Here is an 89,956-nt window from a genome sequence, read left to right as displayed (position 1 = left end):
ATCTTGAAAGTTTTGCAACCCTAAAGTAAATAGTTTGAGTACATTTTCTCTCCTAAACACCTTTTAAAACACTTTCTAAGGACTTGAGGCTATTGACTCCTGTCTCCCAACTCCTGACTAAAACTAGCTATAAATCTCGCTTCCTTTTTCTTTAAACTCGTTCGACTTTTCAGCCATCCCTTTATTTAAAGCTTCTTCGGTTTCGAGGTTGTTTTTCTTGGCAAATTCGCGTACCTCTTGAGTAATTTTCATTGAACAGAAGTGGGGACCACACATAGAACAGAAATGGGCTACTTTGGCTCCTTCTGCGGGCAGGGTTTCGTCGTGAAACTCACGCGCGGTGTCAGGGTCAAGCGATAGGTTAAACTGGTCGTTCCAACGGAACTCAAAACGGGCTTTGCTCAAGGCATTGTCGCGAATTTGTGCCCCTGGGTGTCCTTTACCCAAATCGGCAGCGTGGGCAGCCAGTTTATACGTAATCACTCCAGTTTTTACATCTTGTTTGTTAGGCAAGCCCAAATGCTCTTTAGGAGTTACATAACACAACATAGCCGTACCATACCAGCCAATATTTGCCGCACCAATGGCTGACGTGATGTGGTCATAGCCAGGAGCAATATCAGTAGTCAAAGGTCCTAAAGTGTAGAAAGGTGCCTCAAAACAATCTTTCAGCTGCTTGTCCATATTCTCTTTGATCAGGTGCAATGGTACATGTCCAGGTCCTTCAATCATTACCTGCACATCGTGCTCCCAGGCAATTTTGGTAAGTTCACCCAAAGTTTGCAGCTCAGCAAATTGTGCTTCATCGTTAGCATCGGCAATGCTCCCCGGACGCAAACCGTCTCCCAAAGAAAATGACACGTCATAAGCTTTCATGATCTCACAGATTTCTTCGAAGTGTGTATACAAAAAGCTCTCTTTGTGGTGTGCCAGGCACCATTTAGCCATAATAGACCCGCCACGCGATACAATGCCTGTTACCCGGTTGGCAGTCATTGGTATATAACGCAACAATACCCCGGCGTGAATAGTAAAGTAATCGACTCCTTGCTCGGCTTGTTCGATCAAGGTATCACGGAAAATCTCCCAGGTAAGGTCTTCAGCTTTGCCGTTTACTTTTTCTAATGCCTGATAAATAGGTACTGTTCCAATAGGCACTGGTGAGTTTCTAATGATCCACTCGCGGGTTTCGTGAATATTTTTACCCGTTGACAAGTCCATTACATTATCGGCACCCCAACGGCACGCCCATACCGCTTTTTCTACTTCTTCTTCTATGCTTGAAGTTACAGCTGAGTTTCCGATGTTGGCGTTGATTTTTACCAAAAAGTTTCGCCCAATAATCATTGGCTCACTTTCGGGGTGGTTGATATTGGCAGGAATAATGGCACGCCCAGCGGCTACTTCCTGACGAACAAACTCAGGGGTGATGTGATTTTTTGGAGTAAATGCACCAAAGCTATTGCCCGCGTGTTGGTGTCCCTTATCGTTGAGCTCGTCTATTCGTCGGTTTTCGCGAATGGCGATGTACTCCATTTCGGGGGTAATAATGCCTTTGCGGGCATAATGCATTTGGGTGACATTCTTACCTTTTTTGGCACGGTAAGGCTTGGCAAGGTGCTCAAAACGAAGCGAATCTAAAGAGGAATCGTTGAGGCGTTCCTGTCCATAGCTCGACGTGATGTTTTCCAATTGTTCTACATCACCCCTATCTACAATCCATTTTTCGCGCAAGCGCTTCAAGCCTTTTTTTACATCAATTTCAACATTGGGATCAGTATAAGGACCACTTGTATCATACACAGTTACGGGAGCGTTAGGCTCTTTTTCGCCTGTCATCTGGTGTATGGTATCCTCCAGTTCAATCTCACGCATCGCCACTTCTATGTCGTGAATTTTACCTTTTACATATATTTTTTTAGAAGCAGGAAAAGGGTCTCTGCTTATCACATTTTGATTTGGAACACGATCTTGCTTTTTCATATATCTAGTATTTTATAATAACTCTTTTTTTAATGATTGGTGAGGTGCTTTCTATTCGCTTTGCTAACAATGCAATCATTTTAAAAATCACCCTCCTGCCGATGCTTTGATTAACAATACTTTGTCGGCATTTTTGAGGTCATAACTTGCCCATTGATGTTGAGGCACTACAGCATTGTTCACGGCTATAGCCACGCCTTTGTGTCGGGGCAAATCCAGCGCTTCGAGCACTTCATCAATGGTTTTTGATGCATCGAAACTATAGGTATTTTGATTGATGTGTATTTCCATTTTTGTTTAAGCTATAAGTAACCAGCCCTAAACGCCAAGGCGTATTGCTGCCACAAATTTATATCTTATGATGAACTTAGGAGAATACGATCACTTTTGAACGGTACTTGGGGAAAAAAAATGAGGAAATACCAGGGAAGGCATTCAGGTATGTAATGCAGCCTCCCTAAAGAATAGCAGTATTTTGGTCACTTTTCCCTCCGGTAGTATAAACTACATCAGGTTCAAAGGGTATTATCTCAGTCCTGCAAAATAAAATAATTACTTCACAGCACACCCCTAAAGCTTTGGCAAGCTATCAAAATTACGGCATTTATCCAAGAAATAGGCTTTAAGTGATCTTTCCTAAATAATTTGAGCCATTAAAGTGTATCTATTGCCCTCATTCTTCTCAAAAAAAACGGTGCATAGCTTCGGTTATGCTCAATGTCAACCCTGCTAAGTTTTTGACTGCTGGTCATTCATCATTTTTTGAGTTGTCTTCAAGCTCATTTGTCAACTTATCGGCTTGGCAACAAGCAAGCAAATAATCCTGCCTTGTCATAAAAAACACTTCCTGATTATAGAATTTATTTGGCAAATCTTGTAGCTTGAGCATCATCAAAATCTTATGAATAAAAAAAATCAATTATGAACAATCAACGGTTTGAATACGCCAGCGTAGAATGGCTTTGGGACTCTAGCAACCTTCGTTGTAATTTGCCTAACGGTGAAGAATTTACCCGCACGGGTACTTATGGCGAGGTAGTCACAATGCTTACCGAATTGGGAAGTGAAGGATGGGATGTAGCTTCTTGCGTGGCTAATAGCAATTGGCTATACTGGACTTTAAAAAGGGTGATTAGTTAGTACTTGCCAAAAATTCATCACAAAACTCTTTTCAAAAACGAAAACTCCAGTTTACTAAGCAGACCCACGAACTCCAGACTTCCTTGGTCTGCTTATTTCTTTAGCAAAGAAACTGAACTCCAGTTACCCAAAGGAGCGTTAGCTTTTGGTAATACTTTTTTTGGTTCTAAGTGATTTTATGTGGCGTGGTTCATGAATCGGTTATTTACACCTGTCAGGTTGCTGAAACAATACAGAACAAACCTGACAGGTGTTTTACGCAATTAGAGCCCTTATTTTGAATTTGTTTACCAATAATCTCATACACAAACATAATGAAGAACATACACCTTTGCCTGCCTATATTGGCAATCGTAGCTTTGATGGTTGCTTGCCAACCTCAAAGCCAGCAAAATGAAACCTCTCACGCAGATACAACTGTAGCTAAAAAAACCACCCAAATTGCCTTACCCAAGGTAGACAAGCCTACCGACACACTCAATGTGGCTTTTTTGATTATGGATGGTACTTTTAACACCGAGCTGACTGCGCCTATAGATATGTTTCAACATACTATTTTTCACGCCAAGCCTGGAATGAGGGTGTTTACTGTAGCCAAAAGCAAAGCAGCCATTACTACTTTTGAGGGAGTAAAAATATTGCCAGACTATAGTTATACTGAAGACAAACTGCCTAAGATAGATGTGTTGGTAGTGCCTAGTGCTGAGCATCACCTGGACACTGACCTGAAAGATACTACTATGATCAACTTTGTAAAAAAAGTAGACAAAGAAGCGCGTTATGTCACATCGCATTGCGACGGAGCTTTTGTTCTGGCACAAGCCGGTTTGCTCGACAACGTGGCATCTACTACGTTTCCGGGGGACGTGGAAAAATACCGCCAACGCTTTCCAAAGCTCAACATATTGGACAAGGTGTGGTTTGTACACGACGGCAAATATATTACTTCTGCCGGAGGAGCCCGTTCTTTTGAGGCAGCGTTGTATTTGGTACAATTGCTTTACGGAAAAAAAGCTGCTGATGGGGTTGCCAAAGGGTTGGTACTCAAGTGGGACATCAACCAAGTCCCTTTTGTAATTGCCAACCAAGGCAAGAAATTAGTCAATCATCAAGGAGTCAATTTTTAGATAAGTAAGCGCTATAAGCAGGGTTATCTTACCCATGATACGGTGCTAACTACCCTTTTTTTGAGTAATTTGCTGGCACTTATGGTTTGAAACTAACGGCTTGCAACTATTTAAAAACAAAAAATCTATAATCGGCTTTTTTAATTATGCGTGAACCTTCGTTAATTGCAACTCAATTGAACCCGTAGTTTTAACTTCTAACTTGACAGACAATGAAATTTCAAGCTGAAATAGATATTATGCCTCGCGCCGAGATATTAGACCCTCAGGGAAAAGCCGTAAAATTGGGTTTGGGTAATTTGGGGATCAACAATGTAAATGATATTAGAGTGGGCAAGCACATTGTAATGAACCTTGAGGCAGAAAACCTGGAAGAGGCTAAACAAAAGACCGAAACAGCTTGCAAAAAATTACTCGCCAATATGATTGTAGAGGAGTACACTTATAAAATCAATCTGGAGATTTAATAGCATTGGCTCAAAAGAATTTCAATGCCAGGCTTACCAATATAAGCCTGGCATTTTATTATTTACTATTGGGTAGCTTACGCAAATTTATTTTGCCATAACGATAGGTATAGTTGTCTACAGCTCCTTCTCTTATTTCAACCATAATGGTTTGATCGTTTAGCCAATAGCTCCGCCAAGGTGTACCTACATCAATATTTAAACTGAAAACCTTGGTCAACTGTGTAAGTGTTGCCTGCCATAGTTCTACGCCCAAAAAATTATGATAAGTTCCGGCATCATAAGGCGTGGTAAAAACATACTCCTGATTGGGAGATATTTGGGGCATACCATTGAGGGTAGAGTTTTTGCCTGTGTTGCCCGAAACCATTAAGTAATTTGCCCCTTCCCAGTTTTGCCGAAAAAACACAAAATATGGTTGATCTTTGAGTTCAATCATTTCTCTAAAGTAATGAGCATTGCCTGCACCTCCATAAGTCAGATTATCAGTCAGGCGAAACTGTTTGCGGTTACCGAAGGCAAAACGCTTTCCTTTGTTTTTTTTGCCTTCAATGGCCTTGCCCTCTATTGGGAACACCTGCACAAGCTCCCCATGCTTTTTCAGCTGAAGTGCTTCTACTGTGTCGGCACAGTCTATAGTAGGGTAATTTTTCTTAGGCACATTATTGCATAACTGATGATACTTCTTGTGGGTTGGGTTGCTATACCTTAAATTTTGCTCAAAGGTTTGCTTGGTAATTTCACTAAATACAAACTCATAATTTACCCATTTTAAGGTAGTATCCAAGGTTTGAATACTTGGAGGGATAATTTCATCAGTTTTAGTAGTATCGCCCATGGTAGCTTTATCAGTAGAGTCTACCGCTTTTTGGCTATCTATATTTGTCAAAACAGGAGCGCTATCCTGGCTATGCATATTGTCTTTTTTAGCACTGGTGCAAGCCACCATACATACACACAAGATACAAATGCTTGTAATTGCTTTCATAAATTTGGTAAGGGGTTTTACATCACTTTAGCATCGCGTAAAATATAAATCAAGTGGTCGGCATTGTCAGGGTTGAGCTCCAACCTACCTCTAAAGGTAACTTTACCTGATTTATCGGCTTTAATTTTTTGCTTGGTATACACCTCCATCACAGTTTCGGGACCAGCTCCTCCACAAAAAAAACAACTCGCTACTGGCAAAGCCGATATAATGGCAAAGTCGCCATCGCCGTATAAATCTACTGGTATAAGGTAACCTTTGATGGTAATTTGCTTGCCGTTGAGGGCTTGTATTTCTTTCGTAAACTTGGGCACATAGGTGTTTGCCTTTGTTTTATGGTCATACTTTTTCACCCACGTTACCTTCATCAGTATCTTCCATAAGCTAGTCGCAGGTATACACCCAACACCTACTATTGCCAACAGGCACACTAACACAATCCATTGTTTTTTCATAACCATTGCATTTACTTTTCGCTAATGTTTAGCTTACTGCTTCCCAAAGTTTCGCCTCCAGTCATTGCCTCAAAGATATGCGTACCTGCTTCAAACTCTTTTTTTGGGGTGTAAACAAATCGTTTGGTCATGCGCTTTTTCTTATAGTCGAGGGTAGTAATAAGTACACGCTCTATCTCTGTATCTTTTTTGACCTTGTTGTACTTGTAACGCAAATGAAAAATCTTAATCAAGCGATCTATTTGTTGGTGTGCCTTGTTAGGAAACACAAAAAAAGTAAGGTTCACCTGTTGGTTTCCTTTTTTTTCGGCAGCCATTTGCACATGCACCGGAAGCGAACTACTTACTTTGTTTTCGAGGTTGCTTACTCTTTCACTCAGGTAGGTTTTGTCGGCCAATAGCAAGGAGTTTTCGTTTTTTAACTGATTCAACACCAACAGTATACTGCTGTCAACTACATTGCGGGGCGCATTGGCATACCGTTCTTTTACCTCTGCTACATTTTTTCGCAGCTTTACAATCTTGGCGTTAAGGTCGGTAATGCGTCTTAGGTTAATGTTGTGCTCCCGCTTGAGATTTTGTACATTTTTGAGCAGTTTTTGTTTTTCAACCTTGAGTTTTTTCAAAGCATTGATCGCCTCTACCAATTCTTGCTTACGTTTGCTATTTTTGGTAGTCAGCCCTTTTACCTGGGTTTCGCGCTCCTGAATCACCCTATCAAGTTGCCCTATTTCTTTTCGTAGGGTAGCTTCACTCTCAGTGAGTAAACTCTTTTTTTCACGGTCGTTGCCGTTCATCAACACAACATAAGCCAAAATCAACACCAATAATGTAATAATCATTAGGTAGACAATGCGCTCATTTTTTACCGTGTGTAGTTCTTTGCTCATGCTAAATGTCTGATTTTGTTTTCTTTCTATCTTCAACAATCCTCAACTCAGTTACCGCTTTTTGTTGGGCATTGCGTTGTATTGCCATTACACGGGGTTGCCTATAACCCAATACTTTAAGACGTGTAAGGTAACTTGCCAATGACAGGGTGTCTTGCACTTTGGTGTCTTTATAGCGGTAAAAAACCAGAATGCCATCACTTTCACAACGCGAAATAATCTTATTTGCAAAACGATCTTTTTCTTGTGCAGACAAATTAGCAGTGGCTACCTTGTTGAAGTAATTTTGCAATACCAACTTAAGGTTTTCCGTTTTAAACACTTTCTTGGTTGGCTGTGACGCCCGTAAGTAGACAGGCTTCAGGGTAAAGAAAATCAACATTAGCATTAAAACAAAGCTTGCTGCAAACACATATAGTTTTAATTTTTTTTCCACGAAAAAGCTATTTTATTTTTGTTGTCACTTGTTTTATAAAAATAATATTTTTTAAAGTACTTTTCAAGCATCTCTTTGCTTAAGTAAAACAGAAAAAATAAAGTAATCCCAAAGAAGTGCAACGATCAAAGACGAAGTTCAATGGATTAGCTACACAGAGCTTGACCTGAAGGTCTGCGGTTAGATGAGTTTTGTACTTTTATATAAAGTACTCCCCTTAAGCTCATTTTATAAAACAGTTCAATTAACCACTGGCAAATTTACTAATGATTTTAAATAATAACCGGGTTATGAAGTGTAAAATCACTCAAAAAAGCACGTCTACTCTACATTTACAGTTTTACTCGCCAGTACCATTCCATCAACCTCTGCTTCAAACACGTGGGTTCCCTTTGCAAAGGGCTTGCGGTTATTGTATTTGATCGATTTATTCAATCGCTTTTGCTTACGGTAAGGAATTGTAGTAATCAGGCGACGCTTCATCTGGGTTTTGTTGTGCTCGTATTTATACAACAGATGGTATACTTTAATCAACTTGTTCTCAGGCTTTCTGATAGGGTTGGGTAAGATGGTAAAATAGAGCTGTATATAACGACTCAACTTACTGTAACGCAACTTGGAGGCATCGCTAAATACCTCTATCCTTAAAAGGGGGGATGACAACAAACGCCTGCGTTTTTCCAGTGCTTTGAGTTGGCTGCTTAGGTTTTGCTGTTTTTGTTGGCTTTGACGTACCTGTTGTTTTAACTGGGTGTTTTGCTGCCTTATACGGTTTATTTGCAAACTATCTTGTTTTTTTACTGAGTCTATCTTACCTCTAATCAAGCGGGGAATGCTTTTTTTTGTTGCTTGTAAATTGTTTTTCGCCGTGAGCAACTCTTTATTTAAACGAAGTATTTTTTCGGTATTGACTACTTTTTCTTCTTTGAACACTCCTATATCTTTCAAGTGTTGTTGAATGATTTTTCGTTGTATTTTCAGTTTTTTAAGTTCCCGTTCCAGTTGAAGCTGGGTATTTTTCAATACTATGTCTTTGCTATGGGCTACCTGGTCTATTTCTATTTCTTTGCGCTTAATCTGATGATTTAATTGTTTGAGTTCTTGTTGCAATTGTTCTGACCTTTGGTTGAGCACTTCGGTTTTTATATGGGCGCTCTTGCTGGAATAATACATATATGCTATAATGCCCAACAACACAACAATGGTTACGAGGTAGATCAAGCGCTCTGCACGACTCACTGTTTTCAACTCACTCATGGGGCATACATTGTAATTTAGTATTTATTGGTAATCAAAGGATAAGGTTACCCCAAATTACCAATATTTTTGGTGGAGGCTCCATTTTTCTCTGTTTTTCTGGCAACTGTTACTAGTTCCAGTTAAAAAATAGTCTGACGTTTCTGTCAAAAAGTTTAGGATTTGATCCAAAAAATCTAATTTTGACAAAAAACCTTGTAATGCCTGTTTTGCGGGCAACACCCTAAGAAATAACGCAACACACGATGAATTACTCTGATAAACAAGAAACTGACCCTGAGTTGGTAGACAATCTTCTAAGCGAACTAAAAAAAAAATATAGCCTCACCGGACAAAGTCTGACCGACAATCTCGAAGGTTTGCTTCACGCTAATTATCTAAAATACTGGAACTATGTCCACCTAGACACCCTATTGAGTCTGCAAAACCCTCGCACTGACTTTCCTGATGAAATGATTTTTATTGTGTATCATCAGGTCACTGAACTTTATTTTAAACTGATACTGAGCGAAATAGAGCAAATTGCCACTGAAGAAAATATTACTGCCGATTTTTTTATCACCAAACTCAAGCGTATCAATTTATTCTTCCAAATTCTCACATTTAGTTATGACACAATGATTGAGGGAATGGACGTAAAACAGTTTCGTCAGTTTAGAATGGCACTATTGCCTGCCAGTGGTTTCCAGTCGGCGCAAATACGCAAAATAGAAATCTGGGCAACTGATTTTATCAATCTTGTCAATAAAAAACACAAAAGTAGTTTTGCGCCTAATGATGAAATTAGTGATATGTTTCAGTACATTTATTGGAAAGCCGGCGCTACTGACGACACCACTGGCGAAGAAACGATTACCTCTAAGCACTTTCAGGAAAAATACAAAACCGACTTTATTTTACTAGGTGAAGCTACCCGCACCAATAATTTATGGCAAATCTACCTCAAGCTTGTACCACAGCCAGCAACTACCGACACGCAAAAAGAGCAAATGAAAGAAGCATTGCGCAAGTTTGACACCCTCATGAATGTAGATTGGCGCCTGGCGCACTTTAAGTCGGCAGTGCGTTACCTCAAAAACGGTGATGGTACCATAGATGCTACCGGGGGTACCAATTGGCAAAAATACCTGCCTCCCCGTTTTCAAAAGGTGATATTCTACCCTGAACTGTGGGCAGAGGACGAAATAAACGAGTGGGGCAAAAAATGGGTAGATAAACAATAGTAATTTTTAACTCTTAAGACACATTGGAAACAAATGTCAGGAATGAATGTACCTGCGGCATTCATTCCTACTTTATATTTAAACCACATGTAATTTTATGTTTACAGGAATCATAGAAACACTGGGGGAAGTAAAAGCCATCGAAAACGAAGGCTCTAACTACATTTTCACCCTGCACAGTACTTTTACATCTGAGCTAAAAATAGATCAAAGTGTAGCCCACAACGGGGTTTGCCTTACGGTAACTGACATAGATGGCGACCTGTATAAGGTAACGGCAATTGACGAAACTTTGCAAAAAACCAACCTGGGACAATGGAAAGTAGGCACTTTGGTAAACCTGGAACGCAGTATGCTAATGAACGCCCGCCTGGATGGGCACATTGTACAAGGGCACGTAGACAAAGTGGGTACTTGCGTGCAAAAAGAAGAGAAAGATGGCAGCTGGGTGTTTACCTTTGAATACCCCAAAAGCGCAGATGCTTCTTATCAGGTAACTGTGGAGAAAGGTTCTATTTGTATCAATGGAGTAAGCCTAACCGTATTTAATTCAAAAGATACGGGGTTTTCGGTAGCTATTATTCCTTATACCTACGAACATACCAACTTTAAAACCCTGGAACCAAACCATCAGGTAAACCTTGAGTTTGATATTATAGGAAAGTATGTACAACGACTGGTGTCGCAATATAGCCAGTAACACTGTTATAAATTGCTGGTTTTTTTGTATGTTTAGACAACTAATCAATCTCCTTATTTACTATTTACCTAATTAAAACCCCTACTTGCTTATGAATTGCATGATTGTAGATGATGAAGACATTTCGCGTAAAGTAGTAGAGCATTTTGTCGAAAAAACAGACTCGCTTACCCTAAAACATTTGTGCGATAATGCGATTGATGCTATCAATATATTAAAGAAAGACAAGTCGGTTGATGTTCTCTTTTTGGACGTAGAAATGCCCGAAATGACTGGTCTTGAACTAGTGGCAGCCCTTAAGTCTACCTCTATATGCATTGTACTCATTACCTCTAAGATGGAGTATGCGGTAGAAGCATTTGAATACAATGTGACTGACTATATCATCAAACCAATCAACTACCCTCGTTTTCTTAAAGCAGTAGCGAGGGTGGAAGAACAGCTCCAGGGTCAATCACAAGACGTTAGTGATACAGAGCTATCAGCGTTGTTTGTAAAAACTGATTATAAAATAGTGAAGATAGAACTTGAAGAGGTAAGTTATATTGAGGCGTTGTCTGATTATGTGATTATTTACTGTGGCGACAAGAAATACGTGGTACACTCTACCATGAAAGGTATTGAAAAGAAACTGGCTCCGGCAAAAAACTTTTTGAGGGTGCACCGTTCATATATAGTAAACAAACAACAAATAGCCTCTATACAAGATTTATATGTAGAGATTGGGGGCAAATCTATCCCTATAGGCAGGTCTTACAAAAACAACTTTATCAAAAACCTCAATATCCTATAACTTTTATTTACACCTGCCAGGTTTTTGTCACCTGGCAGGTGTAAAACATAAATACCCGCTCACAATCTTAGGCTAAATATAGAGAGGTATTTGTTCTTTATTGCTTACGCTCTATAGACTTAAGGGCTGCATCTACAATATGCTGCGCCGACAAACCATACTTTTCCATTAAGTCCTCAGGTTTACCGCTTTCGCCAAACTGATCGTTTACCCCTACCATTTCGAGTGGTGCAGGATAATTTCGTGCCAATGTTTGAGCAATGCTATCACCCAAGCCTCCATTGAGTTGGTGCTCTTCAGCACTTACCGCTGCCCCGGTTTTCTTTACCGAAGCAATGATGGCTTCTATGTCTAATGGCTTGATTGTATGAATATTGATAATCTCAGCATTGATGCCTTTTTCGGCGAGTATTTCGCCCGCCTGGATTGCCTTCCATACCAAGTGACCAGTGGCAAAAATAGATACATCGTTGCCTTCGTTGAGCATCAAGGCTTTGCCTATCTCAAATGGAGCATCAGGAGCTATAAATGCAGGTACTTTGGGGCGTCCAAACCTCAGGTATACGGGGCCTTCATGATCGGCAATGGCAATAGTAGCCGCCTTGGTTTGGTTATAGTCACAAGGGTTGATCACGGTCATGTGAGGCAACATTTTCATCATCCCAATATCTTCTAATATTTGGTGGGTTGCTCCATCTTCGCCCAATGTAATGCCCGCATGTGACGCACATATTTTCACATTCTTTTCCGAATAAGCAATCGACTGGCGTATTTGGTCGTAAACTCTTCCGGTAGAAAAATTAGCAAATGTACCCGTATAAGGAATTTGCCCTCCAATGGTCAATCCAGCAGCTACCCCCATCATGTTGGCTTCTGCGATGCCTACCTGAAAGAAACGTTCAGGAAAATCTTTTTTAAATTGCCCCATTTTTAGCGATCCGGTAAGGTCGGCACACAACGCCACTACCTTGGGGTTTTTCTTACCCAACTCGCTCAAACCATCTCCGAAACCAGAACGGGTATCGGCAGTCTTTAGAATTTCAAACTTTTTCATGGACACTAATTGCTCTTCATTAAAAGTAATGTTGAAGTAGTATTCAGATGTAAGACAACAATATTTTAAGCTATTGTCCCGTAACGAAGTGCAAGTATAAAAAATATTGTGGAGAGGTCTGTCCGATTTACACATTTTTATACACATCTGTCAATTAGAGTCTACCAACTTCGGGTAACAAAATTACCCTATTACTGGCTTTAGCTTTAGCAAAATTTTTATCCCAACTAAAGCTTTTTTAACTTTAGAAGTTGTTGTTTTGAAGGTTGTAAAACTCTATTTTTCATTTTTTTTATATCAAACCTATGCGCTACACTTTGTTAGACGAGTCTTTGTATTTCCCTCCGGTACACTACGCCGACGAACACGGCATACTGGCGTTTGGAGGAGACTTGTCGGTAGAAAGGCTGTTGCTGGCTTATCAGTCAGGAATTTTTCCCTGGTATAGTGAAGAAGACCCCACTATTATGTGGTGGGCACCTGACCCCCGCTTTGTGTTATACCCTACCCAACTCAGGGTGTCTAAAAGTATGAGACAAGTACTGAGAAAAGGGTTATTTGAGGTAACTTATGACCAAAGGTTTAAAGAAGTAATGATTGCCTGCCAACAAATAAAACGCACAGGACAACAAGGCACCTGGATCACCGAAGATATGCTGGAGGGGTATTGCCAATTGCACGCCCAGGGGTTTGCCCACTCGGTAGAGGTATGGCAACAAGGGCAACTGGTAGGTGGACTGTATGGGGTATCGTTGGGGCATTGTTTTTTTGGCGAATCTATGTTTAGTACAGTAAGTAATGCCTCCAAAGCTGGTTTTATTACAATGGTGCAAAAGCTTCAGCTATTAGGGATAAAACTTATTGATTGCCAGGTATATACCCAGCATTTAGAGAGTCTTGGTGCCGAAGAAATACCCCGCGATGAGTACATGGGGCAACTTAAGCAGCACTTGCAAAACCCTACCCACCAAGGCAACTGGCAAACATTGCTTGCTTCTTTAAAAGATAATAGTTAGACTTAAAAAGATCGTATCAAAGGATTTTTATTACATTTGTAATTTACACAAAACATATTCAACAATACATTCCAGGCATTATGCAGTAAGCAATCACCCCGTATAGTAACAAAAATGACGACCCAAGAACTAGATTTTGAAAAAATACAACAATGGTGGGATGATTTGGATCAGGAGTGGCAAAAGGTTTTTTTGATTAATTACATATTTAAAACAAGGTTATCAGAGAGCAAAATTATAGGTTTGGCCGCCTCGCGTGAAAACTATTATTACGCTCCTGAAAAAATCTATCGTGTGTTTTTCAAAGAAGAGTTTGACCCTGCCAAAGTCCGTATCAACGGTAAATTTTTCCGTATATTAGTATCGCTCGAAGAGATTATCTGCCACAACAGCAAGATTACCTCATTGGCACCGCTTACGGCATTGCCTCACCTCAAAACGCTGCTTTGCCATAATACCAAAATTACCTCGCTATCGCCATTAATGACCCTGCCCAAACTACGTAGCCTCGACTGTTCGCGTACCCTTGTGTCAGACCTGGCACCAGTAAGCACCCTGCATGAACTACAAATGTTGCTTTGCTCTGATACCCTTATAAAAGACTTGCAACCTTTACAGTTCCTGACCCAACTTCAGTTTTTGTGGATGGTAAATACCCGGGTTAAGAGTTTGTCACCCATAAAAAACCTGACCAGGCTCAAGCAAATCAATTTTTCGTTTACCGATGTAGACTCGTTGGCCCCACTTAAAAAATTGCAAAAACTAGAGGTGCTTAAGTGCGGGGTAACTCCTACTTCTGACTTGAGCCCTTTACAGGAACTGAAGGGTTTGCAAAAAATATTTTTTTGGGGTACTCCTGTTACAAGCTTAGAGGCACTGGCAAACTTGCAACAACTCAAAATGATTAACATGCCTTATTGCAAAAATATACCATTCAAGGCAGTAGAAAAATTCAAAGATAAACACCCACACTGTAGGGTAGTGGCTTAATTTATTACCAATGAAAAAACTAATCTTATCGAGCATGTTTGCGCTGGCAATGCTAGGCGGCTGCCACCAAAAACAATTGGCTCAACAAAAAGCCGAAGCAAACAAAGCCCGCGAAATGGCGGAGAAACAAGCGCTGAAGGCAGAAAGGTCGGCTCTGCTTGCTAAACTTGCCGAGCAAAAGGCCCAGAAACAACTACAAATAGCAGAAAGAGCAAGACAGGAGGCAATACTAGCTGCTAAAACGGCTGAAATGCTGCAAAAACAATGTGAAGCACAAAACAGGGTGTTATTGGAGAAGGTAGCGAAATTAGAGAAGAAGAAGTAACCCAAAAACCCGCTCTTTTAAGTCTTCCGAAGGAGACTTGAAAGCCTGAATACAAGGAAGTCTCCAAATCTACTTAAGTAGCAAAACCTCTCAAAATACTAAGGGGCACCAAGCAATGAAATTTACTACGCCAGGGCAACCATAAAGGATTGCCCCTATAAAAGGCATTTGAATGGGTTTTGACGCTGCTCTTACGCCGTTGCTTGTGTCTTCACAAGCAACCAAAAGAGCCATTAATAATCGCAGAACAACCTTCTACGCTCGTTTTTTCGGAATACTGAAAAGTACCCTGAGGTGCTGGAATCGGGGTCGGTTGTTAAAAGCTCCGACAGGGGGCAAGTCCTTAGATGCCGATGCATATCAGTGCTACCCCCTGTTCCACAGGTATCTACACTTTTGTATCACGTTGATTTTCAGTTGTTTACAAAAAGCGTAGTTAAAACCCTTCTGAAGGAGACTTGGAAGTCTTCTATTCATCAATAGTGTTACCCTGCTGCGGGAAAACTTGACACAGCAAGTGGTGTACCTAACACCTGGAATTTAGTTCCTAAAATCCTGATTAATGCTGCGAGCTACCAACTCCAGACTAATCGCTTGCTGCTTGCACCCTGAAGCTTTAGCTACTACTTCCTCCCAAAATCGGCGGGTATTTCGCCCCAAACCTTGGTTTCCCATTTAATAATTTTGGTAGTATAGGTGTTGTTCTCTAACCATACCAGGGCACGGTCTACCAACTTAAACAGTTCTTCGGTTTTGGTGGTACGCTCAAGGGTTGTTTTTATTTTTTTATTGCGCACCCACGCCATGGCCGTTTTCGAGTCGGTATACATAGGCACCGGACTGTTGTGTTTTTTGAGCAAAGCCAAGCCGTGCACAATGGCCAAAAACTCGCCTATATTTACCGTACCCAACGGGAAGGGGCCCATGTGAAAAAGTAACTCTTTAGTGCGGGTGTGTACCCCTTGGTATTCGAGTTCGCCAGGATTGCCACTGCAGGCAGCATCTACCGAAAGACTCTCAAGCAAGGGCTTGCCTACGACTGATTTGGAGGTTTTGGTAGCGGCACTTTTTTTACCTACAAATGCCCCACTGCTTTGCTTAAAGGCGGTCTCGGCTTCGGTTTTACTCAAAAAGGATTTATAACGTGCGCCGTCAAAACCTTTGACTTGTGCTTCGCAATCTTTCCAGTTGTCAAATACCCCAGCTGTGCGCCCCTGCCACACAACATAAAATTTTTTCTTGTTTTTTGCCATAATTATAACGATCTGATGGCGATCTAAGAAGTCTTGTTGATTGGTTTCTCAGTAGTCTTGTCGCTTTCTGGCTCTTTGTCTTTAAAAAACACCCTTTTGACCCAGCGAGGCAAGAAAATAGCTCCGAATAATAAATAAGGATAAAAAGTAGCAATACGCCAAATAAGTGCCGCAATGAGCACAAAAGCACCTGCAAATTGCTGGAAAAAGGCCTTGAAGGCAAGCTCGGCAAACCCAGCGGCTCCCGGGGTGATGCCTACCAGCAATACTACCCACAAGACTACATGTCGTGAAAATATAAAGCCATGCATTGATGGAGTAAGTACTACAAATGCTGCAATGAGGCAGTTAACGATGAGGTAGCGTGCCGACCAGATCAGGCAGGTAGTACCTATAGCTCTTGCCCAGTAGGTAAAGTTAGTGCCTCGAATGGCTTTAGAGGCTACTACCATTTCGTTGCCTTGCTTTTCGGCCATTGGCTGAAAACGACGCAACCACTTGATGCTTGTTATTTTTACAAATACCCATTTGACAATGTGCGGGTTGATAAACAAACCATAGGTCATAAACAGGGTATAGCCACCAATGAGCGCGTAACTGATAAAAAACATATAGCGTACATACTCCCAGTCCATGGTCATGCCAGCCCCACTAATGGCTACAAACAAATTGGCTGGGTCATACATCCCCGAATAGTACAAAAGCATTACTATGGCACCTGCCACCAAAAAAAACATGTTATCGAGTATTGCTGTAGTCATTACATACGCCATAGACTTACCAAAGCTTAAGCCTTCTTTCATCAGCACAATGGTTGCCAGGGCGGTGCCTCCTACTGCCGAAGGGCTCACTGCCGACGAAAACTCCCATAACATGATAGAATAAAAGCTGCTTGTCCAAGAGAGGTTCTTGTGGGTAATATAACGAATACGATAAATATACAAGGCATCGCGTACTACAAGGGTAAGTACAGCAAGTATAATCCATAAGATACTGGCTTCTTGTAATTTACCCCAAGGAATTTGCCCTGCATCTTTGTAAAAAAGGTATCCGGTAATGACAAGACTAATGGCTATAGGTATAAATATTTTAGATGGGTTCAGACTCTTCAGAACCTTACTTTTATCTTTTGTGCTAATTTCACTCATGAGCTAATCGTCTCTGTTACTTGTTGTTCACTGGCTTTTTTCTCAATCCAGAAATTATTGTAACCTGGTTCGATGTGTAAAGATACCAAACCATTTTGTAATAATTCGAGTATAGCCAAAAAATTGAATATTACTGCAATCTTGGTTTTATAAGAAAGTACAATTTCGTTAAACTCCAGTTTAGGTTTTTGCTCAAGCAAACTCATCAGCATCGTTTTTTGCTGTGCCACAGTATAAGGATAAGGCACGACCTTGTGTACTACGTGCTCTATGCGGCTCTCATAGCGTGCCATCGCTTTTTCGTATACCTGTAGTAATTTATACAGGTCGAGCCGATGCATTTCTATATCTACCTCATACGTTCCCGCCACTTTCTCTATCTCTACTATCACATTGCCCCGTTTTTCGCGCATGAGTTGTCGGTCTTCTAAGGCTTCAAACTCTTTGAGCACCGACTTATACTTTTTATACTCTAGCAGAAAATCCACCAGCTCTTGGCGTGGGTCGTCATCCTCACCATTTTCTTCGTCGCGTGGCAACAGCATTTTGGCTTTGATGCGCATCAGCGTGGCTGCTACTACTATAAACTCACTGGCAAGTTCTATATTCATCTGCTCCATCTGGTGCATATAGTCCAGAAAATCCTTCGTAATGGTAGAAATAGGAATATCATAGATATCAATTTCCTGTCGCTCTATAAAAAAAAGCAGCAAATCGAACGGCCCTTCAAATAATGGTAACTTGATCTCAAAACCCACTTTAAAGAAAGTTAATATTGGTTAAAAACGGTTAAAATTAACCATAAAACAAACATTTGTGCATCAATATAGCTTATTTTAAATATATTGCAAATCCAAAGTTTGACACTCAAACGTAAGTATGGTAGCAAAACCATATTTGATATTATTAACACCATATACAATATCATTTGTTTACTCACTCATAATTTTTGCAAAAACTAAATTAACTACAGGTAAGTTAAACCAAGATTGTGTACCTGTAGCAAGACTATGATCTTGGGTGAAAATGGTGGACTAAAAAATAAAAACAATCGGTGTCAAAACATTGCATAGTCATGGATTGTTATTAATCATATTTTGTTTAACCGACATAAATCAAAATTTTATTATGTTAATAGAGCCGGGTAAGTTACTAAAGCAGATCAACAACCCAGAAGACTTACGTCAGCTTTCGCCAGAGCAGTTATTTGATGTATGCACTGAGTTGAGACAATTTATTATCGATACTGTTTCGATTCACGGAGGACATTTTGGAGCAAGTTTGGGTGTAGTAGAGCTTACAGTGGCACTACATTATGTATTTAACACGCCAGACGACCAGTTGGTGTGGGATGTAGGGCATCAGGCTTATGGTCACAAAATTTTGACAGAAAGGCGCGAAAACTTTCACTCCAACCGCAAGTATGGAGGACTTTCGGGTTTTCCTAAGCGTAAAGAGAGCAAATACGATACTTTTGGGGTAGGCCATTCGTCTACTTCTATATCGGCAGCCTTAGGAATGGCGCTTGCTTCTAAGCAAAAAGGAGAAAACCACCGTCAACACGTCGCTATTATTGGAGATGGTGCCATGACTGGGGGACTTGCTTTTGAAGGAATGAATCATGCGGGGGTATCAGACAGCAATTTGTTGATTATTTTGAACGACAACTGCATGTCTATTGATCCAAACGTAGGAGCACTCAAGGATTACCTGACCGATATTACAACCTCTAGAACTTACAACAAACTACGTGATGAGGTTTGGAAGATGTTGGGCAAATTCAATCGTTTTGGCCGCTTTCAAGAGCTTGCTTCTAAGGTAGAGGGAGCAGTAAAAGGGTCAGTATTGAAACAAAGCAACTTATTTGAGTCATTAAACTTGCGTTACTTTGGCCCGGTAGATGGGCACGACATCAACCACTTGACCCACGTGCTCAATGACCTAAAAAATATACCAGGACCTAAACTTCTTCATTGTGTTACAGTAAAAGGAAAAGGGTTTGCCCATGCCGAAAAAAACCAAACCAAGTGGCACGCGCCAGGTTTGTTCGACAAGGTAACCGGAGAAATACATAAATCGGTACCTACCGCTCCACAACCTCCTAAATACCAACAAGTATTTGGACACACCATATTAGAGCTTGCCCAGGAAAACCCTAAAATAATGGGCATTACTCCTGCAATGCCTTCAGGTTCGTCGCTTAACATTATGATGGAAGCCATGCCTGATCGTGCCATTGATGTGGGCATTGCCGAACAACACGCCGTTACTGTATCGGCAGGTATGGCTACCCAGGGGTCTACTGTATTTTGCAATATTTACTCTACGTTTATGCAGCGTGCCTTTGACCAAGTCATTCACGATGTATGTATTCAAGGCTTGCCCGTAATTTTCTGTTTAGATCGGGCTGGTTTTGCCGGAGCCGATGGGCCTACTCACCACGGGGCGTATGACATAGCTTATATGCGATTGATCCCCAATATGATTGTATCGGCGCCTATGAACGAACAAGAGTTACGCAACCTGATGTATACTGCTTCGCTTGACGAGTTTAAAGAAGAAGGCAAAGCTTTTACCATTCGTTACCCTCGTGGTCAAGGAGTTATGCCAGAATGGAGAACCCCTCTAGAAAAAATAACCATTGGTCAAGGACGCAAACTGCGCGATGGCAGCGACGCCGCCATATTGACTATAGGGCATATAGGCAACTATGCTACTGAGGCTTGCGAAACCCTTGCCGAAGAAGGTCTCAATGTGGGACATTATGACATGCGTTTTGTAAAACCTCTGGACGAGGCAATGTTGCACGAGGTTTTCCAGAAATTTGATAAGGTAGTCACCGTAGAAGATGGTTGCTTACAAGGAGGCTTTGGTTCGGCTGTGCTAGAGTTTATGGTAGAGCACGGCTACACTGCCAAAGTAAAGCGCTTGGGTATTCCTGATCGTATTGTAGAACATGGCTCTCAACTTGAACTACAGGCAGAATGTGGTTTTGACGCTAAAGGCATCGCACAATCTGTCCGTGAAATAGCAGAAGTAGTTTTTAAGTAAGATTTTAATAAAATAACAGATCACCAAATATTAAGCCCTGAAAACCCTGTTTTTCAGGGCTTTTTTGTTGTAACAAACCTCATCGATAAAACAATCAAACTTATTGAAAAAAGCCTCTACGAAGTAATCATTTTTAGGTTTCATTTCTCGTTGATTTTAACAAAAAAATAATCTAGCTTTGCCCTCATTATATTGTAATATTTTGCAATACGCTATTATTTAAAACATCAGAGAATATTAATGAAAATGATTGAAGAAAAAGATGATACTTACTCTGCCCGAATAAAAAACTTAAGCACGTCGATAGAAAGAAAAGTTGCTTTAAGACGTAACTTTATGAAGGAAATAGAAAAACGATTGAACGACGAAAAATAAGCTGAAAAACAATCAACAGACAGTATTGATTGAACAAACCCATGGAAAAAAAGGCGCTCTTTGATAAGAGGGTCTTTTTTTATGCGCTTTTTTGTAAAGGGCATTTTTAGTATTTGTTTTTTGTTGCCACTGCTCCCACCGTTAAACAAACCCACACATACTATCAATTGTTAATATATATAGGAGTACTTGTTTAAAAAAACAGCCTTTTAATTACGCCTTTTGTAAACAACTGAAAATCAACGTGATACAAAAGTGTAGATACCTGTGGAACAGGGTATAGCACCGATATTCATCGGTATCTAAGGACTTGCGACTTGTCGCTTGAAGCACCGATATGCATCGGCATCTAAGGACTTGCCCCTGTCGGGGCTTTTAACCAAATTACCCACTATGCGCTCGTCCATATTATCGAATGACAGCCATTTTGCCCTTGTACTAAGGAACATGTTCAAAATAAGTGTCGAGATTGAGGGCATAAACTCAAGGCTGATTGAGGCACTTTTTGCGGGCGTAGCAGCGCTATGGACAATAAAAGTAACGAAAGTCAGGAAAGAGGATATGTTATAAACCGGGCAGTTATTGCGATCACGTTCCTAAGTAGCCTTAAGATAGTTTTATATACATTAGTTGAGAGAATTATTTCAAAAAATGGCTTTTTTTTACATTTTTGTATAAATGATACAGATATATACTGATTTGTAAAGACTTATTTACTCTTTTGAAATTTTTCAAAAAAATATGCTGATGTTATGGCTAATCAAAATGAATTTGCCGAAAGGCTGAAAAACCTCATTGAGAGGCTCAACCTAAACAAAAATTCTTTCAGTGTAAAGCTGGAAGTCAGCCCTACCATTATCCATAATATTATTGATGGCAGGGGTAGCAAGCCTAGTTTTGAGGTGTTGCACAAAATTATAACTACGTTTAAAAATGTAAATGCTTACTGGCTACTGATGGGCGAAGGTGAGATGTTGATAGAAAGTAACGAAAAGGAAAAATTGGTTTTGTCAAAATCGGAGCTGGATTCAAAAAACGAAAAAATTGTACTTTACGAAGAAATACTCAAAGCCAAGGAAGAAACCATTTTAAGCCAAAAAAGCGAAAATGCTTTGCTAAAAAAAGAAATTCAACGACTGGAAGAACAAAGTAACAGTAGTAACTCACTGTTTTAAAATTATAGCTACAGATTTCGTTCTGGGCTTTCTTCTGGGTTGTAAAGCTACAGATGCGTGCCACAGGATGGGTTCATATTTTTTTCAACAAAAACCTCAAATACAATGACAAGAGTAAATGTTACTTCTGGTACTATGTGGGAAAAGCAAGTAGGGTATTCGCGCGCTGTAAAAATAGGCAACCTGATAGAGGTATCTGGTACTACAGCAGTAGAAGACGAAAACCGTATTGTAGGCATTGGCGATGCTTATCGGCAAACCCGGTTTGTGCTTGAAAAAATAGAAGCTGCACTCAATCAGGCGGGAGCCACGCTCAAAGATGTGGTGCGCACCCGTATGTATGTTACCGACATTAGCCAATGGGAAGCTATAGGCAAAGCACACAATGAATTTTTTGGCGCTATTAATCCGGCTACTTCTATGGTAGAAGTGAGCGCTCTGATCAACCCTGACTTATTGGTAGAGATAGAGGCCACTGCTTATATTGACTAAGTAACGTGTTCGCCCCATAAACGGGATTTCGGGCGTAGCCCTCAACAATAACTGTCCGATTTAGAATAAATCCGCTTTACTGCCTTTCGTTATTTTTATTGCCCGTAGCGCTGCTACGAGCGCAAAAAATGCCTCAGTCAGTCGTGCGTATTTGCCCTAAAAAACAGAAACTTATTTTGAACACGGTACTAAATGGATCGGTTACTGGCGTATGACAGCGAGGGCAAAGGGCAAAAAACAGTGGTGTTGCTGCATGGGTTTTGCGAAAATCGTACGATGTGGCGGCACCTTGTACCTGTGTTGGCGGCGCAGTATCGGGTAGTAAATGTAGACTTGGGTGGTTTTGGTCAAAGTGCACACCTGCTACCTTCGGTGGTAACGATGGACACCTTGGCGGCTCAGGTACTGGCATTGCTCCAAAGTTTAAATATTCACACCTGTACTGTATTAGGGCATTCGTTGGGGGGCTATGTGGCGTTGGCAATGGCGGAACAAGACCCTACTTTGCTGGAGGGCATAGGGTTGGTTCACTCCAGTGCATTGCCCGATTCGGCACCCCGCCAGGCAATGCGCAACCGCATTGTATCTATTGTGCGCCAACGTGGGGTGGCTCCCTTTGCCCACCACTTTGTGCAAGCCTTGTTTTTACCCGAAAGGCTACCCGAACTCGCTGAAGCAATCAAAGAAGCTAAAACAATGGCACTACACACTCCCCAAAAATCGCTGATAGAGGTCACACTTGCCATGCGTGAACGCCCCAATCGCAGTGAGTTGTTACAGCAACTTGCTTGCCCGGTCTTGTTTCTCATTGGCAAGCAAGACCCTGCCATTCCTATGAGCCAATACCGAGCTCAAATAATGTTGCCACAAGACGCCCACATTCATTTGTTAGACCGTACCGCACACATGGGCACTTGGGAACGCCCCAAAAAAACTGGTGCTATTCTCCAGCACTTTGTACATTATTGTTTCACCAACAAGTTATAATTGATGTTACGCAGTAAGTTCCAAGCCTGCTTATTTATATCGTTTGATGGTTGCGCGATGCGTTGCATCACTAATGTAGCAATACAACCCCCTCACAATAGAAATTAAAACGACAAAGTAAATCTGCGTAACCTGAGGTTGTAAGACAAAGACTAACAGGCAGCTTCCGGCGTTCAAGCACTCCTTATTACTGCCTGCCATAAGTTATCAAATATTCATTTTTTTACCAAAGCTTTGCCCATTCATTTCATAATCAAGAATATTTTTTCTTATATTTGCAAATATAATACTTAAAGTAAGCGTAGCCTTTTCAAGAATTGCCTGGCGCCTTTGCCCAGTGTTATACAACCAGTGCCACTATCTAATACTCAAAAACTCAATATTACTATGTTCATCTTCAAACGTTTGATTCGCTATTTTTTACAAGGTTTGCTTTTTGTGGTTCCTATCTTTTTTACCGCGTATGCAGTATATTTTGTATTTACATTTTCTATCAACTATACGCTTTCAGTCATTCGCTTGACCAAAAGATATACCTATTTGCCAATAGAAGTACATTTTCTGGTGTATGTAGCCATTGACCTTGTCGCCTTGGTCATTATCGGCTACCTGGCTTCGGGTTTTATCACCAAAACCATGTTTAAGTGGTTTAACAAGTTGCTTTTCAGAATCCCCATTATTCGTATTATTTATTCCTCCCTCCAGGGTTTTACCTCTGCTTTTGTGGGCAGCAAACGTAAATTTGACCGTCCGGTATTGGTAAAAATGAACCCATCAAACCTCGAAAGGGTGGGTTTTGTAGTGCAAGACGACTTGTCGCGGCTACACCTGGCGGGCAAGGTAGCGGTATACTTGCCGGGCTCTTATGGTATTTCGGGCACGCTGGTAATTGCGCCCGCCGAAAATGTCAAACCTTTGGATACTTCTGGCTTAGATGCGATGAACTTTATTATTTCGGGAGGCATTGCCGATCTGGAGGGTTTTAGAATCAGGTAAACCAACTGCCTTTATTTTACTCAATCTTATACTTTTCAATAAGAGTATGTTTAAAAATTAGTTTTCTTGTTTATTGTCAATGGTGAAACAGAGCTCCGAACTTGATTCGGAGAATTTAGAAACTCGCTTACGCTCGGTTATAATCTGGGCTAAAAAAGTAATTTTTAACTCCGAAGACAAAATTTGAACATACTCTAAACAAACATTAAAACATGCAAATCAAAAAGCCTATTGTATTTTTTGATCTCGAAACTACCGGAACCGATACTTTGAACGATCGTATCGTACAAATTGCCATTATCAAGCTTGCCGCTGATGGCACAAGGGAGGAAAAAGAACGCTTGATTAACCCTACCATTCCTATTCCCCCAGTAGTAACCAAGGTACACGGGGTAAGTGATGAAATGGTCAAAGATGCCCCTACTTTTCATCAGGTAGCCAAGAGTTTGTTTGAGTTTATCAAGGGATGCGACCTGGCAGGGTATAATCATTTAAACTTTGACATGCCTCTCTTGATTGAGGAGTTTGCCCGAGCTGGGGTTGTTTTTCCTGAACCAGACGTGCAATATATAGATGTAATGAAGATTTATTATCATTTTCACCCACGTACTTTGTCAGCTGCTTATCAATTGTATTGCCAAAAAGAACTGGAGAATGCCCACAATGCCATGGCGGACACTCAGGCAACGCTTGAAATTTTTGAAAGTCAACTGACTACCCACTTCGACGAGGAGCCCAGCATCAACGAAATTCATAACCTTTGTTTTTCCAGCCGTCATGTAGACTTTTCGCGTCGGTTGGCTCGTGATAAGGAGGGCGAAATAGTTTTTGCTTTTGGCAAACACAAAGGAGAACGGGTACGTGATAATCGGGGCTATGCTGAATGGATGCTCAAGGGTGGGTTTCCGGCAGATACTAAACGGGTTTTACAGGAATTGCTGCAATCATAAGCGGATGTTGTGTCAATGGATTGTTTGTGTAGGGTATCTCCCTACACAAACAATTGATAGCTCAGGGGTGGGCTGCCACCCATATTTCGCCATCTTCGTAAATTTCTTTTTTCCAAATAGGCACCACCTGCTTTAAGGTGTCTATAAGGTATTCGCACGCTTGAAACGATTCTTTGCGATGGGGAGTAGATACCGCAATCACTACTGCAGTCTCTTCTACACTTAACTTACCCACCCGATGATAAATGGCTATTTTATCAGTTTTCCAACGCTGTTGTGCCTGCTCAGCTATTTCGCGCATCTTGTTAATGGCCATTGCTTCGTAAGCCTCAAACTCTAGCGAAATTACTTTTTTGCCTTTGGTTTGGTTGCGTACGGTGCCCACAAACACAGACAAACCTCCACAATGAGGCGAACGGACAAGGTCTATTACTTCTTGCTCGTTGATGGGTTGGTCGGTGATTTTAAATTCCATAAAGAGAGTTTTATTAGGGATTGTTCAAAATAACGTTTTTTTGCTCAAAAACCTTTGCCTCCCGACAAAAAACAAGGCATTACCTGCCAAAGGTTTATGCCGGGTTAACCTCCGCTTACGGGGGGAATAAGGGCTATTTCGTCGTTTTCTTTCAATACCACTTCTCCTTTTGCATAATCAGAGTTTACCGCAATCATCAGGCTTGCCAGGCGGTCAAAATCCGGGTACACTTTATGCAAATGTGCGATCAGTGCCTCTACAGTGGTTTTTTCTTCTACTTCCAGCGCAAGCGATGCCCCTCCAACAATGTCGCGGGCTATGCCAAATAATAGTATATTTAACTTCATACCAGGTATGTGATTGAACTATTTAGTTTATTATTAGTTTTTGTATGTATTATCTTTGTTCAATAGTCCACCACACCAACAGGGCTTAGCTATCAGCTTTTAGCCCTTAGCTGCACCCTATTCTATAGGTCAATAACAAATTCATTTTCAGTATATTATAAATTTGTTAGTTAGAAACACCTGTTGGTAGTATTTGCCTAAAAGCAAACATTGATGCACTATAGGACTTCCATCTACCGGTTTTATAAACCATTAAAAATCAATGTATTATAAAATCGGCAAGCTGCTTGTAGAGCAGCCTCAAACTTGAAGCACCGATATGCTTCGGTATCTAAGGACTTGAGGCTGTGGGGGCTATCAACAACCAATTGCTGGTTACCCCATTGGTCTTTTCAAAAGGGCACCTTTGTTTGGGTAAACAGACAATAAAGTTAGAAAATAAACCATAAACACCAATACTGAGTTCAAAATGCAGTTACCTTCTCAAATTATAGATAATCATGGGCGCCCTATCAACTACCTGCGTCTGGCGGTCACCGATCGATGCAACCTACGCTGTTTTTATTGTATGCCCGAAGAAGGCATCAAATATTTGCCCAAAAAACACTTGCTTTCTTACGAAGAGATGGAGCGTTTGGTGAGACTATTGGCAAGTATGGGGATAAACAAAATACGACTTACCGGAGGGGAGCCCTTCTTACGCAAAGACCTGATCAACTTTATGCAAACCATTTGCAATATAGAAGGTATCAATGAACTCAATATTACTACCAATGGGGTGCTGACTGAACAATACATTCCGGCAATGGTAAAAATGGGCATATCGTCGGTAAACCTGAGTTTGGATACGCTCAACAAAGAGCGATTTCTAAAAATCACCCGCCGCAACGAGTTTGACAAAGTCATGCGTTGTCTCGATGCCCTGATTGAAAGCGGGATCAAAACCAAGATAAATATGGTGGTCATGGCAGGACAAAATACCGAAGACATTGTACCTCTTGCCGAGCTTGCCCGTACTCATGCCATAGGGGTGAGGTATATAGAAGAAATGCCTTTTAATGGTGAGGGACAACGCACCAAGCAACTTGCCTGGAATCACCAGCAAATTCTTGCTACCCTAAAGGCGGCTTACCCCACCATCGAAAGGGTAAAAACAGCGCCTCATGCTACTTCGGTCAATTACCAAATTCCTGGACACCAAGGCTCACTGGGCATTATTGCCGCATTTTCGCGTACTTTCTGTGGTAGTTGCAATCGCATAAGAATGACGGCGCAAGGTACGCTCAAAACTTGTTTGTATGACCAGGGCGTGCTTGATATAAAACAATTGATGCGGGCAGGAGCTACCGACCAGGCACTTGCTGTGGCGTTGCTGGGGGCTTTTAACCAACGTGCCAAAGATGGGTACGAGGCAGAGCAACAACGTAAAAATCAATTGCCTGTTTCTGAATCGATGTCTACTATAGGAGGATAGCTATTTTCGTTATTATTCACATCCAAAAGGTCCTATTTATAACTGCTGTATATTGGTAGACCATTAAGTTATTTTAACTATTTTTAAATTCAAAAAATACGCCTTGTCGTTATAGATTTTATTCACAAAATTACACCACATTATGAACAGTAAACTTGCGACTTATTTGGTTGCTTTTCTTTTAATTTTAGGCTTGTCTGACTGCACCATGAAAGGGCAGGCATACAAGCCCAATGTTACCCGTGATGTACGCATAGGCAAACAAGTGCGAAACGAGGTAGTGGCTAAAATGCGGATTCTTGACCGCACCCAATACGCCCAGGCTTACCAACACCTGGACAAAATGGCCAATACTATTTTACAGTCTAAAGAAATCAGGTTTCGCAGCGAGTTTGAGTGGAAATTGTACATTGTGCACGACGACAATACCATCAATGCCTTTGTTACACCAGGAGGGTATATTTTTGTGTATACAGGGTTAATCCGTTATCTTGAAACCGAAGACCAGTTGGCAGGGGTGTTAGGGCACGAAATAGCCCATGCCGAGCGACGTCATTCGATAAAAAACCTAAACAAACGCATAGGTACTACTATAGCACTTACTATTTTGTTGGGCAATGGCAGTACAGCCAACCTTGCCAACACACTATTGGGGCTTACGTTTAGCCGTTCGGCAGAACGCGAAGCCGACAACTATTCAGTGATGTACCTGGCAGATACTCATTATCAATGCAATGCTTTGTCTGAGTTTTTTGACAGAATGGCAAAAGAAGGAGGCAATAAAAAAGCGGCTTGGTTGAGCACCCACCCAGCATCGGAAGACAGGGTAGTGAATATAAATAAGAAGGCTCAGAAAATTAATTGTCAAACTGTTGGCAACCGCAAAAGTTTGGCGCAGATTAAAAACTCTTTGCCTCCACGTTAATAAAAATTTTGAAAGGCCTGCTGGCACCTAATAAAAAAATAAAAGGTAACCAGTCAAACTCAACAGCGAATATTAATCTCGGTAAGAATTTCTTGGGTTTCTTTGGGAGCGTTGGTTTTGCTGATTCTCCAAATGCTCAAGTCTTTCTAACTGGGCAAGGTTAGGGTCTACCTCATCGGCAAATAATCCATGCTTGCGCAGATTTTCTGATTTACGCTTAAAATGGAAAAAGATTTTCGATTCTATCTTTTTCTCAAACATAGGGGGAAACTCAAATAACTTAATTGTTTTTTCCTGAAACACAGCCTCCTTTTCCGGCAACTCTGTATTAGGATAGTTATTAGTCCAATCAAGGTAGTACAAACTTCCATTCAAATGTTTTAAGTCAGTCATTGTAAAGTCTAAGCCACTTTCATAAAGCTTTTGCAGAACAGTAACTGTGCGGGGTTTTCTTTGTCTAGTACGTCTCATAGCTTACTCTAACAAATTTCAATTTAGGATTAAACCAAAAGTTTGTATTTGTAAATATGTTTAACAAACTAAAATATGCTTTAGTCAAACTTTAGCTCTTGTTGTTGATACGTTTTTTATGTGGAATTATTATTAGCAAAGAGTAATTGAAGGAATGAATTATGATTGAATTGTTGATAAGGCTATTTGGTTGACAAACTGCCATAACAATACTCTCTAAATTTAACAAAATAAAGTATCAATAGCAAAAGGCTGTTAAAATACTCTTTACTTATATTTATTTAGTATTTGATATGGTAGTTGGTATTTGGATATAGTTTAAAGCATAGTTTAAACTTATTTTTAGGGCGGCAAAAATACAAGTTTTTTTTTAAGAAGCTATTCTATCCCTGCTTTTAATTAAAATATTCGGTTGTGTGCTACACATAATGAGCTGTAAGTTGTCCCTCTCTCCTATTGGCTTAGATTGTTCAATTGAAGGCTGGAACAAAGATAAACTGATTCATTTACTCTTGTTGGCAAGCCTGATGTGGCATGTTATTCAACATCAAAATGTTTTTCTTCTTAATCATTTAATTTAAATTTTTATCTTTTTTCGTCTCTCGGTGTTAGAGTTTCAACCAAAGATACGATGCCAATTAACTATTGCACAATAATACTATCTTTTTATAATCCATCGCTTTTTTCTTTGTGTTATTACTCTCTACCTCAAAACCAGCAAACTACCCCCACAATTTGCCGCTTTTAATCTACTAACTTTTGCTGTTCTTGCCGTGCATTCATGTTCAGCCCAGAAAATAAAAAAACTGCCTATCATAGTTTGTAGGCAGTTCAAAACACAAGGGGTTTTACATCAAGTGTAAATGGTAAGCACTCAAAATTTGTCTTTCTTCATTGTATAGCCCCCAAAGCGGCATCAGGCATTCGTCTAGTTCTTTTAGGCTCATATAAATGACTAAATAAAGTTCGTCGTTGTCTCCCTTTTTTACCTCAAAGTTGCGCAACCCTCTAGCTTTTGCCAAACGAGTAGCCTTTGCCACACTATCAATGGCAGGGCGTTGCAAACAAGGGCGTATTGCCAAATGATGATCATAAGGAGGTAAAAACGGAGGGGGGCAAAATTGTAACCCTACCCCTTGCAAATCTTGGGCAATGGCTTGCTTCAGCTTTTTGATAAGGTCATAGTCTTGTACTTGATGTATTTCACGCTGATACACGCCCGTATAAGCCCAAGCAAGCCGCTCCAGTAGTTCGTCTAAGTAATTGATAAAAGCCCCAAGACTGGTAAAATGATGAGCGGCAAGCTGTTGTATAGCGGTTTTATTGGGTAGTGTCATTTTGCATCAAGTTTAAAAAGCGAATCATAAAAACCCCTTCATCCGAAAAACTACCCCAAAGCTTGCCCATAGAAGCTTGATAAGCGGTTACCTCGCTTTGTGTCCAATTGGTAAGCAAAGCGTATTCATCTTTGAGTTTTACTGCCCTAAAGTCTTGTATGCCTTTGGCTTCAGCTATTTGTATGGCTTGGGTTATGCTGTGTATTTTAGGCGGGGTGGCAATTGGGGGCACATTGCCGTAATAAGGCACTTGAGCATAAGGCAAACCCGCGTTTTTTAAATCAGTTTTGAGGGCTTGCTTTAACTGGTTGATAAAATCATAGTCACCCACCAAGTTATAATTTTCTTGGGCACTACCCACATAAGCTGAAGTAATACGAGCCAAGATGTTATCAAATAGCTCCAGTAGTTCGTCCATACTGCCAAAGGTTTCGGCAAGCTGTTGTATAGCGCTTGAGTTGTTCTTTGTCGTTGTCATAAGTTCTAAGGGGGTTTAAAGTTCGGGAGTGTCGTTATTTTCTTCAGGGCGTTGGTAAAGTCTCAACTCTTCAAAAAGCTTTTCGTTTTTTTCTTCTAGCTTGTCAAAATCTTGCTGAAGGTCTTTGTACTTTACCTCAAGTTCACCTGTGAGTATTTGCCTCATTACGTCATCACACCAAACGGCAAAACGTGGGTTTATCCATCGAGCAAACGATACCGCCAAAAAAGGATGTAAGTAAGTACCTTGAGCGATGTGTAAATTTTGCACATCGCTTGTATCACCTCCTTTCACGGTTTTTATAAAATCACCTTCATTTTTGCCGTAGTATTCACATGTAGCAGCTAAATATTCAGTAAATCGTTTGGAACGAGTATACAGCCTTATGTCTTTTTCAAAGGCTTTGGCGGTTTGGGTGGCATTTATCCAACCATCAGAGTTAAAAACTAACTCTTTGCCTAAATAGGTTTTTTGTAATTGATTATTCATTGATAATACTTTACAGTTATGAATTTAGAAATGCTTTTTTGAATTATCACACAACATATTTATTACTTAAAAGAACAAATATATTATATAATAAAACATATTTCAAATAATTGCATATAATATCAATTAACAAAGTGTCTAGCATACTACAAATTTGTAGTTTTGTTACTATGGATATGTCACAAAGAATAAAAGAGCTAAGAGAGAGTAAACGGCTCAAGCAATCAGATATAGCTGATAAACTAGGGCTTGAACAAGCTAACTATTCACGAATTGAGAGAAAAGGAGATAAGCTGACAGTTAAGGAACTAAAAGAAATTGCTTCAGCAATGGGAATGGAACTAAAAGAATTAATGTTCAATGAACCTAATAATTCAGAGTTGGAAGAGCTCAGAGCTCAACTCGATATTGAACAAAAAACAATTAATCAAACTACTTTACAAAAGGCTTATTTGCTTGACAATGTCCTAAAATTTATTCTCAATATCGATAACTTACTACAAAAGCCAGTAGTAAAGTATGCCATAGGTGAGGTACTTAACCCTAAGCAAAAAGACCATCAAGTATTTGTAAGGTGTTATTGTGAAGTAGGCAACGAGGTGTTTACCCTTGCCACTTGGCAAAAACCCATTAGCAAAGAAGCTTCACATTTCGCCCACCTTCAGCAAAACGGAGAACACCTGTTTAATGCTGAACAACAAAAAGAAGCCAATCAATACAAAGACGCAGCTTTTGCCAACATTCAGCAAAACCATTCACTATGGACAATCAATTTTATAAATTTGACAGAGTTCTTTAGGGTGGCTTTTGGGTAATAAACTTAGTAAAAATAAAAGAAGGGTAGGTAAAATAAAAAATAGCCCCGACAGGAATCGAACCTGTATCTAAAGTTTAGGAAACTTCTATTCTATCCATTGAACTACGGGGCCATTGAAACCCACCTTTGCGGGTGGGCTGGTCAATTAATTACTCAAAATTGCGAATCTTTTGTATAGTTTGGAAATATCTTATAAAATTTCTCTTCTACCAAAGCCAAAACTTTTGTTTTGAGTTCATCTATTCCTTGTTTTTCTTGTGCCGACACCACCACTACTTCGGTATTGTCTAGTTCAATACTAGCCGCCCAAGCAGGCATTTCATCCACCAGGTCTATCTTATTGAGCACCAAAATAGTGGGCTTATCTATAGCATCAATTTCTAACAAAGTTTTGTTTACTGTTTCTATTTGTTCTTCACAAAACGAAGTAGACACATCAGCCACATGAATCAATATATCTGCCTCGCGCACCTCGTCAAGGGTAGATTTAAAACTCTCGATAAGGGTAGTGGGCAATTTTCTGATAAAACCTACGGTATCGGTCAGCAAAAAAGGAATATTGTTAAAAACAACCTTGCGCACGGTAGAGTCTACTGTGGCAAACAATTCGTTTTTAGCATAAATATCGGCCTTAGAGAACAGTTGCATAATGGTAGACTTGCCTACGTTGGTATACCCTACCAATGCCACCCTTACCTGTTGTCCACGGGTTTTGCGCCGGGTAGCATTCTGCAAATCAATCTTATCAAGCTTCTTTCTCAACAAGGTAATCTTGTCTTTAATAATCCTCCGGTCGGTTTCGAGTTCTGTTTCACCAGGTCCCCTCATTCCAATCCCTCCTTTTTGTTTCGACAAGTGAGTCCACATATTGGTTAACCGTGGCAGTACATATTGATACTGAGCTAGTTCTACCTGAGTTTTTGCCTGGGCAGTTTTGGCTCTCAGCGCAAAAATATCTAAAATAAGTAAACTTCTGTCCAATATTTTACACTCCAGGTCGCGCTCAAGGTTACGTACTTGTGAAGGATTCAAATCATCGTCAAAAATAACCATATCGGCTTTTTCGGCTTCAACTACGGCATGGATCTCTTCAAGTTTTCCTTTTCTTACAAAGGTTTTTTTGTCGGGGGTCTCTAAACGCTGGGTAAAATTGGCAAGGGTTTTAACACCCAGGGTTTTTGCCAAAAACTCTAATTCATCCAGATAGGCTTGAGTGGCTTCTTCGGTTTGATTGGTTCTGATGACTGCCACTAATACGGCAGTTTCTTGTGATTTGGTAGTTGAATAAGGTCCTTTCACGCAGTAATAGTTGTTTAATTTATAAAATACTAAATGTTGTTGTTGGCCTTTGCAGGCGTTTGCATTGTAAAGAGATACTAAAAAAAATCTAACTCTCTGTTTTTATCTGGCAACCAAATATTTTAACATATTGAATGTTTCAAATAACGTTATAAATGCTCATCTTTGCACAATAACATACGAATATTGATGTAATTTATGTAGTAATCATACACACACACGATTTGTAAAAATATGCTTCATCATTTGCAAAGTAAGCAAAATATTTTTTTATTATGTATGTCTTAAATACATAGTAATGAATAAAATAAGTAAATTAAACAATTTTTGCTTTAACACAAAAGAAGTGCAAAGAATAAATACAGTATTGTAATTATTCATTTTTATTGTTACTTTTAGTTCCTCATAACCTTCAATTTCTTACATACCTAAGTTAAAGCGTTACCTTAATACAAAAATGTCATGAATTTATTTTACAAAGCATTTTTATTTGCCTTATTCTTTATAGGCATTTTATCTGTTGATGTTCAATCACAAAACTATTGGGCTATAGGAGGACAGGTAAATGCAGTGAATTATTTTGGAGACCTCAACCCCTGGACTCAATACGCTGGCGCAGACCCTAAGTTTACCCGCCCTAGTTTTATGATCCATGTTTCTCGAAAATTTGGACGTCGCATCCATGTCAGGGCAAATTTAGGATGGGCACGCTTACGAGGCGACGACTTTATCTCAGCTGCAGTTTTTAAACCAGAGCACCGACCACGTTACGCCAGAAACTTACACTTTCGCAATGACATTACCGAATTCTCTGTAATAGGGATGTTTGATATTTTCCCTAGTTCACGCCGCACTGTCATACGTTCCAAGTCGCCAAGGGCACGCGGTCGCATGATCCGCGAACGTAGACGCTGGACTCCCTATATTTTTGCGGGCATAGGTCTGATCAGACACAACCCTAAAGGCAAAACACCTGACACTTTGAACTTTGGCAACGAATGGGTAGCTTTGCAACCGCTGGGTACAGAGGGGCAGCAATCGGGGCAGCCTGGTTACGAATCACCTTACAAGCTGATCCAACCAGTGTTTCCAGTAGGCATTGGCTTTAGATGGAAAATCAACCAACGCATTGATATAGCTGCCGAAATAGGCTTACGTATTACAATGACTGACTACCTGGACGATGTAAGCGGAAAATATCCAGTAGCAGCCGAGCTTCAAAGCGACCTGGCCAGAGCCATGTCCAACCGTACCTTAGAAACCAGATCGGCCGTTACGGGCAAAGAACGGGCATTTATTCTGGCTGCTTCAGACCGTGAAATAAGAGGCAACCCTCAAGAAAAAGATACTTACCTTGTCACAGGATTTCATATATACTATATTCTGGGTAATTTTTTCCGTCGCCCACGTTTCGACCGTGACCGACGACGCAGATTCTAACCCAAACAATGCCTTATACTATCATTCAGCCGCCACTTTAAATATCTACTTAATTAGCTTAGCCACAACTAATAGCTAAAACATTTAAACAATGAAAGGTCAATACAAAAACATTTTCATACTCAGTATTTTAGTTACCTTACTATGGCAAACTTCTGCCTATAGTCAACGTGACCGTGAGTTTTCAGACGCAAAGAATTTATATGAATATGAGTCTTATGAAGCAGCCAAACGCGCCTACCTTCAAATACTCAAAAAGAAACCTGGTGATATAGAGGTTCAGTATCAACTTGGGGTATGTTACCTTCGTACGCTCAAAAAAGACTCTGCTGTTTTTTACCTGGAAAATGTGTACGCCAAAAACAGCGATCACGACCCACACATAGAGTTTGTATTAGGCAAGGCATACCACTACAACAATCGTTTTGCTGATGCGATTAAATATTACAATCTTGCCAAAAAAGAGTATGCAACACTTATACAAAATGGCAAAAGCTCTATGAGCAATTACGAACTGGAAGCACGCACAAAGGCTTGCGATAAAAGGATCAAAGAATGTACTTATGGAGCATCTTATGTAGAACAACCTATGTATGTAAAGATTCGCAATGTAGGCAAAAAAATTAATTCCGAGTTTCCTGATTATGCCCCTATTTTTCCTGAAAACGAAAAGTTTTTGGTGTTTACCTCTCGCCGTAAAGGCACTACAGGAGGGAAAAAAGACGCTACTGATGATCACTTCTTTGAAGATGTATACATTGCTTATAAAAATGGTAAAGAATGGAGCCCACCAAAAAATATTGGCAATAAAATAAATACCAAATACCACGATGCCAGTATTTCGTTATCGCAGGATGGTAATACGCTGTTTCTATACAAAGACCGTAGGGCAGGTGACATTTATGAGTCAGAGCTGGATACATCGGACAGTACCTGGAAGAAACCAAGGTCGATGGGTAAAAACATTAACTCTAAATACCGTGAAACTTCTATCACAATGACTCGCAGCAAAGATACTGTGTACTTTGCCAGCGATCGCCCAGGAGGTTTTGGAGGGTTGGATATTTACATGAGTATAAAAGATAAAAAAGGCAGATGGGGTGACGCAGTAAACCTTGGTAAACAAGTAAATACGATTTATAACGAAGACTCTCCTTATATTATGCCAGACGGTAAACTCTTGTATTTTAGCTCTGAGGGACACTCGTCTATGGGAGGGTATGACATTTTTTTTACCAACAAAAACAAAGAAGGTAAATGGGGCGAAGCATATAACATGGGGTACCCAATAAATACCAGCGATGACGATATTTACTTTGTAATATCAGCTGATGGAATGAGGGGGTATTATGCCTCGGTAAAAGGAGACACAGAAGGAGAAAAAGACATTTATGAAATTTACCATCCTACAGGTGACAATATACTTGCACTTAAACCCGAAAAGAAGAAAAAAGATAGCATATTGCAAACACAACCCAAAGTGCTGCTAACGGGGGTAATAAGCAATAAAGATAATCAGGATAAGATCAAGGCTGTGGTCAGGCTTTATGAAAAAAGCACCACCCAAATTGCCGAAGAAAACAACACAAATGTATCAGAAGAAGTAAGTTCTAACCCTAACAATGGAGTTTATAAAGCTACTATGGTAAAAACGGGTAAAAATTACATGGTACTTGTCCGCAAGAAAGGGTTTTACCAATACAAAAAAGAAGTAAATATTCCTACTAATATTACCACACCAGTAAAAGAAGATATTCCGCTTACTAAAATAAAGCCAGGAGATAAACTAGGCTTACAAGTATTGTTTGGTTTCGATAGTTATCAAATTCAACCTCAGTATATAGCACATCTCGATAGTGTGGCAAACTACCTGAAAGAATATACCGAAATGGTCGTAGAAATATCAGGTCATACAGATAATATAGGTAACCGCTGGTACAACAACCTTTTGGCAAAGAGAAGGTCACAAGCCGTTATGAACTATCTTATCAACAAAAAAGGGATTCCAGCTGCCCAGGTGGTGTTTAAAGGGTATGCCGATGCTAAACCATTGGGCACCAACACTACTGCCACTGGCAGGGCACTAAACCGAAGGGTAGATGGCATAGTAATCAAGGTAAATCTAAAAGATTAAACCTGAATAATTAAATTTTCATATCTTTTATCCCAAACATTACATGGTGCTTTAAAAGCTTAATTAATTTTTGAAGCACCATAAAAAAATATAACACTATTTCATACGTTTCGTATGTATTACTGATTTTTATCACTTTCTTATTTCATTGTTTTTTCATTTCTTAATCGAACTATCACCCAAAAGGACACATGCGAATTGCAATTGTACTGAATTCTTCCTGGAACATCTACAACTTCAGGAGAGGGTTAATAGAGGCTTTTCTAAAAGAAGGACACACCGTGTTGGCCATAGCCCCTACCGATAAATATTCTGAATACTTACAAAATATAGGGTGCGAATTTCACCCGGTTGCCCTTGAAAAAAAAGGATCAAATCCGTTAAAAGACCTAAAATACATGAGGCGGCTTTACAATACTTATAAAAAAACCCAGCCTGATGTTGTACTCCAGTTTACTATAAAACCCAACATTTATGGCACTTTGGCTGCCTCTATGCTCAATATACCGGTAGTAAACAATGTATGTGGATTGGGCACTGTATTTTTAAGAAAACAACGCCTTTCGTCGAAGGTAGCCCGTATGCTATACAAATTCTCTTTTCGCTTCCCAAAAAAAGTTTTTTTCCAAAACCAAGACGACCTTTCATTATTTATAGCAGAAAAATACATCAACCCCCGACTTACCGACCTTGTTCCTGGTTCGGGTATTCCATTAGACAAGTTCAAAGCAGGCGACTTTAACCGAAATAATCAGTTTACTTTTTTACTGATAGCTCGCTTAATTTATGACAAAGGCATTTTAGAGTATATAGAAGCCATCAAGCTTTTGCGATCCCAAGGCATTGACGCTCGTTTTCAATTGCTGGGCGCTATAGAAGAAGACGCCAATCTGGGAGTACCTAAAAAACAATTGGATACGTGGATAGCCGAAGGTTTAGTGGAGTACCTTGGAGTGTCTGATAACGTACAAGAGATGATAGCCAAGGCCGATTGTGTAGTGCTTCCCTCCTATCGTGAAGGCACCCCCAGGGTTTTACTTGAGGCAGCAAGCATGTCTAAACCCCTGATTGCCACCAATGTGCCAGGTTGTAAGCAAACTATTGATGATGGAGTCAATGGTTTTTTATGCAGGCTTCAAGATGCTAAAGATTTTGCGGAAAAAATGAAAAAAATGACCCTATTAAACAACGAAGAGTTGATGTTGATGGGAGAGGAAAGCCGAAAAAAAGCAGAAAGAGAATTTGACGAAAAACTGGTGGTACAAAAGTATATGGACACCATCAGGCATTTTGGAAATAACAAAAAAATTGTTTTAAACTGACCTTCTTACATTTTAGGTAAAGCCTTGTTTAATAAGTTGGTATTGTTTCATGAATGAGCTAATTTCGCGTTTATGCTAAGAGTGATTGTTTATGAAAAATCTTTACCTAATTGGGATTCTAGCTTTTTTTGGGGCTTGTCGTTCTTACAACCCTAAACTGTTTAGAACAGAGTCAAAAAATTTATCAGAACATTTAACTAGGCTTACAAAGCAAGTTGAAAAAAACTATACCATACAAAAAAATGATTTCATTAGTGTAAGTGTTTACACTAATGATGGAGAAATCATTATTTTACCCCCTTCTATACAACAGCTAAATATCACTAACAACAACAATAATAATCCAAACAATCAACTTCAGAACCAATTCAAAGATATTAGCTTTCTTGTCAAACAAGATGGTTTTGCCAAACTGCCTATGGTGGGTAATGTACGTCTTGAAGGTTTTACCCTAAACCAAGCAGACAGCTTACTACAAACAAAATATAGTAAGTTTTATGCAAAACCCTTTGTCTTGACCAACTATACCAATAAAAGAGTGATTGTACTAAAGGGTAATCAAGGAGTATTATACCCTTTACGCAACGAAAAAGTAAACCTGGTAGAAGTAGTTGCTGCTACAGGAGGCATGAGTCGCGATTTAAAAACCCATAACATCCGTCTGATTAGAGGAGACCTTCAGAATCCTAAGGTTTTTCTTATTGATTTATCAACAATAGATGGATTAACTTATCACAACCTTACACTTGAGCCTAATGATATTATATATATTGAGCCCATTCGCCGCCCATTTTTAGAGTCCTTTCGCGACGTAAGCTCTGTATTAACTGTTTTTACAAGCCTGATAACCACTATTTTGTTGGCTATTTCATTAAGCAGATAATTGGTTTATAACATTATATAAGCTCTATTTTGATAGATCAAAGTAACATACCAAACGCCAATACTCCTTCGGAAGACGATGATTTCCTCAACGCATTGGATTTAGAAAAAGTGTGGGAAATATTTCGTAAAAGCATTATTTGGATGCTTTTATTACCCCTATTTACTGTAAGTATAGGCCATTTATGGTTGCGTTATACCAAGCCAGTATATAAGTCTAGCTCTACCCTAAAGCTGGCTATTAAGGATGAAGGAGTAAGCATGTTGGGAATCAAAGGATTGATCCCAGGAGGAAGTTATTCGGGAGGGAATCTTGTAGGAGAAATAGAGTTTATCCGATCTCAGATCATTTTCAATGATGTAATCAATGCCATGGATTTATGGATAAGTTATTACCAACAAGGCAATATTCTTGATGCCGAATATTACAAAAATCCTCCATTCAAAGTAATAGACCACAAGGTAAAATCTGACGCTTTTTTAGATAAAAACATCAACATTGACATTATAGACAATCAACGTTTTCGGCTTTCTTATGTACTGGGAACCCAAACAGTCAAAAAAACATACCGATTTAATCAGTCAATAGTTACTCCTTACTACTCATTTAAGGTAGTCAAAACCCCTTTTTACAAGCTTGGCTTCCAGCAAATCCCTTTTTATTTTAAAATTAACAGTCGGCAGGCTCTTATCAGTTACTTAAATAACAATTTGCAAGTAGGGATTCTTAATAAAAGCGCTCGGATTATAGGAATAAATTTTCGAGATCATCACCCTCAAAAAGCACGGGATATTGTACATGTAATAGACACCATTTATTTGCATAAAACACTTGAAAATAAAAAAAGAGCCAATACTCAGCAAAAAGCGTATCTTAACCGACGCCTGGGAGAAATAGAAGACAGCATGAGAACGTATGAAGCTAAAATACAAAGTTTCATGCTTAAATTTAAAACCAATGATGTAAACAAAAAATTAGAAGAATCTGTCAAAGAAATTGAGAAGCTGATCAAAGAAAAAATCATTTTTAATGAGCAATTGGCTGCCATCAAAGAACTAGATGATCTGGTAAACAAACAAGGAGACTTATCTGAGTTTTTACCCACTTTAACTACTCCTATTCAAGGTTTAGACCAACTACAACCACTAATAAGTAAACTCAATCAGTTACAGGAAAACAAAAAAATACTGGCACTCAAAGCTACTGGTTCATCCATTGTTGTCAAAGATATTAATCAAAAGCTTGAACTACAACGTACCCAAGTACAAAAACTGCTGACCAGAGTACGTAAAAATATATACAAAAAAATAGTGGCTATTCAGTCAAAAATAAATGAGCTTGAGGCTGATTTTGGAGGATTGCCAGCCCAGGAAGCTGAATACAAAAGAGTGGAGCGGCTATATAAGATTTATGAAGGGTATTATTTGCAAATGCTCAACAGAAAGGCAGAAATTGGCATTTCAGAAGCTGGTATTGTTCCTGAGTTTGTTATTTTATCTAACGCCAATTTACCTAAAATACCTATCTCTCCAAAACACCTGCTAATATATGGTATAACGGGTGGATTTGGTCTGTTTTTGAGCCTGGCTTTAGTAGTGATTCGTTATTTATTACACAACAAAGTAACAAATTTAAGAGAACTCGAGCGTGTAACCAAAGCCCCTATCCTAGGTACCATACCCCGGTACAAACACCGTAAACTTAAGTATACCAAGCTATTGGTACACCTCAACCCTAAGTCATCGCTCAATGAGGCACTACGCTCAATAAGAACAAACCTGGCGTTTATTTTGCCTGAAGGACAAAACTTATATGATATCAAAGATGCTAAAATCATCTCTATTACTTCTACCATCAGTGGAGAAGGAAAAACATTTGTAGCCACTAACCTGGGAGGCATTATTGCCATGTCTGACAAAAAGGTCATTTTGATAGACTGCGACATGCGCAAACCCAAGTTACATATAGCCTTTGATGTAGAAAACGAGAAAGGGGTAAGCAATATCCTGATCAAGCAAAACGCTATTGAAGATTGTATTCAAAAAACACCCATCGATACACTTGATTTTATCTCGGCTGGTCCTACTCCACCCAATCCTTCAGAACTAATTTTAAGAAATGATTTTGACGATTTACTGGCAAAATTGAAAGAAATTTATGATATTATCATTATTGATACTCCTCCGGTAGGCTTGGTAACAGATGGAGTATTGATTATGAAAAGAGTCGATGTACCATTATACGTAGTCAAAGCTCACTATTCACGCAAAGTATTTGGCAAAGGAATAGACAAATTAGTGCAGTCTAACAATTTCCACAACTTATCAATCGTTCTGAACTCAGTAAAACACCTGACTGGATACGGAGGATACAAATATGGTTATGGCTATGGTAGATACTATGGCGGTGGCTATTATGAAGATAAATCTAACAAACAAAGCTTCCTTCTTCGGTTATTATCAATATTTAAGCGAAAGAAATAATAATAAAATTTATGCTGAATTTATGGAAACATAATTCAACCATCCGCTCAAAAAAGTCTGAACCTTTTATACATACAGACATCCATTCACACCTCTTGCCTGCTATAGATGATGGTTCGAAAACTTATGAAGAATCAATTGAGTTATTGAAAGAATTTGTAGCCTTGGGCTATCAAAAAGTTATCACTACTCCTCATATTATGAGCGATTTTTACAGGAATACTCCTGAAATAATTCATTCAAAGCTCAGAAGACTACGAAGCAAAGCCAAGGAACACCAAGTTGACATTGAAATAGACGCTGCGGCAGAATATTATATGGATGACTGGTTTATACATCAGGTAAACCGAAAGGTACCTTTGCTTACCTTTGGCGAACAATATTTATTGTTTGAGACCTCTTTTATGAATAAGCCTAATCAATTTTTTGATGTCTTGTTCAAACTGCAAGCTCAAGGGTACAAACCAGTAATGGCACATCCCGAGCGCTACACTTACCTACACAATGACTTTGATCTTGTAAAAAAAATACACAAACAAGGAGTTCTTCTACAAATTAACCTCAACTCATTGGAAGGCTATTATGGCAAACCTGCCCAAAAACTAGCCGAAAAACTGATAGACAACAAAATGGTTAACTTGGCGGGTTCTGACTGCCACGGCAAACGCCACCTGGAGAGTCTAAGAAGAATACAGAAAAAGAAATATTACCAAAAATTACAGCACCTTACTTTAATTAATAACCAACTCTAATTAACTTTCCGGCATTCAAACCATTATAAGTTAATCTATGATTTTTATTACCGGATGCAGCGGTTTAGTAGGGAGTTTTATTGCCCGGCGGTTATTGGCTGCCGGACACTCTGTGAGGGCTTTACGCCGTAAAGATAGCAATTTGCATTACCTGACAGATATCAAAGACCAAATAGAATGGGTAGAGGGTGATGTGCTGGATGTATCGCGACTGTATGATGTAATGCAGGGGGCAAAACAGGTAATTCATAGTGCTGCGCTTGTGTCTTTTACCCCTAAGACCAAGGATTTGATGTATAAGGTGAATATAGAGGGTACCGCCAATGTTGTAAATATCAGCCTGGAATTAGGCATAGAAAAGTTAGTTTTTATAAGCTCAGTAGCGGCATTGGGACGAAGAAAAAATGCTGAGGTAATAGACGAAAAAGCCCAATGGGAACCTTCAAAATTTAATACACACTATGCCCAAACCAAATATTTGGCAGAAATGGAAGTGTGGCGGGGGCATGTAGAGGGCTTAAATAGTATTGTGGTAAACCCTTCGTTGATATTGGGTCCCAGCCCCTGGGAACGCAGCAGTACTCAGTTGTTTAAGTATGTTTGGGACGAGAAGAAGTTTTATGCAGCTGGCAGCCTCAACTATGTAGATGTAAGGGATGTAGCCGAAATAGTATATCAATTGTTTATTGGAGAGTATACTGGAGAACGCTACATAGTAAACGCTGGAAATATTTCGTTCAAAGAATTGTTTGAGAAGATTGCAAAAACTTTCAATAAGCGTGCACCTTATATAAAAGTAACCCCACTTATTGCCGCACTTGCCTGGCGTGGAGCATTATTACAATCCTTTTTTACCCGTAAACCTCCTTTCATTAGTAAAGAAACTGCGTATATGTCACAAAAACACTTTTATTATAAAAATGATAAAATCATTGACACCCTCAACTTTCAGTTCAAGCCTCTTCAGGAAAGTATCAACTGGGCGTGTGCAGAATTAGCCCAACACAATCATTTAAGAGCTTGTTTAAAATTCAATGATTAGGTATTTTACGCGATTTTTTTTGCCAGATTTTTCAGCAATAGCGTTGCTATTTAGCTTCGCTGAGCTCGGCAGAGCATAGCTCTAGCCATCGGTTCTTCAAAATCTGGCGCATCTAATCCAAAAACTCATCGTAAAACCTCCTATAACCGAAAATTTAAACAAGCTCTAAGTGTTTGATTGGATAGGGGTAATTTTCTTATCAAAAAAACAGCGTTTTATAGCCAATGATTACCCCATTTGCAGCATTCCAAAGAGATATTACAAACATTTTTGTGTGATATAAGCAACGGCTGGCGCACGCGTCCTCGCGTGTGTATGAGGTGGCTCTTTAAGAGAATATACCCAAGTACATTCCGAGCTTGACCTCAAGGGGCGGTGTCTCCACGCCCGATCAAAACCTCGAACTTTGCAGGCTACAGCGAGGTTTCTCATTTTTTATGAGAAAGCCCTATGCTGATGACAACTGGAGGAATTTGTAGCTGTGGTACCTGGAGCAAGTAAGTGTATCCAGGCAGTAAAATACCACCAAATTCTTCATTTTATTCAGAATGACAAAAGGGTGTTGTAGTGGGGCTTGACGTTCAAGGTATCCAATCATTCTCTTTTTTTACAAGAAAGCTCTACTCTACATAAAGCACTGATAATAAAAGTTTTGATACTTTCAATTATCAAAACTGGCAGACTTTGGATACCATAGCATAATTGCCATTTGTTTCTAACAATATTCATATATTTTAAAGCAATAGTTTTAATTATCATATTTGCAAATTTGCATTTACAGAATGTTCTTTAAATCTAAATATTATTACACACAGTAAGTAAATTCTATTTCTTTTAGCTATCTTTGAATAAGTTATCAACAATTCTATGAGCAAATATTTATTAGCAATATGGTAGATGATTTCAAAAATGACGACAATGTTTTAGAAGTGGTCGAGAGGTTTGAACAGATGCTCGAAAATGATGAGCAACATTTTTTTGATGTTCAGGTGTATGAAATGGTCATTACCTATTATCGCCAGGAAAACAAAATAAAGCAAGCGCTACAAGTTTGTAATATAGCCAGCCATCAGTACCCCTTCTCGATGGAGTTATTACTTGAAAAAGCCCACCTACTTACCCACCTTGACAAATACAACCAAGCGCTGGAATTAGTAGAAAAAATAAGCACCTTCCAACCTACCGACTATGATACTTTGTTTTTGAAAGCAAATATTTATGTGCAGTTAGGCAATTATCAGGAAGCAATAGATGTGTACGGCTTTTTGCTAAAGTTTGCCAGCGAAAAAGACGAGTTACTGTACAACATCGGTTATACTTACCAAAGTATGGGATTTTATGACAAGGCAATTGCATTTTATAAAAAAGCCTTGAAACACAACTTAAACAATGAGGCAGCAGTACTTGAGCTTGCCTATTGTTTAGATATTACCGGAAACCTGGAAGATGGCCTGGAATATTATAAAAAATTTATAGATGAAAACCCTTATTCGTTTTTGGCTTGGTACCACCTCGGTATGACTTATGCCAAATTGGGTAATATGACAGATGCCCTGAATGCTTATGAGTATTCTACTTTGATTAAGGACGATTTTGCCCCAGGGTATATCGAAATAGGCAATATTTATATCACGCTTTCGCGGTACGACGAGGCACAAAAAGCTTTTGAAACCGCTTTGCTCCATGAAACATTCTCAGCAGACTTATACTGTAAGCTTGCTTATACTTTTGAGCTCAAAAAAGAGTATTACGCTGCCATTACACACTATAAAGAAGCAATGGAGGTAGATAAACTATGGGACGATGCCTGGTTTAGAGCTGGTTTATGCCTGTTTTCGCTCAATAAATATTATGAGTCACTCCATTATTTTCGAAAGGCTACTCAAATCAATGGTATCAACGAAAACTACTGGTTGGCCATTGCTGACGCTGAATTTGCCATGGGCAATATCCTCAGCAGTTTGGATGCTTACGAAGAAGCTAGTAACCTTGCCCCTGACAATCCCATAGTATGGCTTAAGTGGGCAACCACTATGTATGATCACGGTTATATAGACAAAGCCACCGAAGTGGTGCTGGATGCCTTGGATGAGTGCCCCGAAAACGCTGAAATACATTATCGGGCAGTAGCTTACCTTATAAGTACAGGAAAATACAAGCAAGCCTTTAATTTATTAGAAAATGCTTTAATTTTGGACTTTGATAAACATACAATGCTTTTTGACTTTTTCTCTGACTTAGAGACGCAAAAAGCTTTGTATCAAATTATTGATCAATACAAGACTCTTTAATTGATATCTTAGTTCATGAATTATACGTTAAATAATCTGCCCGAACGTACTGTAAAACCTCGCGAAATTGGGTTATCCATGATTATGGATAAAGGTCTGAGCATCAGACAGGTAGAAGATATGATCGAGACTGCTGGCGTTCATATCGATATGGTTAAAATGGGGTGGGCAACTTCTTATGTAACTCCCAATCTCAAAGAAAAAATAGAAGTCTATCAAAGCGCCGATATTCCGGTGTACTTTGGGGGAACATTGTTTGAAGCATTCCTTGCAAGGGGTCAGTTTGATGACTACCGCAGGGTATTGGACAAGTATAACCTTTCGTTGGCAGAAGTGTCTGACGGATCGATAGAGTTGCCACACGAAGAAAAATGTAAATATGTAAGCACACTTGCCCAGCAAGTGACAGTGCTCTCGGAAGTTGGCTCAAAAGATGTCGAGAAAATTATTCCTCCTTATCAATGGATTGAATTAATGCAGGCAGAACTGGATGCTGGCGCGTGGAAAGTGATAGGTGAAGCCCGCGAAAGTGGTAGCGTAGGTTTGTTTCGCTCTTCTGGCGAGGTTCGCTCAGGACTGGTTCAGGAGATACTGACCAAAATCCCCTATGAAAAAATTATCTGGGAAGCACCCCAAAAAGCCCAACAAGCTTGGTTTATCAAGTTAATTGGCAGCAATGTAAACCTGGGTAACATCGCTTCTAACGATATTATCCCCTTAGAAACTCTCCGTTTAGGTTTACGCGGCGATACATTCAATCATTTTTTGAATGTATAAAAAAATTAAGGGCCTGTCTTATAATAGGTTTTAGGAGAATATTCTTCTAAATACTAGCCATACCTGCCAGGTTTTAAAACCTGGCAGGCATAAAATTTGGCAACCTTTGACTTATGAGACAGCCTTTTACCCTTCTGTTTATTTAACAAACCTTTATTATACATACCTATCAAAACACCCATGGTATTTGGGCTAGGTATGCACTCATTTTAAGCAATCATGCAAAGAACACTCAAAGATTACCTGCTATTACTTTTGAAAGGTGTAGGAATGGGCTCGGCAGATGTAGTGCCTGGTGTTTCGGGAGGAACTATAGCTTTTATTACAGGTATTTATCAAGAGTTACTAGACTCTATTCGCTCGGTAGATGGTCAAGCACTTGGCTTATTACTTAAGTTTAAAATTGGTGATTTTTGGCAAAAAATCAACGGTAATTTTCTTGCTGCGGTATTTGGGGGAATTATGATAGCTGTATTGTCATTGGCTAAGTTGCTCACCTACCTGTTAGAGCACTTCCCTATCCAACTCTGGTCTTTCTTTTTTGGGCTAATCATTGCCTCTGCCCTCTTGGTAGGCAAACAAGTCACTCAATGGTCAATAGGTGGCATCGTCGCAGGTATTGTAGGTGTTGTACTTGCCTACTTTATTACTATTACATCAGGCGCACAAACCAGTGAGGCAATGTGGTTTGTGTTTGTTGCCGGCATGGTTGCCATCTGTGCGATGATTTTACCAGGCATATCGGGCAGCTTCATATTAGTATTACTGGGTAAGTATACTTTTATTCTGGCGGCACTCAAAGAGTTTAAAATCAGCATTATAGCTGTTTTTATGAGTGGATGTGTTGTGGGTATTTTATCGTTTTCTCACTTATTGGGCTGGATGTTGAAAAGGTATTACAACCTTACCATTATATTTTTGATTGGCATTATGATTGGCTCGCTCAACAAGGTTTGGCCTTGGAAGAAGGTGCTAGAAACCTACACAGATAGCCACGGCAAAGTAAAACCATTGCTTGAAAAAAGCATTTTACCGTCACAATTTGAGGGTAACCCTTACCTAATGTATGCCATCATATTTGCAGTAGTAGGCTTTGCATTGGTATATATTATAGAGCGCTTGGCTCCTAAGCAGGTGAATTAAAAGAACAATAACAAACGAGTAAAATAAAAAATATGCGCCAATTTGGTTTGATCGGTTTCCCCCTCTCCCACTCCTTTTCTAAAAAGTATTTTAGCGAAAAGTTTGAACGGGAACAAATTGCTCAGGCAAATTACGAGTTATATCCGTTGCCTTCAGTAGATGATTTACCTCAATTGATTGGTCAGACGGCTCATTTGGTAGGGTTAAACGTGACCATTCCTCACAAACAGGCTGTCATCCCTTTGCTAGACCACTTAGATGCTTCGGCCAAACAAGTAGGTGCTGTAAATGTGATTAAAATTGATGCTGACGGAAAAAAAACCGGATACAACTCTGACTACTTTGGCTTTAAACAATCTTTGCTCAATACAAGGGTTCCCCTTACGCCCACTACTCAAGCATTGGTTTTGGGTTCGGGTGGGGCATCAAAAGCTGTCATGGCAGCTTTTGATGATTTAAACCTGAATTACCAAGTGGTATCGCGTAAACCATCACCCGACCAACCCCAGCAAATAAGTTATCAGGAGATAAGCCCCAGCTTAATTAAAAGTCGCCAGATTATAGTCAATACAACACCATTGGGGATGCATCCTCATACAGACGCTTGCCCGGCACTACCTTATGAGGCATTGGGCACTCAGCACTTGCTGTTTGACCTGGTATATAATCCTGAACAAACCTTGTTTATGAAAAAGGGGATGGCACAAGGTGCCAAGGCAATCAATGGATTGGAAATGTTGCACCTTCAGGCCGAAAAAGCCTGGGAAATTTGGAATAGTTAAAAGCCCGACAAGGTTCTAGGGACTAGGTGCAAGGTTTTAGGTACACCCTGTTCGACAGGTAACTACACTTTTTCTATCACGTTGATTTTTAGTAACTTATAAAAAGCGTAGTTAGAAGCCTTCATAAGGTACTAGCGGCTAGGCTCTAGGTACTAGACTAGTTATACCCTGTTCTACTGGTAACCACAAAGTTCATAAAGTATTTATTTACAATCTTTACAGTTAGATACAAGAACAGGGGCAAGGTTCTAGCGACAAGTCGCAAGTCCTTAGATTCCAACGCATATCGGTGCTTTAATCAGCTTGAAGCTTGCAACTGTAGAAGCTATCGACCATTAAAAACCAATAAAATAATGAAATTACGTTGTGCACATAACAGCTTACGAATAAGGGTGAGAAAATCGGATTTAGACACACTACAGCAACAAAAAACAGTCAGCGAATCCGTGCAATTTTCTCCTCAAACAACGCTTACATTTTCTTTACAAATAGTGGCAGATAATGCTCAGGTAAATGCTACTTTTCAGCAAAACGACATTACTGTATACTTGCCAGCAAACATTGCCAACACCTGGATCAATACTTCACAAGTAGGCATTGAAGCATACCAGGAGCTGCCCAAAACAGCGCAACGTTTACACGTGCTGATAGAAAAAGATTTTCCCTGCAACGACCGTGAAGAGGAAGACAAGGCTGATACCTTTTGGGAACTGGCAAAAGATCCGGAAAACCCTAATATTTGCTGATTGACAGTGGTTTTGGATGCCATTGTATGGGTTTTGGCACAAGCCCTTGTATTTACTTTTTTTATTTCTATTTTTTGGTTAAACTTGTAGGATAGACTTAGTTAAAACAGGCATTATAAGGCTTTGAGGCTTTTAAAATTGGCCAATACCTGTAGTTTGTCAATGACTATTAACCTGACAAAACAATGGCAGAAAATACGCCCAAAAAACCTATAAAAGAAAAAAAAGGACGCAAACGAAGTAACATTAGTTTGCTCAATACCATCAACCGAATCGACAGTTTGGTAGAAAATGGTATTCCTACCAACTATATTCCTCACCTGATATTTTTGGCAGTATTGGGTATATTTTACATTGGCAACTCTCACTACGCCGAAAGCATGATCCGCCAAACCAACAAACTGGAGTCTCAGGTAGAAAACCTACGCTCTAACTATACTTCGCGCAAGGTAGAGTTTATGTACTCGAGCAAGCAATCAGAAATTATAAAAGCAGTGGAAGAAAAGCAACTTAGGCTAAAAGAGAGCAATAAAAACTTGTATAAAATAAAGCTTAAGAAAAATCAAGAAGAAAACACCGAAAAGTAAAAAAGCAAAAAAGTGAGTATAAAACGTGACATATTGATACGGGTACAACTGTCGTTTTTGGCGGTTATTGTTGTATCTACTGCTATCATTGCCAAGGTGGTGTACATTCAGTTTGTAGAAGAAGATAAATGGCAAAAAATTGCTAAAGAAAATGCCCTGGACTACAAAGTAACCAAGGCCATCAGAGGAGACATATACGCCGAAAATGATGCCTTGCTTGCTACCTCTGTCCCTAGTTTTAAGCTGTCGTTTGACCCTATGATAGCCTCTGACTCTGTCTACAAAAATGGCATTGCGGTTTTGTGTGATTCACTCTCGAAGCATTTCAAAGATAAAACCCCAGAAGAATATTACCGAAAAATAAACGATGCCAGACTTGCCAAACGACGCTATTTGGTATTGACCAATCGTCCAATTAATTACTACGAACAACAACGCCTTGCCAAGTGGCCTATTTTTAATCAGGGACAACGCAGAGGAGGAGTTTTGTTTGAAAAAATATCTAAACGTACTTACCCATTTGGCGACCTGGCCGAACGTTTGATTGGACGGATTGACGAAAAGGGAAATGGAATTGTGGGGTTGGAAAAAAGCTTTGATGATACACTTGCTGGAATCAATGGAGAGGCTTTGTATCAAAAAATTGCCGGGGGCGATTGGAAACCTATTCAGACTAACTCTCGAATTCGCCCAATAGATGGCTACGATATTTACTCTTCTATTGATGTAAATATGCAAGAAATGGCCTCTAAAGCCTTAGAGAACAGGGTAGTCACAACAGATGCAGACTTTGGCTGTGTGGTAATCATGGATGTAAAAACCGGGTATGTAAAAGCCATGGCCAACTTAAGCCGAACCAAAGAAGACAGCACTTTTTCGGAACGTTACAACTATGCCATTGGCGATTATGGCAGTATAGACCCTGGCTCTACTTTTAAACTTGCTTCGGCGCTTGCTTTGTTTCAGCATACCGATGTAAAACTAAACGATACCGTAGAAACGGGCAACCGTAGGTTTCGCTATGCCGACGCAGTAATGACCGATGACGGACCTGGGGGACGTTTAACTGTGCAACAAGCATTTGAGTACTCGTCAAACATTGGGGTGTCTAAATTGATGAACAAGTACTTTAACCAGACCGACCCCCAAAGAAATTTATTGATTGATTATTTTGAAAAACTATGGTTAGCCAAGCCACTCAATTTTCAGATTGTAGGTGAGGCACAACCTATCATCAAACGCCCTACCGACCCTACCTGGAGCGGGGTGACTATCCCATGGTTGTCTATAGGGTATGAGTGCAAGGTATCGCCTTTGCAAATACTTACCCTGTATAATGGCATAGCGAACAATGGCAAATTGATGAAACCACAAATTGTCAAAGAAATTCGTAAGGCTGACCGTCGCATCAGACAATATGTCCCTATCATTCTCAATGAACAAATGTGCTCACCAGAGGCTTTGCGCAAAGCTCAAACCATACTAAGAGGGGTAGTTCAACGAGGTACTGCCCGCTCTATCAATACCAGGGCTTACCAAATTGCGGGTAAAACCGGTACTTCGCAAAAAGTAGTAAACCGGGGAGGACGCAAAAGATATGTCAAACAGTATAAGACCTCTTTTGTGGGCTACTTTCCGGCCGACAACCCCAAGTATAGCTGCATTGTAGTGATAGATAACCCTCGCAGAGGCAAACGCTCAGGTGGTGGCATAGCCGCTCCTGTATTCCGCAAAATAGCCGACCAATTGCACGCCAGAGATGTAGAAATGCGTCAGATGAGTTCTTCGGGCAGTTTTACAATGGCAGATGTGTCTAATTTTCCCAGAAAACACATTGGTCATAAAAAAGATTTGAACGTGATAGCCAAAGAATTGAATGTAGTTACTGTAGACAGCAGTGGTACGATGGACTGGGTAAGACCTTTTCGTCGTAAACTGGCTGTACAATGGAAACGACACCGTTTGTCAAGTAAAGGGGTGCCCAACGTCATAGGAATGACCCTACGCGACGCGCTCTATGTACTCGAAAACCGTAAAATGAAGGTGTCATTTGCCGGACGAGGCAGGGTAAAGAGCCAATCGGTTATGCCGGGTGCCTCTATTCCTTCTGATGGCAAAATATTACTCATACTTAAAAAATAACTACCACAACAACAGATTAGCTCACTATGTCGAACAAGAAAAAGCAACAAGCACCACCCACCAAAAAAAAAGGAGGTGGCTTTACCCGTTTTTTATTATTTATTGTCTTGGTTGGAGGTATAGGAGGAGGAGTCTATATCTACCTCAACCCACAAACTGACCCTTCAATCAAAGTCGCCATTAGCTTTTATAATCACTTGCAAAGTAAAAACTATGAGCAGGCAGTGGCTATGTTTGACAAAAATATGTTGAAGCAACGCACCAAAGAAGAGTGGATTCAGTGGCTCAAACAGCGAAACGAGCAGTACAAAGGAATCAATGGGTACAAGCTCAATCAAGTATCTAAATTGAGTGACAGTCAAAACAATAAGCGACTGGTGTATGCTTCGGTTCAGTACGGCGACTCTACCCGCTACGAGCAAGTGCACTTTTTGCAGGCAGGCGAACAATACAGAGTACTCGACTACCTCACCAAACGTAGCAAAGACGAAGCAAACCGCAACACTACTCTAAACTGATATGACATTGACCCCGGAAGAAGTACCTTGTTTTGATCTATTCATTGCCTTATTTGGTAGCCCATGAGTACTTCTTCTCGTCGTTCACCCCAAGCATCCAAACGTAGCCTGACTGCCTGGGTCAAACTCTCCATTATTTTACTCACAGGTGCCTTGGGCGGTTATTTTTTTTCCTATTTTCTACAAGACAACCTCTACGCCCCATCACTGTATCATAAACTTGCCTTGTTGCCTGTTTTGCTGGGCGTTGTATTGCTGGTACTCATTGTACATGAAGGGGGGCATGTACTGGCTGGATGGTGGGTAGGATTTGAATTTCGTATGGTCACCGTTGGTCCTTTTATGCTCCAAAAAGAAGGAGAAAAAATTCGCTTTCGCTGGAATACCCGCCTCAATGCTGCGGGTGGACTTGCCATGTGCCTACCCAAAACAGAACAAAACTTAAGGCGCAATTTTATTAAATTTGTGGCGGGCGGCCCTATAGCCAGCTTACTATTTGCTTTGCTTTGCCTGGGCATTTATTACCTTACCAGTCGCCACTCTCAAGTGTTAACCCTCTCCAACTTTTGGTTATTAAGTGGTACCATGTCGGCTATGATATTTTTTACTACCATTATCCCTATGCGCTCCAAAGGCTTTTTTTCTGATGGTGCCCGTCTGCTAAACCTAATCAAAGGCGGAAACAAAGCCACCATAGACTTGGTCATACTTACTGCCACAGTAGCTTCTTCTTCGGGCATTCGCCCCCGCGATTTAAACGTAGCCCCCATTGCCCAAATACTCGAAAGTGAGCGTGCTCACCCTTTTATTCCTTACTTACAGCTGTACATGTATGCCCATTTGATAGACCAGCAAAAACCAGCAGAGGCTTACCCCTACTTGTTAGAAGCACTGGCCGGCAAACACCACATACCTACTGGTTACCAGGCCATGCTTTGGCTAGACTTGGCTTTTTATCAGGCCTATTATTTACAAAAACCTCAAGAGGCACAAGAAACACTGCAAAAAGCCAAAATAAATGCGGTAACTCCCACTCACCTGGTACACAAAAGCAAAGCAGCCATTGGGTGGGCAAAAGGGGCAAACCAAGTCGCATTACAAGAAGCTTATCAAGCCCTGGAAGCCTTGAGTCAGTCTACCGATAAAGGTGGGGCCATTGCCGAAGAAGAGTTCCTCCAGCAATTTATTCAAACCTTAGAAAACGCAATTGCCTAACGTCCAATCAATATAAAACTGCTCCAGTATTTGGGGTGTAGCTGGGGCTCTTGGCTGAGCAATTGGCGTTTGGCAAAGTTCAAAGCCTGGCTGTAGAGCACCTTTTGAAACAACGCCCGGTTATAAAACAAAATCATCAGTTTTTTGGTGTAGACATCATCGGCCTCCCACAACGACGAAACCACGCTTTGGGCGCCCGCGTGCAAAAAACCCCGCGCCAAAGACATCACCCCTTCGCCCGTCTCAAACTTGCCCACCCCCGACTCGCAACTGCTCAGCACTACCAATTGTGCCTTGAGCGGCAAATAGTAAATGCTCTCGGCATACAAATAGGTAGAGTCGGCTTGGGGCTGAGGAGCAAAGTGGATGCGCGCCAAACGTGCCTCGCGAAGGTTGGCGGTACTGTGGCTGGCAATGTGCAATATATCCAATTTGCTCACCTGGCTTAAAAACTCCCGGCGAGTAGCCGCCTTAGACAAATAAGCGGCCGCATCGTGTTTTTGTTGTTTAAAAAAGTTATAGACCGTACTTACTTCTACTTTGCTTTCGGGCAATAGGCCCTCGTTGGCACGGGTGGTCATGACTTGCCCTTTACCTCCACTAAATGGTGCAAAACCTGCAAAATGGAGGCGGCGCTGGGCAGACAAAGAGGAGCTACGCTTGTTTTGACACCACAAGCTCGCCGAGTAATGATAACTCAAGCTATGTTGTTTTGCCAAGTAAGGCAACTGACCAAAAGCCCCCCAATCAGGTTGATAGGGTTGGGTCACCAGGGCTTCGAGGGGCACGCTCAATAAGGTAGGGTTGGTCACTATTATTTTTTGCTTGGTACGCAATAACTTTTGCAAGGGCGCCCACAAACATTGATAGGCTTGATGGCTCTTTCGGGCAAAACTTTGCAGACGTTGTTCCTGTTGTAGGGCATTGTAGTAAGCATTGAGCGCAGCGGTTACTTGTTTTTGGGGAGGCAAGGTGTGTATTTTAAAATCATTATGGGTAATGGCCAATACATGGCTTTGCGCCTTGCCCCATATATAGCTCAATACCACCGATTGGCTGTCTAGTTTTTGCTGGATTTGGGGCACAGTGGCGGGCTGGCTCTGAAACCGTAAACGGTAATATTTGGGAAACTTTTGGGCGTACACCTCACTGAGCACATCTTGTTGGCGTATCATCCTGAACACCGAATCCTGGTAAGCTGTTTTTTGCGCTGCGTTACTTGCTTTCAGTGCTTTTTGCTGGTAATACGCCCGCTGTTGTTTCAAATACAACTCTTGATTGATCAAAGAATCGGGCAAACGCACCATTACTTTAGCCCGGCGAGCGTGCAAAGATTTGCCCAACACATTCGCGTGACTCCGTTGGGCAAAATAAAACGCCAGGTGTTGGTATTTTTTGTCTTGGGTTTTGGCGTACAATCGTTGGCAGACTTGAATGGCTTCGGGGTATACCTTTTGGGAAAAATGATAGTTTCGATGGCTACTCTGAGATTGTATTTTTATGGTTACGCTATCATACAATTGGTAATTATACAAAGAAGCTTGGAGGTCTTTCAAACTATCAGAAAGTAAGGAGAATGCTTTAGCCTTATGTAATAGTAAATATAAATGAGCATAAGGATGTTTCGTGTTTCGTACATTGGTATGATAGTAAATATCTAACGTATCTATAGAGTGGCTCATTACATGACTAAGGCCTTTTTGTACAAGTTGTAATGCTACCGAATAGTTCTTTTTTTTAATGGATAATCGAGCCAAGCTTCCATAAGCCCACCCTATATTTTGATGTTTTCCCTTATAACGCTTTTTAGCTACAGCAAGCGCCTTCAGGTAATACTGTTCACTTAATTGAAGTTTATTTTGACTCAAATATAAATATCCCATATTGGTATAATAACCTTCCCACCCCCTTTGAATGTATTTACGGGCTCGTTGTAAATATTTAAGTGCCACATCATATTTTTTTTGGTTCATAAAACAAATTGCCATCCTTATAAAATAAGCACTAAATCTAACATCTCCTTCGGGAATCAACTTTTTAAGCAATTGATAATTATTATTACAAGCCTCTATAGCTTTTGCATACATTCCCTGAGACTGATACAAGGCAGCTAGGTCATTCCATAACCAGGCTAAACGTAGCCGCAGACCATTTTTCCGATAAATCTCGGCAGCTTTGTGATAGTAAAAAACTGCTTTATCGATGTTTACCCCTGAACCAGAATAATAATTCCCTATATACTTATAGGCTTTGGCTACACTTACAGAGTCTTTGCGCTTCTGAAATAATTTCAAAGCCTTCTCTATCTTCAATAACACCTGTTGATTATAAGTAGATAGCTGCCGATAACAAGACAACTGATATGTAATACACTTCGCCTGTTGTATCTCAAAACCTTGTGCCTTAAATATTTCAGCCGATTTTTGAAACTTCAGCAAAGCACTATGCATTTTATAAGCAACGTATAGCTTCTTCCCCTCCTCAAACAACCGATGCGCCTCTAAAGTATCCACTTTGGCTTGCCCATAAGTGGTGTTGAATGATAAAAGAACGAGTAAAAAAATAATCCAGGTTTTCATATAGTGCATCTTGTTGGTTTATCGTCCAATCAATATAAAATTGCTCCAGTATTTGGGGTGTAGCTGGGGCTCTTGGCTGAGCAATTGGCGTTTGGCAAAGCTCAAAGCCTGGCTGTAGGGCACCTTTTGAAACAATGCCCGGTTATAAAACAAAATCATCAGTTTTTTGGTGTACACATCATCGGCTTCCCACAACGACGAAACCACGCTTTGGGCACCCGCGTGCAAAAAACCCCGCGCCAAAGACATCACCCCCTCGCCCGTCTCAAACTTGCCCACCCCCGACTCGCAACTGCTCAGCACTACCAATTGCGCCTTGAGCGGCAAATAGTAAATGCTCTCGGCATACAAATAGGTAGAGTCGGCTTGGGGCTGAGGGGCAAAGTGGATGCGCGCCAAACGTGCCTCGCGAAGGTTGGCGGTGCTGTGGCTGGCGATGTGCAAAATGTCTAATTTACTCACCTGGCTTAAAAACTCCCGGCGGGTAGCCGCCTTAGACAAATAAGCGGCCGCATCGTGTTTTTGTTGTTTAAAAAAGTTATAGACCGTACTTACTTCTACCTTACTTTCGGGCAACAAGCCCTCGTTGGCGCGGGTAGTCATTACTTGCCCCTTGCCCCCACTAAAAGGCGCAAAACCCGCAAAGTGGAGGCGATGCTTCGCAGACAAAGAAGCTTGACGCTTGTTTTGACACCACAAGCTCGCCGAGTAATGATAACTCAAGCTATGTTTTTTTGCCAAATAAGGCAATTGACCAAAAACCCGCCAATCAGGTTGATAGGCTTGGGTCACCAGGGCTTCGAGGGGCACACTCAGCAAGGTAGGGTTGGTCACAATGATTTTGGGATGCTTGCGCAACAACTTTTGCAAGGGCGCCCACAAACATTGATACGCTTGATGGCTCTTGCGGGCAAAACTTTGCAGGCGTTGTTCCTGTTGTAAGGCATTGTAGTAAGCATTGAGCGCAGCGGTTACCTGTTTTTGGGGAGGTAAGGTGTATATTTTAAAATCATTGTGGGTAATGGCCAATACGTGGCTTTGCGCCTTGCCCCAAACATAGCTCAATACCACCGATTGGCTGTCTAGTTTTTGCTGGATTTGGGGCACCGTGGCGGGTTGGCTCTGAAACCGTAAACGGTAATATTTGGGAAACTTTTGGGTGTACACCTCACTGAGCATATCTTGTTGGCGTATCATCCTGAACACCGAATCCTGGTAGGCTGTTTTTTGAGCTGCGTTACTTGCTTTCAGTGCTTTTTGTTGGTAATATGCCCGCTGTTGTTTCAAATACAACTCTTGATTGACTAAGGAATCGGGCAAACGCACCATTACTTTAGCCCGGCGAGCGTGCAAAGATTTGGCAAGCACATTCGCGTGACTCCGCTGGGCAAAATAAAACGCCAGGTGTTGGTATTTTTTGTCTTGGGTTTTGGCGTACAATCGTTGGCATACTTGAATAGCTTCGGGGTATATCTTTTGGGAAAAATGATAGTTTCGATTACTACTCTGAGATTGTATTTTTATGGTTACGCTATCATACAATTGGTAACTGTACAAAGAAGCTTGGAGGTCTTTCAGACTATCAGAGAGTAAAGAGAATGCTTTAGCCTTATGTAATAGTAAATATAGGTGTTTATAACGATATTTAGTGTTTCGTACATTGGTATGATGATAAATATCCAACGTATCTATAGAGTGGCTCACTACATGACTAAGTCCTTTTTGTACAAGTTTTAATGCTGCCAAAGGGTCTTTTGTTTTAATGGATAATCGAGCCAAGTTTTCATAAGCAGCTCCTATATTTTGATGCTTTCCATTATAACGTTTTTTGGCTATGGCAAGCGTCTTCAGGTAATACTGCTCACTCAATAATAGCTTATTTTGAAGAAGGTACAAGTAGCCCATATTGGAGTAATATGACTCCTTCCTTCCCTTGCTATACTTGCGTGCTTGTTGTAAATATTTAATTGCCAAATCATATCTTTTTTGTGCCCGAAAACACCTGCCCATATCCGTAAAGTAATAACCCAAACGAGCATCTCCTACGGGCAACAACTTTTGCAGCATTTGGTGGCTTTTTTCAAAATAAGTAATGGCTTTCTTATATTTTTTTTGCGCCACATATATACGACCTATCCTGTTCCACAACCAAGCTACATTCACACTCATTTTATAATCGCTATTTTGATAAATTGCCACAGATTTTTGGTTATAGTATAATGCTTTGTCAGTATCTAACCCTGAGTTATAATAATAAGCTCCCATGACAGTATATATTTTTGCCAAACCTAAACGATTCATTCGTTTCCTGAATAACTTTAATGCTTCCTCGGAAAGTAATATTATTTTATAGTTATGAGTTCGAATAAGTTCATAGCAATACAATTGATATAGTAAACAACTTGCATAACTTGCCTCAAAACCTTGTGCCTTAAATATTTCAGCTGATTTTTGAAGTTTCAGCAAGGCTTTATATCCTTTATAAGCAAATAACAACCTCTTCCCCTCCTCAAACAACCGATGCGCCTCTAAGGTATCCACTTTGGTCTGCCCATAAGTGGCATTGAATGATAAAAGAACGAGTAAAAAAATGATCAGTGTTTTCATATAGTGCATCTTGTTGGTTTATCGTCCAATCAATATAAAACTGCTCCAGTATTTGGGGTGTAGCGGGGGTTCTTTGTCGAGTAGCTGGCGTTTAGCAAGGCTCAGCGCGTAGCTGTAAGGCTGTTGGTTGAACAAGGCTTGATTATAAAACAAAATCATCAGTTTTTTGGTGTAGACATCATCGGCCTCCCACAACGACGAAACCACGCTTTGGGCACCCGCGTGCAAAAAGCCCCGCGCCAAAGACATGACCCCCTCGCCTGCCTCAAACTTGCCTACCCCCGATTCACAACTGCTCAATACCACCAATTGCGCCTTGAGTGGCAAATAGTAAATGCTCTCGGCATACAAATAGGTAGAATCTGCCTGGGGCTGAGGAGCAAAGTGAATGCGCGCCAAACGTGCCTCGCGAAGGTTGGCGGTGCTGTGGCTGGCAATGTGCAATATATCCAATTTGCTCACCTGGCTTAAAAACTCCCGGCGGGTAGCCGCCTTAGACAAATAAGCGGCCGCATCGTGTTTTTGTTGTTTAAAAAAGTTATAGACCGTACTTACTTCTACTTTGCTTTCGGGCAATAGGCCCTCGTTGGCACGGGTGGTCATGACTTGCCCTTTACCTCCACTAAATGGTGCAAAACCTGCAAAATGGAGGCGGCGCTGGGCAGACAAAGAGGAGCTACGCTTGTTTTGCCACCACAAGCTCGCCGAGTAATGATAACTCAAGCTATGTTGTTTTGCCAAGTAAGGCAACTGACCAAAAGCCCGCCAATCAGGTTGATAGGGTTGGGTCACCAGGGCTTCGAGGGGCACACTCAGCAAGGTAGGGTTGGTCACTATTATTTTTTGCTTGGTACGCAATAACTTTTGCAAGGGTGCCAACAAACACTGATAGGCTTGATAGCTCTTGCGGGCAAAACTTTGCAGGCGTTGTTCCTGTTGTAAGGCATTGTAGTAAGCATTGAGCACAGCGGTTACCTGTTTTTCGGGAGGTAAGGTGTATATTTTAAAATCATTATGGGTAATGGCCAATACGTGGCTTTGTGCCTTGCCCCAAACATAGCTCAATACCACCGATTGGCTGTCTAGTTTTTGCTGGATTTGGGGCACAGTAGCAGGTTGGCTCTGAAACCGTAAACGGTAATATTTGGGAAACTTTTGGGCGTACACCTCACTGAGCACGTCTTGTTGGCGTATCATCCTGAACACCGAATCCTGGTAGGCTGTTTTTTGCGTTGCGTTACTTGCTTTCAGTGCTTTTTGTTGGTAATACGCCCGCTGTTGTTTCAAATACAACTCTTGATTGATCAAAGAATCGGGCAAACGCACCATTACTTTAGCCCGGCGAGCGTGCAAAGATTTGCCCAACACATTCGCGTGACTCCGTTGGGCAAAATAAAACGCCAGGTGTTGGTATTTTTTGTCTTGGGTTTTGGTGTACAACCGTTGGCAGACTTGAATGGCTTCGGGGTATATCTTTTGGGAAAAATGATAGTTTCGATGGCTGCTCTGAGGTTGTATTTTTATGGTTATGCTATCATACAATTGATAACTGTACAAAGAAGCTTGGAGGTCTTTCAGGTTATCAGAAATTAAAGAAAAGGCTTGGGCTTTATAACGAAGCAAGATTGAATGTCTTAAGACGTTTTTATTATTTTCAGCAGTAGAGTGTTGATAAATATCGAGCGTATCTATAGAGTGGTTCACTACATGGCTAAGTCCTTTTTGTACAAGTTTTAATGCTGCCAAATAGTTCTTTTTTTCAATGGATAAACGAGCTAATTTACCGTAAATACTCCCTATATTTTGATGTCTTCCTTTATAACGCTTTTTGGCTATCGCAAGCGCCTTCCGGTAATACTGCTCGCTTAATAGTAACTTATTTTGAAAGAAGTATAAATACCCTATATTGGTGTAGTGCCCCTCCCTCCTTCCTTTATTGTACTTGCCTGCTTGTTGTAAATATTTAATTGCCACATTATATTTTTTCTGCGCCCGAAAACACCTACTCATATTCCCAAAGTAGTAACCCAAGCGAGCATCTCCTGCGGGCAACAACTTTTGCAGTATTTGGTGGCTTTTTTCAAAACAAGTAATGGCTTTCTTGTATTTTTTTTGATCCACATAGATATGACCTATCCTGTTCCACAACCAAGCTACATTCACACTCATTTTATAATCGCTATTTTGATAAATTGCCACAGATTTTTGGTTATAGTATAATGCTTTGTCAGTATCTATCCCTGAGCTATAATAATAAGCTCCCATGACACTATATATTTTTGCCAAACCTAAACGATTCCTTCGTTTTCTGAATAATTTTAAAGCTTCCTCAGAAAGTAGTATTATTTTATGATTATAGGTGCGAATAAGTCCATAGCAATACAATTGATATAGTAAACACCTTGCATAACTCACCTCAAAACCTTGGTTTTTAAATATTTCAACAGATTTTTGAAATTTCTGCAAAGCACTATGTATTTTATAAGCAAAGTATAGCTTCTTCCCTTCCTCAAACAACCGATGCGCCTCTAAGGTATCCACTTTGGTCTGCCCATAAGTGGCATTGAATGATAAAAGAACGAGTAAAAAAATAATCCAGGTTTTCATATAGTGCATCTTGTTGGTTTATCGTCCAATCAATATAAAATTGCTCCAATATTTGGGGTGCAAATACGGCTCTTGGGCAATGAGCTGGTTTTTGGCAGCATGTAGCGCCTGGGTATAGTTTTTTCGGCGATACAATATGTTTTGGTAGAGCAACACCATGAGTTTTTTGGTGTAGTAATCGTCGGCTTCCCACAACGACGAAATCACGCTTTTGGCGCCTGCGTGCAAAAAACCCCGCGCCAAAGACATCACCCCTTCGCCCGGTACAAACTTGCCCACCCCCGACTCGCAACTGCTCAACACCACCAATTGCGCCTTGAGCGGCAAATAATAAATACTTTCGGCATACAAATAGGTAGAGTCGGCTTGGGGCTGAGGGGCAAAGTGGATGCGCGCCAAGCGATCTTCGTTGAGGTTGGCGGTACTGTGGCTGGCAATGTGCAATATGTGGGCAACGTCTTCGGTATCGGGCATTTCTTGCAGGCTATTTACAAACTGCCCCAAGGTGGCCTGGGTAGACAAATAGGTATAGCTGGCTTGCCGCCTGTTTTTGAACAATTGGGCAATGGCCTTGATCTCAAGCCCACTATTGGGCAACTGCTCATCGCTGCTGTTGGCGGGCAGTTTTTGATTAAACGGCGCAAACCCGTAAAACTTTACTGGTGCCAATGGGCGGTGGTGGGTCTGCCCGCTTTGGTTGAGCCACCACAAGCTTGCCGAATAATGGTAGTGAATTTGAAAACGATGGTTGAGGTATTGCAAGGCGTTGAACTGTCCTTTTTGAATCAGCCAACGGGGGGGCTTACGCATAATAAGGGCTTCCATAGGCACACTCAATAGGGTAGGTTCTGTAATCACCAACTCGTTTTGGTACGCCAAATAAGGAATGAGTGGGCGCATCAGGGCAAGGTACAATTGATGGCTTGCTTTGACAAATGACCCCATGGGGTTTTCGTTTTGAATGTCGTTGTAGAAATCGTTGATCAAGGCAGTAAGCCGGGCGGTACTTCCTAAACGAATCAGGCGTACCTTTGACGCTGTAATCACAAAGGCATAACTTTGCTCGGTGGCCATTGTATAGGCTACCACGGCAGTTTTAGAGTACAAACGGCTTTGAATTTGCCGCAAGGTGGCAAGGTTTGCTTTATTGCGCAGGGCATGTAATCGGGGATATTGTTTTTTTAAGGCGGTTGCCCATTGGCGATAGCTCTGTTTTACCTTAAATAATTGATTACGGTAGTTTTGTGCCTGCATGCCTTGGGAGCGTTGCGCCAGCTTTTGCTCAAAAAAAGCAATTTGTTGTCTATAGCTTAAGTCTTTTTGCCTCAGGGTATCTGCCACCAGGTTTTTTCGTTGGTTTTCCAGCTCCGACATAGACTTGCGCAATACTTGCGATTTGCTCTTTTCGGAAAAATAAAAGGCTTCGGTAACAAACTTTTGGCGCAAAGCAGTGCCCTTGGGGTAAGACAAAGCTATTTGGGCACTTATCAAAAAAGCTTTTTGGTAAATGCTTTGGTTACGCTCTTCGGCAAGCAATTGGTCTAATCGGTTTTGTTGGTCAAACTGCATCCGGTCTGCCAAATGGTCGCACAGGCGCCAGGTTTCCAGGGCAAGCAATAATTGTTGTTTGTTTTTACCTTGGGTAGCCAGGTAATGCAGACTTTCAGCCTTGAAACGTAAGGCTTTCAACAAAAATTTACGGTTAAAATAGTAGGTCAAAGGTGGATTGGTATACAGGGTTGTATCTTTGAAGTTGTACACGTTTACTACCAGGCTTTTCTGAAACCACCACAACGCCAGTTGATATTTATTTTGTTGAAAATAGGCCAATCCGGTATACACATAGTTTTTTGCCAATATTGGGTGACGGTCGCCGTATAGCCTCATTTGCATGCCACGGGCTTTGTCAAAATACTGGAGAGCCAACGGGTAGTTTTTGTTCGTTTGTGAGATGAGTACACTGCCCAGGTCGAGGTAAGTTTGGGCAATGTCGGGGTGTGCGTCTCCGTATATGGTCTTATACATTTGCAGGGCTTGCTGGTGATGCTGCCGGGCTGCTTTATACTGGCGTCCTTTTTGGTAAGACTGCGCCAGGCTATTCAACACCAAGGCTATAGAAGGATGCGCTACCTTGTATATTTTGCGGTATATTTTCAATGCTTTTTCAAACGCAATACGCGCGCTTAAGTATTTGCCTTGTTGCTGCAGGGCTTGCCCCATACTATGGTAGTTGTCTGCCTGATAGCTATGGTTTATGGGGAGTTGTTTTTGATAAATATCAGTGGCTTTATAATAATAATCCAACGCCTGACTATAGGCATATTTGCTATGAAAAACAGTGCCCAGGTAATGGTAGCCTAATCCTACCATTGCGGCTGCCTCCCCATACAATGTACGCGCTATAGCAATAGATTTTAATAAATACTCCTCTGCTTTGTAATACCTGTGTACTACCCTCGATACAGCGCCCAGGTTGCGGTAGGTGTTGGCTATTTCGGGATGTATTGCATTGATTCCCAGCGCTTTTTTCTGCATAATGAGCGCCTGTTGATGGTGCACGATGGCTTCTACATATTGGCCGCTCATTTGGTCTACTACCCCCAAATGATTGTAAGCAACTGAGGCCACCAAATGCCCAGGGCCTAAATATGCGTCACTCATTTTTATTACTTTGTTGGCAAGCTTGCGGGCTTCGGTTAATTTACCCAAACGCCACCAACACTCAGTTGCCTTATTTTGACAATTGAGGTGATTTTGCCAACGCAGGCTTTGCGCATACATTGCGGCGGCTTTGTCCCAAAACAACATAGCGGCTACATATCGGTTATGTTGCATCAAAGAATCGGCTTTTTTACAATAAAGGTGTGCCTGGAGACTGTCCGCAGGGGTTGCCTGAAGATGAAAGGCAAGGGAAAAAGTAAAAAATAAGGTGAAAAAGAATGTTTGAATACTTGCGCTCATTAAAATAAATTATCAGGTCGTAGTAACAAACCCTACTCTACCCAGTTTTTAACTTCGCTGAGCTCAGCACAGTAAAACTGTAGCTTCGGTTTTTAAAGTACCGTCCCCGCCTCGGTTGCGTGTCTTCACCAACCGATCGAAACCCTAAAATAAGTCGTTTTTTAAGGTTGTGGGTGGTTTGATTTGTGAAGACACAAATCAGGGCGAAAAATAGTAGGGTAGAGTAAACAAACTCATAAGATGAGTTTTGGGTAGTTTACACACAAATCTAACTTTTTATTTTAAACTGATATGCAATAATGAAGGTTCAGTATTTTGTAGGGGCAAGGCTGCCCCTACTATCAGGCTTTAATGCCACACCCGATACACAATAAAAGCCAGAATACCGCCACGCAGTGTCCAGGCTGCTGTGCGTACCCAGTTGATATTGATTAATTTTTGAATAATTTCAGCGTCAAAACCTTGGCTTGCCAATTGATCATGGTAAGGCATGGCCACAAAAAAAGTAATGACCCAGGTAGCACCTACCAAAAGAAACAAAAGAACACTTAGTATTAAGTCTAATTGGCTGGGGCGAATAAAAAGCATACCCAAAGCAAGCAATAGCTCTAGCACCATAGGCACCGCCACCACCCAGGCAATATGCTCTACGTGTAGTTGATGGTAGGTATGAAAAGCCTCGGCTCCTACTTTGGCAAATCCAGGGTATTGTACCATTTGTACCAGCCAAATAAGCCCCATTAAAAAAAACGTAATCAGGAGGTTAGAAAATAAAAGAAATTTTGCGTTCATAGATTCAAGAATTGCTCGTGCAACCGTACAACTTGCGGCAAAACCATTTGTTGATCGTCATTGTATACCACAAAATCAGCACGTTTTATTTTTTCCTCTTCTGCAAGTTGCTTGCCAAATATGGCTTTTACCTGTTCCTCCGACCGTTGAGGGTCGCGCTGTAATACCCGCTTGATTCTCACATCTTTAGGTGCAAAAACAGTCATCACATAATCAAGTGCCTGATTACTCCCTGATTCAAACATCAAAGCTGCTTCTTTGAGCAAATAGGGTGCATTTGGGTAAAGTTGTACCCAGGCAGCAAAGTCTTGTCCTACTTTAGGGTGCACCAACTGATTCAAAATTTTCACTTTGTTACTGTCGTTAAATACTTGGTTTGCCATATAAGGGCGGTTGAGCTGCCCCTGGCTATCATAAGCCTCAGCGCCAAACTCGGCCGTTACTTCTTGTTGCAAGGTTTGGTGGTTGTTCATAATCCACCTTGCCCTACTGTCGGCATCGTATATGGGCACGCCAAAACAACCAAAAATACGACAGATGATGCTTTTACCGGAACCTATCCCACCAGTTATTCCGATTTTAAGAATCTTTTTTTTCGACATTCTTTAACTTGATTTTATTGGGCACCATCTGATAGTCAGTCACCACTGCAGGTTTTATCAACTTAAGTTTAATCGTAGAGTCCGCAGGATTTAGCTCACTAAAATCTGCATACACTTTAAATTCTTTGAGTCTTATTTGCCCCAGGTCTGATGCTTTGAAATGGAATTTTAACTGAACTTCCCGGTTAAAAAATGTAAACGATGTAGAGGAAGGGAACCCTTTGGCCATTATGGGTACTCTAAATGTTTTGGACATAAACTTTGCCACATCAAACTGTACTTTAGCGGTTTTTTTATCCTGAACAATAAGCTTTTGTTGGTTGGCAGGCAAGTTAATTTTCACCTCATTGTCATAGGCAGTTTTAATATTTTTTTCTGGCAATTCAAGCATAAAAGGGTCTGCCAGGTTCTTTACCATTTTTTCGGGTCCCTCAAAAACCACAAACTGAGGCTTTATAGTTACTTTACCATCTATTTGAAAGTCCTCTGCCAATGCTTTTTCATGGTAAATGCTTAATGGCAAGGTGCGCCTGGTGCGACGATCAAAGGTAAAAGACAAAGTATCTGACAATACCCCCAACAGCTCTACCGTTTCCAGCGATTTGCGTATTTTTGCCTGGCTCTGAGGCAAAGCAGGTAATATATAGGTTTTTTTGTGGATACTGCCATCTACATAACTTTGTAACATGCCATTGATATCGTATACCACTGACTTGCCGCTTATACCAAAGTACTTGGATAAGACCTGCCAGCCGGTGCCTTTGATCATGATACGAATGTGTTTGGGGAGTGGAGTGGTGGGAATAAACAAGGAGTCGTTGTACTCAAAGCTTACCGGGTACGATACCTCTATGCTTTGCTCTTTGTTGAGTTCTAAAGTAAACCAAAGCATAGTAGATAAGAACAAACATACAACTATCACCTTTGCGTTACTATCGCGAAAAAGTAAGAATGCTTGTACCAGTTTATTTACCATGCTTCGGAACATTGATTTAGGACTTAGTTATTTGCCCCTATCTTACGGGTAGCATCTACAGATACAGAGTTAACGTCAAATTTAAGTTTCATAGATTTTCCTTCGCCTACTTCCAGCGTTAAAACATCTCCTTCTACTTGAGCAATGGTGCCGTGTAGCCCTCCAATGGTTACTACTTTGTCACCTTTTTTGAGCCCTTCTCTAAATTGCGCCTGTGCTTTTTGCTTTTTTTGTTGGGGACGGATCATAAAGAAATAAAAAACAATCAAAATCCCAAAAATCAAAAATAGTTGGTACATCATTGGATTGCCACCACTGGCTGCCTTGCCCTGCAAAAAAATCGTTTCTAACAACAACAACATCTTCTAACTATATTTTATAATATAAATGAATACCTCCTCAGGTTTCTGAGGAGGCTTTAAAAACTTTCTGATTTATTTTTTTACAGGTCCGTTTACTTTAGCCACTGCTTTTACCTGCGCTTTGATGTTCAATACTTCTGTGCCGGCTGCAGTATTGGTAGTGAGCGTTACAGTTTTGGCTTGAGTACCGGGCTTGCCCTGACTATTGAATTGAACTTTGATTTCACCAGTTTTACCAGGAGCAATGGGTTCTTTTGGCCAATCGGGTACCGTGCAACCACAAGAGCCACGAGCGCTCTTGATCACCAATGGCACATCGCCACTGTTGGTAAAGTTAAAGGTATATTTTGCTACGGTTCCTTCGGTGATTTCGCCAAAGTCGTGCGTCATTTTCTCAAACTTGATAGAGGCTTTAGGGCCATTATCATTTTCGTTGGTAGATTTGGTGCTCTCAGTTTTGTTCTCACCAGTAGTAGATACAACAGTTTGGTTGTTGTTATTCTCTGTATTGTTATTAGCAGCACTTTCTTTAGTGTTGTCTGCTGCCACTGTTACTGCAGTAGTGTCACCATTTTCTGTCTGTGACTCTTTTGACTTGCTGTCGCAGGCGGTAAATGCCCACAACAATGTAACTACCAATAAAAGATTTCTTTTCATCAGTTTATAAATTTTAAATAGATTATACAATATTAATGTTAAGCAACGTGCTTGTCCCGTGAATGGGACTTCAGGCAAACCCCTCCAGAATAATTGACCATTTTCACTTTGGTTTTGCCTGAATAGCAAACTTTTCACGAAAATCAGTACACCTATGCTGAACATTGTCACTAAAAGAATATACACCTGTCAATTGCCTGCAATGAGGCACTGCTGTCAGGGTATTTTTAAACAAGCAAAGTACCGATACTGTTTGGTAGCGATAGACAAAAGTGACTTTTTCCTGATCAGCCAAAGCTGTAAAAAGGTTGGCTGAGCACTGCTTTTGGCTAAAACTGCCTCATTTCAGTCCAAAACCTCTCCCTCAATATCGGTCACTTATTTTTTCGATACTTCTTAATCTTTTCTTATTTGCTTGGTCAACTCCTCAAACTCTTTGTTTAAGTCTTGTACTCTTGCTTCCAGGTCACCCACTACTTTTTTGCCTTGAATCTTAGCCTCACTGGTAATTTCTTCCTTTCCTTGAGTCAATTCTTCGGTAAGTTGGGCAACTTTATCTTTAAGTTTAGACAAACGATAAGTGAGTTTGTCTCTGGTTTTGTTTCCTTCTTCAGGCGCATACAAAATACCAACAGCTGCACCTACGGCAGTACCTGCAACAAAAGCAGTAATTGCGCTCGCTAATTTACTCATAATCATTTCAGTTTATAGATGTCTTTTACTTATTATCCATCAATCCACGTCCACTCTTTTTGATATCGCCCTGCTCTATCAAATCCTGAGCAATAGAATCAAGCAACCCGTTGACAAACTTTTTACTCTTGGGTGTACTATAGGTTTTTGCCAATTCTATGTATTCGTTGATGGTCACTTTTACAGGAATACTATAAAAGTTGATCATTTCACAAATCGCCATTTTCAAAATCACTTTGTCTATCAGCGCCAGGCGCTCAATGTCCCAGTTTTTGGTTTTTTTGGCAATAATGTCCTCATACCTTTGGTTACCTTCTACGTTAAAGTTATAGAGGTTTTTGTAAAAAACTACATCTTCGTCCCAGTTTTTAGACAATGGCGAAAGTTCAAAGTTTTTGTTGATCGTTGTTTCCGTTTCTTCTGCCTCACTTTCTTCCTCTTCGGTGTCTCCCATAATGGCTTTAATTGTTTTTACAGCCATACTTTGTACTACCTTTCGGTTTTCAGACCAACTCAAATCCAACTCCTCGAAATACGAGTTGGTAATTTCATGTTTAAAGATAATATTTTTCAGAATATGATTGACGATTTTTTTATCGTCTTCTGCATTATTTTGCCCTAATTTCTGGTAATTAATGTACTCTTCGTCTTCTTTGATTACCTTTTTGTACAATTCCCGCACCGTGGTACGCAAAGCAGCATCATCTATTTTACGTTGCTCTTTGGCAAGTTTTAGCGCGTCACTGTTTTTCAATGTTTGGCAAACTACATTTTGCCCCATCTTATAGTCACCCTCAAAAATAGGGGTTTTTAACAAACTACTGGCTTTGGCTGCCTTTTCGAGGTTTACCAGTTCGGCTATCTCGGTTACCCATATCAAGCCAATCAGGTAGTTGGTATAAATAATTCTTGACTGCTGCAACAAACGTGCTTCCAGGTTTTTTATATCTTCCTGCAGCTTGTTGTGGTAAATGTCTATAGCTTTTACCAACGTTTTTTTCGATACGTCAGACGCGTCAACATCAATGGTGGGCTGTTCTTGCTGGTATACCTCTTTAAAAACAGCTATGATGTTTTTCTTCTCTTCGGTCAATGCATCGTTGTCTTCTTTGTATGACGCTCGTACTTGCTGCAACAAAGGGGCAAACTTTTGCTCTTGCAACGCTTCTTGTTCATCGCTGTTCCAGTAGGCATCTAAAATATCCAGTGCCAATTGCCTTACTTTCTCAGGCAGTTTTTTGCCTATTTGTATGTTTTCGGGCTTTCTTTGGTAGTTTTTTTCAAATATCCACCCTACTTGCTTTTCATCTTCGGCAAGTTGGCTAAATCGAGTATCGAACTGTTTTTCTATCAGATCAAGAGAGAGCAGGTAGTTGGCATTACGGGAGTGTTCGAGGGCATACAAGCCCTGCATTACTTTTATCCTTAGATATCTTCTGTTCAGCATTTCGGTGATTTTCTCAAGAGTCGCGGTTAGTTTGCCAAAAATACACAATAATGACAAACTAACTGCTTATCTTATGTAAATTAAAATGTCGTTTTTAGGCGACCCACATCTTCAATACGCTTTAGGGCTATACGTACAGCCGCTTCATGGGTATTGATATTTTCTTCTTCCGCTTTTTTAAATAACTCTAAAGTAGTATCGTATATTTTTTCGGTATGAGCAAAAGCACGGTCACGGTTGTAACTTTTGATGATCTCATAATATACATTAATAATTCCTCCCGAGTTAATCAAGAAATCGGGTGCATAAATAATATTTTTGTCTTTGCAGGCATCTGCATGTACTGTTTCATCCCTGAGTTGGTTGTTAGCAGCTCCCGCCACAATGTCACACTTCAAACGTTGCAAAGTGTCGTCATTGACGGTAGCTCCCAAAGCACAAGGGGCGTAAATATCTACATCTAAATCATAAATTTCATCTTTGTTGACTACAGTAGCGCCAAACTTTTCTGAGACCCGCTTTAGGCTATCTTCATTAATATCTGATATGTATACTGTAGCATTTTCGTTGGTAAGTCGCTCTACCAAATGCTCGCCTACATGCCCTACCCCTTGCACCGATACTTTTTTACCTGTGAGGCTGTCAGAGCCATAGGCTTTTTTGGCGCTGGCTTTCATGCCAAGGTATACCCCGTAGGCAGTTACAGGCGAAGGATCTCCCCCTCCTCCCATACTTTCGGGCAAACCAGACACATGCTCGGTTTCCATGCCCACATACTCCATGTCAGATGTTCCAATGCCTACATCTTCGGCAGTGATATATTTACCGGCAAGGCTGTTTACATATTTACCAAAAGACCGAAACAACGCTTCTGATTTATCGGTGCGTGAGTTACCAATAATGACAGCTTTACCCCCTCCCAGGTTAATGCCTGCCACTGAGTTTTTGAGTGTCATACCACGCGAAAGCCTCAACACATCATTCAGTGCATCTGCTTCATTTTTATACATCCACATGCGGGTTCCACCAGCTGCGGGTCCTAATACAGTATTGTGAACCGCAATAATAGCTTTCAGTCCGCTTGCTTTATCGTAGCAAAAAACCACTTGTTCGTGTTCGTTCTTTACAACCTGCCCAAAGACTGAGCCTTCCTGAAATGTTGTTTCGCTCATAATATGACAATAATTGAATTGTGTAACAATGTACTTTCTATATATTTTTAACCGGACAAAATTAGTGTTTTTGTGGCATCTTTCCACTATATCGTAATGCTTTACAGGGCTTTAGGCTCCATTTGGCAACACATCGGGGCGTATCTGAACAGCTTGTCAAGAGAAGCCTTTTGATAAAAAGCCAAATTTTTATTCAACAAATTCTATATATAGTTATAAAAAAAGAAGAAAATACAAGTATCTATAAAAACTACTTTGGTAGAGTTTTTCAACAAAAAAACGTGTTTTTTTTATTTTTTTTGCCAAAATATATGGCTGTCAGATGCCTTTTATATGAACCATTCTCAACCATACCGGGTTATAGGGTAAGTCTCAACCCAATTACTTTATTATATCAGATTATAAGTCTACATTTGATCTTGGTTGGGCAGGCATACAACGTTCAAGCAATGGACATGATGCTGGTTTTATGATTTTTGAAGTAATTTATAGCGACACTTTGTGTGCTTACACTCTGCCACAAAACAAAGAGCTTATAAAACCAACGTTTACTTGACCAAATACAACTAATGAGTGGAACTGCGTATTTATCAGCAATTCATGCTCATTCGCAACTCGTAATTAATCATTTGTATAAGAATGAAAGAATTAAGCTATCTGAATAAATATTTGCTTAAATATAAGTACCACCTCATACTAGGTACTATCTTTATAATCATCTCCAATTTTTTTAGCATTCTGCCTGCCCAAATTGTAAGGCATGCCTTTGACCTGATCAAAGAGTCTATTGATATTTATATATTGTATAGTGGATTTGACGCCCAAACTCAAATGTATGGGATGTTTGCTTCTACAGTATTGCTGTATGGGGCACTTATTCTGGTGATGGTACTTATTCGCGGGTTCTTTTTGTTTTTGGTGCGCCAAACTATGATCGTGATGTCGCGCCATATAGAGTATGACCTTAAAAATGAAATTTACGAGCATTACCAAACTTTGCCGCTGAGCTTTTACCGCAAAAACAACACGGGCGATTTGATGGCGCGTATCTCAGAGGATGTAAGCCAGGTAAGGATGTATTTGGGACCTGCCATTATGTATGGCATCAACCTGAGTACATTGTGTATTATGGTCATCACCTATATGTTTATGGTAGACACCAAACTTGCCCTATTTACTTTATTGCCCCTCCCCTTTCTGTCTATCAGTATTTATTATGTCAATAACATTATTAACCGACGCTCTGAAGAAATTCAAAAAAGTCTTTCGGGCTTGTCTACTTTTGTGCAAGAAGCTTTTTCCGGAATCAGGGTACTCAAAGCATTTGTAAGAGAGCAGGATTCTGCCAAAAACTTTGACGCCGCCAGCGAAGATTACCGCCAAAAGAGTTTAGGGTTAGCCAAGGTTCAGGCTTTATTTTTCCCTTTGATTATAAGTCTGATTGGGCTCAGCAGTGTATTGGTGATATATATTGGAGGCATTGGGGTAATGAACGGTTCTATTACGGCGGGCAATGTGGCAGAGTTTATTATGTATGTCAATATGCTTACCTGGCCAGTGGCCGCATTGGGCTGGATCACCAGCATTACCCAAAGGGCGGCAGCGTCGCAAAAACGCATCAATGAGTTTTTGAAAACCAAGACGGACATTATCTCAGAAAAAAACATAGAAGCTGAAGTTGTGGGTGAAATTAGTTTTAAAAACGTTGACTTTATTTACCCCGATTCGGGCATCAATGCCTTGAAAAAAGTGTCGTTTGACATCAAAAGTGGAGAAACGCTGGCTATTTTGGGCACGACTGGGTCGGGCAAAAGTACGGTGGCAGCATTGGTCACCCGTATGTACGACACTCACCAGGGCGAGGTGTTGATAGACGGACGCAACATCAAAGACTATAACATACCCGCTTTGCGCCAACAAATTGGCTATGTGCCTCAAGATGTATTTTTGTTTTCTGACAGCATCAAAGACAATATTACTTTTGGCACCAGTGGGCTTACCCAAGCACAAGTAGAACAAGCTGCCAAAGATGCTGATTTGCACCATAATATTTTAGATTTCAAGCATCAATACGACACCCGCATTGGCGAGCGGGGCATTACCCTTTCGGGAGGACAAAAGCAGCGTTTGTCTATTGCCCGCGCCATTGTACGTGAGCCCAAAATTTTGATTTTGGACGACAGCCTTTCGGCGGTAGATACTAAGACAGAAAACGCGATTTTGAATAGCCTTAAGCGCATCATGCAAGACCGTACTTCTATCATTATCTCGCACCGGGTATCGTCGGCAAAGCTGGCTGATAAGATTTTAGTGCTCGACGATGGGGTGATTGTAGAGCAAGGTAACCACGAGGAGTTGATTAAACAAAATGGGGCGTATAAAGAGCTGTATGACAAGCAATTGCAAACCGAAGAAGGGGTGAAGTAGTGGGTGTTGTATATACTTTGAACGGCCTGGTTAACCAAAAACTAGTAATTCTATTGTTCCGCTTCTCTGATTGTTATGCTTGTTGCGCAAGGGGATCTTTTAAACTGACCAATCAAAACCGGTATTTTATCTCGTTCAATGTATAACTGGTTGGTGCCATACGACTATGTAAAAATGGCTTTGGGTTACCCACCTAACACTCTCTTAATTGCAAATATGAGAACACATAAATAACGGAGCCTCAAAATGACTGCCTGCTTGTGTAATGTTTTGAATGCAGGTTTGATACTATAGGCAAAATAATCAATAAAATACATCAGGCAACTACACAGCAAAAGAAGCAATTTTAGCCAAAGTTAAATAAGTGCTATGTCCCAAGACAAAATTAAATATACCTAATATGCAAGTATAACTATCATATTATGAGAGAGTTGTCTTTACTTGTAGCTTATAGCTAATTGCACCGATATTCATCGGCATCTAAGGACTTGCTGCTACTTATGTCCACGAAGAAAATATCTACAAAGAAGCCATAAATAATAAAAAAAACGTATCTTGGGAAGAGGTCAAGTTTATTAAAATTATGAGTAAATCTTTCGACAAGACGCCTTCTCAACAAAAAAACAACAAAAGACCTTCGTCTGCTAATGTAGACGTCAAAGGGTATCAGTCTCCCATGCATAAAGACAGGCCAACTTCTTTCCCTGCCGTCGAAGCATACCCCCAAATGAAATACGCCTCTACCTCTGGAGATTCGCCAATTTCTTTGCCCGCAGTATCTCCCCCTTTTCACATTCCCCAAAACACCCAGGGGCTTAAACAACTTCCGGCGGTTACACCTGCCTTTATTCCACCCAAAACACAAGCCCTTCCTATTGTAGAGGAGTTGATAGATTTACTCACGCGATTTTTTCAGCAAGACAGCGAGGTGAGTTTGACCGAAGTAACCCAAATGGTCTCTAAATATTACCTTGGTTTCAAGCTATATATGACCCAATCTTCGGCAATGTCAGGGTGGCAGGTAGACCTTCGATCCTATTTATTCGGACTGGAAAAAAAAGTTGGGTCAACAGGTAGTAGCTACGATCCCCGCAAAAGTGCTCAATTGCAACAGCTTCAGGTGTATATGAAGGCACTAATCAAAAAATATCCCCCTCAGTACTGGCCATTAGGTCAACTTGCCACAGAGATGGACACTTGGTTAAAAACCTATTTTAACCGTTTTGGGGACATCAAGGCAGAGGTGCTCATGCGAGGCTATAGGGAAGTGTATGTGGGCAAGCAAAGTGAAAAAATTCTTCGGATTGAGCATAATAAGCAAGCCACGCACCATCAAATGTTTTTGATAGATGAAACCACTGGGGAAATTATAGACACTAACACAGATACAAGCCCGGTAAACCAGGAATCAATGGGGATCATGAGGGTAGGGCAAATGTTGTCGACTGCTTGGTTTGGTAAAACAGCATGGATTACTGCTACCTTTGATGGACCTGGAAGTGAGCAAGAACGTAGATTGGAAGAAAAGCTTCAACGGAATAGGCTTAAAGGGAGGCTCAAAGGTATGGAGGCTGCCTACCTAAAATATCGCCAATACAAAAAGTTAAACAAATATAAAATAAACACAGATCGTCGTTCTCTTGATTCTCATAATCCAGGGTTAACTGAGAACAAAGCGTACGCTTTGGTAGAAGGGCAGTTGGAGTCGCTTCTAAAAAGTGGAGGCTATTCTAGTATTCAAACATTTGAGAAAGATATTCAAGCATTTGAGCGAGCTTTTGTAAAAGAAAGTTATCAAGTAGCTTTAGATGCATTGGATGCTTACCAAATGCTATTGCACAAAGAAGAAAAAAGGTACAAGAACCCTTCTGAGGCGGCTGACTTGGAGCAAAAAGTAGCCAAAACAAAAGCAAAAAGCTTATATACACAGGCTCGCAAGGGTGAAAGTGCGTTTAATATATCGAGTTTTGGGGTTGATAAATATACCAGCGCCTCTACCAGAAGTATGCGCGCAAGTGTAAGTAGTGATGCTTCGGAAAAACGCAGTGAGGCAGAAAACCAAATGAAAGCGTTGGGAAAAAAGCATCCACTGCTGAAAAACCAGGATTTTAACCGGGAAGGATTAACTACGGCATCGTCTACCCAGGATTTTATGCTGAAATATATTGCAGACCGCTACGAATCTGTTCAAACTATTCGAAAGAAGATTCTGGAAGACCAACAAAGAAAAGACCCCAAACTTATTTATAAGTTAGATTTGTTGCTTGAACAAGTCTACAAAAATGAGGGAATTAGCAAAGGATCAATTTATCATCAAATTATTTCGGATCGTAAAGCCACTATAGAATTTGATGAGATGTTTGGCAAGGTTGCACTGGCAATTATAGCCATAGGATTAGGGGTAATAAGTTTTGGCGGCGGCACAATAGGAGCAGTGGCAGGAGCAGGAGCTTTGGGCTTGAGTACTTATGATGCTTTTGTCGAGTTTCAGGAGTACGAGACTAAACATGCTGCTTATGGGGCAAAAATGTACTCAAAAGATGCTACCATGGCTTGGGCGATTGTAGCTTTGATAGGAGCTGGATTGGATGCTGCGGGGTTAAAAACTGCGATCAAAAGCATAAGCCCTGCAGTTGATGCTTTTAACAAAACAGGTAATGTTGCCAGGCTTGAAAAGAGTTTGAAAAGGCTTAAGAGTATAGATGATAAAGTCCAGCGGAACATTGTAAGGGCAGCAAAGCTAAGGGCGAAAAAATTAGCCTTGCTTGGCCGCTTTAACTCTTTTGGGGTAGTACTTGAGCAGATGGTATTGATCATTAAACAAGGCAATATAAATGCTCAAAATGTTATATTGGAAATACAAAATTTTATTACTCTTAAAAATATTAACTCACTTGATGTAAAAAACATTAAAGAAATCTATCCACTTGCAAAAGAGATAGCTGAAAACCCTAATTCTAAATTCGCAAAGGCAATAAAGGGGAATCCGGGGTTGATTGAGGCGTGGAAGAAACTTAGTGATCTTGGAGTTGATCAGACTTTAAACAAGAATCTTGATATCTTAAAGAAGGTTGATAATTTAACAAGTAAAGGTTTAAGCAATACTCAAATCAAAAATATTGGTAACCTAAATGATCCAAAAGCTTTTGATATAGCCAATAATTTATCTAACAATCCCAAAACTCATTTAAATAACATAGATGGAATAGTTGCTAATTCGAAAGCATTAGAGGCATACGACTCTCAAGTAATGGATAAAGTAACAAGTCTTACAAAAAGTAATAGATTTTCAAACCCAGATGAATTAGACGAGTTTTTAACCAGATCACTAGCAGATTCAAAAAACAACAATTTTGGATGGCAAACAGAACTTGATGAAGCAACTGAATTACTAAATCAAGGCAAAAGAGTCTCTATGTCCCATAGTCCTCAAACTAGCATAGAAATAGATATTATAAATCACACTGATAACTCTGTAACTGAAGTCAAAAAGGTTACATCTAGCAATTTTAATAAGAATCTAGGGAAAATTGGAGAGAAGTTCAATAGCGAGGCTAAACTACCAAGTCTAATCAGAGACTCTTTTGATGACCTTCATGGTATAATAGAAATTACCGATGGCCCGTTATTCAGAGCAAGCAGGGATAAAATGTTACGAGTTGTAAAAAAATATATCAAACAACTTTCCAATTCCAGTAACACAAAAATTTTGACTGGGTTGAATAACTTGAAGACTCTTAAAATAAAAAATGGTTCATCACACCCAATTACTTTTATTCCGAAAGATTGGGCGAATTAATATGTAATTGTAATTTTAAAACAGATAAAATGTCCACATATTATAACTTCATGATTATCGATTTAGATAAGTTCAAAGAGCCTCCTATTGATGAAGATGGGCAGTATGATTTTATTAATTACCCAGATATAGAAGACGTTTCTATAGGAAAGGTCGAAAGCTCAAAATTAAATTACGCTGCTTCCGAGATGATAGATTTATTATTGTCTTCTGGGCTCATTAGAAATAATAACAGAGAGCTTTATATGACCTTTTTTGGTAATTTATATTGGTCAGGAAATAATGAATTTAAAATAAATAAAGACTTATGTCTTAAAAATATTTGGGGGGAAACGGGTTACTATTCAATAAGTACCAACTCTATGAAGCGTATAATTTCTTTGGAACCAGATATTGATTTTAAAATAATTATGCTTTTTTTTAGTAAAATGATAGAGCAAAAGAAAAAATTTGATATATCCTTCCATGACTTCTTTGAAATTACACAAAACTGGTTGAGTCTTTACAAATTGGCAGTAATAAAAGATGCTGATATCGTTTATGATATTGGTTGAGGCATAGCCCTATCTCACTGGCGCGCATCTATGATGCGTTCCTTTTTTCTACGAGCATTTATAATGCGGTTATGAAGCAAACAAAACATTGATTCACTTAGGAGCTAAAGCCAGGTCGTTTGTAGCTGGCTTTTTAAATAGCTCCCCTGGCACCACCCAACCCATCTGCCTGCCTCCATTGCCAGGTTGGGCAACAAAACCCACAAATAGCATACACTCCAAAACGACCAGGGTGTAGGCAAGGCTCCTCAATCTAAGTGGAGATGGGGCACTTGATGCGATACAAAAAAACTGGCGGAGTTTTATTGATGAAAGGTTATCTATCTATTCCGCAAGCTGTAGAGGCTAATCCAGAGTTGATTGAAGAATGAAGCCAGGGAGAAAATATACGCTCTAAGCCAGTAAAAGTCTATTTAGTTCTATATATTTTCCGTTGTACCCCACCTAATTGAGTATATATAATCACGAACTTTAGGCTAGAAACACATGAACGAAAAAGACATAAGCATTGATAAGTATGTTGCCTGGTTAAACGAAGGTAAATCTTACCAAGATATTCGCGAAGATATGCAGGCACAAAATTGTTCTGAAAAACAGATCAATACGCTGATTCCGTATATAGAGCGGAAGTTTTTTAGAGAAGCCCAACAACAAGCCAACAAGAGGGTTAATTGGGGTTTTGTAGGTGGTGCCATTACGGTGGTTTCAGCAGCGGCTCTTTTTATTGCCGACAGTAACGCTGTGTATTGCTATGGGTTGGCTGGATTGGCAGCAGTAGAGGTAATGATTGGGTTTGTCTACCAATCTCAAAGAGAATAACACTGTATGCAATGTAGTCAAAAAAATAAGCTTACTACTGTCAAAAGTAGTAAGCTTATTTTTTTGAGAGAGAAATTAATTGTTTGTATTTTTAACGACTATCGGGCAACACAAAGTTGAGCACCAAATAAATAGGGATGGTAGCTGCTCCAGTAATAAATGTGCCTGCCACAAAACCTATTCTCACCAGGGTAGGGTCTATGCCAAAGTAATTGGCGATTCCTCCGCATACCCCAAATATTTTCTTATCATCGCGCGACTTTCTCAGCTTACGGTCGGGCACCAGGTGGTTCCCTCCTACGGTGTCGTAGGGTTTTAGGTCAGAGTTCATTACCATCGACGGACGCTGGTTTCTTGATGGTTGGCTGGTCCATATTGTTTTAGTATTGAGCTGACTCATGAGTTTTAGGGCAGGATCGTGTCCGGCATTGAGCTGTAATACGCGTTTGCCATAACTTTTTGCACTGTTTAAGTCTTGTTTGTTGCGTTTAAGCAACCAACGGTGTTTATAAGCATTTGCCAAGGCAAATAAAGCTTCTACGTGTACAGGGTTGAGCATGACGGCTTGTTTCAACTCTTCGATGGCACTGTCCCAATCTTCATATTTGCTATACCCTTTACCACGCACCAGATAGTCATTAAAATGACGATCTATCATTGCCAAATCATCTTCTGTCATTCCCAGGTCAGCAGCCATTTGCGTCATTTCTTCTCTAGTCAATGGTCCCTCACCCTGCTTTTGTTGCTCCTGTATTTTCAGAATCTGTTTGATGTATGCTTGTATGGTATCGTCCGAATTCATATATCTCTTTGTATATTTTACTTCTCTCTATTATATGGCCTTTGTCTAGTACAATTTTAAGCAAAATAGCAAAAAAAAAGTAGGGTTTGCCATTTTTGCCCAAAAAAGCGCCTGATATATTCGGGTTAATGTCAAAATAAGTTCATTATTTTTGGCTTATCCCTCTTTATATAAATACACTTTATTCTTATATTTTGTTCCGAATCAGACGGGTTTGGGTTCAAATTTCGTTGGATTTTTTATAAAACGCATAGATGTTTCATTGAATAAGTCTGCCTGATCTATATTTACTACATGCCCGCAATCTTCAAATATTTGCAACAATGCATGCTTGTGTTTACTTACTAATTGTTTTACCTGGGGTAAAAACATGTAATCTTCCTGTCCCATAATGTATAAAGTAGGCACAGGTATTTCTTCTTCACGAAAGTACCTTAATAACGGATTAACTTCGCTTGTAAGATGATACCAACGTAAAAATTCTTTCTGATAAAGTTTTTTTGCCTGTTCGATGAACATAGAGCGTGACTTACGATGACGACGACGGGGCATAATGACCCAGGCAAAGAAGCTATAAATCCACATATAAGGTACCAGGCTTTTTACTTTATTGCCCAGGTACATCAATATCTTGGAGCGTACATTTAAGCGGATAACCGCCCCGCCCAAAGTCATACTTGTAATACGTTCGGGTTCTTGTTCGGCAATAGACCGTATAATAATGCTGGCAAGAGAAATGCCTACAAAATGGGCTTTTTGTATCTTCAGGTGATCCAATACATCCAATACGTCACGGCTTATATCATTGAAATTATAGCGGTTTTGCATGTACTCTTCAAAAAAGTGTTTTGACCTTCCATGACCTCGCAAATCAATGAGCAATACATTGAAGTGTTTTTTAAACGTTCTGATTTGCCTAAACCATATAGATGAGCTTCCTCCTGCACCGTGTACAAACACGACCCAATCTTTGTCTTCGGCTAAAAAATATTTTCTATGATAAAGTAACATGATAATAACAATGGATTAGTATGGAGGTAAACAAAAATAACGTTTTTTTTTAGATTAGGAATGGTACCAAAATAAATTTCTATAGTTTACAAAATATTTTGAAGCTAGATGCAGCGAAAAATTGACTAATAGCAGCGCTATTCGGCTATTTTTTAACAAAGTATAGCCTCAAAAGATGAGGTTAAGAATGTGTATTTATTTTGACACCGTTCCTAAGTGTCAATGCTCCGCAGTGATTTTAGTCAAAGTTGTTTGCTGTTTATCAGTCATTTATGAATTTAAAAACTATTTATACTTAAACAAAAATGGTTTTGAAGATGGATTTTGACTAATTGTTTGAATACCAACATTAATCAACCGAAGCTACAGCTTGCTGTGCTGAGCTCTGCTTCAGCTAATCCTGTAAATCCTAAAATCACTTTAATCTTAGTATAATTGGGTGTTTAGGCATAAAACCGAAACACTTTTAAAAATAAAGTGAGTATACAATCTCAATATAAAATACTGTTTTACAGCATTTAACAAGGTGAACATTTACTCGAATCAGCTATGGACTATCGACTAAATACTATGGACTATTGTTAGGTAAGCTTCATATAAAAAAATAAAGCCTCCTTTTCTATTATTTGCTTGAGTTCCTGCACATGAGGTTGTTCGTAGGTTTGTGTATTTCCAACTAATAAGATAATCAGATTGTTTTGGTTGTATTTACGGTTTTTGTACATAGTTGTTTGTCCTATCAAACGATTTACCTCATTGCGACTTTTGAGTTTGCGGGCAAGCTTCAACTCAATGCCTACCTTGCCGTTTCCAACGTCTAAGTCTATTTTTTCTCGCCCTCCCATAGATATTTGAGTTTCGACATCATCAAAGTAATGACGCATTTTTTTAGCAAGCCATTGCTCTATTTGTTTCTCTGAGGCTTTGCCAAATTTTTTCTCGCTGGGTTGCAGCTTTTGCATTAGCTGAAGTACATTTTTGGGAGAAGGTAGTTTTTTGCTTTGCTCATATTGGTTTAAAAAATAAAAAGTAATCACTGCGCTTATACCTAATAGCATTACTGCCTGTATCCACATTTTTTTTTATAAAGTTTGGTGTCGGTTAAAAAGTAGAGTTCAGCAAAGTCCAATACTACAAATTACGCAAAAAAGTATTGAATTTCAAGCAGATAAGTTGCTCAAGTCACCTACTTGTTAGATCATCGGCTTTTATATTACAAGAAATGCCTTGTTTGATGGATAGATGAACAGGTGAAATGTTGGTATTCAGACAATTGGTCAAAATCTGTCCAAAAAACTATTTTTGTTTAAGTATAAAAAGCAAACTACAGCTATCTCTTACTATAGAGTAGGTCTTTTGCAATTGTTTGTGGGTGAATAGCCCCATTTAGGAAGCTTATTTAAAAGAAGGCAATCAATATTCGTGGATCTGGCACGCCACACCCACGAATGTTGTATTAAATTAAAGTGTTATGCTTGCATCAAGAATGCCTTCATGTAATCATTCAGGTCGCCGTCTAGTACATTTTGCACGTCAGAGCGCTCGTGTCCCGTACGTAGGTCTTTGACCATTTTGTAGGGATGCAATACATAGCTACGAATTTGCGATCCAAAGTCAATGCGTTTTTTCGAGCCTTCTACTTTAGCTCTGGCTTCATTTTTCTTTTCCATTTCTACCTGATACAGGCGCGAACGAAGCATTTTCATTGCTTTGTCTTTGTTTTGTATTTGCGATCGCTCTTGTTGACACTCTACAATAATGCCTGAAGGCTTGTGTTTGAGCCGCACGGCGGTTTCTACCTTGTTCACATTTTGTCCACCAGCACCACCTGCTCTAAAAGTATCCCACTCAATATCAGCGGGGCTTATTTCTATCTCGATGGTATCGTCTACTACCGGATAAGCAAACACTGAGGCAAAAGAGGTATGGCGTCGCCCGCCTGAGTCGAAAGGAGAAATACGCACCAAACGGTGTACACCAATCTCCGCCTTGAGGTGCCCATAAGCAAAGTCACCTTCTATCTCAAGAGTTACCGATTTTACTCCGGCGGCTTCACCTGCCTGGTAGTTTACTTCGCGTACTTTATAGTTATTTTTTTCGCCCCACATAATGTACATGCGCATAAGCATACCCGCCCAGTCCATACTTTCGGTGCCCCCCGCCCCAGGATTAATCTCAATCAAGGCGTTTAATGGATCTTCATCATCGCTGAGCATTTTCTGGAACTCTAGTTCATCCAGGGCTTTTTCGAGTTTATCAAACAAGTTAGTTACTTCGGTTTCTGAGCCTTCGCCTGCTTCGAGAAATTCGTTGAGAATTTCCAGTTCATCCCAAAGGTTTTGCACCCTGTCAAACCGCTCTGTCCATATTTTGATACTCTTTATTTCTTTGAGCACTTTTTCGGCAGCTTTGGGGTCATCCCAAAACTCCGGTTGATGGGTTACTTTTTCTTTTTCAGCTATAGTTGCTATTCGCTGATCATAGTCAAAGATACCTCCTCAAGTCCGATACCCGGCCTTTTACATCCTTCAATTGATCTGAAGTCATAATAGTTGCTATTATAAGTTTATGTTAAAAATCACTATACACAAATTTGGGGATTTTTCTGAGGATGTGCAAGCCTTTGCACCGTGAACAATGGGTTCATTAGTAGCTTACGTCTTGGTTCAAGTAATATTGCCCTCTATGAGACAACAAAAAACGGCTTCTATCACAAGATAAAAACCGTTTAGATATTGCTTTATTTTTTTACACCAAGCCTTGCGCCATCATAGCATCTGCTACTTTTACAAAGCCGGCAATGTTGGCACCTTTGAGGTAATCGATGTAACCATCATTTCCATCTTTGCCATAAATTACGCATTGCTCGTGGATATTACCCATAATTACCTTCAAACGATCGTCTACCTCTTCGCGTGTCCAGGACATACGCAACGAGTTTTGTGACATTTCGAGTCCAGAAGTAGCCACCCCACCTGCATTAGAAGCTTTGCCGGGCGCATACAATAATTTATTGTCTCTAAATATATCAATGGCTTCAGGAGTACAAGGCATATTGGCTCCTTCAAATACCCCTTTGCAACCATTTTTCACCAAAACAGCCGCATCTTTACCATCCAACTCGTTTTGAGTAGCCGATGGATAAGCCAAGTCACAGGCTACCTCCCAGGGGCGGGCACCAGCTCTAAACTCTGCACTTGGGTACTTTTCTATATACTCTTTGATTCTACCTCGCCGCTCATTTTTGATCTCCATTACATACGCCAGCTTCTCTTCATCGATTCCTTCTTTATCGTAAATAGTTCCTCCCGAATCAGACAAGGTGACTACTTTTGCCCCTAGTTCTATCAGTTTTTGAGCAGTATACTGCGCTACGTTTCCAGACCCCGACACAGTACACACCTTGCCTTCCACCTCTATTTTGTTGCGTTCCAGCATATTCAACGAAAAATACACATTGCCATAGCCAGTAGCTTCAGAGCGAATCAGACTACCACCATAACTCAAGCCCTTGCCTGTAAGTACACCTGTATATTCGCCTTTGATACGCTTATACTGACCAAACAAATAACCAATTTCGCGGCTACCTACCCCTATGTCTCCAGCAGGTACATCGGCGTTAGATCCAATATATTTTGCCAGTTCGGTCATAAAACTCTGGCAAAACCTCATTACTTCGTTGTCAGACTTCCCCTTAGGGTCAAAGTCGGCGCCACCTTTACCACCACCCAGTGGCAACGTAGTGAGGCTATTTTTGAATACTTGCTCAAAAGCAAGAAACTTCAGGATGCTTAGGTTAACCGAAGGGTGAAAACGTAAACCACCTTTATAGGGGCCAATGGCACTGTTCATTTGTACCCTAAAGCCACGGTTAATATGGAAGTTACCCTTATCATCTGTCCAGGGAACACGGAAAATAAATACCCTTTCTGGTTCAATCATCCGAGTAAAAAACTTTTCTCCTTTGTATGCAGGGTTTTCTTCTTCAAATGGTAATATATCACGGGCTACTTCGTCAACAGCCTGAATAAATTCGGGTTCATGTGGATTCTTTGCCTTTATTACCTCCATAAAGGCAACATAACTGTCATAATGTTTGAATTGTTTACTCATACGTGTGTTAGTAAAAGTTTGAATATCAAGTACAAAGTAAAGGTTTCCTTTTTATAAAAAAACCAAACAGAGATTTATCGCTAAAAGTTCTTAGAAAGGTGAGGTAATCAAAAACAACACCTAATACACTGCAAAACAACATTTATTCTTTTATTTATTCTATTATGTAATATAAAAATTAACCCGCAGGTTCAAAAAGATATGCAAACGTTCATCTCACTTTCACCAAACAAGGAGTTTTACCTTTGCATTTTACTAAAGTAGTCCCAGATAACAACCCCCATGCTCACCGAAATATTGAGCGAATGCTTGGTACCAAATTGCGGAATTTCTATACACACATCAGCTTGTTTTACTACTTCTTCGTCTACTCCAAATACTTCGTTGCCAAATACAAAAGCATACTTTTTGTCTGCCTCGAAGTTAAATTTCTCCAACGACACACTTTCATCTACTTGCTCTATAGCCACTATAGTCCACCCTTCTTGTTTTAAGGCAACAATGGCTTCTTCAGTAGTTGCTACGTGCCGCCAGGCAACCGATTCGGTAGCGCCCAAGGCGGTTTTTTGGATTTCACGGTGGGGAGGTTTTGCGGTAATACCACAGAGATAAATTTTCTCTACCAAGAAAGCATCACTGGTTCTAAAAGATGACCCTACATTGTGCATGCTTCTAATGTTGTCTAACACTACCACTATTGGTTTTTTGGGGGTTTCTTTAAAGTCTTCTACCGACAAGCGGTCTAGTTCTTCGTTTTGGAGTTTGCGCATCTTGATTTGTATTGAGCTTCAAAAGTAAAAAAGGGCAAGGTACGAGCTTAGAGGGGAAGTTGCAAATAAGGCATTTGAGCATATATAGCGCTAAGTACCCAACAAAAAAGCGGTAAGGAGTAGACTTTGCCTACTCCTTACCGCTTAAAAATTGTTTCACTAAAAAGGGGATTAAAAATCGTTGCCAAAAGTGATATAAAACTTAGGCTTGGGTGCTACCAGTCCATCTTCTATGCCCCAGGCTACATCGAGCTTGGCATAATAGCCAAGCAACATGGTGCGTACTCCTACTCCATAACTACTGATGAATGGATCTTTGAAGTCGGTTACAACAGCTTTGAATGGACTTTGTGGTCCTCCTATATTTCTTGTATTCAAACTGTTTTCTTCGTTGAGTGGGCTAGGACCTGTCCAGGCAGAGCCTACATCAAAGAAGCCAATAAACTGTAGATTTTTGAAGAAGTTAGAAGTAATGCGCTTACCAAATAAATATTTCACAATGGGTAAGCGTAACTCAAAGTTACCCAAAATATAGTTGGTTCCCGACAGTTTGTTGTAGTTAAACCCTCGCATGCTGGTTACAAACTCGGTAAATAATAAATCACTGTTGTTTTGTTCGCTAGAGGTTACTGCCAGCGGGTTATCAGCTCCTCCCCCATCGGTTTGGTTAAAAATCCAGTTATCCATGCCACCCAGCAAAAAACTCTTAGGAGCATTGCCCCCAAATTGTCCGTAGGAAATACGCGTGGCAAAGATCAAGTCGCGGTGAATTTGGGTATAACGTCTAAACTCCACCGTAAACTTGTTGAAACTTTCGAGCGCAGCTCCTATTCCAAAGAAGTTTTCAAACTTTGCTTTGATACGGGTACCCATCAACATGTTTAACCCACGCGATATAGTATTGTCAAACACATACTCCATGCGCAGTCCACCATAATTTACATTGACCTCTGGTTGGGCCAGAGCGCTTGCCTGGGGTCTTAGGTTGGTAAATTGAGTAACCGTATACAAAGGACTTACACTAATGCGGCTCAGGTTAGTAAAAGGGTAAGCTATGGTGGCTTCCAGGTTATTTCTGGTATAACGTTGCGACACAGGGTCTTGATTGATAAATATATTGGCTTTTTCGTAGCGAAACTTATAGTCAAATCGCCCGCCCAGGTATTGATACTCGCCAAAAAATGTACTGCTACGCAAATCAGTAATAAATAATAGCCCCGCATTAATTTTGTGGTTTTCCAACATATCAGACATGGCAATTTTTAACACTACTCCCCAACCTCGCAGTGGGTCAATCTCTACGGTAGAGGTTACATTCTCGGTGCGAAAACGGGGTTCATAATCATAGGGACCTTTTACCTTTACTCTTTTTTCTTTTTTGTTTGTTGTGTCTGTTGCCTTGTTTACAATTTTGTCAATAATTCCTGCCTTTTTTTGTATTTCTTTGATTACCTCAGGGTCAAACTGGTAGTCATCAGTATTTACCTCGTCATCGGCGTAGCCAATGTTTTTGGTAGTATCAGAGGTATTATTGTTAATATTGATGACAGGAAATTTTGTTTTATTGTTGATGTTGTTTGTAGAGTAGCGCTTATTCAACATTTCTTTGCGCAAAGTCTGAAATACATTGGAGGGGGTTTGGTTAAAGTCAAAATTGCTTTTATAATTGACATAGTATCTTCCTTTACGCAACGTCAAAAAGCCCAACCCTTTGGTAAAATTATTGACATCAAACGCTTCAATACTTTGACTATAGTTGGTCAGCTGAGTTACTTTGCCAGTGCGTAGGTTGTGCTTATACAATTGATAAATCCCTGTTTCGTCATTGAGGTAAAGTAAAGTATTCCGGTTTAGTAAGGTAGGCTCAATTTCTTTATCGGGCGTGTAAGTCACCCTTTGCAAGGCTTGTTTGCTTACGGTTGGGTCATATATAAAAATGTCAAAATTTTCGGTGTTCATGTCAAAGTTTCCGGTTTGCTGTGCCGTTACTCTTTTCAATGAATCAGAAGGGCGATTAGAAGAGAACAATATTTTTTTGTTTGAATTCCCCACAAAAGCCGGGTTCATATCGTCGTACCAATCATCAGTCAGTTTTTTTAAGATAGCGTTGTCCAGGTCAAACGTGTACAAATCATTTTGTCCGGCTTTAATCTTTACATCATTTTTACGATCAGCACTCATGACCAAATGTTTGCCATCGCGTGAAATATCAAAGCTTGTAATATGATTAAAGAAAAACCAGACCCGCTCAAAGGTGCGTTTCTTACGCAACACATCGTATACCGTGAGTTTGGTTTCACCTTTGTGCGCATATATAATGGCTAAACGGCGCTCATCTTGCCAGCCTATCAATGGAATGTTATTGTCAAAACGCTGATAAATGGCGTGGTAGCCTCCCTTATAAATGATCTTCCTCTTTTTGGTAGTCAAGTCTTTCACTATCACACAAAACTTTCCGTTTCTATTTTCAGAATAAGCGATGAACCTACCATCAGGACTTATTTTGACGTGATTATATAGGTACCTCTTGGGGTTGCGCTTGCGCACCGAAAAATCTTTAGGGGCTTCTTCGGTTCCTTCTTTGGCAAGGTTCGACAAGTCGCGGTAATAGTTGCGCCAGGCACGCATAAACTGACGATAACGCACCCCCAACGAACTGGAGATGCTGTTCTTTTCATTTCTGATAATACGGGCAAGGTTTAAAATGTTAGAAATGTTTGTCTTGCTGTATTTTTCGGCAATAAAGTTCCATACCGACTGCCCCACATAAATGGCTTCCTGCCCAGAAGTAATATTAGGATTGCGACGCTTGCGATGAATAAATAAGTCACGCATGTAGTTGTCCATGTCTTCGCTCCATCCCTCGGCAACATAGGCGGCGGCTCCTTCCAAAAACCACTCAGGAAAACTACCTATATAAGAGCTTTGCAACATATCTTTCAGGCTTCCGCCAAACATCATTTCATTGATAAACATTTGCGAAATCCCCAGTTTTAGCTCTCGCTTAAATCTGGTTTCGTTCCCGGTATAGGGTACTTCTACCTGCGCCTTAAAAAAATTAGTTTTACCTCCATTGCCCACAAAGTCTTTGTCAAGCCCTACATTGCTTTGCTGTAAGTCGGTGACCGAATTATACACAAAAACTTTAGTTTTGGCATAAGGCGTATACCCCAACAAATCAGTAATACGATCAAACTGATCTTCTAAAAACAACGCCGCAAAGTTTGCCATACGCGCACCGTTGTCATAATAATATACATTAAAGTTGGCAGTGCTCAGCACCCTCCAGCGAAACGCCTTATACTGCACACGGTTTTTACCAAAAGTTACTTTAGAGTTTTGCGCATAACTTTGTGGTGCCCACAAACCAATCAGTCCGATAAGCATTAATATGGGTAGGTATTGTATTCGTTTTAAGTAATCTTTCATAAGTTAGCAATGAAAATGAAAGTGTGTGAAAGAGTTATTTCTTTTTGATGATACAGTAAAATATAGCCACCAGTTTTTATTATTCTATATGGTTAGTCAGGTTGTATACTATCAAGATTTATCAATCGGGTGTTCCCAATAACGCATCAAGTCTACTTCTTCATTTAAGGGTGCCCCTTGCTCGATATGCTCTACCAAGTGCCGGGCAAAATAAGGCGCCAAAGACACACCTTTGGTGCCCAAGCCATTAAAAAAACCAATTGCTGGATAATCGGGGTGTACACCCACCAAAGGACGACGATCTAGTGTGGCGGGGCGAACTCCTGCTTTTTGCCCCAAAATCTCGTAGGGCAATTTAAGCCATTTATTCAATTTTTCTTGCAACTGTGCCTTGGCTTTTTCGGTGGGCACAGTGCTCAAGTCTCTCCATTCGTAGGTTGCCCCTACCAAGTATTCGCCAGGCGCGTCTGACAATGGCAACATAAACACTCCCTGACTAATGATATTTTCCAGGGGTGGTTGTTGGTCTATTTTGATATGTAACAGTTCGCCTTTAACCAACCTAAAGGGCATTTGAGCAAAATAAGGGTTATGCTTACCTTGCATACCCTGACAAAAAATAAGGTGCGTTGCCTCCACATCTTTCCATACTACCTTGCCTGGTGTTATTTGTATATCATCATACACCAACTCTACCTTTCGATAGCTCCCCAAGGTTTGTAAATACTGACAATACGCATCTAAGAGCTTCGATGTATCAAGCCAACCTCCTTGTTTGGTTTGCCAACCTCCCATTGGAGCATCTAAAAAAGGCTCGTAAAGGTGGTCGTTTACCTTGGTATCAAAAAAATGCTCCCACTCGTTTTGGGCACTTTTCTCAAGCAATTGGTCACGTTGCTCTACCGATTTAAATGTACGATAGATTTGTCGGGGATAAAAAAACTGCGTGTTTAATGTCTTTTCCAAGCCTTGATAAAAAGCTTTTAAAAAAGGAAAAAGCTCATCGGCTTTCCAGGTCTTTACTAGTTTTCTGCCCGTAATCGGATTACAAACACCCCCTGCTACTCTCGAAGAGCTCCCCGCATAAGGCGTATCAGTTACCAACACCTTTTTGCCTTGCTGCAGCAAGGTGTGCGA

At 40.3% G+C, this 89,956-nt stretch carries 77 protein-coding genes, 1 tRNA gene and 1 riboswitch (1 of these 79 running past the window's edge); of the genes, 39 read left to right on the top strand and 39 right to left on the bottom strand.

Annotation, left to right across the window (positions count from 1 at the left end):
* Positions 1 to 123: 123 nt before the first annotated feature.
* A complete protein-coding gene (gene thiC / locus Q0954_RS02155) occupies positions 124 to 1,983 on the bottom strand; it encodes a phosphomethylpyrimidine synthase ThiC (protein ID WP_299453008.1) in 1,860 nt (619 codons plus the stop codon).
* 87 nt (positions 1,984 to 2,070) lie between these two features.
* Positions 2,071 to 2,274 carry a sulfur carrier protein ThiS gene (gene thiS / locus Q0954_RS02150; protein ID WP_299453007.1) on the bottom strand — a complete coding sequence of 68 codons (204 nt, stop codon included), beginning with the start codon at positions 2,272 to 2,274 and terminating at the stop codon, positions 2,071 to 2,073.
* Between the two features lie 178 nt (positions 2,275 to 2,452).
* A riboswitch (TPP riboswitch) is annotated at positions 2,453 to 2,565 on the bottom strand.
* A 339-nt stretch (positions 2,566 to 2,904) separates the two neighbouring features.
* Between thiS and Q0954_RS02145 the strand changes: the two genes are divergently transcribed.
* The 3 genes from Q0954_RS02145 to purS all read left to right on the top strand — a co-directional run bounded on the left by Q0954_RS02145 (position 2,905) and on the right by purS (position 4,717).
* Complete coding sequence (locus tag Q0954_RS02145; RefSeq protein WP_299453006.1) at positions 2,905 to 3,123, top strand: hypothetical protein; 219 nt, start codon at positions 2,905 to 2,907, stop codon at positions 3,121 to 3,123.
* Between the two features lie 314 nt (positions 3,124 to 3,437).
* Positions 3,438 to 4,250, top strand: a complete 813-nt coding sequence (locus tag Q0954_RS02140; protein WP_299453005.1) for a DJ-1/PfpI family protein — start codon at positions 3,438 to 3,440, stop codon at positions 4,248 to 4,250.
* 212 nt (positions 4,251 to 4,462) lie between these two features.
* Positions 4,463 to 4,717 carry a phosphoribosylformylglycinamidine synthase subunit PurS gene (gene purS / locus Q0954_RS02135; protein WP_299453004.1) on the top strand — a complete coding sequence of 85 codons (255 nt, stop codon included), beginning with the start codon at positions 4,463 to 4,465 and terminating at the stop codon, positions 4,715 to 4,717.
* A 58-nt stretch (positions 4,718 to 4,775) separates the two neighbouring features.
* On the opposite strand, the gene Q0954_RS02130 is transcribed toward purS, so the two are convergent.
* The 5 genes from Q0954_RS02130 to Q0954_RS02110 all read right to left on the bottom strand — a co-directional run bounded on the left by Q0954_RS02130 (position 4,776) and on the right by Q0954_RS02110 (position 8,743).
* The gene (locus Q0954_RS02130) at positions 4,776 to 5,705 is read right to left on the bottom strand and encodes a hypothetical protein (protein ID WP_299453003.1); all 930 of its coding nucleotides are present in this window, start codon (positions 5,703 to 5,705) and stop codon (positions 4,776 to 4,778) included.
* Positions 5,706 to 5,722: 17 nt separating this feature from the next.
* A complete protein-coding gene (locus tag Q0954_RS02125) occupies positions 5,723 to 6,160 on the bottom strand; it encodes a hypothetical protein (protein WP_299453002.1) in 438 nt (145 codons plus the stop codon).
* An 11-nt stretch (positions 6,161 to 6,171) separates the two neighbouring features.
* A complete protein-coding gene (locus tag Q0954_RS02120) occupies positions 6,172 to 7,050 on the bottom strand; it encodes a hypothetical protein (protein WP_299453000.1) in 879 nt (292 codons plus the stop codon).
* A gap of 1 nt (position 7,051) precedes the next feature.
* Positions 7,052 to 7,486 carry a hypothetical protein gene (locus tag Q0954_RS02115; RefSeq protein WP_299452997.1) on the bottom strand — a complete coding sequence of 145 codons (435 nt, stop codon included), beginning with the start codon at positions 7,484 to 7,486 and terminating at the stop codon, positions 7,052 to 7,054.
* Between the two features lie 321 nt (positions 7,487 to 7,807).
* Positions 7,808 to 8,743, bottom strand: a complete 936-nt coding sequence (locus Q0954_RS02110) for a hypothetical protein (RefSeq protein ID WP_299452994.1) — start codon at positions 8,741 to 8,743, stop codon at positions 7,808 to 7,810.
* A 245-nt stretch (positions 8,744 to 8,988) separates the two neighbouring features.
* Between Q0954_RS02110 and Q0954_RS02105 the strand changes: the two genes are divergently transcribed.
* The 3 genes from Q0954_RS02105 (at position 8,989) to Q0954_RS02095 (ending at position 11,459) form a co-directional block, all read left to right on the top strand.
* Complete coding sequence (locus Q0954_RS02105) at positions 8,989 to 9,966, top strand: tryptophan 2,3-dioxygenase family protein (RefSeq protein WP_299452992.1); 978 nt, start codon at positions 8,989 to 8,991, stop codon at positions 9,964 to 9,966.
* A gap of 97 nt (positions 9,967 to 10,063) precedes the next feature.
* The gene (locus Q0954_RS02100) at positions 10,064 to 10,666 is read left to right on the top strand and encodes a riboflavin synthase (RefSeq protein WP_299452990.1); all 603 of its coding nucleotides are present in this window, start codon (positions 10,064 to 10,066) and stop codon (positions 10,664 to 10,666) included.
* Between the two features lie 91 nt (positions 10,667 to 10,757).
* Positions 10,758 to 11,459: a LytTR family DNA-binding domain-containing protein gene (locus tag Q0954_RS02095; RefSeq protein WP_299452989.1), complete on the top strand. Its 702-nt coding sequence runs from the start codon at positions 10,758 to 10,760 to the stop codon at positions 11,457 to 11,459.
* Positions 11,460 to 11,556: 97 nt separating this feature from the next.
* Here the strand turns inward: Q0954_RS02095 and Q0954_RS02090 are convergent, their stop codons facing one another.
* Positions 11,557 to 12,513, bottom strand: coding sequence for a transketolase family protein (locus Q0954_RS02090; protein WP_299452986.1), 957 nt, complete (start codon positions 12,511 to 12,513; stop codon positions 11,557 to 11,559).
* A 305-nt stretch (positions 12,514 to 12,818) separates the two neighbouring features.
* On the opposite strand from Q0954_RS02090, the gene aat reads away from it, so the two are divergent.
* The 3 genes from aat (at position 12,819) to Q0954_RS02075 (ending at position 14,844) form a co-directional block, all read left to right on the top strand.
* The gene (gene aat / locus Q0954_RS02085; RefSeq protein WP_299452984.1) at positions 12,819 to 13,529 is read left to right on the top strand and encodes a leucyl/phenylalanyl-tRNA--protein transferase; all 711 of its coding nucleotides are present in this window, start codon (positions 12,819 to 12,821) and stop codon (positions 13,527 to 13,529) included.
* Between the two features lie 114 nt (positions 13,530 to 13,643).
* Positions 13,644 to 14,519, top strand: coding sequence for a leucine-rich repeat domain-containing protein (locus Q0954_RS02080; protein ID WP_299452982.1), 876 nt, complete (start codon positions 13,644 to 13,646; stop codon positions 14,517 to 14,519).
* Positions 14,520 to 14,529: 10 nt separating this feature from the next.
* A complete protein-coding gene (locus Q0954_RS02075; protein ID WP_299452980.1) occupies positions 14,530 to 14,844 on the top strand; it encodes a hypothetical protein in 315 nt (104 codons plus the stop codon).
* A 623-nt stretch (positions 14,845 to 15,467) separates the two neighbouring features.
* Here the strand turns inward: Q0954_RS02075 and Q0954_RS02070 are convergent.
* From Q0954_RS02070 to Q0954_RS02060, 3 genes are read right to left on the bottom strand one after another with little or no spacing between them, the layout of a single operon-like run.
* On the bottom strand, positions 15,468 to 16,097 hold the full coding sequence (locus tag Q0954_RS02070; protein WP_299452979.1) for a ribonuclease H family protein: 630 nt from the start codon (positions 16,095 to 16,097) through the stop codon (positions 15,468 to 15,470).
* 23 nt (positions 16,098 to 16,120) lie between these two features.
* Positions 16,121 to 17,245 (bottom strand): lysylphosphatidylglycerol synthase transmembrane domain-containing protein, encoded by a 1,125-nt coding sequence (locus Q0954_RS02065; protein WP_299452977.1) that lies wholly within the window; start codon positions 17,243 to 17,245, stop codon positions 16,121 to 16,123.
* Positions 17,242 to 18,003, bottom strand: coding sequence for a segregation/condensation protein A (locus Q0954_RS02060; protein WP_299452975.1), 762 nt, complete (start codon positions 18,001 to 18,003; stop codon positions 17,242 to 17,244). The genes Q0954_RS02065 and Q0954_RS02060 overlap by 4 nt, the downstream gene beginning before the upstream one ends.
* Positions 18,004 to 18,373: 370 nt before the next feature.
* Here Q0954_RS02060 and dxs point away from each other — a divergent pair, with 370 nt between their 5' ends.
* The 7 genes from dxs to Q0954_RS02025 all read left to right on the top strand — a co-directional run bounded on the left by dxs (position 18,374) and on the right by Q0954_RS02025 (position 25,271).
* Entirely contained in the window at positions 18,374 to 20,296 is a 1,923-nt protein-coding gene (gene dxs, locus Q0954_RS02055) for a 1-deoxy-D-xylulose-5-phosphate synthase (protein WP_299452973.1), read from the top strand.
* Positions 20,297 to 20,536: 240 nt separating this feature from the next.
* Positions 20,537 to 20,671 carry a hypothetical protein gene (locus Q0954_RS02050; RefSeq protein ID WP_299452971.1) on the top strand — a complete coding sequence of 45 codons (135 nt, stop codon included), beginning with the start codon at positions 20,537 to 20,539 and terminating at the stop codon, positions 20,669 to 20,671.
* 752 nt (positions 20,672 to 21,423) lie between these two features.
* On the top strand, positions 21,424 to 21,846 hold the full coding sequence (locus Q0954_RS02045; protein ID WP_299452969.1) for a helix-turn-helix transcriptional regulator: 423 nt from the start codon (positions 21,424 to 21,426) through the stop codon (positions 21,844 to 21,846).
* Between the two features lie 105 nt (positions 21,847 to 21,951).
* Positions 21,952 to 22,338, top strand: a complete 387-nt coding sequence (locus Q0954_RS02040; protein ID WP_299452967.1) for a RidA family protein — start codon at positions 21,952 to 21,954, stop codon at positions 22,336 to 22,338.
* Between the two features lie 192 nt (positions 22,339 to 22,530).
* Positions 22,531 to 23,325, top strand: a complete 795-nt coding sequence (locus Q0954_RS02035; RefSeq protein ID WP_299452966.1) for an alpha/beta fold hydrolase — start codon at positions 22,531 to 22,533, stop codon at positions 23,323 to 23,325.
* A 387-nt stretch (positions 23,326 to 23,712) separates the two neighbouring features.
* Positions 23,713 to 24,321 (top strand): DUF502 domain-containing protein, encoded by a 609-nt coding sequence (locus Q0954_RS02030; RefSeq protein ID WP_299452964.1) that lies wholly within the window; start codon positions 23,713 to 23,715, stop codon positions 24,319 to 24,321.
* Positions 24,322 to 24,533: 212 nt separating this feature from the next.
* Positions 24,534 to 25,271, top strand: a complete 738-nt coding sequence (locus Q0954_RS02025; RefSeq protein ID WP_299452963.1) for a 3'-5' exonuclease — start codon at positions 24,534 to 24,536, stop codon at positions 25,269 to 25,271.
* Between the two features lie 61 nt (positions 25,272 to 25,332).
* Here the strand turns inward: Q0954_RS02025 and Q0954_RS02020 are convergent, their stop codons facing one another.
* Positions 25,333 to 25,746 (bottom strand): molybdenum cofactor biosynthesis protein MoaE, encoded by a 414-nt coding sequence (locus tag Q0954_RS02020; RefSeq protein WP_299452962.1) that lies wholly within the window; start codon positions 25,744 to 25,746, stop codon positions 25,333 to 25,335.
* Between the two features lie 104 nt (positions 25,747 to 25,850).
* Positions 25,851 to 26,093 carry a molybdopterin converting factor subunit 1 gene (gene moaD, locus Q0954_RS02015; RefSeq protein WP_299452961.1) on the bottom strand — a complete coding sequence of 81 codons (243 nt, stop codon included), beginning with the start codon at positions 26,091 to 26,093 and terminating at the stop codon, positions 25,851 to 25,853.
* Positions 26,094 to 26,562: 469 nt separating this feature from the next.
* Between moaD and moaA the strand changes: the two genes are divergently transcribed.
* On the top strand, positions 26,563 to 27,567 hold the full coding sequence (gene moaA / locus Q0954_RS02010; RefSeq protein WP_299452960.1) for a GTP 3',8-cyclase MoaA: 1,005 nt from the start codon (positions 26,563 to 26,565) through the stop codon (positions 27,565 to 27,567).
* Positions 27,568 to 27,709: 142 nt separating this feature from the next.
* Positions 27,710 to 28,492 (top strand): M48 family metalloprotease, encoded by a 783-nt coding sequence (locus tag Q0954_RS02005; protein WP_299452959.1) that lies wholly within the window; start codon positions 27,710 to 27,712, stop codon positions 28,490 to 28,492.
* A 72-nt stretch (positions 28,493 to 28,564) separates the two neighbouring features.
* Here Q0954_RS02005 and Q0954_RS02000 read toward each other — a convergent pair whose 3' ends face one another.
* The 4 genes from Q0954_RS02000 to Q0954_RS01985 all read right to left on the bottom strand — a co-directional run bounded on the left by Q0954_RS02000 (position 28,565) and on the right by Q0954_RS01985 (position 31,267).
* A complete protein-coding gene (locus tag Q0954_RS02000; RefSeq protein WP_198145017.1) occupies positions 28,565 to 28,963 on the bottom strand; it encodes a hypothetical protein in 399 nt (132 codons plus the stop codon).
* Positions 28,964 to 29,811: 848 nt separating this feature from the next.
* A complete protein-coding gene (locus Q0954_RS01995; protein ID WP_299452957.1) occupies positions 29,812 to 30,300 on the bottom strand; it encodes a hypothetical protein in 489 nt (162 codons plus the stop codon).
* Positions 30,284 to 30,778, bottom strand: coding sequence for a hypothetical protein (locus tag Q0954_RS01990; RefSeq protein WP_299452954.1), 495 nt, complete (start codon positions 30,776 to 30,778; stop codon positions 30,284 to 30,286). The genes Q0954_RS01995 and Q0954_RS01990 overlap by 17 nt, the downstream gene beginning before the upstream one ends.
* Before the next feature lie 15 nt (positions 30,779 to 30,793).
* Complete coding sequence (locus tag Q0954_RS01985) at positions 30,794 to 31,267, bottom strand: KilA-N domain-containing protein (protein WP_299452951.1); 474 nt, start codon at positions 31,265 to 31,267, stop codon at positions 30,794 to 30,796.
* A 176-nt stretch (positions 31,268 to 31,443) separates the two neighbouring features.
* Between Q0954_RS01985 and Q0954_RS01980 the strand changes: the two genes are divergently transcribed.
* Positions 31,444 to 32,082, top strand: a complete 639-nt coding sequence (locus Q0954_RS01980) for a helix-turn-helix transcriptional regulator (RefSeq protein WP_299452949.1) — start codon at positions 31,444 to 31,446, stop codon at positions 32,080 to 32,082.
* A gap of 42 nt (positions 32,083 to 32,124) precedes the next feature.
* Here the strand turns inward: Q0954_RS01980 and Q0954_RS01975 are convergent.
* Positions 32,125 to 32,196, bottom strand: a tRNA-Arg gene (locus tag Q0954_RS01975).
* 41 nt (positions 32,197 to 32,237) lie between these two features.
* The gene (gene hflX, locus Q0954_RS01970; protein WP_299452946.1) at positions 32,238 to 33,383 is read right to left on the bottom strand and encodes a GTPase HflX; all 1,146 of its coding nucleotides are present in this window, start codon (positions 33,381 to 33,383) and stop codon (positions 32,238 to 32,240) included.
* 462 nt (positions 33,384 to 33,845) lie between these two features.
* On the opposite strand from hflX, the gene Q0954_RS01965 reads away from it, so the two are divergent.
* From Q0954_RS01965 to Q0954_RS01890, 16 genes are all read left to right on the top strand, one after another.
* Positions 33,846 to 34,823 carry a hypothetical protein gene (locus Q0954_RS01965; protein WP_299452944.1) on the top strand — a complete coding sequence of 326 codons (978 nt, stop codon included), beginning with the start codon at positions 33,846 to 33,848 and terminating at the stop codon, positions 34,821 to 34,823.
* 91 nt (positions 34,824 to 34,914) lie between these two features.
* Positions 34,915 to 36,957, top strand: coding sequence for an OmpA family protein (locus Q0954_RS01960; RefSeq protein ID WP_299452942.1), 2,043 nt, complete (start codon positions 34,915 to 34,917; stop codon positions 36,955 to 36,957).
* A 191-nt stretch (positions 36,958 to 37,148) separates the two neighbouring features.
* Positions 37,149 to 38,279, top strand: a complete 1,131-nt coding sequence (locus Q0954_RS01955; RefSeq protein WP_299452940.1) for a glycosyltransferase family 4 protein — start codon at positions 37,149 to 37,151, stop codon at positions 38,277 to 38,279.
* A 91-nt stretch (positions 38,280 to 38,370) separates the two neighbouring features.
* On the top strand, positions 38,371 to 39,162 hold the full coding sequence (locus Q0954_RS01950) for a polysaccharide biosynthesis/export family protein (RefSeq protein ID WP_299452938.1): 792 nt from the start codon (positions 38,371 to 38,373) through the stop codon (positions 39,160 to 39,162).
* Positions 39,163 to 39,191: 29 nt separating this feature from the next.
* A complete protein-coding gene (locus Q0954_RS01945) occupies positions 39,192 to 41,645 on the top strand; it encodes a polysaccharide biosynthesis tyrosine autokinase (protein WP_299452936.1) in 2,454 nt (817 codons plus the stop codon).
* 11 nt (positions 41,646 to 41,656) lie between these two features.
* Positions 41,657 to 42,397 (top strand): CpsB/CapC family capsule biosynthesis tyrosine phosphatase, encoded by a 741-nt coding sequence (locus tag Q0954_RS01940; RefSeq protein ID WP_299452933.1) that lies wholly within the window; start codon positions 41,657 to 41,659, stop codon positions 42,395 to 42,397.
* Positions 42,398 to 42,434: 37 nt separating this feature from the next.
* Entirely contained in the window at positions 42,435 to 43,439 is a 1,005-nt protein-coding gene (locus tag Q0954_RS01935; protein ID WP_299452931.1) for an NAD-dependent epimerase/dehydratase family protein, read from the top strand.
* 890 nt (positions 43,440 to 44,329) lie between these two features.
* A complete protein-coding gene (locus tag Q0954_RS01930; protein WP_002696988.1) occupies positions 44,330 to 45,730 on the top strand; it encodes a tetratricopeptide repeat protein in 1,401 nt (466 codons plus the stop codon).
* Positions 45,731 to 45,745: 15 nt separating this feature from the next.
* A complete protein-coding gene (locus Q0954_RS01925; RefSeq protein ID WP_299452919.1) occupies positions 45,746 to 46,507 on the top strand; it encodes a phosphosulfolactate synthase in 762 nt (253 codons plus the stop codon).
* Between the two features lie 219 nt (positions 46,508 to 46,726).
* Positions 46,727 to 47,650 carry a DUF368 domain-containing protein gene (locus Q0954_RS01920; RefSeq protein ID WP_299452917.1) on the top strand — a complete coding sequence of 308 codons (924 nt, stop codon included), beginning with the start codon at positions 46,727 to 46,729 and terminating at the stop codon, positions 47,648 to 47,650.
* A gap of 32 nt (positions 47,651 to 47,682) precedes the next feature.
* Positions 47,683 to 48,432 carry a shikimate dehydrogenase gene (locus tag Q0954_RS01915; protein ID WP_299452914.1) on the top strand — a complete coding sequence of 250 codons (750 nt, stop codon included), beginning with the start codon at positions 47,683 to 47,685 and terminating at the stop codon, positions 48,430 to 48,432.
* Between the two features lie 353 nt (positions 48,433 to 48,785).
* Complete coding sequence (locus Q0954_RS01910; protein WP_299452911.1) at positions 48,786 to 49,178, top strand: hypothetical protein; 393 nt, start codon at positions 48,786 to 48,788, stop codon at positions 49,176 to 49,178.
* 185 nt (positions 49,179 to 49,363) lie between these two features.
* Positions 49,364 to 49,765 carry an FtsL-like putative cell division protein gene (locus Q0954_RS01905; protein WP_299452908.1) on the top strand — a complete coding sequence of 134 codons (402 nt, stop codon included), beginning with the start codon at positions 49,364 to 49,366 and terminating at the stop codon, positions 49,763 to 49,765.
* 12 nt (positions 49,766 to 49,777) lie between these two features.
* Entirely contained in the window at positions 49,778 to 51,907 is a 2,130-nt protein-coding gene (locus Q0954_RS01900) for a penicillin-binding protein (protein WP_299452905.1), read from the top strand.
* A gap of 26 nt (positions 51,908 to 51,933) precedes the next feature.
* On the top strand, positions 51,934 to 52,425 hold the full coding sequence (locus tag Q0954_RS01895; RefSeq protein WP_299452902.1) for a hypothetical protein: 492 nt from the start codon (positions 51,934 to 51,936) through the stop codon (positions 52,423 to 52,425).
* Positions 52,426 to 52,488: 63 nt separating this feature from the next.
* Entirely contained in the window at positions 52,489 to 53,640 is a 1,152-nt protein-coding gene (locus tag Q0954_RS01890; protein ID WP_299452900.1) for a site-2 protease family protein, read from the top strand.
* Here the strand turns inward: Q0954_RS01890 and Q0954_RS01885 are convergent.
* The 12 genes from Q0954_RS01885 to Q0954_RS01830 form a co-directional block, all read right to left on the bottom strand.
* Complete coding sequence (locus tag Q0954_RS01885) at positions 53,637 to 56,219, bottom strand: CHAT domain-containing protein (RefSeq protein WP_299452897.1); 2,583 nt, start codon at positions 56,217 to 56,219, stop codon at positions 53,637 to 53,639. The two genes, Q0954_RS01890 and Q0954_RS01885, sit on opposite strands and share 4 nt — an antisense overlap.
* Positions 56,220 to 56,237: 18 nt before the next feature.
* Positions 56,238 to 58,826, bottom strand: coding sequence for a CHAT domain-containing protein (locus tag Q0954_RS01880; protein ID WP_299452895.1), 2,589 nt, complete (start codon positions 58,824 to 58,826; stop codon positions 56,238 to 56,240).
* Between the two features lie 18 nt (positions 58,827 to 58,844).
* The gene (locus Q0954_RS01875) at positions 58,845 to 61,433 is read right to left on the bottom strand and encodes a CHAT domain-containing tetratricopeptide repeat protein (protein ID WP_299452892.1); all 2,589 of its coding nucleotides are present in this window, start codon (positions 61,431 to 61,433) and stop codon (positions 58,845 to 58,847) included.
* A gap of 18 nt (positions 61,434 to 61,451) precedes the next feature.
* On the bottom strand, positions 61,452 to 64,268 hold the full coding sequence (locus Q0954_RS01870) for a CHAT domain-containing tetratricopeptide repeat protein (RefSeq protein WP_299452889.1): 2,817 nt from the start codon (positions 64,266 to 64,268) through the stop codon (positions 61,452 to 61,454).
* Positions 64,269 to 64,742: 474 nt separating this feature from the next.
* Positions 64,743 to 65,186 (bottom strand): hypothetical protein, encoded by a 444-nt coding sequence (locus Q0954_RS01865; protein ID WP_299452886.1) that lies wholly within the window; start codon positions 65,184 to 65,186, stop codon positions 64,743 to 64,745.
* On the bottom strand, positions 65,183 to 65,788 hold the full coding sequence (coaE, locus tag Q0954_RS01860; RefSeq protein ID WP_299452883.1) for a dephospho-CoA kinase: 606 nt from the start codon (positions 65,786 to 65,788) through the stop codon (positions 65,183 to 65,185). Before coaE ends, Q0954_RS01865 begins: the two co-directional genes overlap by 4 nt.
* Positions 65,766 to 66,764 carry a hypothetical protein gene (locus Q0954_RS01855; RefSeq protein ID WP_299452881.1) on the bottom strand — a complete coding sequence of 333 codons (999 nt, stop codon included), beginning with the start codon at positions 66,762 to 66,764 and terminating at the stop codon, positions 65,766 to 65,768. The genes coaE and Q0954_RS01855 overlap by 23 nt, the downstream gene beginning before the upstream one ends.
* 23 nt (positions 66,765 to 66,787) lie before the next feature.
* The gene (gene yajC / locus Q0954_RS01850) at positions 66,788 to 67,126 is read right to left on the bottom strand and encodes a preprotein translocase subunit YajC (protein WP_299452878.1); all 339 of its coding nucleotides are present in this window, start codon (positions 67,124 to 67,126) and stop codon (positions 66,788 to 66,790) included.
* 72 nt (positions 67,127 to 67,198) lie between these two features.
* On the bottom strand, positions 67,199 to 67,783 hold the full coding sequence (locus tag Q0954_RS01845) for a DUF1573 domain-containing protein (protein ID WP_299452875.1): 585 nt from the start codon (positions 67,781 to 67,783) through the stop codon (positions 67,199 to 67,201).
* Between the two features lie 396 nt (positions 67,784 to 68,179).
* Positions 68,180 to 68,476 (bottom strand): YtxH domain-containing protein, encoded by a 297-nt coding sequence (locus Q0954_RS01840; RefSeq protein ID WP_299452872.1) that lies wholly within the window; start codon positions 68,474 to 68,476, stop codon positions 68,180 to 68,182.
* A gap of 25 nt (positions 68,477 to 68,501) precedes the next feature.
* Entirely contained in the window at positions 68,502 to 69,923 is a 1,422-nt protein-coding gene (gene nusB, locus Q0954_RS01835) for a transcription antitermination factor NusB (RefSeq protein ID WP_299452869.1), read from the bottom strand.
* 80 nt (positions 69,924 to 70,003) lie between these two features.
* Positions 70,004 to 71,095, bottom strand: coding sequence for a Glu/Leu/Phe/Val dehydrogenase (locus Q0954_RS01830; protein ID WP_299452866.1), 1,092 nt, complete (start codon positions 71,093 to 71,095; stop codon positions 70,004 to 70,006).
* Positions 71,096 to 71,734: 639 nt separating this feature from the next.
* Here Q0954_RS01830 and Q0954_RS01825 point away from each other — a divergent pair.
* From Q0954_RS01825 to Q0954_RS01810, 4 genes are all read left to right on the top strand, one after another.
* Positions 71,735 to 73,522 carry an ABC transporter ATP-binding protein gene (locus Q0954_RS01825; RefSeq protein ID WP_299452863.1) on the top strand — a complete coding sequence of 596 codons (1,788 nt, stop codon included), beginning with the start codon at positions 71,735 to 71,737 and terminating at the stop codon, positions 73,520 to 73,522.
* 1,126 nt (positions 73,523 to 74,648) lie between these two features.
* Positions 74,649 to 77,321 (top strand): hypothetical protein, encoded by a 2,673-nt coding sequence (locus Q0954_RS01820; protein WP_299452860.1) that lies wholly within the window; start codon positions 74,649 to 74,651, stop codon positions 77,319 to 77,321.
* Between the two features lie 50 nt (positions 77,322 to 77,371).
* Positions 77,372 to 77,875 (top strand): hypothetical protein, encoded by a 504-nt coding sequence (locus tag Q0954_RS01815; RefSeq protein ID WP_299452857.1) that lies wholly within the window; start codon positions 77,372 to 77,374, stop codon positions 77,873 to 77,875.
* 486 nt (positions 77,876 to 78,361) lie between these two features.
* Complete coding sequence (locus tag Q0954_RS01810; RefSeq protein WP_299452854.1) at positions 78,362 to 78,694, top strand: hypothetical protein; 333 nt, start codon at positions 78,362 to 78,364, stop codon at positions 78,692 to 78,694.
* Between the two features lie 91 nt (positions 78,695 to 78,785).
* On the opposite strand, the gene Q0954_RS01805 is transcribed toward Q0954_RS01810, so the two are convergent.
* The 8 genes from Q0954_RS01805 to Q0954_RS01770 all read right to left on the bottom strand — a co-directional run.
* Complete coding sequence (locus tag Q0954_RS01805) at positions 78,786 to 79,496, bottom strand: PspC domain-containing protein (protein WP_004156293.1); 711 nt, start codon at positions 79,494 to 79,496, stop codon at positions 78,786 to 78,788.
* Between the two features lie 204 nt (positions 79,497 to 79,700).
* A complete protein-coding gene (locus Q0954_RS01800) occupies positions 79,701 to 80,507 on the bottom strand; it encodes an alpha/beta hydrolase (RefSeq protein WP_299452849.1) in 807 nt (268 codons plus the stop codon).
* 581 nt (positions 80,508 to 81,088) lie between these two features.
* Positions 81,089 to 81,583, bottom strand: coding sequence for a hypothetical protein (locus tag Q0954_RS01795; protein WP_299452846.1), 495 nt, complete (start codon positions 81,581 to 81,583; stop codon positions 81,089 to 81,091).
* A 393-nt stretch (positions 81,584 to 81,976) separates the two neighbouring features.
* Positions 81,977 to 83,054 (bottom strand): peptide chain release factor 2 gene (prfB, locus tag Q0954_RS01790; protein WP_299452842.1). Its coding sequence is split into 2 segments (ribosomal slippage): positions 81,977 to 82,993 and positions 82,995 to 83,054, totalling 1,077 coding nucleotides; the frame shifts between segments, so codons are not numbered across the junction.
* A gap of 201 nt (positions 83,055 to 83,255) precedes the next feature.
* Positions 83,256 to 84,620 (bottom strand): NADP-specific glutamate dehydrogenase, encoded by a 1,365-nt coding sequence (gene gdhA / locus Q0954_RS01785; RefSeq protein ID WP_299452839.1) that lies wholly within the window; start codon positions 84,618 to 84,620, stop codon positions 83,256 to 83,258.
* A 239-nt stretch (positions 84,621 to 84,859) separates the two neighbouring features.
* Entirely contained in the window at positions 84,860 to 85,390 is a 531-nt protein-coding gene (locus Q0954_RS01780; RefSeq protein WP_299452837.1) for an RNA methyltransferase, read from the bottom strand.
* Positions 85,391 to 85,561: 171 nt separating this feature from the next.
* A complete protein-coding gene (locus Q0954_RS01775) occupies positions 85,562 to 88,819 on the bottom strand; it encodes a hypothetical protein (RefSeq protein ID WP_299452834.1) in 3,258 nt (1,085 codons plus the stop codon).
* A gap of 111 nt (positions 88,820 to 88,930) precedes the next feature.
* Positions 88,931 to 89,956, bottom strand: the 3' portion of a protein-coding gene (locus Q0954_RS01770; RefSeq protein WP_299452832.1) for an FAD-binding oxidoreductase. 51 nt of this gene lie beyond the right edge of the window; the window shows 1,026 of its 1,077 coding nt (coding positions 52-1,077); the start codon falls outside the window, past its right edge — the gene reads right to left on this strand; it ends in the stop codon at positions 88,931 to 88,933.

It is taken from the genome of uncultured Microscilla sp. (assembly GCF_947493425.1).
Classification (GTDB): Bacteria; Bacteroidota; Bacteroidia; order Cytophagales; family Microscillaceae; genus Microscilla.
The sequence above is the reverse complement of the archived record's forward strand: the minus strand, read 5'-3'. Positions and strand labels throughout refer to the sequence as shown.

What these genes read in the sequence shown, in the direction of transcription:
- Q0954_RS01940 (WP_299452933.1), top strand. Translation starts at nt 41,657, where the DNA reads ATGCTGAATTTATGGAAACATAATTCAACCATCCGCTCAAAAAAGTCT.
- Q0954_RS02050 (WP_299452971.1), top strand. Translation starts at nt 20,537, where the DNA reads ATGAAAATGATTGAAGAAAAAGATGATACTTACTCTGCCCGAATAAAA.
- Q0954_RS02040 (WP_299452967.1), top strand. Translation starts at nt 21,952, where the DNA reads ATGACAAGAGTAAATGTTACTTCTGGTACTATGTGGGAAAAGCAAGTA.
- Q0954_RS02025 (WP_299452963.1), top strand. Translation starts at nt 24,534, where the DNA reads ATGCAAATCAAAAAGCCTATTGTATTTTTTGATCTCGAAACTACCGGA.
- Q0954_RS01905 (WP_299452908.1), top strand. Translation starts at nt 49,364, where the DNA reads ATGGCAGAAAATACGCCCAAAAAACCTATAAAAGAAAAAAAAGGACGC.
- Q0954_RS02120 (WP_299453000.1), bottom strand. Translation starts at nt 7,050, where the DNA reads ATGAGCAAAGAACTACACACGGTAAAAAATGAGCGCATTGTCTACCTA.
- Q0954_RS02000 (WP_198145017.1), bottom strand. Translation starts at nt 28,963, where the DNA reads ATGAGACGTACTAGACAAAGAAAACCCCGCACAGTTACTGTTCTGCAA.
- Q0954_RS01920 (WP_299452917.1), top strand. Translation starts at nt 46,727, where the DNA reads ATGCAAAGAACACTCAAAGATTACCTGCTATTACTTTTGAAAGGTGTA.
- Q0954_RS01795 (WP_299452846.1), bottom strand. Translation starts at nt 81,583, where the DNA reads ATGTGGATACAGGCAGTAATGCTATTAGGTATAAGCGCAGTGATTACT.
- purS (WP_299453004.1), top strand. Translation starts at nt 4,463, where the DNA reads ATGAAATTTCAAGCTGAAATAGATATTATGCCTCGCGCCGAGATATTA.
- Q0954_RS01820 (WP_299452860.1), top strand. Translation starts at nt 74,649, where the DNA reads ATGAAGGCACTAATCAAAAAATATCCCCCTCAGTACTGGCCATTAGGT.
- gdhA (WP_299452839.1), bottom strand. Translation starts at nt 84,620, where the DNA reads ATGAGTAAACAATTCAAACATTATGACAGTTATGTTGCCTTTATGGAG.
- Q0954_RS01950 (WP_299452938.1), top strand. Translation starts at nt 38,371, where the DNA reads ATGAAAAATCTTTACCTAATTGGGATTCTAGCTTTTTTTGGGGCTTGT.
- Q0954_RS01855 (WP_299452881.1), bottom strand. Translation starts at nt 66,764, where the DNA reads ATGGTAAATAAACTGGTACAAGCATTCTTACTTTTTCGCGATAGTAAC.
- Q0954_RS02110 (WP_299452994.1), bottom strand. Translation starts at nt 8,743, where the DNA reads ATGAGTGAGTTGAAAACAGTGAGTCGTGCAGAGCGCTTGATCTACCTC.
- thiC (WP_299453008.1), bottom strand. Translation starts at nt 1,983, where the DNA reads ATGAAAAAGCAAGATCGTGTTCCAAATCAAAATGTGATAAGCAGAGAC.
- Q0954_RS01930 (WP_002696988.1), top strand. Translation starts at nt 44,330, where the DNA reads ATGGTAGATGATTTCAAAAATGACGACAATGTTTTAGAAGTGGTCGAG.
- Q0954_RS02065 (WP_299452977.1), bottom strand. Translation starts at nt 17,245, where the DNA reads ATGAGTGAAATTAGCACAAAAGATAAAAGTAAGGTTCTGAAGAGTCTG.
- Q0954_RS02020 (WP_299452962.1), bottom strand. Translation starts at nt 25,746, where the DNA reads ATGGAATTTAAAATCACCGACCAACCCATCAACGAGCAAGAAGTAATA.
- dxs (WP_299452973.1), top strand. Translation starts at nt 18,374, where the DNA reads ATGTTAATAGAGCCGGGTAAGTTACTAAAGCAGATCAACAACCCAGAA.
- Q0954_RS01865 (WP_299452886.1), bottom strand. Translation starts at nt 65,186, where the DNA reads ATGAACGCAAAATTTCTTTTATTTTCTAACCTCCTGATTACGTTTTTT.
- Q0954_RS01885 (WP_299452897.1), bottom strand. Translation starts at nt 56,219, where the DNA reads ATGAAAACCTGGATTATTTTTTTACTCGTTCTTTTATCATTCAACACC.
- Q0954_RS01845 (WP_299452875.1), bottom strand. Translation starts at nt 67,783, where the DNA reads ATGAAAAGAAATCTTTTATTGGTAGTTACATTGTTGTGGGCATTTACC.
- Q0954_RS02045 (WP_299452969.1), top strand. Translation starts at nt 21,424, where the DNA reads ATGGCTAATCAAAATGAATTTGCCGAAAGGCTGAAAAACCTCATTGAG.
- Q0954_RS01960 (WP_299452942.1), top strand. Translation starts at nt 34,915, where the DNA reads ATGAAAGGTCAATACAAAAACATTTTCATACTCAGTATTTTAGTTACC.
- Q0954_RS01890 (WP_299452900.1), top strand. Translation starts at nt 52,489, where the DNA reads ATGAGTACTTCTTCTCGTCGTTCACCCCAAGCATCCAAACGTAGCCTG.
- Q0954_RS01910 (WP_299452911.1), top strand. Translation starts at nt 48,786, where the DNA reads ATGAAATTACGTTGTGCACATAACAGCTTACGAATAAGGGTGAGAAAA.
- Q0954_RS01800 (WP_299452849.1), bottom strand. Translation starts at nt 80,507, where the DNA reads ATGTTACTTTATCATAGAAAATATTTTTTAGCCGAAGACAAAGATTGG.
- Q0954_RS02090 (WP_299452986.1), bottom strand. Translation starts at nt 12,513, where the DNA reads ATGAAAAAGTTTGAAATTCTAAAGACTGCCGATACCCGTTCTGGTTTC.
- Q0954_RS01830 (WP_299452866.1), bottom strand. Translation starts at nt 71,095, where the DNA reads ATGAGCGAAACAACATTTCAGGAAGGCTCAGTCTTTGGGCAGGTTGTA.
- Q0954_RS02030 (WP_299452964.1), top strand. Translation starts at nt 23,713, where the DNA reads ATGTTCATCTTCAAACGTTTGATTCGCTATTTTTTACAAGGTTTGCTT.
- Q0954_RS01995 (WP_299452957.1), bottom strand. Translation starts at nt 30,300, where the DNA reads ATGACACTACCCAATAAAACCGCTATACAACAGCTTGCCGCTCATCAT.
- Q0954_RS01805 (WP_004156293.1), bottom strand. Translation starts at nt 79,496, where the DNA reads ATGAATTCGGACGATACCATACAAGCATACATCAAACAGATTCTGAAA.
- Q0954_RS01840 (WP_299452872.1), bottom strand. Translation starts at nt 68,476, where the DNA reads ATGAGTAAATTAGCGAGCGCAATTACTGCTTTTGTTGCAGGTACTGCC.
- Q0954_RS02130 (WP_299453003.1), bottom strand. Translation starts at nt 5,705, where the DNA reads ATGAAAGCAATTACAAGCATTTGTATCTTGTGTGTATGTATGGTGGCT.
- Q0954_RS02005 (WP_299452959.1), top strand. Translation starts at nt 27,710, where the DNA reads ATGAACAGTAAACTTGCGACTTATTTGGTTGCTTTTCTTTTAATTTTA.
- thiS (WP_299453007.1), bottom strand. Translation starts at nt 2,274, where the DNA reads ATGGAAATACACATCAATCAAAATACCTATAGTTTCGATGCATCAAAA.
- Q0954_RS01955 (WP_299452940.1), top strand. Translation starts at nt 37,149, where the DNA reads ATGCGAATTGCAATTGTACTGAATTCTTCCTGGAACATCTACAACTTC.
- Q0954_RS02145 (WP_299453006.1), top strand. Translation starts at nt 2,905, where the DNA reads ATGAACAATCAACGGTTTGAATACGCCAGCGTAGAATGGCTTTGGGAC.
- Q0954_RS01875 (WP_299452892.1), bottom strand. Translation starts at nt 61,433, where the DNA reads ATGAAAACCTGGATTATTTTTTTACTCGTTCTTTTATCATTCAATGCC.
- Q0954_RS02140 (WP_299453005.1), top strand. Translation starts at nt 3,438, where the DNA reads ATGAAGAACATACACCTTTGCCTGCCTATATTGGCAATCGTAGCTTTG.
- Q0954_RS02075 (WP_299452980.1), top strand. Translation starts at nt 14,530, where the DNA reads ATGAAAAAACTAATCTTATCGAGCATGTTTGCGCTGGCAATGCTAGGC.
- coaE (WP_299452883.1), bottom strand. Translation starts at nt 65,788, where the DNA reads ATGTCGAAAAAAAAGATTCTTAAAATCGGAATAACTGGTGGGATAGGT.
- Q0954_RS02095 (WP_299452989.1), top strand. Translation starts at nt 10,758, where the DNA reads ATGAATTGCATGATTGTAGATGATGAAGACATTTCGCGTAAAGTAGTA.
- Q0954_RS01985 (WP_299452951.1), bottom strand. Translation starts at nt 31,267, where the DNA reads ATGAATAATCAATTACAAAAAACCTATTTAGGCAAAGAGTTAGTTTTT.
- Q0954_RS01990 (WP_299452954.1), bottom strand. Translation starts at nt 30,778, where the DNA reads ATGACAACGACAAAGAACAACTCAAGCGCTATACAACAGCTTGCCGAA.
- Q0954_RS01915 (WP_299452914.1), top strand. Translation starts at nt 47,683, where the DNA reads ATGCGCCAATTTGGTTTGATCGGTTTCCCCCTCTCCCACTCCTTTTCT.
- Q0954_RS01980 (WP_299452949.1), top strand. Translation starts at nt 31,444, where the DNA reads ATGTCACAAAGAATAAAAGAGCTAAGAGAGAGTAAACGGCTCAAGCAA.
- Q0954_RS01815 (WP_299452857.1), top strand. Translation starts at nt 77,372, where the DNA reads ATGATTATCGATTTAGATAAGTTCAAAGAGCCTCCTATTGATGAAGAT.
- Q0954_RS01775 (WP_299452834.1), bottom strand. Translation starts at nt 88,819, where the DNA reads ATGAAAGATTACTTAAAACGAATACAATACCTACCCATATTAATGCTT.
- Q0954_RS01870 (WP_299452889.1), bottom strand. Translation starts at nt 64,268, where the DNA reads ATGCAACATAACCGATATGTAGCCGCTATGTTGTTTTGGGACAAAGCC.
- Q0954_RS01935 (WP_299452931.1), top strand. Translation starts at nt 42,435, where the DNA reads ATGATTTTTATTACCGGATGCAGCGGTTTAGTAGGGAGTTTTATTGCC.
- moaD (WP_299452961.1), bottom strand. Translation starts at nt 26,093, where the DNA reads ATGAAGTTAAATATACTATTATTTGGCATAGCCCGCGACATTGTTGGA.
- Q0954_RS01780 (WP_299452837.1), bottom strand. Translation starts at nt 85,390, where the DNA reads ATGCGCAAACTCCAAAACGAAGAACTAGACCGCTTGTCGGTAGAAGAC.
- Q0954_RS02105 (WP_299452992.1), top strand. Translation starts at nt 8,989, where the DNA reads ATGAATTACTCTGATAAACAAGAAACTGACCCTGAGTTGGTAGACAAT.
- Q0954_RS02070 (WP_299452979.1), bottom strand. Translation starts at nt 16,097, where the DNA reads ATGGCAAAAAACAAGAAAAAATTTTATGTTGTGTGGCAGGGGCGCACA.
- yajC (WP_299452878.1), bottom strand. Translation starts at nt 67,126, where the DNA reads ATGTTGTTGTTGTTAGAAACGATTTTTTTGCAGGGCAAGGCAGCCAGT.
- Q0954_RS01925 (WP_299452919.1), top strand. Translation starts at nt 45,746, where the DNA reads ATGAATTATACGTTAAATAATCTGCCCGAACGTACTGTAAAACCTCGC.
- Q0954_RS01965 (WP_299452944.1), top strand. Translation starts at nt 33,846, where the DNA reads ATGAATTTATTTTACAAAGCATTTTTATTTGCCTTATTCTTTATAGGC.
- Q0954_RS01825 (WP_299452863.1), top strand. Translation starts at nt 71,735, where the DNA reads ATGAAAGAATTAAGCTATCTGAATAAATATTTGCTTAAATATAAGTAC.
- moaA (WP_299452960.1), top strand. Translation starts at nt 26,563, where the DNA reads ATGCAGTTACCTTCTCAAATTATAGATAATCATGGGCGCCCTATCAAC.
- Q0954_RS01880 (WP_299452895.1), bottom strand. Translation starts at nt 58,826, where the DNA reads ATGAAAACACTGATCATTTTTTTACTCGTTCTTTTATCATTCAATGCC.
- Q0954_RS02080 (WP_299452982.1), top strand. Translation starts at nt 13,644, where the DNA reads ATGACGACCCAAGAACTAGATTTTGAAAAAATACAACAATGGTGGGAT.
- aat (WP_299452984.1), top strand. Translation starts at nt 12,819, where the DNA reads ATGCGCTACACTTTGTTAGACGAGTCTTTGTATTTCCCTCCGGTACAC.
- Q0954_RS01810 (WP_299452854.1), top strand. Translation starts at nt 78,362, where the DNA reads ATGAACGAAAAAGACATAAGCATTGATAAGTATGTTGCCTGGTTAAAC.
- Q0954_RS01895 (WP_299452902.1), top strand. Translation starts at nt 51,934, where the DNA reads ATGTCGAACAAGAAAAAGCAACAAGCACCACCCACCAAAAAAAAAGGA.
- Q0954_RS02125 (WP_299453002.1), bottom strand. Translation starts at nt 6,160, where the DNA reads ATGAAAAAACAATGGATTGTGTTAGTGTGCCTGTTGGCAATAGTAGGT.
- nusB (WP_299452869.1), bottom strand. Translation starts at nt 69,923, where the DNA reads ATGCTGAACAGAAGATATCTAAGGATAAAAGTAATGCAGGGCTTGTAT.
- Q0954_RS02035 (WP_299452966.1), top strand. Translation starts at nt 22,531, where the DNA reads ATGGATCGGTTACTGGCGTATGACAGCGAGGGCAAAGGGCAAAAAACA.
- Q0954_RS02100 (WP_299452990.1), top strand. Translation starts at nt 10,064, where the DNA reads ATGTTTACAGGAATCATAGAAACACTGGGGGAAGTAAAAGCCATCGAA.